The organism is Rhodanobacter umsongensis (assembly GCF_042654965.1).
Classification (GTDB): Bacteria; Pseudomonadota; Gammaproteobacteria; order Xanthomonadales; family Rhodanobacteraceae; genus Rhodanobacter; species Rhodanobacter umsongensis.
Genome location: NZ_JBHSMK010000005.1, coordinates 224,532 through 339,874, shown reverse-complemented (window position 1 = coordinate 339,874; position 115,343 = coordinate 224,532). Strand labels below are relative to the sequence as shown.

General features: G+C 64.7%; 93 protein-coding genes and 1 riboswitch (2 of these 94 cut by a window edge). Of the genes, 30 read left to right on the top strand and 63 right to left on the bottom strand.

Features of this window, described 5'->3' with window-relative positions; all coding sequences use genetic code 11:
* From iolB to rfbB, 13 genes are all read right to left on the bottom strand, one after another.
* Positions 1 to 428, bottom strand: the 5' portion of a protein-coding gene (gene iolB, locus ACFPME_RS10650; protein ID WP_377305003.1) for a 5-deoxy-glucuronate isomerase. It extends 370 nt beyond the left edge of the window; 428 of the gene's 798 nt are visible here — the first part of the coding sequence; its start codon is at positions 426 to 428; the stop codon falls past the left edge of the window.
* Complete coding sequence (gene iolE / locus ACFPME_RS10645; protein WP_377305001.1) at positions 425 to 1,339, bottom strand: myo-inosose-2 dehydratase; 915 nt, start codon at positions 1,337 to 1,339, stop codon at positions 425 to 427. The genes iolB and iolE overlap by 4 nt, the downstream gene beginning before the upstream one ends.
* Positions 1,332 to 3,242 carry a 3D-(3,5/4)-trihydroxycyclohexane-1,2-dione acylhydrolase (decyclizing) gene (gene iolD / locus ACFPME_RS10640; RefSeq protein WP_377304999.1) on the bottom strand — a complete coding sequence of 637 codons (1,911 nt, stop codon included), beginning with the start codon at positions 3,240 to 3,242 and terminating at the stop codon, positions 1,332 to 1,334. The genes iolE and iolD overlap by 8 nt, the downstream gene beginning before the upstream one ends.
* Positions 3,239 to 5,185 carry a bifunctional 5-dehydro-2-deoxygluconokinase/5-dehydro-2-deoxyphosphogluconate aldolase gene (locus tag ACFPME_RS10635; RefSeq protein WP_377304997.1) on the bottom strand — a complete coding sequence of 649 codons (1,947 nt, stop codon included), beginning with the start codon at positions 5,183 to 5,185 and terminating at the stop codon, positions 3,239 to 3,241. Before ACFPME_RS10635 ends, iolD begins: the two co-directional genes overlap by 4 nt.
* 41 nt (positions 5,186 to 5,226) lie before the next feature.
* Positions 5,227 to 6,030: an ATP-binding cassette domain-containing protein gene (locus ACFPME_RS10630; protein ID WP_377304995.1), complete on the bottom strand. Its 804-nt coding sequence runs from the start codon at positions 6,028 to 6,030 to the stop codon at positions 5,227 to 5,229.
* Between the two features lie 10 nt (positions 6,031 to 6,040).
* Entirely contained in the window at positions 6,041 to 7,201 is a 1,161-nt protein-coding gene (locus ACFPME_RS10625; protein ID WP_377304992.1) for an ABC transporter permease, read from the bottom strand.
* 58 nt (positions 7,202 to 7,259) lie between these two features.
* Positions 7,260 to 8,354, bottom strand: a complete 1,095-nt coding sequence (locus ACFPME_RS10620) for a sugar ABC transporter substrate-binding protein (protein WP_377304990.1) — start codon at positions 8,352 to 8,354, stop codon at positions 7,260 to 7,262.
* A gap of 283 nt (positions 8,355 to 8,637) precedes the next feature.
* Positions 8,638 to 11,646: a bifunctional diguanylate cyclase/phosphodiesterase gene (locus tag ACFPME_RS10615; protein ID WP_377304988.1), complete on the bottom strand. Its 3,009-nt coding sequence runs from the start codon at positions 11,644 to 11,646 to the stop codon at positions 8,638 to 8,640.
* Positions 11,647 to 12,011: 365 nt separating this feature from the next.
* Positions 12,012 to 13,424 (bottom strand): mannose-1-phosphate guanylyltransferase/mannose-6-phosphate isomerase, encoded by a 1,413-nt coding sequence (locus tag ACFPME_RS10610; RefSeq protein WP_377304986.1) that lies wholly within the window; start codon positions 13,422 to 13,424, stop codon positions 12,012 to 12,014.
* Positions 13,425 to 13,438: 14 nt separating this feature from the next.
* Positions 13,439 to 14,374: a dTDP-4-dehydrorhamnose reductase gene (gene rfbD / locus ACFPME_RS10605; RefSeq protein WP_377304984.1), complete on the bottom strand. Its 936-nt coding sequence runs from the start codon at positions 14,372 to 14,374 to the stop codon at positions 13,439 to 13,441.
* Positions 14,371 to 14,928: a dTDP-4-dehydrorhamnose 3,5-epimerase gene (gene rfbC, locus ACFPME_RS10600; RefSeq protein ID WP_377304982.1), complete on the bottom strand. Its 558-nt coding sequence runs from the start codon at positions 14,926 to 14,928 to the stop codon at positions 14,371 to 14,373. The genes rfbD and rfbC overlap by 4 nt, the downstream gene beginning before the upstream one ends.
* Positions 14,925 to 15,815 carry a glucose-1-phosphate thymidylyltransferase RfbA gene (gene rfbA / locus ACFPME_RS10595; protein ID WP_377304980.1) on the bottom strand — a complete coding sequence of 297 codons (891 nt, stop codon included), beginning with the start codon at positions 15,813 to 15,815 and terminating at the stop codon, positions 14,925 to 14,927. The genes rfbC and rfbA overlap by 4 nt, the downstream gene beginning before the upstream one ends.
* 26 nt (positions 15,816 to 15,841) lie before the next feature.
* Complete coding sequence (gene rfbB / locus ACFPME_RS10590; protein ID WP_377304978.1) at positions 15,842 to 16,912, bottom strand: dTDP-glucose 4,6-dehydratase; 1,071 nt, start codon at positions 16,910 to 16,912, stop codon at positions 15,842 to 15,844.
* Positions 16,913 to 17,177: 265 nt separating this feature from the next.
* On the opposite strand from rfbB, the gene ACFPME_RS10585 reads away from it, so the two are divergent.
* The 9 genes from ACFPME_RS10585 (at position 17,178) to ACFPME_RS10545 (ending at position 32,094) form a co-directional block, all read left to right on the top strand.
* Positions 17,178 to 18,341, top strand: a complete 1,164-nt coding sequence (locus ACFPME_RS10585; RefSeq protein WP_377304976.1) for a cystathionine gamma-synthase — start codon at positions 17,178 to 17,180, stop codon at positions 18,339 to 18,341.
* Positions 18,342 to 18,380: 39 nt separating this feature from the next.
* Positions 18,381 to 19,214, top strand: a complete 834-nt coding sequence (locus ACFPME_RS10580) for an ABC transporter permease (RefSeq protein ID WP_377304974.1) — start codon at positions 18,381 to 18,383, stop codon at positions 19,212 to 19,214.
* 22 nt (positions 19,215 to 19,236) lie between these two features.
* Positions 19,237 to 20,622, top strand: coding sequence for an ABC transporter ATP-binding protein (locus ACFPME_RS10575; RefSeq protein ID WP_377304972.1), 1,386 nt, complete (start codon positions 19,237 to 19,239; stop codon positions 20,620 to 20,622).
* Complete coding sequence (locus tag ACFPME_RS10570) at positions 20,619 to 23,921, top strand: glycosyltransferase (protein ID WP_377304970.1); 3,303 nt, start codon at positions 20,619 to 20,621, stop codon at positions 23,919 to 23,921. The genes ACFPME_RS10575 and ACFPME_RS10570 overlap by 4 nt, the downstream gene beginning before the upstream one ends.
* A 302-nt stretch (positions 23,922 to 24,223) precedes the next feature.
* On the top strand, positions 24,224 to 25,348 hold the full coding sequence (wecB, locus tag ACFPME_RS10565; protein ID WP_377304968.1) for a non-hydrolyzing UDP-N-acetylglucosamine 2-epimerase: 1,125 nt from the start codon (positions 24,224 to 24,226) through the stop codon (positions 25,346 to 25,348).
* Positions 25,349 to 25,603: 255 nt separating this feature from the next.
* Positions 25,604 to 27,337: an LTA synthase family protein gene (locus ACFPME_RS10560; RefSeq protein WP_377304966.1), complete on the top strand. Its 1,734-nt coding sequence runs from the start codon at positions 25,604 to 25,606 to the stop codon at positions 27,335 to 27,337.
* 75 nt (positions 27,338 to 27,412) lie between these two features.
* Positions 27,413 to 28,726 (top strand): glycosyltransferase, encoded by a 1,314-nt coding sequence (locus ACFPME_RS10555; protein WP_377304964.1) that lies wholly within the window; start codon positions 27,413 to 27,415, stop codon positions 28,724 to 28,726.
* Positions 28,727 to 28,999: 273 nt separating this feature from the next.
* A complete protein-coding gene (locus tag ACFPME_RS10550; RefSeq protein ID WP_377304962.1) occupies positions 29,000 to 30,481 on the top strand; it encodes a hypothetical protein in 1,482 nt (493 codons plus the stop codon).
* A complete protein-coding gene (locus ACFPME_RS10545; RefSeq protein WP_377304960.1) occupies positions 30,481 to 32,094 on the top strand; it encodes a hypothetical protein in 1,614 nt (537 codons plus the stop codon). Before ACFPME_RS10550 ends, ACFPME_RS10545 begins: the two co-directional genes overlap by 1 nt.
* Positions 32,095 to 32,147: 53 nt before the next feature.
* Here the strand turns inward: ACFPME_RS10545 and ACFPME_RS10540 are convergent, their stop codons facing one another.
* From ACFPME_RS10540 to ACFPME_RS10495, 10 genes are all read right to left on the bottom strand, one after another.
* Positions 32,148 to 33,008, bottom strand: coding sequence for a lysylphosphatidylglycerol synthase transmembrane domain-containing protein (locus ACFPME_RS10540; protein ID WP_377304958.1), 861 nt, complete (start codon positions 33,006 to 33,008; stop codon positions 32,148 to 32,150).
* Positions 33,009 to 33,043: 35 nt separating this feature from the next.
* Positions 33,044 to 34,174, bottom strand: coding sequence for a dTDP-4-amino-4,6-dideoxygalactose transaminase (rffA, locus tag ACFPME_RS10535; protein ID WP_377304956.1), 1,131 nt, complete (start codon positions 34,172 to 34,174; stop codon positions 33,044 to 33,046).
* On the bottom strand, positions 34,171 to 34,911 hold the full coding sequence (locus ACFPME_RS10530) for a WbqC family protein (protein WP_377304954.1): 741 nt from the start codon (positions 34,909 to 34,911) through the stop codon (positions 34,171 to 34,173). The genes rffA and ACFPME_RS10530 overlap by 4 nt, the downstream gene beginning before the upstream one ends.
* A gap of 37 nt (positions 34,912 to 34,948) precedes the next feature.
* Positions 34,949 to 35,521, bottom strand: coding sequence for a PglD-related sugar-binding protein (locus ACFPME_RS10525; protein ID WP_377304952.1), 573 nt, complete (start codon positions 35,519 to 35,521; stop codon positions 34,949 to 34,951).
* Positions 35,518 to 36,456: a glycosyltransferase family 2 protein gene (locus ACFPME_RS10520; protein ID WP_377304950.1), complete on the bottom strand. Its 939-nt coding sequence runs from the start codon at positions 36,454 to 36,456 to the stop codon at positions 35,518 to 35,520. The genes ACFPME_RS10525 and ACFPME_RS10520 overlap by 4 nt, the downstream gene beginning before the upstream one ends.
* A gap of 118 nt (positions 36,457 to 36,574) precedes the next feature.
* Positions 36,575 to 37,519 carry an electron transfer flavoprotein subunit alpha/FixB family protein gene (locus ACFPME_RS10515; RefSeq protein ID WP_377304948.1) on the bottom strand — a complete coding sequence of 315 codons (945 nt, stop codon included), beginning with the start codon at positions 37,517 to 37,519 and terminating at the stop codon, positions 36,575 to 36,577.
* Positions 37,520 to 37,631: 112 nt separating this feature from the next.
* Entirely contained in the window at positions 37,632 to 38,378 is a 747-nt protein-coding gene (locus ACFPME_RS10510) for an electron transfer flavoprotein subunit beta/FixA family protein (RefSeq protein WP_377304946.1), read from the bottom strand.
* 119 nt (positions 38,379 to 38,497) lie between these two features.
* Positions 38,498 to 40,594 (bottom strand): glycosyltransferase, encoded by a 2,097-nt coding sequence (locus tag ACFPME_RS10505; protein ID WP_377304944.1) that lies wholly within the window; start codon positions 40,592 to 40,594, stop codon positions 38,498 to 38,500.
* 96 nt (positions 40,595 to 40,690) lie between these two features.
* Positions 40,691 to 41,515, bottom strand: a complete 825-nt coding sequence (locus ACFPME_RS10500) for a class I SAM-dependent methyltransferase (protein ID WP_377304941.1) — start codon at positions 41,513 to 41,515, stop codon at positions 40,691 to 40,693.
* A gap of 35 nt (positions 41,516 to 41,550) precedes the next feature.
* The gene (locus ACFPME_RS10495) at positions 41,551 to 43,164 is read right to left on the bottom strand and encodes an electron transfer flavoprotein-ubiquinone oxidoreductase (RefSeq protein ID WP_377305423.1); all 1,614 of its coding nucleotides are present in this window, start codon (positions 43,162 to 43,164) and stop codon (positions 41,551 to 41,553) included.
* Positions 43,165 to 43,320: 156 nt separating this feature from the next.
* Between ACFPME_RS10495 and ACFPME_RS10490 the strand changes: the two genes are divergently transcribed.
* The 7 genes from ACFPME_RS10490 to ACFPME_RS10460 all read left to right on the top strand — a co-directional run bounded on the left by ACFPME_RS10490 (position 43,321) and on the right by ACFPME_RS10460 (position 51,976).
* Positions 43,321 to 44,718 (top strand): amidase, encoded by a 1,398-nt coding sequence (locus ACFPME_RS10490; RefSeq protein WP_377304939.1) that lies wholly within the window; start codon positions 43,321 to 43,323, stop codon positions 44,716 to 44,718.
* A gap of 80 nt (positions 44,719 to 44,798) precedes the next feature.
* Positions 44,799 to 45,716 carry a sulfate adenylyltransferase subunit CysD gene (gene cysD, locus ACFPME_RS10485; RefSeq protein WP_377304937.1) on the top strand — a complete coding sequence of 306 codons (918 nt, stop codon included), beginning with the start codon at positions 44,799 to 44,801 and terminating at the stop codon, positions 45,714 to 45,716.
* Complete coding sequence (gene cysN / locus ACFPME_RS10480; protein WP_377304934.1) at positions 45,716 to 47,605, top strand: sulfate adenylyltransferase subunit CysN; 1,890 nt, start codon at positions 45,716 to 45,718, stop codon at positions 47,603 to 47,605. The genes cysD and cysN overlap by 1 nt, the downstream gene beginning before the upstream one ends.
* 77 nt (positions 47,606 to 47,682) lie before the next feature.
* The gene (gene gcvT, locus ACFPME_RS10475; protein ID WP_377304932.1) at positions 47,683 to 48,783 is read left to right on the top strand and encodes a glycine cleavage system aminomethyltransferase GcvT; all 1,101 of its coding nucleotides are present in this window, start codon (positions 47,683 to 47,685) and stop codon (positions 48,781 to 48,783) included.
* An 86-nt stretch (positions 48,784 to 48,869) separates the two neighbouring features.
* The gene (gcvH, locus tag ACFPME_RS10470; RefSeq protein ID WP_140648421.1) at positions 48,870 to 49,265 is read left to right on the top strand and encodes a glycine cleavage system protein GcvH; all 396 of its coding nucleotides are present in this window, start codon (positions 48,870 to 48,872) and stop codon (positions 49,263 to 49,265) included.
* A 733-nt stretch (positions 49,266 to 49,998) separates the two neighbouring features.
* Entirely contained in the window at positions 49,999 to 50,529 is a 531-nt protein-coding gene (gene metJ / locus ACFPME_RS10465) for a met regulon transcriptional regulator MetJ (RefSeq protein WP_377304929.1), read from the top strand.
* 403 nt (positions 50,530 to 50,932) lie between these two features.
* Entirely contained in the window at positions 50,933 to 51,976 is a 1,044-nt protein-coding gene (locus ACFPME_RS10460) for an energy transducer TonB (RefSeq protein ID WP_377304927.1), read from the top strand.
* An 83-nt stretch (positions 51,977 to 52,059) separates the two neighbouring features.
* On the opposite strand, the gene ACFPME_RS10455 is transcribed toward ACFPME_RS10460, so the two are convergent.
* Positions 52,060 to 53,367, bottom strand: coding sequence for a serine hydrolase domain-containing protein (locus tag ACFPME_RS10455; protein ID WP_377304925.1), 1,308 nt, complete (start codon positions 53,365 to 53,367; stop codon positions 52,060 to 52,062).
* Between the two features lie 55 nt (positions 53,368 to 53,422).
* Here ACFPME_RS10455 and ACFPME_RS10450 point away from each other — a divergent pair, with 55 nt between their 5' ends.
* On the top strand, positions 53,423 to 54,010 hold the full coding sequence (locus ACFPME_RS10450; protein ID WP_377304923.1) for a LemA family protein: 588 nt from the start codon (positions 53,423 to 53,425) through the stop codon (positions 54,008 to 54,010).
* A gap of 55 nt (positions 54,011 to 54,065) precedes the next feature.
* Positions 54,066 to 55,955, top strand: a complete 1,890-nt coding sequence (locus ACFPME_RS10445; RefSeq protein WP_377304921.1) for a M48 family metallopeptidase — start codon at positions 54,066 to 54,068, stop codon at positions 55,953 to 55,955.
* Between the two features lie 50 nt (positions 55,956 to 56,005).
* On the opposite strand, the gene ACFPME_RS10440 is transcribed toward ACFPME_RS10445, so the two are convergent.
* Complete coding sequence (locus ACFPME_RS10440) at positions 56,006 to 57,595, bottom strand: GMC family oxidoreductase (protein ID WP_377304919.1); 1,590 nt, start codon at positions 57,593 to 57,595, stop codon at positions 56,006 to 56,008.
* 71 nt (positions 57,596 to 57,666) lie between these two features.
* On the opposite strand from ACFPME_RS10440, the gene ACFPME_RS10435 reads away from it, so the two are divergent.
* Positions 57,667 to 58,977 carry an NTP/NDP exchange transporter gene (locus ACFPME_RS10435; protein ID WP_377304917.1) on the top strand — a complete coding sequence of 437 codons (1,311 nt, stop codon included), beginning with the start codon at positions 57,667 to 57,669 and terminating at the stop codon, positions 58,975 to 58,977.
* Positions 58,978 to 59,016: 39 nt separating this feature from the next.
* Here ACFPME_RS10435 and ACFPME_RS10430 read toward each other — a convergent pair whose 3' ends face one another.
* Both ACFPME_RS10430 and mtgA read right to left on the bottom strand, forming a co-directional pair.
* Positions 59,017 to 59,445 carry a CBS domain-containing protein gene (locus ACFPME_RS10430; protein ID WP_377304915.1) on the bottom strand — a complete coding sequence of 143 codons (429 nt, stop codon included), beginning with the start codon at positions 59,443 to 59,445 and terminating at the stop codon, positions 59,017 to 59,019.
* A 122-nt stretch (positions 59,446 to 59,567) separates the two neighbouring features.
* Entirely contained in the window at positions 59,568 to 60,305 is a 738-nt protein-coding gene (mtgA, locus tag ACFPME_RS10425) for a monofunctional biosynthetic peptidoglycan transglycosylase (protein ID WP_377304913.1), read from the bottom strand.
* A 96-nt stretch (positions 60,306 to 60,401) separates the two neighbouring features.
* Here mtgA and hslO point away from each other — a divergent pair, with 96 nt between their 5' ends.
* Positions 60,402 to 61,301, top strand: coding sequence for an Hsp33 family molecular chaperone HslO (gene hslO / locus ACFPME_RS10420; RefSeq protein WP_377305421.1), 900 nt, complete (start codon positions 60,402 to 60,404; stop codon positions 61,299 to 61,301).
* Between the two features lie 76 nt (positions 61,302 to 61,377).
* Here the strand turns inward: hslO and ACFPME_RS10415 are convergent, their stop codons facing one another.
* Positions 61,378 to 64,278 (bottom strand): bifunctional diguanylate cyclase/phosphodiesterase, encoded by a 2,901-nt coding sequence (locus ACFPME_RS10415; RefSeq protein WP_377304911.1) that lies wholly within the window; start codon positions 64,276 to 64,278, stop codon positions 61,378 to 61,380.
* A 235-nt stretch (positions 64,279 to 64,513) separates the two neighbouring features.
* On the opposite strand from ACFPME_RS10415, the gene ACFPME_RS10410 reads away from it, so the two are divergent.
* Positions 64,514 to 65,425 carry a hypothetical protein gene (locus tag ACFPME_RS10410; RefSeq protein WP_377304909.1) on the top strand — a complete coding sequence of 304 codons (912 nt, stop codon included), beginning with the start codon at positions 64,514 to 64,516 and terminating at the stop codon, positions 65,423 to 65,425.
* A gap of 102 nt (positions 65,426 to 65,527) precedes the next feature.
* On the opposite strand, the gene ACFPME_RS10405 is transcribed toward ACFPME_RS10410, so the two are convergent.
* The 5 genes from ACFPME_RS10405 to ACFPME_RS10385 all read right to left on the bottom strand — a co-directional run bounded on the left by ACFPME_RS10405 (position 65,528) and on the right by ACFPME_RS10385 (position 70,078).
* The gene (locus tag ACFPME_RS10405) at positions 65,528 to 66,430 is read right to left on the bottom strand and encodes a DUF4097 family beta strand repeat-containing protein (protein WP_377304907.1); all 903 of its coding nucleotides are present in this window, start codon (positions 66,428 to 66,430) and stop codon (positions 65,528 to 65,530) included.
* 17 nt (positions 66,431 to 66,447) lie between these two features.
* Positions 66,448 to 66,906: a hypothetical protein gene (locus ACFPME_RS10400; RefSeq protein ID WP_377304905.1), complete on the bottom strand. Its 459-nt coding sequence runs from the start codon at positions 66,904 to 66,906 to the stop codon at positions 66,448 to 66,450.
* Positions 66,903 to 67,448 (bottom strand): RNA polymerase sigma factor, encoded by a 546-nt coding sequence (locus ACFPME_RS10395; protein WP_377304903.1) that lies wholly within the window; start codon positions 67,446 to 67,448, stop codon positions 66,903 to 66,905. The genes ACFPME_RS10400 and ACFPME_RS10395 overlap by 4 nt, the downstream gene beginning before the upstream one ends.
* 142 nt (positions 67,449 to 67,590) lie before the next feature.
* A complete protein-coding gene (locus ACFPME_RS10390; protein WP_377304901.1) occupies positions 67,591 to 69,375 on the bottom strand; it encodes a phosphoenolpyruvate carboxykinase (GTP) in 1,785 nt (594 codons plus the stop codon).
* A 124-nt stretch (positions 69,376 to 69,499) separates the two neighbouring features.
* On the bottom strand, positions 69,500 to 70,078 hold the full coding sequence (locus tag ACFPME_RS10385; protein WP_377304899.1) for a TetR/AcrR family transcriptional regulator: 579 nt from the start codon (positions 70,076 to 70,078) through the stop codon (positions 69,500 to 69,502).
* 133 nt (positions 70,079 to 70,211) lie between these two features.
* Between ACFPME_RS10385 and ACFPME_RS10380 the strand changes: the two genes are divergently transcribed.
* Together ACFPME_RS10380 and ACFPME_RS10375 are read left to right on the top strand one after the other, a co-directional pair.
* Positions 70,212 to 71,126, top strand: coding sequence for an alpha/beta fold hydrolase (locus ACFPME_RS10380; RefSeq protein ID WP_377304896.1), 915 nt, complete (start codon positions 70,212 to 70,214; stop codon positions 71,124 to 71,126).
* Between the two features lie 13 nt (positions 71,127 to 71,139).
* Entirely contained in the window at positions 71,140 to 73,587 is a 2,448-nt protein-coding gene (locus tag ACFPME_RS10375) for an acyl-CoA dehydrogenase (RefSeq protein WP_377304894.1), read from the top strand.
* A 138-nt stretch (positions 73,588 to 73,725) separates the two neighbouring features.
* On the opposite strand, the gene ACFPME_RS10370 is transcribed toward ACFPME_RS10375, so the two are convergent.
* From ACFPME_RS10370 to ACFPME_RS10355, 4 genes are all read right to left on the bottom strand, one after another.
* A complete protein-coding gene (locus tag ACFPME_RS10370; protein ID WP_377304892.1) occupies positions 73,726 to 74,721 on the bottom strand; it encodes a diguanylate cyclase domain-containing protein in 996 nt (331 codons plus the stop codon).
* Positions 74,722 to 74,848: 127 nt separating this feature from the next.
* Complete coding sequence (locus ACFPME_RS10365; protein WP_377304889.1) at positions 74,849 to 78,421, bottom strand: response regulator; 3,573 nt, start codon at positions 78,419 to 78,421, stop codon at positions 74,849 to 74,851.
* Between the two features lie 120 nt (positions 78,422 to 78,541).
* Complete coding sequence (locus ACFPME_RS10360; RefSeq protein WP_377304887.1) at positions 78,542 to 79,516, bottom strand: CPBP family intramembrane glutamic endopeptidase; 975 nt, start codon at positions 79,514 to 79,516, stop codon at positions 78,542 to 78,544.
* A gap of 105 nt (positions 79,517 to 79,621) precedes the next feature.
* The gene (locus tag ACFPME_RS10355) at positions 79,622 to 81,223 is read right to left on the bottom strand and encodes a peptide chain release factor 3 (protein WP_377304885.1); all 1,602 of its coding nucleotides are present in this window, start codon (positions 81,221 to 81,223) and stop codon (positions 79,622 to 79,624) included.
* 331 nt (positions 81,224 to 81,554) lie between these two features.
* On the opposite strand from ACFPME_RS10355, the gene ACFPME_RS10350 reads away from it, so the two are divergent.
* Positions 81,555 to 82,121, top strand: a complete 567-nt coding sequence (locus ACFPME_RS10350; RefSeq protein ID WP_377304883.1) for a manganese efflux pump MntP — start codon at positions 81,555 to 81,557, stop codon at positions 82,119 to 82,121.
* Between the two features lie 88 nt (positions 82,122 to 82,209).
* Here the strand turns inward: ACFPME_RS10350 and ACFPME_RS10345 are convergent, their stop codons facing one another.
* The 8 genes from ACFPME_RS10345 to ACFPME_RS10310 all read right to left on the bottom strand — a co-directional run bounded on the left by ACFPME_RS10345 (position 82,210) and on the right by ACFPME_RS10310 (position 93,444).
* Positions 82,210 to 83,607 (bottom strand): M20/M25/M40 family metallo-hydrolase, encoded by a 1,398-nt coding sequence (locus ACFPME_RS10345; protein WP_377304881.1) that lies wholly within the window; start codon positions 83,605 to 83,607, stop codon positions 82,210 to 82,212.
* A gap of 311 nt (positions 83,608 to 83,918) precedes the next feature.
* The gene (fusA, locus tag ACFPME_RS10340) at positions 83,919 to 86,048 is read right to left on the bottom strand and encodes an elongation factor G (RefSeq protein WP_377304879.1); all 2,130 of its coding nucleotides are present in this window, start codon (positions 86,046 to 86,048) and stop codon (positions 83,919 to 83,921) included.
* 232 nt (positions 86,049 to 86,280) lie between these two features.
* A complete protein-coding gene (locus ACFPME_RS10335; RefSeq protein WP_377304877.1) occupies positions 86,281 to 86,643 on the bottom strand; it encodes a response regulator in 363 nt (120 codons plus the stop codon).
* Positions 86,643 to 90,164, bottom strand: a complete 3,522-nt coding sequence (locus ACFPME_RS10330) for a chemotaxis protein CheB (RefSeq protein WP_377304875.1) — start codon at positions 90,162 to 90,164, stop codon at positions 86,643 to 86,645. Before ACFPME_RS10330 ends, ACFPME_RS10335 begins: the two co-directional genes overlap by 1 nt.
* A gap of 113 nt (positions 90,165 to 90,277) precedes the next feature.
* The gene (locus ACFPME_RS10325) at positions 90,278 to 90,964 is read right to left on the bottom strand and encodes a M24 family metallopeptidase (protein WP_377304873.1); all 687 of its coding nucleotides are present in this window, start codon (positions 90,962 to 90,964) and stop codon (positions 90,278 to 90,280) included.
* Between the two features lie 14 nt (positions 90,965 to 90,978).
* Positions 90,979 to 91,335 carry a DUF1304 domain-containing protein gene (locus tag ACFPME_RS10320; protein ID WP_377304871.1) on the bottom strand — a complete coding sequence of 119 codons (357 nt, stop codon included), beginning with the start codon at positions 91,333 to 91,335 and terminating at the stop codon, positions 90,979 to 90,981.
* Positions 91,336 to 91,466: 131 nt separating this feature from the next.
* On the bottom strand, positions 91,467 to 92,639 hold the full coding sequence (locus ACFPME_RS10315; protein WP_377304869.1) for a fatty acid desaturase family protein: 1,173 nt from the start codon (positions 92,637 to 92,639) through the stop codon (positions 91,467 to 91,469).
* Positions 92,640 to 92,706: 67 nt separating this feature from the next.
* Positions 92,707 to 93,444 carry a 2OG-Fe dioxygenase family protein gene (locus ACFPME_RS10310; RefSeq protein WP_377304867.1) on the bottom strand — a complete coding sequence of 246 codons (738 nt, stop codon included), beginning with the start codon at positions 93,442 to 93,444 and terminating at the stop codon, positions 92,707 to 92,709.
* Between the two features lie 301 nt (positions 93,445 to 93,745).
* Positions 93,746 to 93,862: riboswitch (SAM riboswitch) on the top strand.
* Positions 93,863 to 93,942: 80 nt separating this feature from the next.
* Here ACFPME_RS10310 and metX point away from each other — a divergent pair.
* Genes metX through ACFPME_RS10295 form a run of 3 tightly spaced genes read left to right on the top strand, consistent with a single transcriptional unit; the run spans position 93,943 to position 97,341 of the window.
* Positions 93,943 to 94,971 carry a homoserine O-succinyltransferase MetX gene (metX, locus tag ACFPME_RS10305; protein ID WP_377304865.1) on the top strand — a complete coding sequence of 343 codons (1,029 nt, stop codon included), beginning with the start codon at positions 93,943 to 93,945 and terminating at the stop codon, positions 94,969 to 94,971.
* Between the two features lie 43 nt (positions 94,972 to 95,014).
* Positions 95,015 to 96,202 carry a cystathionine gamma-synthase gene (gene metB, locus ACFPME_RS10300; RefSeq protein ID WP_377304863.1) on the top strand — a complete coding sequence of 396 codons (1,188 nt, stop codon included), beginning with the start codon at positions 95,015 to 95,017 and terminating at the stop codon, positions 96,200 to 96,202.
* Between the two features lie 5 nt (positions 96,203 to 96,207).
* Positions 96,208 to 97,341, top strand: a complete 1,134-nt coding sequence (locus ACFPME_RS10295) for a homoserine dehydrogenase family protein (protein WP_377305419.1) — start codon at positions 96,208 to 96,210, stop codon at positions 97,339 to 97,341.
* Between the two features lie 54 nt (positions 97,342 to 97,395).
* Here ACFPME_RS10295 and ACFPME_RS10290 read toward each other — a convergent pair whose 3' ends face one another.
* From ACFPME_RS10290 to ACFPME_RS10230, 13 genes are all read right to left on the bottom strand, one after another.
* Positions 97,396 to 97,992, bottom strand: coding sequence for a YceI family protein (locus ACFPME_RS10290; protein ID WP_377304861.1), 597 nt, complete (start codon positions 97,990 to 97,992; stop codon positions 97,396 to 97,398).
* A 31-nt stretch (positions 97,993 to 98,023) separates the two neighbouring features.
* Positions 98,024 to 98,548, bottom strand: a complete 525-nt coding sequence (locus ACFPME_RS10285; protein WP_377304859.1) for a YybH family protein — start codon at positions 98,546 to 98,548, stop codon at positions 98,024 to 98,026.
* Positions 98,549 to 98,705: 157 nt separating this feature from the next.
* Positions 98,706 to 100,370 carry an APC family permease gene (locus tag ACFPME_RS10280; protein WP_377304857.1) on the bottom strand — a complete coding sequence of 555 codons (1,665 nt, stop codon included), beginning with the start codon at positions 100,368 to 100,370 and terminating at the stop codon, positions 98,706 to 98,708.
* A gap of 459 nt (positions 100,371 to 100,829) precedes the next feature.
* Positions 100,830 to 101,609, bottom strand: coding sequence for a sulfite exporter TauE/SafE family protein (locus tag ACFPME_RS10275; protein WP_377304855.1), 780 nt, complete (start codon positions 101,607 to 101,609; stop codon positions 100,830 to 100,832).
* 131 nt (positions 101,610 to 101,740) lie between these two features.
* Positions 101,741 to 102,169 (bottom strand): protein tyrosine phosphatase family protein, encoded by a 429-nt coding sequence (locus ACFPME_RS10270; RefSeq protein WP_377304853.1) that lies wholly within the window; start codon positions 102,167 to 102,169, stop codon positions 101,741 to 101,743.
* Between the two features lie 175 nt (positions 102,170 to 102,344).
* Positions 102,345 to 103,103, bottom strand: coding sequence for a thiol:disulfide interchange protein DsbG (dsbG, locus tag ACFPME_RS10265; protein ID WP_377304851.1), 759 nt, complete (start codon positions 103,101 to 103,103; stop codon positions 102,345 to 102,347).
* Positions 103,100 to 103,951 (bottom strand): prolipoprotein diacylglyceryl transferase family protein, encoded by an 852-nt coding sequence (locus ACFPME_RS10260; RefSeq protein ID WP_377304849.1) that lies wholly within the window; start codon positions 103,949 to 103,951, stop codon positions 103,100 to 103,102. The genes dsbG and ACFPME_RS10260 overlap by 4 nt, the downstream gene beginning before the upstream one ends.
* A gap of 65 nt (positions 103,952 to 104,016) precedes the next feature.
* The gene (locus tag ACFPME_RS10255; protein WP_377304846.1) at positions 104,017 to 104,550 is read right to left on the bottom strand and encodes a molybdate ABC transporter substrate-binding protein; all 534 of its coding nucleotides are present in this window, start codon (positions 104,548 to 104,550) and stop codon (positions 104,017 to 104,019) included.
* A gap of 28 nt (positions 104,551 to 104,578) precedes the next feature.
* Positions 104,579 to 105,412 (bottom strand): metalloregulator ArsR/SmtB family transcription factor, encoded by an 834-nt coding sequence (locus ACFPME_RS10250; RefSeq protein ID WP_377304844.1) that lies wholly within the window; start codon positions 105,410 to 105,412, stop codon positions 104,579 to 104,581.
* Between the two features lie 365 nt (positions 105,413 to 105,777).
* Positions 105,778 to 106,272 carry an Ohr family peroxiredoxin gene (locus ACFPME_RS10245; RefSeq protein ID WP_377304842.1) on the bottom strand — a complete coding sequence of 165 codons (495 nt, stop codon included), beginning with the start codon at positions 106,270 to 106,272 and terminating at the stop codon, positions 105,778 to 105,780.
* A gap of 42 nt (positions 106,273 to 106,314) precedes the next feature.
* Positions 106,315 to 106,932 carry a glutathione S-transferase family protein gene (locus ACFPME_RS10240; RefSeq protein ID WP_377304840.1) on the bottom strand — a complete coding sequence of 206 codons (618 nt, stop codon included), beginning with the start codon at positions 106,930 to 106,932 and terminating at the stop codon, positions 106,315 to 106,317.
* Positions 106,929 to 107,705: an SDR family oxidoreductase gene (locus tag ACFPME_RS10235; protein WP_377304838.1), complete on the bottom strand. Its 777-nt coding sequence runs from the start codon at positions 107,703 to 107,705 to the stop codon at positions 106,929 to 106,931. The genes ACFPME_RS10240 and ACFPME_RS10235 overlap by 4 nt, the downstream gene beginning before the upstream one ends.
* Before the next feature lie 120 nt (positions 107,706 to 107,825).
* Positions 107,826 to 108,866: a LysR family transcriptional regulator gene (locus tag ACFPME_RS10230; RefSeq protein ID WP_377304836.1), complete on the bottom strand. Its 1,041-nt coding sequence runs from the start codon at positions 108,864 to 108,866 to the stop codon at positions 107,826 to 107,828.
* A gap of 268 nt (positions 108,867 to 109,134) precedes the next feature.
* Between ACFPME_RS10230 and ACFPME_RS10225 the strand changes: the two genes are divergently transcribed.
* On the top strand, positions 109,135 to 109,614 hold the full coding sequence (locus tag ACFPME_RS10225) for a carboxymuconolactone decarboxylase family protein (protein WP_377304834.1): 480 nt from the start codon (positions 109,135 to 109,137) through the stop codon (positions 109,612 to 109,614).
* A gap of 79 nt (positions 109,615 to 109,693) precedes the next feature.
* Complete coding sequence (locus ACFPME_RS10220) at positions 109,694 to 110,119, top strand: cupin domain-containing protein (protein ID WP_377304832.1); 426 nt, start codon at positions 109,694 to 109,696, stop codon at positions 110,117 to 110,119.
* A 351-nt stretch (positions 110,120 to 110,470) separates the two neighbouring features.
* On the opposite strand, the gene ACFPME_RS10215 is transcribed toward ACFPME_RS10220, so the two are convergent.
* Positions 110,471 to 111,853 (bottom strand): L-serine ammonia-lyase, encoded by a 1,383-nt coding sequence (locus ACFPME_RS10215; RefSeq protein ID WP_377304830.1) that lies wholly within the window; start codon positions 111,851 to 111,853, stop codon positions 110,471 to 110,473.
* 78 nt (positions 111,854 to 111,931) lie between these two features.
* Between ACFPME_RS10215 and ACFPME_RS10210 the strand changes: the two genes are divergently transcribed.
* A complete protein-coding gene (locus ACFPME_RS10210) occupies positions 111,932 to 112,168 on the top strand; it encodes a glutaredoxin family protein (protein ID WP_377304828.1) in 237 nt (78 codons plus the stop codon).
* An 84-nt stretch (positions 112,169 to 112,252) separates the two neighbouring features.
* On the opposite strand, the gene ACFPME_RS10205 is transcribed toward ACFPME_RS10210, so the two are convergent.
* The 4 genes in view from ACFPME_RS10205 to ACFPME_RS10190 are tightly spaced (at most 53 nt apart) and all read right to left on the bottom strand, a layout consistent with a single transcriptional unit that may run on beyond the window.
* Positions 112,253 to 113,569 carry a DUF697 domain-containing protein gene (locus ACFPME_RS10205; protein ID WP_377304826.1) on the bottom strand — a complete coding sequence of 439 codons (1,317 nt, stop codon included), beginning with the start codon at positions 113,567 to 113,569 and terminating at the stop codon, positions 112,253 to 112,255.
* 53 nt (positions 113,570 to 113,622) lie between these two features.
* Complete coding sequence (locus ACFPME_RS10200) at positions 113,623 to 114,168, bottom strand: YceI family protein (protein ID WP_377304824.1); 546 nt, start codon at positions 114,166 to 114,168, stop codon at positions 113,623 to 113,625.
* On the bottom strand, positions 114,168 to 114,746 hold the full coding sequence (locus ACFPME_RS10195) for a cytochrome b (protein ID WP_377304822.1): 579 nt from the start codon (positions 114,744 to 114,746) through the stop codon (positions 114,168 to 114,170). Before ACFPME_RS10195 ends, ACFPME_RS10200 begins: the two co-directional genes overlap by 1 nt.
* Positions 114,743 to 115,343 carry the 3' portion of a YceI family protein gene (locus tag ACFPME_RS10190; RefSeq protein WP_377304820.1) on the bottom strand. It continues 20 nt past the right edge of the window, so the window shows 601 of its 621 coding nt (coding positions 21–621); its start codon lies off the right edge, out of view; it ends in the stop codon at positions 114,743 to 114,745. Before ACFPME_RS10190 ends, ACFPME_RS10195 begins: the two co-directional genes overlap by 4 nt.

The window sequence follows — 115,343 nt, the reverse complement described above, 5'->3', positions numbered from 1 at the left end:
AGGATGTCGCAGACGTAGCGCGTATTGCTGCCCTGGCCGCGGGTCGAGCGTTGCATGCCGGCCGCGGGAATCAGGCGGACCGGCCAGCGGCCGCCGGCCGGCGCGGTGGCCAGCGCCAGCTCCACGGCGTCGTGCGCCGTGATCTCGAACTGCGTGCCGGGCGGTGCGTAGACGGCATCGGGCGAACATTCGTCAAACACGCTCCGGCGGCCCCCCAAATGCTCGAAGCGTTGCGCGTCGGCAAGAACGTCGGCGCTGCCGCTCAATACCACCAGACAGCCTTCGCGACCGGCGGGCAGGAGCAGCCGCAGGCTTTCGCCCGGCGCGAGACGGAACGCCTCGAAGCCCACGTGTTTCCAGCCCGCCGACGCCGGCGTGACCTTGACGATCTCGCGGCCCTGCGGCCGTCCCTTCGCCAGCAAGCTCATGCGGCCTCCCGCGACGGCGAACCGTCGAGCAGTGCGCGCAGGGTGCGATAGCCCTTGCCGGCATAGGCGTAGCTGGGCGCGACAGCCGGGTCCTGTTCCGCCTCGACCACCAGCCAGCCCTGGTAATCATGCGTGCGCAGAATATCGATGATCGCGGCGAAGTCGATGGCGCCATCGCCGGGGACGGTGAACACGCCGTTCAACACGGCGTCGAGGAAGCTCCATTGCCGATTGAACGCGTGGCGGATCATGGCCGGGCGCACATCCTTGCAATGTACATGGCAGACGCGACGGACGTGCTTGCCGAGGATGTCCAGCGGGTCGCCGCCGCCGAAGCAGGCGTGACCACTGTCGAACAACAGCCCGACTTCCTCGCCGGTGTACGCCATGACATGGTCGATGTCGTCGGGTGCTTCCACGTAGGCACCCATGTGGTGGTGATACGCCAGCCGTACGCCGTGCTTCAGCAGGTAACGACCGAATGCGGTGAGCCGCTCGCCGTAGCGCCGGAAGGCATCGTCGTCGCGGAAGCGCGGGCGCTTGTACAGCGCTACCGACGGCTCGCCCTGGATGGAATCGGCCACTTCGCCGTACACCATCACTCGGCAGCCGTTTTCGGCGAGCAGGCGCAGGTGCGGGCCGACTGCGGCGATTTCCTCCGCCACCGAATGCCGCGCGAGCCGGCCCGAGTACCAGCCGGACACTACCTCCAGGCCATAGCCGGCCATCAGCTCGCGCAGGGCTGCCGGTTCGCGCGGAAACTTGTTGCCCAGCTCGAAGCCCTGGTAGCCGATGGCACGGCCTTCGGTCAGCGCGGTCGACAGCGGTGTCTCGCCGCCGAGCGCAGGGAGGTCGTCGTTGCTCCAGCTGATCGGGTTGATGCCGATCTTTACGTCGAAATGCTTAGCCATGGGTCTTCTCTGCCGGTACGTCAGGCTGTCGTTGCTGCTTGGCTACCTCGTACTGGCGACGTGCCGCGCGCACGTCCGCTCGCTCGGACACTTCGGGCACGGCCACGTCCCACCAGCAGCCGCCCTCGGTGGTAGTGCGGCGATGGTCGGTGTCGATGGCAATCAGATAGGTGCGAGTAGCGGCGCGGGCACGGCGCAACGCCTGTTCCAGCTCGGCGATGTTGCGCACGTGCTCGGCTTCGGCGCCCATGGCGCGTGCGTGCGCCGCGAAGTCGATGCGCGGCGCGCCATCCGGTCCGTGCAGGCAATCGTCCAGCCGGCAGTCATCCAGCATGTTGTTGAACGGCGCGCCGCCGCACGCCTGTTGCAGGCGATCGATGCAGCCATAGCCGCGGTTGTCCAGCACCACCACGATCAGCTTGTGGCCAAGCATCACCGACGTGGCGATTTCGGCGTTGAGCATCAGGTAGCTGCCGTCGCCGAGCATCACGATCACCTCGCGATCCGGTTTGGCCATCTTTACGCCAAGGCCGCCGGCGATCTCGTAGCCCATGCAGGAGTAGCCGTACTCCATGTGGTAGCCGCCTGGCGTTTCGGTACGCCACAGTTTTTCCAGCTCGGCCGGCAGCGTGCCCGCGGCGCCGACCACGATGTCCGTGCGCGCGGAGTCGCCATGCGAACGCTGCACCGCACCGATGATCTCGCCGTCGTAGGGCAACGTGCCGGCCGGGAGTTCGCGCCGGCTGGTGATGCCGTCCACGATGGCGCGCCACGCGGCCGCGGCGCGCTCGGCGCGCTCGCGCCATGCGCCGTCGGCACACCACGGACCGAGCGCGGCGGACAGGGCGCCCACGCCCAGCCGCGCATCGGCAAGGATCTGCACGTCGCCGCCTTTCAGCGCGTCGTAGCCGTTGACGTTGAGGGTGACGATGCGCGCCGCGCGGTACAGCGCCCTGGAGCCGGTGGTGAAATCCTGCAGGCGCGTGCCGATCGCCAGCACGAGGTCGGCCTCGGCCAGCAGATCATTGGCCGCACTGGCGCCACAGACACCAGCCGGTCCCAGTTGCAGCGGGTGATGCCATGCCAGCAAGCCCTTGCCGGCCTGGGTCTCGGCGACCGGTACGCCGTGCGCTTCGGCAAATTCGCGCACCGCTGTGCCGGCACCGGCGTACAACGCGCCGCCGCCGGCGAGCAGCACCGGACGTCTGGCGTCGCGCAAGGCTTGTGCGGCCGCGGCCACGTCGTCGCCAGCCGGCGGCACGCTGCGGAATGCGTGCACACGTTCGGCGAAGAAGCTCGCGGGCCAGTCCCAGGCTTCGGCCTGCACGTCCTGCGGCAGCGCCAGCGTGACTGGGCCGCACAGCGCGGCATCGGTCAACACATGCATGGCGCGAGGCAGGGCGCTGAGCAGCTGTTCCGGGCGCACGATGCGATCGAAGTAGCGCGACACGGTGCGGAAGCAGTCGTTGACGCTCACGGTGCCGTCGCCGAAATCCTCCAGCTGCTGCAGCACCGGATCCGGCGCGCGCGAAACGAAGGTGTCGCCCGGCAGCAGCAGCACCGGCAAGCGGTTGACGTGCGCCAGGGCGGCGGCGGTGAGCAGGTTGGTGGCGCCGGGACCGATCGAGGTGGTCACCGCCATCATGCGTCGCCGCATGTGCGCCTTGGCGTAGGCGATGGCGGTATGGGCCATCGCCTGCTCGTTGTGCGCGCGATACGTCGGCAGCCGGTCGCGCTGCCGGTACAGCGCTTCTCCGAGCCCGGCCACGTTGCCATGGCCGAAGATCGCGAACACACCGGCAAACAAAGGCAGCAGGTCTCCGCTCTCTTCGTCGCGTACTTGCTGCGCGACGAGATAGCGCACCAGTGCCTGGGCCATGGTCAATCGTATGGTGGCGCTCATGCCGTGACTCCATCGCCTCGCGCGTGTGCCTCGCGCGCCTGTCGCCAGAGTCCCGCGAGTTCGGCGAACTGCTGCGCCGCCTGCGTCACCAGCGTGGCGTCGTCGACCTCGCCACGCAGCCACGCACGTGCCGGTTCCAGGAACAGGCTCCGGCCGACCGCGAAGCCGCGGCAACTCGCGCTGCGCGCGGCGGCATGGAAGCCTTCGGCCAGTTCGGCGAACGGCGCATTGAGGCCGAGCAGCACGACGCCACGGCAATACGGATCGCGCTCGGCGATGAGTGCATCGATCGCGGCCCAGTCCGGCGCGGGCAGGGGCGCCAGCTTCCACCATTCGGGACGGAGCCCCAGGTTGTAGATGCGCTTCATGGCGCGCAGCATGCGTCCACCCGGTGTGCCGTTAGCGTGCGGGTTGATTGGCGGAATCACTTCCAGCAGCAGCTCGTGGCCGCTCTGCAGCACGGCGTCGTACAACGCGCGCAGCTGGGTTTCCTGTTCCAGCCGCGTTTCCGGGGTGCCGTCGGGGTCGAACGGCACCAGGCATTTGACGACGTGCTCGGCCGGCCAGTGCTGCAGCTGGCTGCCAAGCGAGCGGCCGTATTCGAACTCGAGCGGGTTGGAGCCGGGCATTTCCACCGGACGGCCGATCCACCAGCCGCGGCCGGTGGCCGCGTTCAAGGCATCCTGGCCGTAGCGTTGGTCGATCAGCACGCCCACCCGCTGTTGCAGGCCGAGTTCCTGCTCCGTGCGGGCTACGGCGTCGACCAGCAACTGCTTGAACCGGGGCAGGCGCGACTCATCCGCCCCGCATTCGCGGGCCAGCTCATAAAGCTGGCTGCGATGATCGAAGGCGAAAATGTGCAGGTCGTTCCAGACCCGGCGCGGCACGCTCACGCGATGCAGGTGCGCCAGCTCCTTGTCATCGTCGGGCCGCTGCAGATGCTCGTCGTGGGCAAGAAAATAGTCCAGCTCCGCGCGGCTCGGCATGGCCGGCGCGCAACCGTGCCGCGATACCACCAGGGCGCCGCAGGCGTTGGCATATCGGCAACTGCGCTCGATGCCCTCGCCGCGCAGCCAGCCGTACAGGAAGCCGGCCATGAAGGCATCGCCGGCGCCCAGCACGTTGAGCACCTCCACGCGCGTGCCGCCGTAGGTCGGTGCCTGCCCGAGGTGGGCCGGCACGGCGTCCTCGATCACGCTGCAGCCGAACGCGCCGCGCTTCACGACCAGGGTGCCCGCGGTGACCGCGCGGACCGTGCGCAGGGCAGCCATAAGGTCGGGGCTGCCGCCGGCGATCTGGAATTCCTCCTCGGTGCCGACGATCAGGTCGAACCGGGGCAGGATCGTCTGCAGATGCGCGGTGACGCCGGCATCGGCGATGAAGCGCGTCTCGCCATCGCCGCGGCCGGTCAGGCCCCACAGCGCCGGACGGTAGTCGATATCCAACACGGTGCGCACGCCATGTCGGCGCGCGAAGCCCAGCGCCTTGACGCTGGCGGCATGTACGCCAGGCGTGGAAAAGTGCGTGCCGGTGATCGCGAGTGCGCGGCTGGAGGCGATGAATGCCTCGTCGACGTCATCCTCGTCGAGCGCCATGTCCGCGCAGTTTTCGCGATAGAAGATCAGTGGAAAGGTTTCCCGATCCTTGATGCCGAGCAACACCAGTGCCGTCAGGCGCTGGCTGTCGGTGCCCACCTGGCTGACATCGCAACCTTCGTGGAGCAGCGTTTCGCGCAGGAAGCGCCCCATGTGGTCGTCGCCGACCCGGCTCAGCATCGCCGTGCGCAGGCCGAGCCGCGCCGTGCCGAAGGCGACGTTCGCGGAGGATCCGCCCAGGTATTTCGCGAAGCTGGTGGCATCCTCCAGCCGCGCGCCCGGCTGCTGGGCGTAGAGGTCCACCGCGAGGCGGCCCAGGCAGATCAGGTCGTAGTTGCGTTCGTTCATCGCTGGCCACTTGTGCAGGGGAATGGGCGCGTGGGCGGGGTTCAGGCTGTGGCACGGCCTTCCAGTTCGTCGATCAGGCCCTGGATCTCCGCGCTGCCGGACATCATTTCGAGTACCTCTCCTTCGCTGATCCCGCTTTTGGAGAACGTGCCCATGGAGCGGCCGCGGTTCAGCACGGTGAAGCTGTCGCCGATCGGGTAGGCGTGATGCACGTTGTGGGTGATGAAGATCACCGAGATGCCGCGCTCGCGTGCGGTATGGATCAGCTTGAGCACGTTGCAGCTCTGCGTGACCCCGAGCGCCGCGGTCGGCTCGTCGAGGATCAGCACGCTGGCGCCGAAGTGGATCGCGCGCGCAATCGCCAGGCACTGCCGCTCGCCGCCGGACATGGTGCCGACCGGCTGGTTGGGCGAACGCACGTGGATGCCCATCTCGGCGAGCTTGCGGACCGAGACGTCCGCCGCATACGTCATGTCCATCACCGGGATCACGCCGAACAGCTTGCGCGTCGGCTCGCGCCCGGCAAAGAAGTTGCGCGCCACACTCATCAGCGGCACCAGTGCGAGGTCCTGATAGACGGTGGCGATGCCCCGGTCCAGCGCCTCGCGCGGCGACTTGAAGTTCACCTCCCGGCCCTCGATCAGATAGCGGCCGCGATCCGGGCGGTGCACGCCGGCCAGCGTCTTGATCAGGGTGGACTTCCCGGCGCCGTTATCGCCTAGCAGGCAGTGCACTTCACCCCGGCGCAGGCGCAAGGTGACATCCTTCAGCGAAATCACCGTGCCGAAGAATTTGCTGATGCTTTCGAGCTGCAGGACGTAATCGTGGTTGTCCGCGCTGGTCATGGCGACGTCCTCACTTGTCCGCGGCTGCATGCGAACGGCCTGCATGCGTACGGATGTAGTGGTTGAACAGCACCGCCAGCAGCAGCATGCCGCCGAGGAACACGCGGTACCAGTCCGAGTTGATGGCGGTATAGGAGATGCCGACCTGCACCACGCCGAAGATCAAGGCGCCGAAGCAGGCTCCCAGCACGGAACCGTAGCCACCGGTGAGCAAGGTACCGCCGATCACCGCCGCAATGATGGCTTCGAACTCCTTTTGCAGGCCGCGATCGGCCGCTGCGGAGCCGACTTCGGCTACCTGCAGCACGCCGAACAGGCAGGCGCAGAACGCCGTGAGCACGAACAGGCTGATCTTCACCCGGTTCACCGGGATGCCCGCATTCTTGGCCGTGTTGTTGTCGCCGCCGACGATGAACACCCAGTTGCCGAAGCGCGTGCGCGACAGCACGAAGCCCGCGCAGCCGGCCAAGGCCAGCCACCAGAGCAGTACCTTGGGCATCCCGCCGACCACCGGCTCCCCGGTCGGCAGCTTGTCGATCAGGCCGGCATGGGCGAGCCACCCGAACAGTGGTTGGAACGTGCTGCCCTGAAACAGCGTGCGCACGATGGGATCGGTGCCCAGCTTGTCGCCGATGCCGCTGACGATGGTGCTGTTGGAAAAATAGGTGGACAACACCAGGGTCAGGCCGCGCAGGATGAACATGAAGGCCAGGGTCACGATGAAGCTGGGCAGTCGGGTGCGCACCACCAGGTAGCCGTTCAGCCATCCCAATGCCATGCAGCCGGCGAATGCGAACAGTACCGACGCCCAGACGGGCCAGCCCAGGAACGTCGCCGGCACCGCCACCATCATGCCGGCGAAGCCGATCATCGAACCGATCGAAAGGTCGAATTCGCCCGCGATCATCAGCACGCAGGCGCCGACGGCAAGGATGCCGAGATAGGCGGCGACCTGGGCCCAGGTCATCACGCCGTCGAGGTTGAACATGCCCGAGTCGCCGGCAAAGATGCCGAACAGCACGAACACCAGCACCGCGCCGGCAATCGAGCCGAACTCGGGGCGGTTGAACAGGCCGCGCCACGGCGAGACACGCCGGACGCGTTCGTCGGCCCCGGCGCTACGCTGGTTCGGCGTGGGGGTGACGGCGGCTTGCGAAGTCGTCGTGCTCATGCAGTCTCCGATATCACTGCGCCGGGCTCGGTGTCCCGACGGCACCGTTTCCGATCGTTCAACGGTATTGGCCGGCGTATTTCGCGACCAGGTCCACGTTGTCCCTGGTGACGTAGGCCGGGCCGGTGCTGACTCCGTCCGCGCCATAGACGGGCTTCAACCTGTACGCTTTCAAACGCTCCTGGAATTTCGGGTTGGCCTTCAGCCTGGCAAGGATCGCGGCCGGGTCGCGCGTGTGGTCCTGGTGCACGATGGCGAGCGCGGCGATCGCCATGTAGCCCTGCAGATAGGGCTGCTGGTCGATTGCGAAGGCGATATCGCCGCTCCTGATGCCCGCGATGATGGTGGGCGACAGGTCGAAAGTGCAGAAGTAGATCTTGCCGGCAAGGCCCATCTTGCGCAGCGCCTGCAGCGCGGGCTCCGCCGAACTGGGGCCGAGCGCCAACATGGCCTGGGTGCCGGAATGGATGCGCAGGTAGGCGCTTGTCTTGCTCTGCACCACGATGGGATCCACGCCGGAATCAATCATCGATTGGCGCACGTCGACACCGAGGGCATCGGCGAAACCCTTGCAGCGCTGGAACGAAGCCGCATTGGTGGCGTAGTGGTTGACGCAGACGAACGACGTGATGCCGGCCGCCCGGGCGCGTTCGCCGGCCGCCTTGCCCGCCGCGTACTCCGGCTGCCCGATGTGCATTATTGCGCCCAGTTTCGCGCTCTCCTGCGGCGTGCCCGAGTTGATCGTGACGATCGGGATGCCCTTGGCAGTGATGCGGGCGGCCGGCTTGGACAGCACGTCGTAGTCGGCGATGTCGAAGGCCACGCCATCGTAGTTGCGCGCGGCCGCCAGTTCGAGAAGCCGCGCCATGCCGGCCAGATCGCCGTCGGGCGGGTTGCGGTAATCCACTTTGACACCATAGTCGTCGCCGGCCTGCCGGATCGCGTTCTTGACCGTATTCCACCAGACGTCCGAGTCGGCGGCATGACTGATCAGCACGACGTGCCCGTTCGTGGGTGGATCGTCTGCCGCAAACCCTGCCGTGATGCCGACAAGCGTCAGGACAAATGCCGATATCCATCGAGAACGCATGCGGCCTCCAGAGTGTCGGTTCCGGTCAGTCCGGCAGTTCACGAATGCGCGACGCCGGAACATTACGCGGACTGAGTGAGGATAGGAACATTTATGCAAAATGCAACTTGCATTGCACCAATGACATTTTTGGAAACTTACTTCCATTTGAGGGCGGGCTCGCCCTGGAAGAGCGCCCCGCGGCTGCCGGGTCGGGGCTGACATGCGACCGGCACCAGGCCCAGCGCGCTTCGCGGCATTGGTTTGCCAGCTACGCTCCCTGTCGCCCGGTGAACCGGACTGATTGCGGGGGTTGCGGTCGATGGCCACAACGACACGGTGCCTCCATTCATCCATGCCACATGGCTTATGGCATGTCGGAATCAGTGCTTGGGCCACAAGCTTTCGGCACATCTCCTGATGCCGTGTTGGAGCGCGAGTCCAGCCAGCAGTCGACGGGCTCCGGATAGCCCAGCAAATACCCCTGGCCCATCTCGCAGCCCATCGCCATCAGCGCGTCGCGTTGGGCCCGGGTCTCGATGCCCTCGGCGATCACCTGGATGTTCAAGGCGTGAGCGAGGGCGAGAATGGCGGCCACGACCGTCGTGCTGTTGGTATTGCCGGTCTTGTCGAGCTCCTGCACGAACGCCTTGTCGATCTTCAGCATGCGCAGCGGCAGCGAGTGCAGATAGCTGAGTGACGAATAGCCGGTGCCGAAATCGTCGAGCGCTGCACCGATGCCGACCTCGCGCAATCGCTCCAGCGTCGCACGCACGATTTCAGGATTGTCCAGCAGCGCACCCTCGGTGACTTCGGCGATCAACCGTGATGGCGCCAGGCCGATCGCTTCGACCATGCGGATCAGGCGAGCATCGAAATCCGGATGGCGCAGATGCAGTGCCGACACGTTGAACGTCATGAAGGCATCCTTCGCGCCGTACCGTGACAGCAGTCCGCAGCTGAGCTCGAACATGCGCCAGTCGATGGCTTCGATCAGGCCGCTGTCCTCGGCGACCTTGAGGAAGTCGCCCGGTTTGAGCAGGCCGAGTTGCGGATGGTTCCAGCGCATCAACGCCTCGTAACCCACGACCTTGGCATCGCAGAGGCGGCAGATCGGCTGAAAATACGGTTGGAACTGATCGTGATGCAGCGCCTGGCGCAACTCTCCCTCCATGGCGAGCACGTCGACCATGCCCTTGGCCAGCGTTTCGTCGAACACCACGAAGCGCTTGCGCCCCAGTTCCTTCGCCCGGTACAGCGCAATGTCTGCATCGCGCAGCAGTTCGTCGGCATCCACATAGTGGGCGTCGCCACCGGCGATGCCCACGCTGACGGATGGCTCCAGCTCCTTGCCGGCGATCTTCAGCGGCAGGCCGAGGGTGGCCAGCACGCGCTGGGCCACCGTGATGGCGGCATCCGGCACATCGATATCTTCCAGCAGGATGGCGAACTCGTCGCCAGCCAGCCGCGCCACCATGTCCGGTTCGCGCACGCAGCGCTGGAGGCGGTTGGCGATGGCTTTCAGGAAGGCGTCGCCGGCGAGGTGTCCGAGGCTGTCGTTGATCACCTTGAAGCGATCCACGTCCAGATACAGCAGCGCGCAACGTCGATGCGGATGGCGCTGGATCAGTGCGAGGACGCGTTCGATGCGGTCGCGCAGAAAGCCGCGGTTAGGCAGGCCGGTCAGCGAATCGTGCATGACCTGATGCTTGAGCTGGCGCTGGATCTGCTCACGTTGAGCGATCTGCTGGCGTAGCTCCAGCGTGCGTTCCTCCACGCGATGCTCAAGCTGCAGGTTGGCCTGGTGCAACGACGTGGCGGCCCGGCGCCGATGAATGCTGTTGGCGATCTGCAACGCGGCGAAGCTCAGCAGTTCCTCGTCGGCCACGCTGTAGACCACCGCTTCGGTGTAACTCTGCACCGCCACCAGTCCGATCACCTCGTCGCCCACCATCAGCGGCACGCCGAGCCAGCACAGCGCGGGGCTGCCCATGCCTTTCAGGGAAACCTGCCCCTGCCGCTCCAGTTCCACGATGTCGGCGAGGCCGGCCCGCAACGGCTGGCCTCGGCGCAACACGTACTCGGTCAGGCCCCGACCGAGCGTGCGCCGGTCCCTGTGGCGTTCGGTACCGTCGACAAAGTAGGGAAACTCCAGTGTTTCGTGGTCCGGCGCGAGCAGCGCGATGAAAAAGTTTTCCGCGTTCAGCAGCGCGCCGACCACCGCGTGCACGCGCTTGTAGAACTCGCTCTCGTCGATGTCGGCGGTGGCCAGCTGGGCCAGCTGGAACAATGCGCCCTGCAATCGCTCGGCGCGCTGCAGTTCGACGATATTGTGCTGCAGATCGCGATTGACCTGCGCCAGCTCCTGGGTGCGTTTGCGCACGCTTTCCTCCAGGCGCTCCTTGCTCTGCTTGCGTTCCAGCGCCGTCAGGATGTGGCTGCCGACGAACTCCAGCAGCGCCTGGTCGTCGTGCGAGTAGACGATGCCCTTGTCGTAGCTTTGCACCACCAGCGCGCCGTGCACCTGGCCTTCGCGCAATATCGGCACGCCGAGCCAGTCGTCGCTGTTCGGCCCCTCCCAGGTCAACGGCCCGCTCACCTGGGCCAGCAGCTGTTCGTTGTTGCCCATCAACGGCTTGCCGCCCGTGAGCAAATGCCAGGTCAGCGTGTCGCGCCGATCCTCCAGCGGAAAGTCCCGGGTGGTGTCGGGGACGTCGTCGTCCTTGATGTCGGAGTAGTACAGAAAACGCATCGTGCGACGGTCGGCGTCATGTTTCACGATAAAGAAGTTCTCGCCGTACATCAGCGTGCTGACGATCCGGTGGATGCTCTGCAGCATGTCCGGCATGTCCAGTTCGGAACTGGCCAGGTCGGAAATCGCGAACAATGCGCTCTGCAGGTTCTCGGAGTGCTCCAGCTGGTTGTGCGAGTCGTACAAGTCGGCCAGCTTCATGGCGTGATGCAGATGGCGCGCGGCCAGCCGCAAACCCGGCTCGACGGCCGCCAGCCAATCGTGGGCGCACACGCCCGCACCCAGCGTCACCAGCAGCACCACCCGTTCCGGACGCAACAGGCAGAAGGCCAGATGGTTTCCATCGGCAGGCGACTGCTGCTGACTCCCGGCGGCCGCGAGGGCAGCCAGCGCCTGCGCCTGCCGATCGGCGTCGGGCGCGGTCGGCGGGACGCTGTTCAGACAAGCGCCGTCAGAGGCCACCCACAGCACGGCCGCCTTGCGGCAGCCGGCCTGGGCCTCGGCCAGTTCCACGATGATCCCGCCGACCTCGTCGGGCGTGGTGGCGTCGATCAAGCCGCCGAGCCATGACAGGGCCGGGTTGTCCGCGCGGGGCTGAGCGCCATTGAAATGAGTCTGGATCACGGCAGCATGGCCCCTGCTCGGGCCAGAGGCGCCGGGACGGGGCCTCGATCAACTTCGCAGGCCGTGAGGCGGATACGAGGCGGATTCCTGCTACGCATGAACAGCATATCGGCAGGTTGCCGCTTATCCGTAGGCCCCGCAAGCCTGGGTTTTACAGGTCACGTTGGCGGGCGCGCGTGAAACCCATCGATGACCATCAAGCGAAACGTGATGGCTCAGGGCCGCGCTTCAACGGCGCATGCTCCGCCCGCCATGGCCGGCGGGAAAGGCCGCTGCGGCGACATGCACGCAGGGCCAAGTGATGCGGGCGACGGGCGCGGTGGCCAACGCCCGCTTCCACGTCGGCGCCCGGCGAACTGCCGACTTCAGGCGCGGCCGTAGACGTCGTCGAAGCGCACGATGTCGTCCTCGCCCAGGTAACTGCCGGACTGCACCTCGATCAACTCCAGCGCCACCTTGCCGGGATTGCGCAGGCGATGCTTGCTGCCCAGCGGGATATAGGTGCTCTGGTTTTCGCCGAGCAGGAACACCTTGTCGTCGCAGGTGACCTCGGCGGTGCCCGAGACCACGATCCAGTGTTCGGCGCGGTGGTGGTGCTTCTGCAGGCTCAGGCTGGCGCCGGGCTTGACCACGATGCGCTTGACCTGGAACCGTTCGCCTTCCTCCAGCGAGTCGTAACTGCCCCACGGCCGGTACACCACGCGGTGCAGCGAATGCTCGCTGCGGCCGGCGGCCTTCAGCTGCTCGACGATCTTCTTCACGTCCTGCGCGGCATCGCGGTGCGCCACCAGGGTGGCGTCCGGCGTGGTCACCACGATCAGGTCGTCGACACCGACGGTGGCAAGCAGATGGCGCTCGTGCGAGCGCAGCAGCGAGTTGCGCGTGTCCACCGGCATGGTGTCGCCTTCGCGCAGGTTGCCGTCGGCGTCCTTGTCGCCGGTCAGCCACAGCGCCGACCACGAGCCGATGTCGCTCCATGCGCAGCTGACCGGGATCACCGCGGCGCGCTGGGTCTTCTCCATCACCGCGTAGTCGATCGACTTGTCCGGCACCAGTGCGAACGCGTCATGGTCGATGCGCACGAAGTCGAGATCGGTCGAGGCTTTCGCGTGCGCCTCGCGCACGGCGGCGAGCATCGCCGGCGCGTGCGCGGCCAGTTCCTCCAGGTAGCGCGAAGCCTTGAACAGGAACATGCCGGAGTTCCAGTCGTAGCCGCCGTCGGCGAGGTACGACCCGGCGGTGGCCAGGTCCGGTTTCTCGACGAACTGCTCCACGCGAAAGCCGTGATCGTCGATCGCCTCGGCGCGGCGGATGTAGCCGAAGCCGGTCTCCGGGCGATCCGGGCGGATGCCGAACGTCACCAGCCAACCTTGCGCGGCCAGCGGCAGCGCCTGCCGCACCGCCTCGACGAAGGCAGCGGTGTCGCCGATCAGGTGATCGGCCGGCAGTACCAGCAGCACGGCGTCGGCATCGCACTGCAACGCCTGCAACGCACCCAGCGCGATCGCCGGCGCGGTGTTGCGCGCCAGCGGCTCCAGCACGATGGTGGCGTCTTCGATGCCCGCTTCCAGCAACTGGTCGGCGGCGAGGAAACGGTGGTCCTCGCTGGCCACCACGATCGGCGCGGCGACGTGCGGCAGCTGCCGGGTGCGCGCGATGGTCTGCTGGAACAGCGTGCCCTTGCCGGCCAGCGCGAGGAACTGTTTGGGCAGGTTCTTGCGCGAAACCGGCCACAGCCGGGTACCGCTGCCGCCGCTGAGGATGAGGGGGATCAACATGACTGAGTCCTTGTTCAATGCCCGGACGCGGCAAGCCGGCGCATCACGTTGCGCAGGCCGTGCTGCCAGTCGGGCAGCGGGAAATCGAAAAGCTGCCGGAAACCGCCATTGTCCAGCAACGACCAGGCAGGGCGCACCGCCGGTGTGGGGAATTCGGCACTGCTGATCGGAATCACCCGCGGCGCCCGGGCAAGCATACCCAGCGCCGCGGCCTGTTCGAAGATCGCGCTGGCGAAGCCGTGCCAGCTGGTGGCGCCGCTGGCGACCAGGTGATGCGTGCCGGCCAGTGCGCGACGCTGCGAACTGTCGGACTGCAGCCAGCGGTCGAGGGCGGCGAGGGTGCCCTCCACGATCAGCCCGGTGTCGGTGGGCGCGCCGTGCTGGTCGGCCACCACGCGCAGCTCGTCGCGCTCGGCGCCCAGGCGCAGCATGGTGCGCAGGAAGTTGTGGCCGTGCGCGGCGTAAACCCACGCGGTGCGCAACGTCAGGTGATCGGCGCCGCTGCCCTGCAGCGCCTGCTCGCCGGCCAGCTTGCTGCGGCCGTAGGCGCCGAGCGGGGCGGTGGGCGCGTCGACCGCATACGGCTGCGACTGACTGCCGTCGAACACGTAGTCGGTGGAGTAGTGGATCAGCAGTGCGCCATGCGCCGCCGCCCAGCGGGCAAGCACGCCGACCGCCTCGCCGTTGACGCGGGTGGCCAGCGCTTCTTCCTGCTCGGCGCGGTCGACCGCGGTGTATGCGGCGGCATTGACGATCACGTCCGGCCGCACGCGGTCGAGCAGGGCGGGCAGCGACTCGGGGATCGACAGGTCGGCGATCTCGCCATGGCCACCGTGCGTCAGTGCACCGTCCCGGCTGGCGACGGTCAGCTCGCCGCGGGCGGCCAGGCCACCATGGTCAAGAAACGTGCGGCCGAGCTGGCCGTTGGCGCCGAGCAACAGGGTCTTCATGGTTCGTAGACCGGCAGCCGCTCGGGCGGAACGTCCTCGAGCAGCGGCGTCCTGCCGTCCTTGTCCGACAACAGCGGTTCGCTCAGCGGCCAGTCGATGCCGAGCGTGGCGTCGTTCCAGCGGATGCCGGCGTCCGCCTTCGGGTCGTACAGCGCGGTGCACTGGTAGGTGAAGGTGGCGAACTCCGACAGCACGCAGAAGCCGTGCGCGAAACCTTCCGGCACCCAGAAGTGGCGATGGTTGTCGGCGGTCAGCATAACGCCGACCGACTGCCCGAACGTGGGTGAGCCGCGGCGGATGTCCACCGCCACGTCGTAGACCTCGCCTTCGAGCACGCTGACCAGCTTGCCCTGCGGATTCGGCCACTGGTAATGCAGGCCGCGCAACACGCCGCGCGCCGAGCGCGAGACGTTGGATTGGATGAAGCGATGGTCGACGCCAGCCTCGCGGTACTTCGCCTCGTTGTAGCTTTCGTAGAAGAAGCCGCGGGCATCGCCGAACACCTGTGGCTCCAGGATCAGGGCGCCAGGCAGGGCGGTTTCGACCACTTTCATCGCACGGGGCCTTGCCGGGTCAGCTGCTGCAGGTACTGGCCGTAGCCGGTCTTGGCCAGCGGTGCGGCCAGCGCCAGCAATTGTTCGGTGTCGATCCAGCCATTGACGTAGGCGATCTCCTCCGGGCAGCACACCTTGAGGCCCTGCCGGTTCTCGATCGTCTCGATGTAGTTGCCTGCTTCCATCAGCGATTCGTGGGTGCCGGTATCGAGCCAGGCGAAGCCGCGGCCGAGCTGCTCCAGGTGCAGCGAGCTGTCGTCGAGGTAGCAGCGGTTGAGGTCGGTGATCTCCAGTTCGCCGCGCGGCGAGGGCTTCAGCGAGGCGGCGTAGTCGCACACCTGGGCGTCGTAGAAGTACAGGCCGGTGACGGCGTAGTGCGACTTCGGTTGGGCCGGCTTTTCCTCCAGCCCGATCACCTTGCCGGCGGCGTCGAACTCGGCAACGCCGTACCGCTCCGGGTCCTTGACCCAGTAGCCGAACACCGTGGCGCCACGCTCACGCGCGGCGGCGCGCTTGAGGCGCTCGGTGAAGCCGTGGCCGTAGAAGATGTTGTCGCCCAGCACCAGGCAGCTGGGCTTCCCGTCGATGAAGTCGCGGCCGATGGTGAATGCCTGCGCCAGCCCGTCCGGCGAGGGCTGCACCGCGTAGCGGATATCGATGCCCCATTGCGAGCCGTCGCCGAGCAGGCGCTGGAACATTTCCTGTTCGTGCGGCGTGTTGATCACCAGCACCTCACGGATGCCGGCCAGCATCAGCGTGGCCAGCGGGTAGTAGATCATCGGCTTGTCGTACACCGGCAGCAACTGCTTGCTGATCGCGCGGGTGATCGGGTGCAGCCGGGTGCCGGAACCGCCGGCGAGGATGATGCCTTTCTGTGTGTTGCTCATGAACCCGTCCTTTCTGTTCTCGGCTTTCATGAGCCGAGGCGCTCCATGCGGTAGCTGCCGTCGAGCACACGCTGCACCCACGGTTGCTGCGCCAGATACCAGTCCACTGTCTGCGCGATGCCGGTTTCGAAGGTCTGCGACGGCTGCCAGCCCAGCTCGGTCTGCAGCTTGCTGGAGTCGATTGCATAGCGGCGGTCGTGGCCGGGGCGATCCTTGACGTAGGTGATCAACGACTCGCGCGTGCGGCCGTCGGCCAGCGGCCGGCGCGCGTCCAGCAGGGCGCAAATGGTCTTCACCACGGCGATGTTCTCGCGCTCGGCATTGCCGCCGACGTTGTAGGTTTCGCCCACCCGACCGGCCTCCAGCACGCGGCGGATCGCGCTGCAGTGATCGCCCACGAAGAGCCAGTCGCGGATGTTCAGCCCATCTCCGTAGACCGGCAGCGCTTCGCCGGCCAGCGCCTTCTGGATCACCAGCGGGATGAGCTTCTCCGGGAACTGGTACGGCCCGTAATTGTTCGAGCAGTTGGTGGTCAGTGTCGGCATGCCGTAGGTGTGGTGGAACGCGCGCACCAGGTGATCGGATGCCGCCTTCGACGCGGAGTACGGCGAGTTCGGTGCATACGGCGTGGTTTCGGTGAACTTGCCTTCTGCACCGAGCGAACCGTAGACCTCGTCGGTCGACACGTGCAGAAAGCGGAAGCCGTCGCGGGCATCGCCTGCGAGCCCGCGCCAGTAGTCGCGCGAACTCTCCAGCAGGCCCAGCGTGCCAACCACGTTGGTCTGCACGAACTCGGCCGGACCGTCGATGGAGCGGTCCACATGCGATTCGGCGGCGAAGTTGACCACGGCATCGGGGCGATGCTCGGCCAGCAACCGGGCCACCAGCGTGCGGTCGCCGATGTCGCCGTGCACGAACACATGGCGTTCATGGCCGGCCAGCGAGGCCAGCGTGTCGGGGTTGCCGGCGTAGGTCAGTTTGTCCAGGTTCACCACACGCAGCCCGTCGGCCACCGCCTGCAGGACGAAATTGGCGCCGATGAAGCCGGCGCCACCGGTGACCAGAAGGGTTTTGACGCCTGCGGGGGAGTGATTCATCAAATACGTCCATGAGGGGCGGGGGCGGTCGGGCAAGCGCTGGCCCGGCAGCCGGCAAATGATGCCCGTTCCGGGCACCGCGGCCAAGCGCAGGGCCATGCCGGCGACGGCGCAAGGGCAAAAACCGCGGCGTTTAACGGCGCATTTTGCGCAGGACTATCTGAACGCCAAGTTCCTGCACGGTCGGCAAGTGCCTGCGTAAAGGCTAAGATGAGCGACTTTACAACGTAGACGCACCCCGCCACTGCGGGCTGTGAGGAAGCCGATGAAAGCTGCCGCAAAGCAAGTCCATGGCATGGGCACCCGGGCGATCCACGCCGGACAGCACCCCGACCCCAGCACCGGCGCCATCATGACGCCCATCTATGCCACCTCGACCTACGTGCAGGAGAGCCCGGGCAAGCACAAGGGCTACGAATACTCGCGCACCCAGAACCCGACGCGGATGGCCTACGAGCGCTGCGTGGCGGACCTGGAAGGCGGTGTGGCCGGCTTTGCCTTCGCTTCCGGCCTGGCCGCTGCGGCGACCGTGCTGGACCTGCTCGATTCGGGCAGCCACGTCATTGCCATGGACGACCTCTATGGCGGCACCTACCGCCTGTTTGAGAAAGTGCGCCGGCGTTCAGCCGGGCTGGACTTCAGCTTCGTCGACCTCAACGACGTCAAGGCGCTCAAGGCGGCGCTGAAACCCAATACGCGGATGATCTGGGCCGAAACCCCGACCAATCCGATGCTCAAACTGGTCGACCTGGCCAAGGTCGCCGCGTTCGCCAGGAAGCATGGTTTGATCCTGGTCGTCGACAATACCTTCTGCTCGCCGATGATCCAGCGCCCGCTGGAATACGGCGCGGACCTGGTGCTGCATTCGGCCACCAAGTACCTCAATGGGCATTCCGACATGGTTGGCGGCATCGTGGTTGCCGGCAGCAAGGAACTCGCCGAGCAGATGGGTTTCCTGCAGAACTCGGTCGGCGCCGTCGCCGGCCCGTTCGATTCCTTCCTCGCCATGCGCGGCCTGAAGACCCTGCACCTGCGCATGAAGGCCCATTGTGAGAGCGCGCTGGAACTGGCGAAGTGGCTGGAAAAGCATCCGGCGGTCGAGCGCGTGATCTACCCCGGCCTCAAGAGCCATCCGCAGCATGCCCTGGCCAAGCGCCAGATGGACGGCTTCGGCGGCATCATCACGATCGAAGTGAAGGGCGGCCTGAAAAGAGCCCGTCGCATGCTCGAACGCTGCGAACTGTTCGCACTGGCCGAATCGCTCGGCGGTGTCGAAAGCCTGATCGAACACCCCGCCATCATGACCCACGCTTCAGTGCCCGCAGCCAACCGCAAGCGGCTGGGCATCAGCGACGGGCTGGTGCGGCTGTCGGTGGGGGTGGAGGATGTGGAAGATCTCCGCGCGGAGCTGGCTGCAGCGCTCGAATGATTGCGATCTTCTACTGGACGAATGGATGGGGTTATTGACTTGGATCTTCCGGCTATTTCAACCAAGCAGCGTTCGACACCGGGACCGTTCAGTGCGCTGCTGACGCATCGATCGTTGACCTTTGAGTTGGCTAAGCGCGATGTCCTGGGACGTTATCGAGGCGCCAGCTTCGGTTTGCTTTGGTCTCTGATCAGTCCGTTCCTGATGTTGATGGTTTATTCGTTCGCCTTCGGTTTCGTAATGAAGGCGAAATGGCCACAGACGGATAACGCGCACGCCCACTACTCGATCATTCTGTTCGTCGGCTTGATCGTGCACGGTTTTTTTGCTGAATGCCTCAGTCGGTCGCCACATCTGATTACCGGCAACGCAAATTTCGTCAAACGGGTGATCTTTCCTCTGGAGATCCTGCCGTGGCCGATGGTGATGTCCGCGCTGTTCCACACGTTCATGAACTTTTTGGTGTTTGTGGCATTGCATTTGGCGCTTGATCATACGATGGCGTGGACGATCCTCTTTTTACCGTTGGTGATGTTGCCGTTGGTGCTGTTGACAATGGGTGTGTCATGGCTGCTTGCGGCGCTCGGGGTCTATTTGCGAGACATCAGCCAGATCACTGGGGTGTTGGCCACCGCGATGTTGTTCCTGTCCACGGCGATGTTTCCGGTAACGGCCTTGCCGCCCGAATACCGTTGGTTGCTGATCATGAATCCATTGAGCTTCATCATTGACCAGGCGCGCGAAGTGGCTCTGTGGGGAAACTATCCCAATTGGAGCGGGCTGGGCATCTACACGTTGTGCGCGCTGGCGGTGCTGTACCTGGGATATGCGGCGTTTCGACTGACGCGGCGGGGATTTGCCGATGTCATCTGATGCCGTAATCCACGTTGAAAGGATGAGCAAGGCATTTCCTGTCTATGACAAGCCAATGCATCGTCTTTATCAGATGCTTTCGGTGCGTTCGGCCAAGCGTCGCTGGTATCGCGAGTTTCAGGCATTGCGAGATATCAACCTCACTGTTCGTCAAGGCGAGACGCTGGGCATTGTGGGACGCAATGGTTCGGGCAAATCGACGTTGTTGCAGATAATCTGCGGCACGCTCGAACCATCCGCAGGAAGCGTGCAGGTGCGCGGACGCATTGCAGCGCTGCTGGAGCTGGGTGCGGGGTTCAATCCGGAATTCACTGGTCGCGAGAACGTGCTGTTGTATGGGACGGTGCTCGGACTCACGCGGACACAAGTCGAACAGCGATTTGACGAGATTGCCGCGTTTGCAGATATCGGCGACTTCATGGATCAACCGGTCAAGTGCTATTCGAGTGGCATGTATGTGCGTCTAGCCTTTGCCGTGGCCATCAACGTGACGCCCGATATCCTGGTCGTCGATGAAGCCCTGTCGGTGGGCGACGAGGCTTTTCAGCGAAAATGTTTCGCTCGCATCAACCGCATTCGCGACGATGGCGCTACCGTGCTCTTTGTCTCGCACTCGGCCGGCATCGTCACGCAGCTATGCGACCGTGCCGTGCTGCTGGATCGCGGCGAGTTGCTTTCGAGCGGCTCGCCAAAATTCGTGGTTTCGCGATATCACAAGATGCTGTATGTCCCGCCGGATCGTGCAGATGCGGTGCGCGATGCGATCCGCGTTGAACAAGAGGACATCGAACAAGTGGCCGAGATGCCAGAAATGTCCGAAGCCGATCGTCAGGACATGCAGCTGGTCGCTTCGACAACGCCGGAGCGCAACGACAGGTCGCCTGATCCGGGCCCGGACGCGCAAGGCTGGTTCGATGAGGGGTTGCTGCCGAAAAGCACGGTGCGCTACGACACCAGGGGCGCGCGAATTACCACGCCCCATATCGAGACACCCGATGGTCGCAAGGTCAATGTGCTGCGTTCCGGCGGTCAATACGTCTACGTCTATCGCGTCGAATTCGAGCAAGCTGCAACTTCGGTGCGCTTCGGTATGCTGATCAAGACTCTGACCGGGTTGGAATTGGGTGGCGGGACGAGCAGCCTGCCGCAGCATTCGATACCGTTGGTCGAGGCGGCCCAGACAGTCGAGGTGCGTTTCAGCTTTCGTTGCCTGCTGGATGGTGGCACCTATTTCTTCAATGCTGGCGTGCTGGCTCGCATCGCCGAAGAGGAGACCTACATCGATCGTCTGATCGATGCCGCGATGTTTCGCGTCATGCCTCAGCCGGAGCGGCTGGCCACCGGCATCGTTGATTTCTGCGTGGCATCGAGCACCAGCGTGATGGACAGCCGCAAGGTGCAGGCATGACTCTGCAACGATCTGCGCGACGCCAGGCTCTGTTGGTAATCGGAATGCATCGTAGCGGGACCTCCGCACTGACTCGTTTGCTCAACCTGCATGGCGTGACGCTGGGTTCCGACTTGTTACAGGCAGCGGCCGACAATGAAACGGGCTTCTGGGAAAATCGGCATATCGTGCGCTTTCATGAGCGTCTGCTGGCTGAACTCGGTTCCAGCTGGGACGATCCCCGCGAGTTGCGCGAAGGCTGGCTTGAGCAATTACAGGCAGCTGGCTTTCTCGACGAGCTGATGGCGCTGATCGCCGGCGAATTCGGCGATGCACCGATCTGGGCGGTCAAGGATCCACGCCTGTGTCGGCTGCTGCCATTGTGGCTGATGGCGCTGGAGAAATTGGGAATCGAGGCGAAGCTGATTTTCGCGATTCGTCACCCAGGCGAAGTGGTGGGTTCGCTGGTGCAGCGCAATGGGTTGCCAGCAGCGATCGCCTCTCTGATCTGGTTGCGACATCTCCAAGAGCCGGTAAAAGCATCGCGCTACGGGCGTCGCTGCATCGTCGATTACGACGTTTTGCTGGGTGATTGGCGCAGTACCGTGGAGCTCATCGCGACAAGCCTAGAAGTGCAGTGGCCAGTACCGTCATCCAGCTGCAGCAGCCAGGTCGATGCTCACTTGCGACATGATCTGAGGCATCAGCATGCCGCATCGGCGCAGAACTTGCTTCCAACGGCATGGCGTGAGGCCATGCTTGGCATCCACGCTTGCAGCACGGCGTTGATGCTGGGGCATGCTGGGTGGACGGAGCTTGAAACGCTGCTGGATGCGCTCATTGGGCACTTCGAGTTCGCGCGACCCTTGGTGGCCGAGCTATCGCCAAAATCGAGTCAGGACCAATTGTTGGTGCAGTTTGCCCTGCTTGAAAAGGGGCAAGAGGCCTACCGGGACGAAGCGACGCGCCTGTTCAAGGAAAGCAGCGACGCGCATCGTGAGGCTGCGAGGTCCATGCAGGAAGCTGCGGATCTTAGATGCCAGGTGATTAACCTTGTGCGGGAAATGGCCGTCGCCAAGGCGGAAGCAGAGCATGTCCGGCTGGAGCTTGAGCGAACGCGAGACATGCTGCAGGCCGAAGTGATCGAGGCACGCGGCGAAATCGCCAAGCGCAACGCGCGCATACGCGGGCTGGAACAGGTGCGCGCCGAGCGCGACATGATCATCGCCAGCCGCTCATGGCGATGGACGCGGCCATTTCGCTTGACCTTGCGCGTGCTGCGCGGTGGCGGTCGGCTCGGCAAATCCGATCGCGAGCAATTGAGACGTTGGCTCGGACGAAGCGTCGCACCGCCGCACGCGATCGCTATCCCTCCCTTCGACGCGGCTATGCCAGATACAGCCATGACTGCGCCGATGACTGGGCCGGCGGCGTGGTTAATGCCGCAAACTGACGGCAAGCGTGATGTGTTCGTGTGGGCGGTGATCGATTGGCATTTTCGTATCCAGCGCCCGCAGCATCTGGCGCGCGAATTGGCTGAAGCAGGTCATCGCGTGTTCTATGTGTCGAACAACTTTATTGACCGGCAGGATCCTGGCTTCGTAATTGAGCCGCTGGGAAAAGATGATGGTCGCCTGTTCCGAGTTCAGCTGCATCTCAAGGGCAGCCCGGCGATCTACCATGCGATTCCTACCCCGGATGCGCAACAGCAGTTGCGCGCCAGCGTCGGCCTGTTGCTGGCGTGGACGCGCAGCCGTTCGTGTCTCTCCCTGGTGCAGCATCCATACTGGCTGGAAACGGCGCATGTGCTACCCAACAGGCGGCTGATCTACGATTGCATGGATCACCATGGGGGGTTCGCCGATAACAGTGCGGAGGTGCTCGCGCGTGAACTCGATCTGATGCGCACATCCGATCTGTTGGTAGTGACGTCGGAATGGTTGTACGAAGAAGCGCGCAAGTACAACTCGCGACGATTGATGGTACGCAATGCATGCCAGTACGAACATTTTTCCGAGCGGCCTGAGCAGATATTCAAGGACAAGGCAGGGCGCAAGGTAATTGGTTACTACGGTGCCATTGCGGAATGGTTCGATCTCGATCTCGTGGAGCAAGTGGCACAGCGTTTTTCCGAATGTCTGGTTTTGATGGTGGGTGCCGACACCACTGATGCGCAGGGACGTCTGCAGCACATTGCCAACGTCGAGTTTGTCGGCGAGGTACCGTATACGGATCTGCCGTTCTATCTGCATGGCTTCGACGTGTGCATGCTGCCGTTTCTCGTGATTCCGCTAACCCTCGCCACCAACCCAGTCAAGGTCTACGAATACCTGAGCGCGGGCAAGGAAGTGGTGTCGATCGCGCTTCCTGAAATTCGCCAATTTGGTGATCTGGTGCGCACGGGGGATGATCACGCCTCATTTATTGCTGCAGTTGACCAAGCACTCCGGGTCGTGCCCGATCCGGTCGCAATTGCACAGCGTCAGCGCTTCGCCGCCGAGCAAACCTGGGCGCACCGCGTGCACGATCTGATGCAGGGCGTCGACGCGTTGCCCGAGCCGAGGGTCAGCGTGATCGTGGTCACCTACAACAACCTCGACCTGACAAAAATCTGCCTGCGTAGCCTCGAGCTATACAGCGACTACACCAATCTCGAAGTGATCGTGGTCGACAATGCCTCGATCGATGGCACACCGACCTTCCTGGCGGAGTGGGCCACTGCGGGTAAGGATCGCCACATCATTCTCAATCCGGACAACCGCGGTTTCGCAGCAGCCAACAATCAAGGCCTCGCCGCGGCTGATGGCGAATACCTCGTACTGCTCAACAACGACACCCACGTGACGCCCGGTTGGATCGCAACGCTGCTCGCGCACCTGCGTCAATCGAAAACGCTGGGCATGATCGGCCCCGTGACCAACAACATCGGCAACGAGGCACGCATCGACATCAGCTATGACGACATGGATGGCATGCTTCACGCGGCGGCCGATTACACTGCTCGCCACGCGGGGCAGTTGACGGCGTTGCGCACGGCCGCCTTCTTCTGCGTGATGATGCCGCGAGACGTATATGAGAAAGTGGGGCCGTTGGATGAGGCGTTCGGCATCGGCTTCTTTGAGGACGACGACTATTGCCGTCGCGTGGATCAGGCGGGCTGGACCATCGCTTGCGCCGACGATGTGTTCGTGCACCATAACCTCTCAGCCTCGTTCAACAAACTCAAGCAGGAAACGCGGCAGACGCTGTTCGAACAGAACAAAGTGATCTATGAGGCGAAGTGGGGTGCGTGGTCGCCGCACAGATATCGGGGACAATAAGATGCAAACCCCGAAGCCGAAAGGCGTACGGTCTGCAGCCAGGCCGGCCGATCCCAGAGCTTGTAAGGCTCTCGGCGACGTGAAAGCACAGCGAGGCGATTCTGCGTTGCTCGTCGCGGACAGTCTGAGCAGTGGAAGACGTTACGCCGCGACAACCTGTCATGGTGAACCTCACTTTGGTCACGGAGCTACGGCATCTGATGCAGGCCATGGCAGCATCTTCTTCTGAAGGGGATGGCACCGTTGCCTCGCGACATTGGTACGCATCGAAAGATACTAGTCAACCAGGAATTTGAATCTTCGTGGACAATTCAAAACGCATCCTTTGCATCGTCGGTACACGCCCCGAAGGCATAAAAATGGCGCCGCTGATCAAGGCGCTCAAGCGTGAGCCATGGGCTCGGGTGACCGTGCTTGCAACAGCGCAACATCGTGGCTTGCTGGATCAGGTGCTTTCCCTGTTCGATATTCAACCCGATGTGGATCTGGACATCATGCGTCCCAACCAGGCGCTGCCGGAGCTCACCGCGCGCTTGATTACGGCGCTGGACGAGAAATTTGTCGAACTTGCACCTGACGTAGTACTGGCCCAGGGTGACACCACCACGGTAATGACAACGGCTCTGGTGGCATTCTACCGACGCATCCCGTTCGGCCACGTTGAGGCGGGGTTGCGTACCCATGATCTGGACAATCCGTTTCCCGAGGAGATGAACCGTTTGGTCGCTGGGCATCTGGCGCGCTGGCACTTCGTGCCGACCGAACATTCTCGTCAGAACTTGTTGCGAGAGGGCATTGCCGATACGGCGATCCACGTCACCGGCAATACAGTGATTGATGCATTGCTTGAAGTGGCTGCTGCCGAGTGGCCCTTGGGCATTCCGCTCGATCCGAGCAAACGACTGATCCTGGTCACGGCGCATCGTCGGGAAAATTTCGGCGAGCCTTTCCGTGCGATCTGTCGCGCGATCCGTCAGCTGGTGGATCGGTATGAGGATACCGAGGTGCTTTATCCGGTGCACCCAAATCCGAATGTGCAAGCCACGGCGCACGAGCTGTTGGGCGGCCACCCGCGCATCCGTCTATGCGAACCGCTGGACTATGCGCCATTTGTGGAGGCGCAAAAGCGCGCCTATCTGATTCTCACTGACTCCGGTGGTGTTCAGGAAGAAGCGCCTGCGCTCGGCAAACCGGTGCTTGTGCTGCGTACTGAGACCGAGCGCCCGGAGGCGGTGGATGAGGGTGTGGTGCGGCTGGTTGGCACCGACCAGGCAAGCATCGTGGCTGAGGCCTCGCGATTGCTGGATAGCGACAGTGCTTATAGCGACATGGCGCGTGGCGTGTCGCCCTATGGCGATGGTCTCGCAGCGCAACGGATTGTCGCCGTACTGCGGAATGCGCTTGATACAAAGAAGGCGGAGACCTGATCCGGGGGCGCCACTAACCCAAGGGGCATCCGCAAATATGCCCGAGCGCTTCGGGTGTTCTCGCGATGCGCATCGTCTCACGAAACTCTTTGTGACACTTTCGTGTAGGCTTGACGACAACTTCTCTGTGTAGTGGAGAGTTGGATGCCCTCTCGACCGCTCCGCATAACCGTTTTGGGTACCGTAAGGGGTGCGGGCATTGTCGGGGCAGTTTTCTTCCTGACAGCGTTGACCAGCGTAGCCCTGGTGTGGTGGTTGGATCCCGCACTGCATGGGGTGTTTGATCCCGGATTGTTGTGGCGTAATGCGTTGCCGGTGTTCCTGGTCTTCCTATTGATCTACGGCCTTAGTGGTCGCGCGCTGCTGACTTTGGTCCTGGCTGGCGCCCTCTTGGTGCTCGTGTTCGATGTAAACGCAATCAAGGAACTCAATCTGAATTCGCCCATATTGCCGGGTGATTTTGCGCTCTGGCACCAGGTGCTGCATAACATAGGCTTCTTCGCGAACTACGCTGGGCAACATTTCTTCCTGTTGCTGGCGCTGCTGGCGCTGCTGGCGTTTGGTGCAGTGCTGGGGGTGGCCTGGCGTTTGGATCGCCGCTGGTGGCGGGCACATTGGCTGATTCGTACGGCATGGGCGGTGTTGTCGCTGACAGTCATCGTCACCTTGTATCGAGGCAATAGTGTCTGGCGGGATGTCTACGCGGACGAGTCACTGCCTGGCTTCCAGCTGTCGGATCCGATTGCGAGCGTGAAGCAGGTTGGTGTTATGGCGGAACTGGTGCGGATGTCTCAAGAAGCGCAAACCTCGGTACCGAAGGCCGACCAGTCGCTCATCTCTGAATTCGCCGCGCGTCACTCCGAGGACATGAATTCGCGCGTGGCGCGCCAGCCGCCGACCGAACTGCCGGATATCGTGATGGTGCAGAGCGAGGCCTTCTTCGACCCCGGCGTGATGAAAGGAGTCGACTTCAGCAAGTTCGTGCCGAATTTCGAACGCCTGGCCGCCACCGGGATCGGCGGCAGCTTGATCACTCCAACCTACGGCGGCGGCACCATCCGTACGGAGTTCGAGACGCTCACCGGCTATCCGATGCAGGCATTTCCCTCCATTCTCTATCCATATTATGGGCTGGCCAGCGCGTGGATGCCGAGCGTGCCACGTCGGCTGGAAGCCCTTGGCTATTCGACGACGCTGTTCCATCCGTTTCGCGGCAGCTTCTGGAACCGCCGCCAAGTGATGCCCCAACTCGGATTCCAGCAAAGCTACTACCTGAAGTCTTTTGCCGGTGTCGAGCACGCCGGTGTCTACGTCTCCGATCGTGCGCTGTTCGACTTCGTTCTGGCCCGCCTCGACGATGCTCAACGCGGCCCGCAATACGCGATGGTGATCACGATGGAGAACCACGGACCGTGGGATGCCGATTCGGGCATGCTGGTCAATGTACTCGACGGTCACCCCTTGCCCAGCGGGCTGTCGGCGGCGGGTAGCAGGGAAATGACCTATTACCTCTCCCACCTGGTCAATGGCGATCAGGCGCTGGGCGACTTCGCGAAACGCCTGCTTGCCCGACCGCGTTGGACAATGCTGCTTTTCTATGGAGATCACCTGCCTTCGCTTCCGCATGCGTTTGCAGATTTGGGTTTTGACGATGGTAACCAGGGCATTAAGCAACACACCCGCTATATGCTGGTATCCAATCGGCCGCTGGTCCAGCGCAAACTAGATCTCAGTTCTTACGAACTGCCGGCACTGTTGTTCGACACGGTGGGATTGCCCGAGGACGGTTATCTGGCGCTGGATTCCGTGGTTCGGCAAGCCTGGGAACAGGGTCACTACCAGCATGGTGCCGATTATGGCCAGGTGCAGTTCAACGCGGCGCAGCTGGAGGTGGGCTGCGGGCACAAACTGGATGCGGCAGGACGCTGCGGTGAGAGCCGCGCGCAATCTCCCAATCGAGCGTCTTCGGCACCTGTGGCGGGAGAATGAATGCTTGTTACATCCATGTAATCCATGGCGTCATGCGATGATTCTGCCCCGCAAACCCATTAGCGTCCGCAATCGATGACCCTGCCGAATATGCGCATTCTTCTTGTCGCTTACGACTATCCTCCGCTGAATTCCCCGCAGGCAATTCGTTGGTATTATCTCAGCCGCGAACTGGTGCATCTTGGTGTGGAGCTGCATGTGCTCGCACCGGATCTCTCGGCACGTGACGGAAACAGCCTCGGTGTACCAACTGGCGTCACGATGCATCGCTGTAATGCTGGTGGCATGGCGGGATGGCTTTGGCGTCGGCAGCAAGCGCGTCTGTCGGCAACAGTCTCCGAATCACCGCTGTCCACAGCTGCAAGAGCGAGCCGTGTCGGTCCGGCCACGTTGAACTGGAAGGGACGCCTGCACCACCGATTGGAGCGATATGTGGGTCATTGGATTTACCCCGATAGTCGTGGACAGTGGCGTGCTTCTGCCGGTGCAGCTCTTGAGGAACTGATCGATACCATCAGGCCAGATGTTTTGATTTGCTCACACGAACCCGCTGTTACATTGCAGCTCGGTCTGCAGGTAGCGGGGCGCGTGCGGGCTTGGCTTGCTGATCTTGGAGACCCGGTGTTAGCCGGGTACACCCCAAAGCGTTGGCGACGTCGAGCTGGTGAATTGGAGGCCCAGGTATGTCGCGCCGCTACCCTGATCAGTGTAACTACCGCCAGTACCCGCGAGTTGCTGCTCGCGCGGCACGCCGTGGATCCGTCGAAAATTTTCGTGATCAGTCAGGGGTTCGACGATACCTTTTCACCCGCTATCGATTTCGCGCGCAAATCCCATTCAGGGGAACTGCATTTGCTTTATACGGGGCGGTTCTATTCCTTCCGGGATCCAACTGCATTGCTCGAAGCCGTGCTTGAGTTGAAGCAGATCAGACTGACCATTGCTTCGCCGGAAGTTAAGCCGGGATATCTGGCGTACGCCGCGCGAAGCGATGGTCGAATAGCTTTCTTGGGTGAACAACCGCATGCCGAGGTACTCAAGTTGCAGCAGGAATGCGATGTTCTAGTGAATATCGGCAACGCGCTCAGCGCACAGACTCCAGGCAAACTTTACGAGTACCTGGGTAGTGGCAAGCCAATCCTGCATTGCTATTCGGTAGACGATGATCCAGCCATAGGACTGCTTGATGAATGGCACCGCGGCTGGTCGTGTGCAAACGATCTGGCCAGTCTGCGAACTTTGCTGACTGCGCTCATCGAGACCCCAGAGCGGTTGTACGCAAGCCTCGTGAAGGAGGAAACCAGCGCCGTATCGGCTTACGGTTGGTCGAATCTTGCCCGCCGTCTGCTTGCCCGCTGTCAGCAGGCAGTTCAGGCGGAAGAAAGCTAGAACACCAGTCCTTTCAGTTCGGACGCTACCCGCCGCAGCCAATGCTAGCGTCTGTCAATGGTTTAAACACACGTACATCTCTCGGAAACCTCGCTAAACTTCGCAGCTTGAGGCGGTATTTCCATTGATGGACCTCGCGCGTTGGGATCGGGTGTCATCGTCGGCCGGAAATAGTTGGGGAATTTCGTGATAATGATTAGGGAAGAATACCTCTTGTCAAAGACATCGTCGGCACGCTCTATGTGGGTGCGCGTGATTGCATGGGGCGTCGCCGTGGCCGCGTTCCTGAACACGCTTTATTACGTTTTGCGTACATCAAATCCAGTTATCCGATCAGACGCATGGTATTTCCTGGATACTTTTCTGAGCAAGGCTGCAGGCGGCAATCTTGAATTCGCCGATTTCTTTGTGAAACGTACTGGTGACGATCACGCACAACCTCTTCTTAAGCTATTGCTGCTGATCGAATCGCGTTACTTCAGCCTGGATTTCGTAATGGAGGCTGCAATGGGGGTGCTTGCTGCAGCCGTGTGCACGCTCATCCTTTATCGATTTGTGATGACGGGCAGACGTCATGATGCAACAGACAACAAGCGCTACTTGGCTTGGTCCGCAATGTGCGCATTGCTGCTCTCGCTGAACGCAGTTGGCATTTGGACTTGGTCTCTTGTTGCCGTTGGTTACGTCACCTTGATTCCAATCTTGTTATTCATGGGAGCGGCGTGGCATGCCCAATACAGCCGGCGCTATGTTGCCTTGATCGCCGCGACTTTGTTGCTAGGTATCATTGCAGATGACAGTGCGATAATTGCAGTGATGGCGGCCATCCTGGCATTGCTGCTGGTGTCATTTCGAGACGGTTCGCCACGTACCGGCATTTGGCGAACGATCATTGTGATCGTTGTATGCCTCGCAGTAGTGAGAATTGGCTACAGCTTTGCCCCGGTGACAGGAGGAGCTTCAGGCCCCTCGATTTCAGATCAGGTGTCGAAACTGGTCGGACGCCTGTCAGTGGGCGACTGGTGGAAATGGTTCGTGCTTCCGCTGTCATTGCCCGTGGTATATGAATTCCCTGGTCGAATGATCTCCTCATGGGCACTGTGGCCGTTTGTGAGGACGACAGTGGTTACGTTCCTGCTGGTGGCACACGTTGCATTCTGGTGGCGCGCATGGCGCGGAAGATACAACCTACCGATGTTTGTTGCAGTGTGTTTGATGCTGCTCTCATATGTCTGGCTGGCAGGCATCTTGCTGGTGCGGGTTTCCTATTTCGGTAGCGATTATCTATATCAGGATCGATATATACAGTTATTGCAGTTCAATTTGGTCGCGCTATTGCTCATGTGGGCGGCGGCCAGCAAGTCGGAGCCGAAAAAGAGCTCGTGGCGCTACGCCCTTTTCACAGTGCTTCCGACCGTCGGCTGCCTCGCGTTGCTGCTCGTCCAGATTCCACTGTCCTATGACGGGTGGAAGCGCCGGCGATATTTGCCCCATTACTACCAGCAGATGGCCATTCAGATCGGCCAGTTAGCCGAAGACCCCGCAGACACGGAGGGATGCCTACCAGAACTGGTTGTCTGTGGTTGGCCACTGGAAAAGCGTCGTCAATTGGTGCAGTTTCTACGGACGAATCAACTTAATGTGTTTTCGCCTACGCTACAGGCACGCTACGGTTACTTGCCCCGATTACCTACAGTTGGTATCGCTCCGCCAGCGCGCCCACTGACACCGCCGCCAAGCAACGACCACCAATGATGACCGACGCTGTCAAGCCATCGCGTTTCCCCAAGCCTTGGTTGAATCTTGTTACACACAGGAATTTGGCGATCGTTGTAGTGTTGTTGAGCGTCTTCGCCCGTGCCGCGGCTTTTTGTCTCGAAGCCCACATCGACTTCAATCTTTGGGACGAGGGATACCTCTGGTACGGCGTACAACGCACACTGCTCGGGGAGGTTCCGATCAGGGACTTCATGTCTTACGACCCTGGTCGGTATTACTGGGCAGCAGCTCTGTTGTGGCCGCTGCACACCGACGGCATCGTGGCAGTCCGCGCTGCCACTGCTGCATTTTCCATGCTAGGCGTAGTGGCTGGCACCCTGTTGGTGCTGCGCGAGTCGGTAGGCGGCAAAGCGGTGCGCATCGGGTGGTGTGTATTTGCAATAGTCATGTTTCTGCTGTGGCTAGTGCCATGGTGGAAAGGCTATGACGCCGCAATTTCCATTCTCCTTGTCGCGAGTCTGGCCAGATTTCTGGCGCGCCCCAGTGCCGCACGCTTCTTCGTTCACGGAGTAGTAATTGGTTTGGCGGCAGTGCTGGGGCGTAACCATGGACTCTACGGTGCCATCGCCTGTCTGCTTGTGGTTCCAGTACTTCTGTTTAATCGCCCCAAGCTGCTATGGCATCGCTGTATTCCGGCGTGGTTTGGAGGTTTGTTGGCAGGTTACAGCCCGATGTTGATCGGGCTCGTGGTGGATCACCGCTTTGCAGCCAGGGTCTGGGAGGGCATCCGTTTCATCCTTTTCGAGTACAAGGGAACCAATCTGCCCCTCCCCATCCCATGGCCCTGGGTACATCACGGTAGCGGTGGGTCCGCTTTCGTGGTCGCAAGGGAATTGTTGATCGGCAGCTTGTTCGTGGCGCTTCCGGCAATGTGCATTGGTGGTGTGTTGTTCGTCCTTCGGCAGGCGCGTCGTGAGCGAAGCGTTGGAAATCCGGTCTTCGTCGCTTGTGTCGCGACAGGCATCCCCTATCTCAATGTGGCGTTCTCCCGGGCAGATGTTGCGCATCTAGCGCAGGCGATATTCCCGTTCATCATTGGATTGATTCTTTGTCCGGTGCAAGGCCGGGCTAGAACCGTTTTTCACTGGGTGGCTCTTCCACTTCTGGGGATAGCGACGTTAGCGGCAACGCTACCTCTGCATCCTCGGTTTCAAATGCAGGACCACGGGTCGAACGCGTGGCAGAATATTGATGTCAGGGGTGACAGATTGCTCGTGGCGCCGTCGACGGCCGCTACGATTGAGGATGTTCAGGGCTTGGCAAGGCTTTACGTACCTACCGGGCGGAATATATTCACCGCACCCGTATGGCCTGGGGCTTTCGCTCTGCTTGGGGCCAGGTCAGCTGTATGGGAGACCTATCCGCTTTTGCCGCGCAGTGCCGTGTTCCAGCAGCAGGAAATAGAACGCCTCCGGCGGGCGGATCCAGCAATGCTGTTAGTCTACGATATTGCCGTGGACGGACGAGATGAACTCCGCTACGAGCGGACCCATACACTGATGTGGCAATTCATCGATGCGAATTATCGAAAAGTCCCGTCACCAGCGAGTCTCGCTTATTTGCACGCATATATTCCAAAGACCAAATAGTAGTAGAGGTAAGAGAGAGCTCGCGACCAGCAATGCGGACTCAGTAGATGAGCTTATTTCTTGCGGCGCAGCTGGCCGAGCAAGGGGACAAGACAAGCTAGGCCGATGACGGCCATCATGGGGGTAAGCAGTCGGATTGCAATCGCTCCGATTTCGGCATCGGCTGCCGATACACCCAGCCAAAGGAGCACGCTTCGACTACCCAGTTCGGAGACACCCAACCCGCCCGGAGTCATGCTGGCGACAACAACGAGCATGACCCCACCAAGAAGGATGGCCGCCTGGGTAAGGTCCAGTGGGACATTCATGGCGTGCGTCGCGACCCACCATAAAACCACGTACAGCAGCCACAGCGGAATGGTGAGCACTGCCGCCATCACAACGCGCGGTGCATGGCGCAGCACTTCGGTATAGGGCAATAATTTCTCTGGCAGGCGGATGGATCGGCAGAGCAGGCTCAACACGAGGCAGCCGCCCAGTGGCAGCAACAAGGTCAGAGGTGCCAGCCAGGCGTAGCCTAGATGTATCGCCAGCCCACCCAGCCCAATGCTGCAAAGCGTGCCCAGGTCGAGTAGCCGCTCGAGAAAAAAAGCCGATACGCCCAGCCTCCAGCCCTTGCCGTGGTGATCCGGAATCATGCGTATCTTGATCACTTCCCCGATCTGGAACGGTGTAAGCGAAGCTAGTCCGGCGGCGGCACCGTTGGCGCAGAAAGACTGCCACAAGTTGGTGCGCCCAGTACGGATGCCCAGCACCACTAACCAGCGCCAGCCGCGCATCGCCGAGGTCGCGAGCAGCAACGGTATGCCCCCTCCCAGCAGGAGTCCGACATGAAGCTTGGTCAGGGCGAGGCCGATCGTGCGCCAGTCAAACAAATGCACAGTGGCCGCTACGCATACCAGCACTATGATCATGACCAACGCATTGCGCAGAAGCCGCCTCATCGGGATCACGTCGACAAGATGGTCGTGGCGGCCGCCGTGACTTGATCAAGCTCATCTTCGAGACCCACCCAGAACGGCAGGCGGACGAGCCGGGAGCTAGCCATGTTGGTATGTGGCATCGGCCCAGGGGTACGCGCGAACTGTTCGCCGGCAGGGGAACTGTGCAGCGGAATGTAATGGAATACCGTTCCGATCCCTGCTGCCTTCATTCGCTCGATAAAGGAGGTGCGCTCCTCCAGACCCGCCAGCAACAGGTAGTACATGTGGGCATTGTGGATGCAGTCGGTGGGGATCATGGGGCGCCGCACTATGCCCGAAGCCTCAAGCGGCGCAGCCCAGGCGTGATAACGGTCCCAGATCGCCAGGCGCCTTGCGGTGATCTCGCCGGCGTGCTCCAGCTGCGCAGCCAGGAAGGCTGCAATCAGTTCGCTGGGCAAATAGGACGAGCCGATGTCCACCCATGTGTATTTGTCCACCTGTCCGCGGAAAAACCTGCTGCGATTGGTACCCTTCTCGCGAATGATCTCTGCGCGTTCCACTAGAGCAGGGTCATTGATCAGCAGCGCACCACCTTCACCAGCGATCACGTTTTTCGTTTCGTGGAAGCTCAACGCGGCCAGGTCACCGATGCTGCCTAGCGGCCGACCCTTGTAGGTGGAAAAGATACCTTGCGCAGCATCTTCTACTACCTTGAGGCCGTGGCGCCTGGCAATCGCCATGATCGGATCCATCTCGCAGGCGACGCCGGCGTAATGCACCACGCAGATGGCTTTTGTACGAGCGGTAATGGCGGCCTCGATGAGGTTTTCGTCGATGTTGAGCGTATCCGGGCGAATGTCGACGAACACAGGCACCGCTCCCCGCAATACGAAGGCATTGGCAGTGGAAACGAAGGTGAAGGAGGGCATGATGACCTCATCGCCCGCTTGCAGATCCAGCAGCATGGCCGCCATTTCAAGCGCTGCCGTGCAAGAATGTGTAAGCAGCACCTTGGCACAGCCGATGTTCGCTTCTAACCATGCGTTGCAACGCTTGGTGAAAAGACCGTCACCAGATAGGTGGCCGTTTGCGTGTGCTTGCTTTATGTTTTCAATTTCCGAGCCCACCAGGAACGGACGGTTAAATGGAATGTTCATGCTTCTTCCTGCCCCTGAGCGATTTGGCTGCTGACTGGAGCGTCACGGTAGCCCCATATATAGTTTCCTGCGTTTGGACCAGTATTGAATATCAGATCAAGGACGCTGACATTGTGTTCGAATGGTCCGTGCAGTTGTGAATAGATTGGATAGCTTGAATAATCTTGATACAACAATTTAATCGAATGCTGTGCGAAAATGTCGGGATCGATATAGTTGCTTGCTGACGGCCCCGAAAGATATTCAGTGGCATTGATCGCAGTTAGTAGGTTCAATAAACGCTCTTGCTTTGTTCCTGGTGCAACGAAGTTCCGTGAGTCTCGGAATTCGGTCGCAATTCCCAAAATTTCCGTTGAGATTGATTTGATCATGTGTTGATTGAATTCCGACAGCGAAATCCATTTCTGGCCAAGATATATATTCTCGAAAAATTCTCGATATGTCTTGAACCATGGCGTCTTGGCGTAACTTTGGCTGATGCTGGCCCAATGCTTCTTCTGCCAATCGCTCGAAGCCAACTCGACTTCACAGATAAGGCGGTCGATCCGCGTGCCGGCGGGAATGCTTAGCCACACGAGACCGTTAGCCGTCTTTATACGATTTCGTGTACGCCAGTCTTGCCGCGTGAATTGCACGTCATCATAAAAAATGAAGGTGTCGACATTACGAATGATGTCGAAATAGCCCTTCCATGGGATGTAGCTCGATTGAATGATGGCGACACGATGACCGGTCATTGATTTCCCAGATTTAAGGTGTGATACGCGAGGCGAGTCAAGCTTCCGGCCTGCGTCGGGTCCACCGCGAAAGCATGGGGACGAATGAGCTTTCCGGAACCACGCCGTAATCGACGACCGCAGTACCGGCTCCAATGAAGCTCGATCCACCGATGTCCGCGTGGCCGCATATTGTGGTGTTGGGCGACAAGAAAGTATTCCGCCCGATCGTGGCGTCGTGGTTTACACACGCGCCCGGCCATAGCACCGCAATGTCATGGATCCTTGCCCGCACGTCGACAATGGCTCCTGCCATCACCATGACACCTTCACCCATGCACACATCCCGAGCGATGTAGGCGCGAGGGTGAATCAAGGGGGGCGCGAGATAACCCTCCTCGCGCAACGCAAGCCAAGCGGCAATGCGGGCAGGAAGATTTTTGTATCCGATGGCCATGGCAATGGAATGGCTTTGCGGCGGATGACTCTGACGGATACTCTGCGACGAACCAACGACGTTCGGGCCATGATTGAAGTCGTCGACGAACCCGGCAACTTCATGGCCGCAGTCGCTCGCGAGGGCCGCCACCGTGCGGGCGAAATCTTGTGAGCCATAGATCAGCAGCTTCATGGGTTTAACGTGTCGTGCGCAATCAGGAAAAGCGGTTTGTGCGACGATTTGAAATTGATTCGTCCGATATATTGGCCAATGACGCCCAGTACCAAGAGCTGGAGACCTCCAAAAAAAACAATGCCTGCCATGAGCGAGGTGTAGCCCGAAGTTGTGATGTTGCCGATTAGCCGGGCCACAACGATGGAAACGAGCCAACCAAAACCCAATAATGAGCTGAAAATCCCAAGCCAGGACGCGAGGCGAAGCGGCAGATCGGAGAACGTGATCAGAATATTGATGGTGTGGACAATCAGCTTGCGCACTGTGTAGGTGCTGCTGCCGTGCGCCCGGTCATGATGCGGAACATCGATCTTTGCGTAGCGGCTGGTAAGCCAAGACAGATAGCCATCGACAAACGGGAAGGGCGAATCAAAACTTATCAATGCGCGCGCGATCGACCCACGTATCAGGCGAAAGCTAGTGTATTCGTAGTTGAGCGAAGGAATAGCTGCTCGGAAGATACGTCGTGCGATTTCCGAGGTGGCATTACGCCACCAGCGGTGGCTGCGCTGCGGGAACACGCCATAGACAATGTCGTGTCCCTCCTTGCCTTTGGCCAACAATGCGGGAATAGATTCAGGTGGCTGCTCAAGATCATCGTCGATCGTCAACACCCACTCACCGCACGCTCGTGCAATGCCGCACAAAGTAGCTGCATGCTGCCCAAAATTCCGGCTCAGTCGAATGCCTCGCACCGCGCTGTGCGCAGCAGCGAGCTGTTCGATCAGAGCCCACGAATCATCGCCGCCACAGTCCTCCACCAACAGGATTTCGAACGAAATACCGTACTCGAGACAGGTGGCGATCAGGCGTGAGCAGAGCTCATCTAGCGATTCTCTGCCCCGGTAAACGGGAACGACGATACTGAGGACGGGAACTTCGATAGTTTCCATGGCAATTTCCAAATGCGATGCGAAGTTCGCAACGCGGCCAAAAGTTATGGTTTGTCGAAGTCTCATTAGCAGTTCGAGGTGGAGATCGCCAAGTACCGGCTTGCCACTGTTTACCGGGTCAACCCAACGCGGCTTCCAACTCTGGAATGATCTTGAACAGATCCCCCACGAGACCAAAGTCGGCAATCTCGAAGATCGGCGCCTCGCCATCCTTGTTGATCGCCACGATGGTGCCGGCATCCTTGATGCCGGTGAGGTGCTGGATCGCCCCGGAGATGCCGATGGCCATGTACAGCTCGGGGGCGATGATCTTGCCGGTCTGGCCGACCTGCAGGTCGCTCGGCACGTAGCCGGCGTCGACGGCGGCGCGAGACGCGCCCACGGCGGCGCCGACCCTGTCCGCGAACTTGAAGATGATGTCGAAGTTTTCCTTCGAGCCGACGCCACGGCCGCCGGAGACGACCTTGCTGGCGCTCTGCAGGTCGGGCCGATCGCTGCTGCCCTGCTTCAACTCGATGAAGCGGGTATGTGTGGGCAGGGTCGCGTCGACAGCCAGCGCTTCGACCGGTGCGTTGCCGGCGCCGGTGGCGGCGGCCGGCCATGAGGCCGAGCGGATCGTGGCGACCACGGTATGGTTCGCATCGGCCTCGACCGTGATGATCGCGTTGCCCGCGTAGATCGGGCGCTTGAAGGTGTGTGCGGCTTCCACGCTCATCACGTCGCTGACCTGGGCCACGCCGAGCAGGGCGGCGACGCGCGGGGCAACGTCCTTGCCGAACGTGGTGGACGGCACGAACACGTGGCTGTAGCCGGCAGCGGCCTTGGCGATCTGCGGCGCCAGCACAGCGGCCAGCGGGTGAGCGTTCTCGGCTCGGGCGATAGTGAGCACGCGGCTTACGCCATCGATCTTCGCGACCTCGGTGGCGATCGCGTCGACGCTGTCAGCGAGTACCAGCACGTCGATCGCTTCGCCCTTCACCGCGATGGCGGCGCTTACGGCGCGCGCGGTGGAGGAGTTGAGTTTGCCGCCGAGGTGTTCGGCGAGGACCAGGATCTTGCTCATGTGTGTCTCCGAAGCTTTTTTTGTAGGAGCCCGCCTGCGGGCGATGCTTCCGCTCTGGATCTCGAAAGAAGGAGCATCGCCCGCAAGCGGGCTCCTACATACGGGAATGGGGTTACAGCAGGCCTTTCTGCTTCAGCGCCGCGACCAGCTCGGCCGCGTCCTTCACCATCACGCCCTTGCTGCGTTTGGCAGGCGCAGCGTAGTGCGCGGTCTTCAGATGATCGTGCGCCTCGACGCCGAGCGAGCCGAACTCGATCGTGTCGATCGGCTTGGACTTCGCCTTCATGATGTCCGGCAGCTTGATGAAGCGCGGCTCGTTGAGGCGCAGGTCAGTGGTGATCACCGCCGGCAGTTCCGCCTCGATCACTTCCAGGCCAGCGTCGACCTCGCGGGTTACCGTGGCCTTGCCGTCAGCGATGTCGACCTTGCTGGCGAACGTGGCCTGCGGGCGATCCCACAGCGCGGCGAGCATCTGGCCGGTCTGGTTGGCGTCGTCGTCGATCGCCTGCTTGCCCAGGATCACCAGCCCCGGCTGTTCCTTCTCGATCAGCTTGAGGAACACGCGAGCGGCGGTCAGTGGCTGCACGGCGTCGCCGGTGACCACGTGGATGGCGCGGTTGGCGCCCATGGCCAGGCCATTGCGCAGGTGCGCGGTGAGATCGGCCGGGCCGATGCCGACCACGATCACTTCCTCGGCCACACCTTTCTCGCGCAGGCGCAGTGCCTCCTCCAGTGCGATGTCGTCGAACGGGTTGGCGGACAACTTGACGCCGTCGGTGACCACGCCGCTGCCGTCGGACTTCACCTGGATGCGCACGTTGTAATCCACGACGCGTTTGTAGCCGACCAGAATTTTCATTCGCGATTCCTTTATTGACGTCCGCAGGACTCCGCGGACCTACATCTGTTCAGACCGCTATTCTAACCGAGGCGACCCAGACTATCGTGAGCCGTATAGAACCGGGTCGTGCATGGCATTCAGGCCAACAAACGCTGCAAAGTACGGCGTGCCGTTTCGAACGAGAAGTGCTGACGCACGTTTTCGATGCCGGCATCGGATATCCGTAGCCATAAGGCCTGGTCCTCATGCAGTCGAAGCGCTGCCAGGGCGAACGCCTCGGCCTGGGCAGCCAACAGCACGTTCTCTCCGTCGACGAGGTACATGCCTTCGGCGGCCATGGGCGTGGCCACTACAGGCAGGCCATGGCTCATGGCCATGTTGACCTTGCCCTTGACCCCGGCTCCATAGCGTAATGGAGCCAACGCCACGCGACAGCCTTCCATCCATGGGGTCAGATCGTCGACGCGTCCGTGGATTTGCACACCGGGGCGAGCGAGCGATTCGCGCGCCGCCAAGGGCATGTCGCCGATCAGGTGCAGCACGATATCGGCCCGCCTCTGGCGGATGCGCGGAAAGATTTCCTCGATCAGCCAGTGCACTGCGTCCACGTTAGGTGGGTGGCCGAAGCCGCCAACGAAAACCAGGCCATGGCGGCCGGCGAAATCGCCCCGACGCTCGTGGACTTCATGCACGTTCGATAGCAGTTCCACCTGCGCCTGCGGCAGCTCGTCGCGAAGAAGAAGGTATTCCACCGGGCTGACCACCAAGCTCGCATCGCTGGCACGCATCAACGCCAGCTCTTGCTGGCGCGAGCGCTTTGCCTGTCTCGCCAGCGACACGTTGCCGGTGTGGGCGGCGGCTCGTTGTTCGCGAAGAAAATGCAGGTCAACCGTGTCAAAGATCACTTTCGCCCTGGGTGCGCGCCGACGCACGAGCGGAAGGTAAGCCTCGGCCACGTAATGCCTGCAAAGCATTACCGCATCCAGCCCGGCACCGTGGCGCGACAGCCAGGAGGACAGAGGAGGAGATGATGGCTTGCATAAGACTTGGACACCCAGGCGACCCAGCAACGCGATCTCCGTGCCTGAGGCCCTGCGGTTGTTGGCCATGAAGGTTATCCGCCAGTCCAGTTCATGCAGCAGCCGCATGATATTGATCAGGCGTAGCGATCCGGAATCGCGCGAAGGATCAGGTGCGAGCGCATCCACGATGAGTATGTGCCGCGCGCCGGGGCGCTGGATGGCCTGTTCCGCCGGCAAAGTCGGGCGAGGCTGCCGCGTCAGCGCATCTTTCCACTTTTCGACGAATTTGACGCGGTTGATCGACTGGTAGCGCTTGGCACCCGCGAAGGGATCCAGCCCGGAGCTGATGCCTTCGCAGTGCACTATCAGGCTGGCCGGTTGGTAGATCACGCGGCGTCCGGCAGCGCGCGCGGCAAAAGCCAAGTCCATGTCCTCGCAGTAGGCCGGTGCATAGCGCCTATCGAAGCCACCGATGGCATTGAACAGGTCGGCCGCGATCATCAGCGACGCGCCGGAGACGTAATCGACATCGCGGCGGTAAAGAAAGCGCGGATCGTCGCGCTTTTCGAAGCGCCCGTATGTCCACGCTTCGCCATTGCCATACACAATGCCGCCGGCCTCTTGGAGGCGTCCGTCGGGATAGGCGAGTCGGCTGCCAGCAATGCCGCAATTTTCCTCTTCGACAAAACAGGCGAGAAGTTCGTCGAGCCAGCCTTCCGTGACCTGGGTGTCGTTGTTGAGAAACAGCATGAATGCGCCGCGGGCGATTTCGGCACCGGCATTGCAACTGCCGACGAAGCCCAGATTGGCCGCATTGCGCAGCAACCGCACGCCTTCGATCCGGGAGAGCACATCGGCGCTGTCATCGGGTGAGGCGTCGTCGACCACGATCACCTCGAATGGCGCCGCGGCACCGTGGCGCTCTATCGATCGGAGGCAGGCCAGGGTATGGGAAAGTTTCCCGTGGATCGGGATGATTACCGATACTCGTGGACTATCGCTGCGTGGTACGCCGCTTGGCGCCACGAGGTCCAGCGGTTCGAGCTTCCAGACCAGATCGGCAGTCGGATGTTGACGCAATTCCTGCGCTATGCGCCATAGCGTACCCTTGAATCCCCGCTGGGTCATGCTGCCAAAAACACGTTTGAGCAGATAGCGCAGCCGCTGCCACCGCCATCGCATGTTACCGCCCAGGGCAATCAATCCTTTCATGGCAGAAGGCATTGCCAGTGGCCACTGAACTGATGGATGTACCGAATTTCATGCTCGTGAAAGTGTCCTGTATGCGTGTTCAATGCAGTCTGCGCTTCAGATTCGGTGTGCGGCAAGAAGGCAGCTCGCGCCAAACCTGAGCTGTTCACCCCTGCGAATTTTGCTGGCTTCGCGCGCCAGTAGTTTGTTCAGCAAGCCTACGACCGGGCCGCTCTTCGCACCGTGTTCCGCTTCGGTGGACAGCACCGCCTTGCGCCCCAGTCCCAGCCTAAACGGAATTGCGCGGAACAGAACTTGCGGCAGCACCAATGGGCCAAAGAAATAACTCAGGTAGTCGATTTCAAAAAGGCCCTCCAACAAAACTTGCAGACTCCGTTCTGTATGCCGACGAAAATGGCCGGCGTCTATATCGGCCCGTGACCAGAGCCAGCCGTGACAAGGGACGGTCAGATAAAGGCGGCCGCCCGTCTTGAGTAGTGGTGCCATTTTCTCCAGAAATGCGCGGTCACCTTCGATATGTTCTACGACATCGAACATACCCATGGCGTCGATGCTTTGCGGAGCGAAATTCGCATCCTCCACCGTGCTGGAAATGACCTGGGGTAGTCCACGCTGCTTGTGCGCATTCAGCGCGCCGGCATAGCCCGGTTCCACCAAGGCGACATCAAATCCTCGCTCGGCAAGCATTTGCGAAACGTAACCGTTGCCGCCGCCAATATCGAACAGCGCGCCGTCGAAGGGGTGTCGCGAAATCATCGCCCCAATGCATTCGTTGCGATGCTTGAACCAGAATGATCGATCCTCGACCTGGAAGCAGTCCATGTGACCTTCAGTGGGATAAGAGACGTTGCGTGATTCAGACGCCACATAGATGCCGTCGGCGTTGCGGATAAGCGTGTTGCTGAAATCTTCGATTCGCATATTTTCTTCCGCTGGAAAAGCGTGTCGCGGCAAACCTACAGATTCTGATAATTCGGCCCCGAGCCGCCTTCCGGCGTGACCCAGGTGATGATCTCGTACGGATCCTTGATGTCGCAGGTCTTGCAGTGCACGCAGTTGGCCGCGTTGATCTGCAGGCGCTTGCCGGCCGCGTCGTCGACGATCTCGTAGACGTTGGCGGGGCAGAAGCGGGTGCAGGGGTTGTCGTATTCGGTGGTGCACTGATCGATGCAGATATTCGTGTCGGCCACGTGCAGGTGGATCGGCTGGTCTTCGTCGTGCTCGGTGGCGGCGAAGTAGACGCCGGCCAGGCGGTCGCGCGGGGCCAGCGTGCGTTGCACGTAGTCGCGCTTTGGTTCCTCCTGCGCGCCGAGCTTGTGCAGTGAAGACCAGTCGGCCTTGTTCTTCAGCGTCCACGGCGACAGGCCGAAAGTGACGGTTTCCCACGCCGCGTTCAACAGGCCGTACCACAGCCCTTTCTTGAACCCGGGCTTGATGTTGCGCACCTTCTTCAGTTCGGCCATCGCGCTGGAACCACGCAGCTTCGCGTCGAAGCCGGCAGCGTCCAGGCCGTTCGCGGCGAGATGTTCGGCGGCCAGCATGCCGCTGCGGATCGCCTGGTGCGTGCCCTTGATCTTGGGCACGTTGAGCAGGCCGGCGGTGTCGCCGATCAGCAGCGCGCCGGGCATCTCGCATGTCGGCAGCGACTGGTAGCCGCCGGTGACGATGGCGCGCGCACCGGCGGAGAGGATGGTGCCTTCCTCCAGCAACGGTTTCACCATCGGATGGTTCTTCCACTGCTGGAAGGCTTCCCACGGCTTGTATTCCGGGTCGCTGTAGTCGAGTCCGCTGATGTAGCCGAGCGCGATGCGGTCCTTGTCCAGGTGATACAGGAAGCTGCCGCCGTAAGTGTGGTTGTCGGCGGGCCAGCCGATGCTGTGCACGATCTTGCCCGGCGAGACGCGTCCGGCGGGCACCTGCCACAGTTCCTTGATGCCGATCGAGTAGCCCTGCGGATCGCTGTGCTGATCCAGCTGGAAGCGCTTGATCAGCTGCTTGGTCAGGCTGCCGCGGGCGCCTTCGGCCAGCACGGTGACTTTCGCCTTGATGTCGATGCCTTCGGTGTAACCCGGCTTGTGCGTGCCGTCGCGGGCTATGCCCATGTCGCCGATGCGCACCCCGGCGACCGAGCCGTCTTCGTTGTAGATGGTGTCGGCGGCGGCAAAGCCGGGGAATACGTCGACGCCCAGCGCCTCGGCCTGCGGCGCAAGCCACGCGCACAGCGCGCCCAGCGAGACGATGAAGTTGCCATGGTTGCGCATGCCTGGCGGCACCGGCAGCTTGGTGCCGCCGCTCTTGCTGAGCAGCCAGAACTCGTCCTTGCCGGCGGGCACGCAGATCGGCGGCGGGTTGTCGCGCCAGCCCGGCAGCAGGGCATCCAGCGGCTGCGGTTCGATCACTGCACCGGACAGGATCTGCGCGCCGATGGCCGAGGCTTTCTCGATCACGCACACATTCACTTCAGGCTTCAGCTGCTTGAGGCGGATCGCGAACGACAGTCCGGCCGGCCCGGCGCCGACCACGACAACGTCGTATTCCATGGTTTCGCGTTCGCTCATGGCGGACTCCATCATGTGTGAGTTGCTGCACGCGGTGCCATGCGTGGAGGTATGGATCAGGCCATCATTGTCCGGTTTCGCGTGCTGCGCGGCAACGCGTGCTGCGCCACCGCTTGCAATCGTTTCACCGGACGCGGCGATAATCGGGACAAATCCGAAGGAGTGTTCATGAATTCGATGCCGCCGATCGCCGATCTCGACCTGCGCCGCGCTTCGCTGTGCCAGTTGCTGCACTGGCTGGCGGTGGGACGCGTGCAACCGCAGGCGCTGGCCGATGCCTACCAGACGGCGATCGAACGACTCAATCCCGTGCTCAATGCCTATGTCGACGTGCGCTATGGCTTGCTGCAGGAGCAGGCGCACATGGCCGATCGTCGTCGCCGCGACGGCGTGATCGGTCGGCTGGACGGCATCCCGCTGGCGTTGAAGGACAACTTCGACATGGCCGGCTGGCCGACCCGGGTCGGTCTGCCCGGACGCGAGAAGGCCGTGGAAGGCGATGCGCATGTGGTGGCTCGCCTGCGCGCATCCGGGGCGGTGCTGGTCGGCAAGACCAACATGGACGAAGGTGCGCTGGGTGCGGTTACCGACAACCCGCACTTCGGCGCCACCCACAATCCGCACCGGCACGGCTACACCGCCGGCGGTTCCTCCGGTGGCGCAGCGGCCGCGGTGGCGGCGGGTCTCGCGGTGGCTGCGGTGGGTTCGGACAGCCTCGGCTCGATCCGCATCCCGGCCAGCTATTGCGGCGTGTATGCGCTGAAGCCCACGCATGGGGAGATCTCCGCGCGCGGCCTGGTGCCGGCGGCGCGCCGCCTCGATGCGGTGGGTCTGCTGGCGCGCAGCGCGGACGACCTCACCGTGTTGCTGCAGGTGCTGGCTGGCTACGACGCCGACGATGCGCGTTCGCGTCGGCGCCGGGTGGCATTCGCGTTGCCGGACTGGGAGCCGGGCAACCTGCGCGCGGGCCTGTTGCCGGATCTGGCGGCGGTCGGCGTGCAGCCGGAGGTGATCGAGGTGTTCGAGGCGGCCATGGCGAAATTGCCGCACGCGCTGGGCGATCGTCGCACGGTCGACTTCGCCGACTGGGATTTCGCGCGCACCCGCCGCGCCGGCCTGCTCTTGATGGAAGCGGAGATGCTCGGCACCTTCGCCGCGGACCTGGCCAATACCGAGCATCCGGTATCGGAGCGTTTCCGCCGCATGCTCGGCTACGCCGCCGGCAAGGGTGCGGCCGATTACGCGGTGGCCGATCGCGTACTCGACGCGGCCACCCTGAAGATGCGCCGGCTGTTCTCCCAGGTCGACGTGCTGGTGCTGCCGACCACGCCGCAGGGCGCGTTCCCGCTGGATGGCCCGGTGCCCGATTCGCAGGCCGACCTCACCAGCTTTGCGAGCCTGGCCGGCTGCCCGGCGGTCAGCCTGCCGATGGGCAGGTTGCCCAATGGCATGCCGGTCGGCTTGCAGCTGGTCGGGGCGCGCGGCTCGGATCTGCGCCTGCTGGAACTGGCGGCGGTGTGTGCGGCGACGCTGGATGTCGAGCCGACCTATCCGGTAATGGCCTGATGATCGCGTAAGATGTCAGGCCGATACCACGAGTCGACGATCCGCCGCGGCGGCATAGAGTTTCCTGAATCCTTTCTGGCATGACGACAGCATCCCCGGCATTACCCTCCCACCTCGACGATCTCGAGGCCGAAAGCATCCATATCTTTCGCGAAGTAGTGGCCGGCTTCCAGCGTCCGGTGATGCTGTACTCCATCGGCAAGGATTCGTCGGTGCTGCTGCACCTGCTGCGCAAGGCGTTCTTCCCGGCGCGGCCGCCGCTGCCGCTGTTGCATGTCGATACCACCTGGAAGTTCCGCGAGATGATTGCGTTCCGCGATGAGGTGGCGGCGGCCGGCGACGTGGACGTGCTGGTGCATGTCAACGAGGACGGCGTGCGTGACGGCATCTCGCCCTTCACGCACGGGGCCACCGTGCACACCGACATCATGAAGACCATGGCGCTCAAGCAGGCGCTGGACAAGTACCGGTTCGATGCGGCCATCGGCGGCGCGCGGCGTGACGAGGAGAAGTCGCGCGCGAAGGAGCGCATCTTCTCGTTCCGCAACGCGCAGCATCGCTGGGACCCCCGTAACCAGCGGCCGGAGTTCTGGCACACGTACAACACGCACATCCGCAAGGGCGAGAGCGTGCGGGTGTTTCCGCTGTCCAACTGGACCGAGATGGATGTGTGGCTGTACATCCAGCGCGAACACATTCCGGTGGTGCCGCTGTATTTTTCCAGGTCCCGTCCGGTGGTCGAGCGCGACGGTGCGCTGATCATGGTCGACGATGATCGCTTCGTGTTGCGCGAGGGCGAAGCGGTGCAGATGCGTGAGGTGCGTTTCCGCACATTGGGCTGCTACCCGCTGACCGGCGCGGTGGAGTCCTCGGCCGACACGCTGGCGAAAATCATCGACGAAATGGCCAGCTCGCGCAGTTCCGAACGGCAGGGTCGGGTGATCGACCAGGATCCCACCGCGTCGATGGAGCGCAAGAAGCAGGAAGGCTATTTCTGATGGTGGCGTCAAACCAGGCAGTCGATGTTGTACCCGCAAAGGGCTTGCTGCGCTTCATCACCTGCGGCAGCGTGGATGACGGCAAGAGCAGCCTGCTTGGGCGGCTGCTGTATGACGCCGGCATGCTGCCGGACGATCAGCTGGCGGCACTGGTGCGCGACAGCCGTCGCCAGCACGCCGGCGCCGGCGATCTGCTCGATTTCTCGCTGCTCACCGATGGCCTGGATGCGGAGCGCCAGCAGGGCATTACCATCGACGTGGCGTACCGCTACTTTCATACCGCACGGCGCAGCTTCATCGTGGCCGACTGCCCGGGCCACGAGCAGTACACGCGCAACATGGCTACCGGCGCCTCCAACGCCGAGCTGGCGGTGGTGCTGGTCGACGCGCGCAAGGGCGTGCTGACGCAAACGCGACGACACACTTATATATGCAGCCTGCTGGGCATCCGCCAGGTGGTGCTGGCCGTCAACAAGATGGATCTGATCGACTACGACCAGTCCGCCTATGCCGCGATCGCCGCGGAGTATCGCGAGCTGGCGCAAAGCCTCGGCATCGTGGACGTGCATTGCCTGCCGGTGGCGGCATTGACCGGCGACAACGTGGGCACGCGTTCGGCGCGGATGCCGTGGTACGCGGGCGACAGCCTGCTCGAGTTGCTGGAGTCGATCGACGCCGTGCCGTTTCGTGCCGCCGATTTCCGCATGCCCGTGCAGTGGGTGAATCGTCCGGATCATTCGTTCCGCGGCTATGCCGGCACGATCTGCGGCGGTCGCGTGGCTTGCGGCGATGAGGTGGTGGTGCAGCCAGGCGGGCAATGTGCGCACGTGGAGCGCATCGTCACCGCCGACGGCGATCTGCCAAGCGCGGTGGACGGACAGGCGGTGACGCTGTGCCTGGATCGCGAGATCGACGTGACTCGCGGTGACGTGATCGCCGATGCCCTGCGCCCCACGGCCGTCGCCGACCAGTTCACCTGTCACCTGCTGTGGATGGGCGATGCGGCGCTGCTGCCCAACCGCACCTACTTGCTGAAGATCGGTACGCGCACGGTCAATGCGCGGGTGATGTCGATCAAGCACAAGGTGGACGTCAACAGCCAGGCCCGGCTCGCTGCGCGCCACCTCGCGCTCAACGAAGTGGGCTACTGCACGCTGGGGCTGGACGACGCCATCGCGTTCGAGGCCTACGCCAGCAACCGCACGCTGGGCGGCTTCATCCTGATCGATCGCCAGAGCAACGCCACGGTCGCGTGCGGGATGCTGGATTTCGCGCTGGGCCGATCGACCAACGTGCACTGGCAACATGTCGACATCGACAAGGCCGTGCGCGCCGCCAGCAAGGGGCAGCATCCACTGTGCCTGTGGTTCACCGGCCTTTCCGGCGCCGGCAAGTCCACCGTGGCCAACCTGGTCGAGCGCCGGCTGCACGCGGCCGGCTACCACACCTATCTGCTCGATGGCGACAACGTGCGCCATGGCATCAACAAGGATCTGGGCTTTACGCCGGAAGATCGCGTCGAGAACATCCGCCGCATCGCCGAGGTGGCCCATCTGATGGTGGATGCGGGGCTGATCGTGCTGGTCAGCGCGATTTCGCCGTATCGCAGTGAGCGGCGTTCAGCGCGCGAGCTGTTCACCCAGGCGGAGTTCATGGAGGTCTTCGTGGACACGCCGCTGGAGGAGTGCGAAAGGCGCGATCCCAAAGGCCTCTACCGCAGGGCACGCGCGGGCACGATCCGCAACTTCACCGGCATCGACGCGCCGTACGAAAGGCCGGAAGCGCCGGACATCCATCTGCTGGCCAGCGGACAACGGGCCGAACAACTGGCCGAGCAGGTCACCGCACGGGTGCTAGCGAGCCTCGGCGGCGCCGACGCGGACAGCTGACGCGGATTCTCGCATCGCTTGGATTGCCCCGCCGCGGCGGCGATAATGCAGACCTTTCCCCGCAAGGCGCCGCCGCGATGACAGACAAGACCGTACTCAACGCCACCCATCGCGCACTGGGCGCGCGCATGGTCGATTTCGGCGGCTGGGACATGCCGATCAACTACGGTTCGCAGATCGAGGAGCATCACGCGGTGCGACGCGACGCCGGCATGTTCGACGTCTCCCACATGACGGTGATCGACCTGCACGGTGCGCGCAGCCGGGAGTTCCTGCGCCACCTGCTGGCCAACAGCATCGACAAGCTGAAGGTGGTTGGCAGGGCGCTCTACTCGTGCATGTTGAACGAGCGTGGCGGCGTGATCGACGATCTGATCGTGTATTACCTCGGCGAGGAATTCTTCCGGCTGGTGGTCAATGCCGGTACGCGCGCAAAGGACCTGGCCTGGATCGAAAGCCAGGCGAAGGCGTTCGACGTGCAGGTGAAGGAGCGCCCCGAGTTTGCGATGATCGCGGTGCAGGGCCCGAATGCCCGCACGAAGGTGCTCGGCCTGCTGCACGAGGTGGATCGTCCACGCATCGAGAAGCTGGGCAAATTTTCCGCCGCCGCCGCGCAGGGCCCGCATGGCATGCCTCTGTTCGTGGCGCGTACCGGCTACACCGGCGAAGACGGCTTCGAGATCGTCGTACCGGAACAACACGCCGTTGCGCTGTGGGACGCATTGGCCGCTGCGGGCGTGAGGCCGGCAGGGCTTGGCGCACGCGACACCTTGCGGCTCGAGGCGGGCATGAACCTCTACGGTCAGGACATGGATGAAAGCGTCCTGCCCTGGGAAGCCAACCTCGGCTGGACCATCGCCCTGGACGAAGGTCGTGCCTTCATCGGCCGCGCCGCCCTGGAGCGGCAGAAGGCTGCCGGCGTGCCGCGCGTGATGGTCGGCCTGGTGCTGGACGACAAAGGCGTGCTGCGCCATGGCCAGAAAGTGTTGACCGCGAACGGCGAGGGCGAGGTCCTCTCGGGAAGCTTTGCGCCCACGCTGAACAAGGCAGTGGCGTTTGCACGCATTCCGGCCGGCGATCCGGGCAACGTACGCGTCGACATTCGCGGTCGCGAAGTGCCGGTGCGGCTGGTGAAGTACCCCTTCGTGCGCGACGGCAAGGCATGCGAGGGGATCTGATCCTCCGGCCCATTTTTCCCCTGCGGTGGATGTGGCTAGAATCACCGTCTGTACCCTGACTCACACCCAATGACTGGACCCCGATCATGAGCGAGATTCCTGGCGATCTGAAATTCCTCAAGTCCCACGAGTGGGCCCGCGTCGAAGACGACGGCCTGGTCCGTGTCGGCATCTCCGACCACGCGCAGGGCCAGCTCGGCGATCTGGTCTACGTGGAACTGCCGGAAGTCGGCTCCGCGGTGAAGGCGGGCACCGGCGCGGCCGTGGTGGAGTCGGTGAAGGCCGCCTCGGACATCTATGCTCCGGTATCCGGCGAAGTCGTCGAAGTGAACGAGCTTCTCAACGACAAACCCGAGATCATCAACGAAGACGCTTTCGGCGACGGCTGGATATTCCTGGTTCGCCCGAGCGATCGAGCCGAGCTCGACGAATTGCTCGACGCGAACGACTATGAGGCGCTGGTCGAGAACGAAGACCACTGAGTCTTCCGTCAAGACGCAAGACAATGCCGGCCGCCCAGTGCGGCCGGTTTTTTTTGAGGAGCTTCGCGAGCGGGTGTGTCCCTGCCGTCCGGCATGATGCCTCGCTCGTGGCAGCGATCCGCCGGCATCGCGCATGCCGAGCATGTGCGCAGCGAAAGATATCGATTCGCACGGCCGCATCGGTCCCGGCCACGCTGTGTTTTTTTCTTTCGGCTTGCATCGCCATCGGCGTCGCGCACGCTACGCGATCTCGGCCCGGTCGATGAGGAAAGCAGGTCGGAGCGATCGGTCTTCGACGACGCCCGTCGGACGCGTCGACGACCCGCTCGCCGAGCGTCGGGCAGCCGGCGGCGGGAAATCTCGTGCGCATCGGGTGGCCGGCGAAAATGATTTCAGTGGCGTTTTGTTCATCTATCGGACGCGCTCCGATCGCCCCGATGTGGTCCGCTGCAACAAGGTGTTTTTCTCGGGACATTTTCGCGCAGCGATGGAGTCATCGTGGCGAAAGCGTTGCCCTGCAATGGTTTCAAGGCCAATAGACGATTTTCGCGGAATGGCGTTTGGAAGTATGGACGTCCAATCGATAATGTCGACTTTCCCTCGCAAGCCTCGTCATAGCGGGGTTCCGGCCCGTTCGGTCGGCAGTGAAGCCGTTTGATTTCATGACTAAAATCAATTGACAGCCGAAATCTTCAGGGATAGCTTTCGCAACAGATCACGGGGAATGCGTTTTATGGCAACAGCAAAATTCATCAAGCCTTATGTCGAGCACGGTGAAAAGGCCAATGCAGTACGCAAGATCACTGTCTCGATTCCGCTGCACGTCTTGCGGCGGCTTTCTGATTTGCGCACCCACCGTCAAGTGAACAATCTTCGGCACGCTACCAACAGCGACTTGCTGGTTGAAGCGTTCCTGCATGCTTTTACTGGGCAACCACTGCCAACTGATGAGGAGCTGAGACGAACCATGGCCACTGCCAAGAAATCCGCCGCAAAGAAACCGGCCGCCAAGAAATCGGCCGCCAAGAAATCCACCGTGAAGAAGGTTGCCGCCAAGAAGCCGGCCGCCAAGAAAGCTGCCGTGAAGAAGGTTGCCGCCAAGAAGCCGGCCGCCAAGAAAGCTGCCGCCAAGAAACCGGCGGCCGCCAAGAAAGCCGCTGTAAAGAAGGTCGCGAAGAAGGCTGCGCCGAAGAAGGCCGCCGTCAAGAAAGCTGCACCGGCCAAGGTGGTCAAGGCCACCAAGACCGCCAAAGCCAAGAAGTAAGCTGCAGGCAACAAGCGACACCATCCAATAAGACAAGTTATCGATATTTCTCTCCCCGCGGTGCCCAGCGCGGGGAGAGCACTTCGAGAAGCCTTCGTCCCGGCCTGGCCGGGACGCTTCGTTTGTGGGCCGGCAAAGTTCGTCGATGCTGCCTCACCAGCCCAGTGCCGGGTCATCGTTCCAGGCTTTTGCAGGCGTCCGCTCGGCCAGCGTGATCCTGATCACCCGCTGCCGGCCCTGGAGCATATTCTTCCTGCGTGTTGTGAAATCACTCACCATTTGCCGTGTCCCGGCATTGGAGTTACCTTTCCCACATCCGCGCCGCGGTGAATCCGGGGATTCGCCGCTCCTGGATCGACAGGGGGAAAAAGCGCGGGTATCTGTCGACACTCAGTGAGAGACCATGGATACCCGATACATACCATTAGCACGCAGGCATGCGCGTGGGGCCGGCCGGCCCGTAGTCATCGCCGTCATCGCCGTCATCGCCCTGCTGGCGGTGGCTGCGTGGTTCCTTATCATCAAACCGCACCAGGATCTGGTGATGGCCGACGCGGGCGGTCATCCATCCACGCCGGTATCCACCGTAACGCGATCGGCGCCACCGCCAGCGAACGTGGCAGCGATGGACGTCAACCAGTTGCTGGCCGAAGCGCGCACGGCCATGAACGAGCAACGCTACCTGGCGCCGACCGGGAACAACGCGTTCGAGTTCTATCTGCGCGTGCTGGAGAAGGATCCCGGCAACAAGGTGGCGTCCGACGCACTGCGGGAAACCTTCCCGTTCGCCGCCACCTCGGCGGAGCAGTCGATCAACTCGCGTGACTTCAACGAAGCACAGCGCCAGATCGACTTGCTGGCCAAGGCCGACCCGACCAACTTCACCCTGACCATCCTGCGTTCCAAGCTGGACGCGCAGCGCAAGACGCTGGACAAGCAGCAGCAGCTGGCGGCTGACCAGGAGAAGGCCCAGCAGCTGGCGGTGCAGAAGGCTGCGGCCGACAAGGCCGCGGCGGACAAGCTTGCCGCCGACCAGCAGAAGGCCGAGCTGACGGCTGCCCAGGAGAAGGCGCAGCAGACGCGTGCAGCACCGTCGGCGGGCCAGCAGGCTTCGACCATTCAGGGTGCAGGCAATACGACCGCGGCTGCCAGCGCGGCCGGCAGCAATGCCGGTGGGCAGACCACGAGTGCAGTATTGCTCAAGGCGGTCGGCGCGCGATATCCCACTGCGGCCATGCGGGCGCGCCAGCAGGGCTGGGTGGTGGTGGAGTTCACGGTCGACCCCGATGGTGGAACCAGCGACGTCAAGGTGGTCGACGCGCAACCGCGCCGCGTTTTCGATCGGGCCGCGATGGATGCGGTGGAGCGCTACAAGTTCACGCCGGCGATGAAGGATGGCGTGGCCGTTTCCAGCACCAAGCAGCAGCGGATCGAGTTCAAGCTCTGAGCGCCGAACCTCTGCAGTGACTCCCAGGACCGGACGGCGCATGTGTCCCATGCGCCGTCTTTCGTTGTGGAGTTGAAGCCAGCTCAGTGGCGATGCGTCGTACGGCGCCTGCGCGGCCTCACCTGTCTTGGCGTCGTCGGTGTTGCCCGCGTCGCCCTGGTCTTGGCGTTGCCCTCGATGTCGGCCCAATCCACATGGGGCAGGTTCAGCAGGTCGTCGAACACCATCGGCATCAGCCCGCTGGGCGTGGGGCCGGTGGAGTTCCACAGCGTGACCACACCGGTTTGGTACTTCGGAAAGAATCCGATCATGGTGCGATATCCGGCCACGGCACCCGCGTGATAGATCAGTGTTTCGCCGCCGTACTCGTACACCCGCCAGCCCATCGCGTAGTGCGCGGCGGTCAGCCGCGCGCGGCGCCATGGCGTGGCATGGAGTTCGCTGGGCGTGGAGACCCCTGGCGCGTGCAGAACATCGAGCAGGGAGGTCGGCAACACATCCGGACGATCGCCCATCTGTGCGATCAGCCATTTCTCCATGTCGCGCAGGCTGGCGTTGACGCCCGCCGCCGGTGCCACGCGGTAATAGGTTTCATTGGGGTCGAACGGTACCCAGCCGCGGCTGGAGGCCCGGTGTGGGCGCGCCCAGCTCTTGCTTGATTCCAGCGCGGCACGGCCGTAGCTCGCCGTGCTCATGCCCAGCGGATAGAAGATGCGCTTGTCCACCTGGCGGTAGAAAAAATCCCCGGTGCGCGCCAGCACCACGTCGCCGATCATGCCGAAGGCGACGTTCTGGTAGCCGTAGCATTGGCCGACGCCGCACACGAGGCTGACCTCGTCCAGTTTGCGCACCAGTTCCTCATAAGGAATGTCGCCTTCGAGCATGTTGTCGTAGGTGTTGCGCGGCAGCCCCAGCCGCTGGCCCAGGATGTCGCTCACCGTGGCCTGCGATGCTGCCTGCATGTCCTTGAGCTTGAAGTAGGGCAACACATCGACCAGTTTGGTGTCCCAGCTCAGCTTGCCATCGTCCACCAGCAAGCCGGTGATGGCGGTGGCGAAGGCCTTCGACAGCGAGGCGAGCCGAAACACGGTTTCGGGCGTGACAGGTTCCCGGGTCGCGGCGTCGGCGTAACCGACCGTGCCTTCGAAAGCCACCTTGCCGTCGACCACCACCGCCGTGACCAGGCCCGCGACGGCGTGGCGCTCACCCAGGCGGTTGAGCCAGCGCCGGTAGTCGGCGATGGTCTGCTTGATGCGTGCCGGGGGGAGATCCTGCGACGCGCTGCGAACCGCGGACGCGGGTGCGGAGACGGCCAGTGCGGCGGTGCTGGTCAGCGTGCAGGCCAGCCCGAGAGCGCCCGCTAGCGACAGAAAAATCTTTTGAAACTGCATGATATTCTGGTGTGATTCCGGCGTGGGGATGCGCCTCAGGGTGGAGAGCTTGGCGATGGGTCTGATCATTTTTCTGGTAGTTGTCGTTCTGATTGTCTTGTACTTCGTGGCGATCTACAACGGACTGGTCACTTCACGCAACAGCTACAAGAACGCCTTTGCGCAGATCGACGTGCAGCTGACCCGCCGGCACGACCTGATTCCGAATCTGGTCGAAACCGCCAAGGGCTATCTCGCGCACGAGCGCGGTACGCTGGAAGCCGTGGTGCAGGCACGCAACGCGGCGGTCAGCGGGCTGGCCGGCGCCAAGGCCAACCCGGGCGATCCGGCTGCGATGCAGCAGTTGGCCAGCAGCGAGAACGCGCTGACCCAGACACTGGGTCACCTGTTTGCGCTGCAGGAGGCCTATCCGGACCTGAAAGCCAACCAGACGATGATGCAGCTCTCCGAAGAGCTGACTTCGACCGAGAACCGGGTGGCATTTGCCCGACAGGCCTATAACGACTCGGTACTGACCTACAACAACAAGCGCGAGGTTTTCCCCGCCTCGGTGGTGGCGAACAGCTTTGGCTTCGCCGCGGCCGAGCCGTTGAAGATCGAGGATCCGGCCGTGCGTGACGTGCCGAAGGTTTCCTTCAGCTGATTGCCGCTGCATCGCGGCAAGCCCGCGATGCACCCCTTCGGTTGCCGGAGCACTCATGGATTTCTTCGCCCAACAGGCGCGCGTGCGCGGAAGCAGCCGGCGGCTGGTCGTGCTGTTCGCGCTGGCGGTGATCGCCATCGTGGCGGCGATCGACGCGGTGGTATGGATCAGCCTGGGTCATCATGCCGCCGATGGCGAACCGGCCGGGTCGAACCTGTCGTTGCTGGTCATCAGCAGCGTCGTGGTGCTGGGCGGCATCGGACTCAGTTCGCTGTTCCGCATCATGAGCCTCGCCGGCGGCGGCAAGACCGTGGCTGAAAGCGTCGGCGCCGTGCCGGTGCCGCCGGATACCCGCGAGCCGCAGCTGCGCCAGTTGCGCAATGTCATCGAGGAGGTGGCGATCGCGGCGGGCGTGCCGGTGCCAGACATCTACCTGATGGCCGGGGAACCCGGCATCAACGCCTTCGCGGCCGGTTATTCCGCCTCGGATGCGGCGGTATGCGTGACCCAGGGCTGCCTCGACAACCTGAGCCGCGACGAGTTGCAAGGCGTGATCGCGCACGAGTTCAGCCACGTGCTCAACGGCGACATGCGGCTCAACATCCGTCTGATGGGGCTGTTGTTCGGCATCCTGGTGCTGGCCATCGTGGGCCGCAAGGTGATCGTGTTCGGCGGCGGACGCCGCAGCGGGCGCGATGGCGGCGGTGGCCAGGTGTGGATGATCGGGCTGGCGCTGATCGTGGTGGGCTACATCGGCTATTTCTTTGCGCGGTTGATCCAGGCGGCGGTGGCGCGCTCGCGCGAGTCGCTGGCCGATGCCTCGGCGGTGCAGTTCACCCGTCAAACCGACGGCATCAGCGGCGCGCTGAAGAAGATCGCGATCCTCAGTGAGGGTTCCCAGCTGCAGGTGGCCAACAAGCAGGAAGTCGCGCACATGCTGTTCGGCGAGGCCGGAAAGTTCAGTGCGCTGTTCGCCACCCATCCACCGTTGCTGCAACGCATCCACGCGCTGGAGCCCGGCTTTCGCGAGGAAGATCTGGTACGGCTGGCGGCATCGTTGCAGCGCGCTGCGCAGAGCCCTCCCGCCTTCGCGACTGCCGGCCAGCCGGGCAAACCGCAAGGCGCACCGGGCATGGTGCAGCCTCCGGTGCTGCCCGTGCTGGCCGGCGCCATCGCGGCAGCCCCACGCTTCCAGCGTGCCGCCGCGGTGCACCAGGCGATGCCGGCCACGTTGACGGCGGCCGTGCAGCAGCCCGAATCGGCGCTTGCCGTGGTGCTGGCGTTGGCCACATCGATGGAAGCGGAACTGCAACCGGGGCAGCGGCGCATCGTTGCCGACGCCTTCGGCGACGACGTGCTGCGGGCCGTGCAGACGATGGCTGGCGAAGTGACGACACTGCCGCCGATCGCCCGCCTGCCGCTCGCCGCACTCGCGTTTCCCGCCTTGAAGCAGCTGCCGGAAGGACGTCAACAGACTCTGCTGGCTGCGCTCGATGCCCTGGTTCGGGCCGATGGCAAGGTCGACCTCAACGAGTATTGTCTGGTCCGGCTGCTGCGCATGCAGTTGCAGGAAGCACGGCAGCCTCGCCGCACGCCGGTCGACGGCTCGAAGAAGCTTCCAGGCTGCCGTGACAGCGTGAGCCTGGTTTGCGCCATCGTGGCGGCAGGCGGCTGTTCCGACGAGGCGAGCGCCCGTCGCGCGTGGCTGTTGGCCATGCAGCACGCGTTTCCTGGCGAGGCGATCGAGTGGTCGCCGCCGCCCGCGGCGTGGCAGGGGCCGCTGGAGCGCGCGCTTGACGATCTGGATGGATTGTTGCCGGTAGCCAAGGAACTGGTGATCCAGAGCCTGCTCAGCGCCATCCGCGCGGACGGCCAGGTCAGCGTGGAGGAGGCCGAACTGCTGCGGGTCATCTGCGCCAGCCTGCACTGTCCGGTGCCGGTGTAGCAACGCGCCGCAAGAAGTCGCTCGCCGCAGGATCGCGCCCCGCCCGAAGCTCAGCCCTCGCCGAGAATCATTGCGCTGGCGCGCTCGGCGATCATGATGGTCGGTGCGTTGGTGTTGCCGGTGGGCAGGGTCGGCATTACCGAGGCGTCGACCACGCGCAGGCCCTGCACCCCACGCACGCGCAGTTCGCTGTCGACCACCGCGCGGTCGTCCCTGCCCATGCGGCAACTGCCGACCGGGTGGTAGACCGTTTCCGCCTTGCGCCGGATGAAATCGGTGTACTCGGCATCGGTGCGCAGCGCGTGTTCGGGGAACACCGGTTCGCCGCGGTAGGCGTCGAATGCTGCCTGGTCGAGGATTTCCCGTGACAGCCGTGCCGCTTCGATCATCCGCTGCAAGTCGTGTTCCGCCGGATCGCTCAGGTAACCGGCATGGATCGCGATCGGCTGGACCGGATCGGCCGAACGCAGCCGCAGCCTGCCCCGGCTGCGCGGATGCAGGTGGCAGGCGTGCATGGTGTAGCCGTAGCCGGGCAGGCGATGGCGGCCGTGGTCGTCGAGCAGCGCGGGTATGAAATGGAATTGAAGGTCGCAGCGTTCGTCGTCGGCCAGGCGGCTGCGCACGAAGCCACCGGCCTCGGCGATATTCGAGCTGCCGGGGCCGTCACGGTGGCGCAGCCAGCGAAGACCCGTGACCAGTTCGTTGAGGTGGTCGTAAGTGATCTTCCGGGTACTGCCGACCAGCGTGCAGATGTCGAGATGATCCTGCAGGTTGGCGCCGACGTCGGGCAGGTCGGCGCACACCGCGATGCCGTGTTCGCGCAGATGATCGGCCGGCCCGAGGCCGGACAGCATAAGCAGCTGCGGCGAATTGATCGCACCGCCGGCCAGGATCACTTCGCCCGCTTCGATGCGTTCCGGTGCGTGCCGGGCGTGGCGCAACTGCACGCCTACGGCACGGCCATGGTCGAGCAGCACGCGTTCAACCAGTGCGTGCGTTCGCACCTGCAGATTCGCGCGCTCGCGCACCGGCTTGAGGAACGCCGTGGCGGCGGAGCAGCGCGCGCCGTGGCGCTGGGTAACCTGGTACAGCCCGAAGCCGGCTTGCTGCTCGCCGTTGAAATCGTCGTTGCGCGCGTAGCCGGCGCCCGCGGCGGCGTCGATCATGGTCGACGACAGCACATTGTGGTGGCGCAGGTCGGAGACGCCCAGCGGACCGCCGACGCCGTGCAGCGCGTTGGCGCCGCGGCTGTTGTCCTCGCTGCGCAGAAACCACGGCAACACCTGCGGCCAGGACCAGCGCGGATCAGCGCACTCCTGCGCCCAGCTGTCGTAGTCGGCAGCCACGCCGCGGATGTAGCACATCGCATTGATCGAACTGGAGCCGCCCAGCGTCTTGCCGCGTGGCCACCACAGCCGGCGCTGGTTGAGTGCGGGCTCGGGTTCCGTGTAGTAACTCCAGTTGAGCCGGCGGTTGTGGCTCAGTCGGGCAATGCCGGCCGGCATGTGCAACAGCGGGTTCCAGTCGGTGGCCCCGGCTTCCAGCAAGAGCACGCGGTTGGCCGGGTTGGCGCTGAGCCGGTTGGCCAGCACGCATCCGGCCGAGCCCGCACCGACGATGACGTAGTCGTAGTTGTCCAAGGGCTCTCTCCGTTGCGCAGAAGGGTTGTGGCTGCATGCTAGGCTTGCCGCGCCCCACGCTGGATGTGCCTGTGAGTTTGCCCCGCCAAGCCGTTGTGGAACAAGCCGCCGCGCCGACCCTGTCCGCGCTGGCGTTTTTTTTCGTGATGACCTCGTACTACATCATCCGGCCCGTCAGGGACCAGCTGAGCGGCGCGGTCGGCTCGCCGTCGCTGCCGCTGTTCTACGGGGCCGTGTTCGTGGTGATGCTGCTGCTGACCCCGGTGTTCGGTGTGCTGGTGGCGCGTTTTCGACGCCGGCAGTTGCTGGGCTGGAGCTACAGTTTCTTCATCCTGTGCCTGCTCGCGTTCGTGCCCGCGTTCATGGCGCAGGAGCACATCGGCGCGCGCGAGCTGGGCGTCGTGTTCTTTGTCTGGGTCAGCGTGTTCAACCTGTTCGTGGTGTCGCTGTTCTGGAGCTTCATGGCCGACATCTTCTCCAGCGGCGCAGCGCGGCGGGTGTTCTCGCTGATTGCGCTGGGCGGCATGGCCGGCGCGATCTTCGGCCCGCTGGTGACCAAGTTGCTGGTGCAGCTGATCGGTGTGGCACCGCTGCTGTTGGTCTCGGCGTTTGCACTGAGTCTATCGCTGGTGTTGTTGCTGCGGCTTTCGGCGCAACACGATCGGCAACCGGGCAATGCTGGCGAGGAGGCGATCGGCGGCTCGCTGTGGGCCGGGGTCAAGGAGCTGTGGTCACGCCCGTTCCTGCGCTACATGGCCTTGCTGATGTTGTTCGGCGACGGCATCGGCACCCTGGCCTATGCGCTGGTGGCCGACTACGCCAAGGCGCACTTCACCAGTACGGTCGCACGCACGTCGTTCTACAACGATCTCGACCTGGCCACCAACCTGCTCGGCGCTGCACTGCAGCTGAGCCTGACGCCGTGGCTGCTCGTGCGCCGCGGTGCTGGCTGGGGACTGGTCGTGCCATCGCTGGTCAATCTGGTCCTGCTGGCCACGGTGGCATTGATCGGTAGCGGCAGCGTGCAATTCTTCGGCTACAGCGTGCCATCGCTGCTGGCGGTGATGCTGGTCATCACGCGCGGCTTCGCTTATGGCATGACCAAGCCGGCGGTGGATGCGCTGTATACGCGCGTGCCGCGCGAGACGCGCTACAAGGGCAAGAATTTCGTCGAGACCGCGGTGTGGCGCTTTGGCGATGTGGTGGTGACCAGCGCGGTCAGCGGCCTGCGCATGCTGGGCTGGGGCGTCGGCGGACTGGCCCTGCTGGGCGCCGGCGTTGCCGCGCTGGCGGCGCTGGTGTCAAGGCGTGCCGGCTGGTCGCCCGATCTGGCGCCGGAAGAGCCTGTGCGGCTCGACAGGGGCGAACCGCCGCCGGTTTGAATCGCGCAGGTTGCGTTGCTCCGATTCGCGACTGCCGGGCTAACTGGTGATGTAGCGCTGCAGATGCTCGATCTCTTCAGCCTGCGCGTCGATCACCGCCTTGACCAGGTCGCCGATCGAGATCACCCCGACGACGCCCTGGCCGTCCACCACGGGCAGATGCCGGACCCGGCTGTCGGTGCACAGGCGCATGCAGTCGAACACGTCGGTATCAGGCGCCACAGTGAGCGGCGAATCGCTCATGATGTCGGATACGGCGGTTTGCGAGGAGGAGCGCCCCTGCAGGATCACCTTGCGTGCGTAGTCGCGCTCGGACACTACGCCGATCAGCTGCTCGCCGCGCATTACCAGCAAGGCGCCGACGCGATGCTCGGCCATTTGCTTGATCGCTTCGAGCACCGGCGCATCGGGCGCAATGCTGAAGACCTTCCTGCCCTTGCTTTCCAGCAGATGCTTGACCTGGCTCATGCTTGGGTCTCCCATCGGCCCGGTCGGGCCGTCTGAAACCAGTCTAGCGCGGCCGTCGCGCACGGTTGTAGCGAAGTTGTGAAGCGGGCTTCAGCAAGGCCATTGGCGGCACCCGCGCGACTTCAGCGGGGTGCTCGCGGAGGCGCGCGGCCTTCGATATAGGCCGGGCCGCCTAGCTGATTCATCTGTTGCTGAATCCAGTTTGCGCGGCGTTGCACATACGCGCTCGGCTGACCTGCGTGCAGGCGGCGCGGACTGGGCAGCACGGCGGCCAGGCGCGCAGCCTGTGCCGGACCCAGCTGCGCCGGCGTGGTGTGGAAGTACGCTTCGCTGGCCGCACCGACCCCGTAGATGCCATCACCGAGCTCGGCGATATTCATGTACACCTCGAGGATGCGCTGCTTCGGCCAGGTGACCTCGATCAGCACGGTGAACCACGCTTCCAGTCCCTTGCGCACGAAGCTGCGTCCGTTCCACAGGAACAGGTTCTTGGCGACCTGCTGACTGATCGTGCTGGCGCCACGCAGGCGCTTGCCGTCATCGGCAGCGTCCATCGCGTTCTGGATGGAATCGAAATCGAAGCCGTGATGGTAAGGAAACTTCTGATCCTCGCCGGCCACCATCGCCAGCGGCACCCAGCGCGACACTTGCGTCCAGGGCACCCAATGCTGGCGCAGGTGGAAGTCGCCCTCGCCATGAACCCAGGCGCCGAGCTGGCGTTCCACCATCACGGCCGACGTCCACGGCGGCACGAACCGCAGCAGCACCACGACCAGCCAGCTCAACGCGAGCCAGGCCAGCACGAGGATGGCCAGCGAGCGCAACAGGTGAAGCCATACGGGGCGAGAAAGAGACAGCATGATGGCGTGTGCGGGAGGATGCTGCAGTATAAGGGGCGTTGTGCTGCCATCGCGGTGCCCCCATCTGGGACGATTGACCGATTGCGAGTGTCCGTTTTGGAAAAGCTGCCTACCGACGATGTGCTGCATGGTTTTTTGCTGGAGAGCGCCGGCGTGCGCGGCACGCTGGTCCGGCTGGGCGCGTCGTGGCGCGACGTGGCCGGCCGGGCGGACTATCCATCGGCGCTGCATGCGTTGCTGGGTGAGGCGCTGGCCGCCAGCGCGCTGCTGACCGCCAACATCAAGCTCGACGGGGCGTTGTCGATCGAGTTGAAGAGCTCCGGCGCGCTGCGGTTGCTGTTTGCCGAATGCAACGACCAGGGACGCGTGCGTGGACTGGCCCGCTGGAACGATCCCCTGCCCGCACCGCTGGCGCTGGACGCGCTACCCGATGCGGTCATGGCGATCACCATAGGCAACGTAGAGCGTGGCCAGCGCTATCAGGGACTGGTCGATCCGCAGCACGTCGGGCTGGCCGCTTCGCTGGAAAACTACTTCGTGCAGTCCGAACAATTGCCCGCACGCATCCTGCTGGCCGTGGACGGCAGGCACGCCGTGGGTCTGATGCTGCAGAAGATGCCGGACGAGGGTGGCCATGCCGCCGCGCTGGATGACGATGCGTGGAACCGGATCGTGCATCTGACCGCGACGCTGGGCCACGACGAGCTGCTGGGCACGGCGCCGGAGCAGTTGCTGTTCCGGCTATACCACGAGGAATCGGTGCGCCTGTTCGAGCCACGCCCGCTGGCGTTTGGTTGCAGTTGCAGCCGCGATCGCGTCATGGCGATGCTGCGCTCGCTGGGGCGTGCCGAGGTGGAGGCGGCGCTGGCGGCGCGCGAGGGCGAGATCGAGGTGATTTGCGAATTCTGTGCGCAGCACTATCACTTCGATCGCATCGATGCCGAACATCTGCTCAGCGACAGCGCGACCGTGGATGCGCCCGACACGGAGCAGTGAATCGGCCGCGCTCGGGGCATGTCCGACCGCAACAATGGAAGCGCGCGGAGTCGACGCTCACAAGGAGCGGATCAGGTCAGGCCAGCAGCAGCGGTTTATCCACCTTCAGCCAGGTCGCCGCCGGTTGCGGCATCGCGAACAGAAAGCCCTGGCCGTAGCGGCAACCCACCCGCAACAGCGCCTGCCGCTGCGACTCATCCTCGATGCCTTCGGCGATCACCTTCATCTGCAGCGAGTCGGCCAGCACCTGGATCGCGCGCACCAGCGCCAGGCCTTGCGTCTCGGTGTCGTCGAGCGGCAGTTCGGTGATGAACGAGCGGTCGATCTTCAGTGTCTCGAACGGGTACTGGTGCAGGTAACTGAGCGAGGAATAGCCCGTGCCGAAGTCGTCCAGCGCGATGCCGACGCCGTGGCTGCGCAGGTTCTGCAGCATCTGCTTGACCTGGGTCGGATTCTCCAGCAGTGCGTGCTCGGTCACTTCGATGCGGATGCAGCGCGTCGGCACGGCGTACTGGTCGAACAGCGCCAGCAGCCTCAGGTCGAGGTCGGCCGAGCGGAAGTGCCGGCCGGACACGTTGATGCTGATGAAGCCCTCGTCGCCGATCAGGCGCACTGCCTGGGTGCAGACCTGTTCGAAGATCTGCCAGTCGATCGCTTCGGCGCAGCCGCACTCTTCGGCGATCAGCAGAAAATCATGCGGTGGCAGCAGGCCCCGCTCGGGATGATGCCAGCGCAGCAACGCCTCGTAGCCGGTGATACGGCCGTCGGCGAGTTCGACGATCGGCTGGTAGAACGGTTCGAACTCGTTGCGGCTGAGCGCGTGGCGCAGATCGCTCTCCATGTCCAGCAGCGACAGCGCCTCGCGGCGCAGGCGATCATCGAACATCGCGGCGCGATGGCGGCCGCCGTCCTTCGCGTTGTACATCGCCGCATCGGCGTCGCGCAGCAATTCTTCCGGTTGGCGGTAATGCGGGTTGGACAGTGCGATGCCGATCGACGCGGAGGTGAATATCTCCTTGGTGCCGAGCCGGAACGGCGTCTGCAGTTCGCTGATGATGCGTTCGGCGATCAAGGTGGCCTTGCCGGTGTCGACGATGCCTTCGAGCAACACCGCGAATTCATCGCCACCCAGGCGCGCGACCACGTCGCGCGTCTTCAGGCAGGCGCGGATGCGGCCGCCGACCTGGAACAGCAAATCATCGCCGACCAGGTGGCCGACCGAGTCGTTGATCACCTTGAAGCGGTCCAGGTCGATGAACAGCACGGCGAACTGCTCGGACGGATTCACGACGTAGCGCTGCATCGCCTGCTCCAGTCGCTGCAGCAGCAAAGTGCGGTTGGGCAACCCGGTCAGCGAGTCGTGCAGGGTCTCGTACTTCAGCCGCCGCTCGACCCGCTCGCGCTCGGCGATCTGCTCGCGCAGGTCGCGATTGGCCAGCGCCAGCGCGCGGGTGCGTTCGGTGACGCGGCGTTCCAGCCCCGCATAGGCCTGCTTCAGCGATGAGGCAGCCTGTTTGCGCTGCAGCGCATTGGCGATGTGATAGCTGACGAACGTCAGCAGTTCCTGGTCGCGCTCGTTGTAAGTGTGTTCGGGCGAATAGCTTTGCAGCGCGAGCACGCCCAATGCCTTGCCGCTCCAGATCAGCGGGACGCCCAGCCAGCAAACCGAACGCGAACCGAAATGGCTGATCTCGCCGCTTTCGACGAGATGGTCGACGACCTGCGCGTCGGCCAGCAGCGGTTTGGCATGACGCAGCACGTACTCGGTGACCCCACGCCCATGCGCACGTGGAGGCCGCACGTTGTCGACATCGTCGACCGAATAAGGGAAGGTAAGGTGACCGCTTTCCTCGTCGAGCAGCGCTATATAGAAGTTGCGGGCGTACAACAGGCCGCTGATCACCTGGTGCATGGCTGCGTAGAACTTCTCAGGGCTTTCCGAGGTATTGGCCAGTTCGGCGATGCGGAACAACGCCGCCTGCAGGCGTTCGCCGCGCTGACGTTGCAACACCTGCTGGCGCAGCACGCGATTGGCCTCGCGCAGTGCCGCGGTGCGATCGGTCACCCGCCGGCCCAGCTCGATATGGGCCTCGCGGCGTTCCAGCGCGGTCTGCACATGCTGGGCCACATAGCTCAGCAACTCCTGGTCCTGGCGCGAGTAATGCGTATCGGCCCGGTAGCTTTGCATCACGATGCCGCCGACCACGCGATCGCCGCGCAACAGCGGTACACCCAGCCAGTGTTCGCAATTCGGGCCAAGGGGAACGAAGTGGTCGCCGAACTGCTGCTTCAATTCCTCGATCGAGCCCATCAGCGGGCGGCCTTCCTGCAGCAAGGTCCAGGTCAGGCTGTGCAATATGTCGTGCAGCGGCACGCCCTGGTCGGGCGAAGGCGGATCGCTATCGGCGATGTCGACGTAATACGGAAAGCGGACGGTGTCGGTGGCCGCGTCGTACAGCACGATGTAGAAATTCTCGGCGTACATCAGGCTGCTGACGATGGCGTGCAGCGAGCGCATCATTTCCGGCATGTCGTGCTCGGCGCCCGCCTGTTCGGCGATCGCATACAACGCGCGCTGCAGGCGTTCGGCCAAGGCCAGGCGGGAGATCGCCTCGTACAGCCGGCTGGTTTCGGCCAGCTGGCGCAAACGGGTGTCGGCCAGCCGACCGAGCCAATGCAACTGGTCGCGCGCCGCCTCGGAGGGGGGCAGGTCAACCCACTCGAGAATCAGCGTGCGGGGGCCCTGCGGATCTTCGGCCAGGCTGAGCTGCCTGGCGGGATGCCCGGGCTGCTCGTCCACGCGGCGCCAAAAAAGCCGGCCCTGGACGGCCAGGTGGGCCATCACCAGTTCGCAACTTTCCACCACGCTGTCGCTGTCGGGGGCCTCGAACAACCGTTCGACCGCCTCGCTGAAGGCCGCAAGATCCCGCACCGCCACAGGAGGCTGGGAGGAACGGATCGTCGGAGTAGCGCTCATGGGGCCAGGTGGGTTCCGGATCGTCGGATCGGCGTCGAATCCCTTTATATCGCGTAACTTGGCTGCCTCGCCAGCGGCGCAACGGCGGGAACTGCGGGTATCCAGGCCGGTCCAAGCTTGACACAAGGCTGTCCAGATCTGTGATTGATTAGCGGTTCTCGGGGTGTTAGTAAAACGTAAAGCGGGATATACTTGCTTCCAAGCGTCCTCATTGCAGAATCATCGACCTCAAGCCATGCGCCGCCTCCTCGCCCTCCTGCTGGTCCTGTTGCCGTTTGCCGCGGCCGGTCAGTCCGTGAGCGGCGACAATGCCGTGGCCGAGCGGCTGCTGGCGCAGCCGCCGGATCAGATGACCGAAGTGGAGCCCGGCGTCATGGTGCCGCTGTGGCGGGGCGCCGATGGCCGTCTGCTGGCGCTCAAGGCCGATCGCAGTTCTGGCGCCGATGCTTTGCTCAAGAATGCGCCGTTGTCGCTGCGCGTGGTCGACGCTGCCAGTGTGATGAGCACCGGGCTGCAATACGAGCTGGGGCCCCGTCTGCAGGCGCACGCAGAAATCAGCGAACATTCGTGGACCAACTATCAGGGTGCGCGTGTACTGGGCAGTGAAGTGGGTGCCACCTATGTAACCGGCCGTTACAGTCTCGGCCTGAGCGTGGGCAGCACCAGCACCCCAGAGAACAACAATGTGTTGCCGCGCGTGCTGCCGGGCGCCGCACCGGGCATCGACGGTTTGTCCGGTTTCGACAGCAGCTCGCAGCTCAGCGCGCGTGGCCGGCTGGCACTGGGCAACAAGAGCGGCATCGACCTGGGCGCCAGCGTGGGCCGCATCCACCTGCTGCCGGGCAACCTGCTTGGCATCAATACGCTGGATCAGAAGGCGTTGAGTTTTGGGGTCGATCATGGCCCGCTCAGTGGGGTGCTGATCGGTCGCACCATGCAGCCGCAGCCCGGCATCCCGGGCAACTTCAGTGCCGACAAGCGCTGGAACAGCATCGATCTGGGCGTGACCTGGCGCCTGCCGTGGCGTGGTTCGCTGAGCGTGGGTGCGCAGAACCTGTGGTCGTCCGGTACACCTGCCAACACCCCGGCCGGCCCGGAACCGGATCAGTCGCGTACGCCGTACGTGCAATACCACCAGGATCTCTGATCTGCCTTCAGGCAGATCCGCCGACAGTACGTTCCGTTCAAACCGTGAGGTGCCATCGCAACCGCGACGGCGTTTTCGCATGAGCGCTGGCAGGGTTTGAGGTCAGTCCTGCTTGCGGACGCGCAGATCGCCGCTGAAGGTCTCGATATTGATCTTGCCGCTGCCGTCGCCCAGGCGAACGTCGAGGGAGCTGCCAGGGCCGTGTTCGGGTTCCTTCGGCGCGCCGAAATCGCTGCGCAGGTCGCCGCTGAAACTGCTGGCGTGCAGGTTGCCGGAAGTGTCGGCAGGCAATTGCCACTGCACATCACCACTCATGCTGTCGATGTTGAGCACGCCGTGGCGAGCCACGCCGCCGGTGAGCTGTACATCACCGGATACCGTGCTGAGCTCAAGCTTCTGCCATGGTCCGCCGTTCGCCTGGATGCGGCCGGAGATGGTTTGCAGCTTTGCATCGCTGCCCAGCGAGGGGGCGAGGATTTCGCCACTCACGGACTGCAGATCGGCGTGTTCCGCATGGCCGGCCAATTCGATGCCCCCGCTGACGCTGTGGACTTTCAGCGAGGGCGTGCGCGCATTGATGCGCGCCTTGCCGCTGACCGTATTGACCTCGATGCTGCCGCCATCCATGCCGTCGATGACCAGCGGCGCGCTGATCACGTCGACGTCGAGGGAGGAGGCCTTGGGCACGTGCAGTTCCAGCGTGGTCGGCGCCATCCTGCTGTCGCCGCCCCAGTTCAACCAGCCGGAACCGCCCTGCGGTTCGACCTTGATCTCCAGGTCGCCATTGCTGCCGGTGATTGCCAGCGGCTTGGCGCCGTCGCCGAGTCGGCCGCTGACCTGCACTTCATTGCGGTCCCACGCGGTCACGCTCACCGTGCCGGCGATATTGCTGATGCTGACATGGGCAGTCGGGGTGGCATCGTGGCGCAGCTGGATCGGCGTGTCGGCCAGGGCCTGGCCGATGCACAAACACAGCAGCAGGGGAAGGTAGCGGGCGGTTCTCATGGTCGTTCCTGTAGATATCAGCCGGCGTGGCTGGTCAGTTGGCGCAATTGCGTCTGTTGCTGTTCGGTGCGGTCGAGCAGGCGTTGCAGTGACGGTGAATCCGGTGCCTGCTGGATCGCCAGCTGCAGCTCCATCCGTGCGGCGTCCAGTTCGATCGCGGCGCCGGCAAGTCGTGGGTCGGACGGCTTCCAGTTGCCGGAAGCCTTCGTGTTGCCGGCCACCGGCGCCGGCGCGGGCGCCTGCAACACGCGCCAGCCGATGCCGCCAGCCAGCAGCAGCGATGCGGCGAGGCTGGCGGCGACCAGCCAGTGCCGGTGGCGATGCGCGGGCCGAGGCTCGCACACGGCCAGCTTCGCGCATGCCGGCGCGCGTTCGACGTCTTCCAGTGCGGCGTCGATCGACGCCCACAGGTCCCGCTGCGGCGTGAGCGGCTGGCGCAGATCGCGCAGCTGTCGGCGCCATTCGAATTCGTTCATGAGCTTTCTCCCAATGCCTTGCGCAGCAGCCCGCGGGCACGGTGCAGTTGCGCTTTCGACGTGCCGACCGCCATGCCCAGTTCGTCGCCGATGTCCTCGTGGCGCCAGCCCTCGATGTCGTGCAGTACCAACACGGCGCGGGCGCGTGGCGGGAGCTGGCCGATAGCGCGTTCCAGTTCCTCGCGCTCGGCGGCGCAGAACGGCGTTTCGCCGGTGTCCGGCAGATGCTCGTCGTCGACCATGCTGACCGGGTCGGCGCCGCGGGCGCGAAGGTCCATCAGTGCCACGTTCACCGCGAGGCGGTACAGCCAAGTGCCGAATGCGCTTTCGTGGCGGAAGCCGGGCAGCTTTTGCCAGGCGCGGATGAACGCGTCCTGGGTGAGGTCGTCGGCGCGGGCGTGGTCATAGCCGGCGAGCCGGTAGACCGCGCCATGCACGCGACCCACGTGCAACTGGTACAGCCGCTGGAACGCATGCCGGTCGCCGGCGGCCGCGGCACGCACGTCATCGCTGTCGTTGGCTCGCGTCGAGGCGGGCGACATGGGGCTTCCAAGGGCAGGACAGGCGGCGATCATCTTGCCAGCTTGGATGCGGCATTGCGCCAAAGGGTTTGAATGGCTGGCGTGAAGCGCGCGAAACGTCAGCATCGCTGGCAGGTCCCGGCGACCTGCCAGCGATCTGGATTCAGGAGGCGACAGCTTCGCGGTGTGCCAGGCCGGCGTCGTCTTCCAGCGCCCGCGCCACGCGTTGCTGTTCCTGGCGCATGCGCTCGGGCAGGTGCTGGCCAAAGCTATCGAGGTACTCGCCGATGGCCGACAGCTCGGCTTGCCAGCCGGCGTTGTCCACGTCGAGCAATTCATCGAGCCCGGCGCGGTCGAGCCTGAGCCCGTCGAGCTTGAGTTCGCCCTCGCCGGGCAGGATGCCGATCGGGGTTTCGATGCCGCTCACGCGATCTTCGACCCGGTTGATCATCCACTCGAGCACGCGCAGGTTGTCGCCGAAACCCGGCCACAAGAACTTGCCGTCCTTGCCCTTGCGGAACCAGTTGACATGGAAGATCTTCGGCAGCTTCGCGCCAGATTTGTCGAACGACAGCCAGTGGCCGAAATAGTCGCCGTAGTGGTAGCTGCAGAACGGCTTCATCGCCATCGAGTCGCGACGCAGCACACCGACCGCGCCGGTGGCGGCGGCGGTGGTTTCCGAGCCCATCGCCGCGCCCATCAGCACGCCGTGGGTCCAGTCGCGCGCCTCCATCACCAGTGGCAGCAGCGACGGACGGCGGCCGCCGAACACGATCGCGCTGATCGGCACGCCCTGCGCGGCTTCGGCCATCTCCGACCAGGTCGGGCACTGCTTCGCGCTGACCGTGAAGCGCGAGTTCGGATGCGCCGCCGGTCCGTTCGCCGGATCATACGGCCGACCCTGCCAGTCGGTGACCGGCGTACCGGGCAGGCCGTCCCACCAGGGCTGGTTGTCGGCGGTGACGGCGACGTTGGTGAAGATGGTGTCGTGCGAAATGCTGGTCAGCGCATTGTGGTTGGTGCTCGCGCTGGTACCCGGGGCCACGCCGAAGAAGCCGGCCTCCGGGTTGATCGCGTATAGGCGTCCATCTTCGCCTGGACGCATCCAGCAGATGTCGTCGCCGACCGTCCACACCTTCCAGCCATCGCGCAAGTAGTCTTCCGGCGGAATCAGCATCGACAGGTTGGTCTTGCCGCAGGCGGATGGGAACGCGGCGGCGACGTAGTGCGTCTCGCCCTGCGGGTTCTCGATGCCGACGATCAGCATGTGTTCGGCCAGCCAGCCTTCGCTGCGCGCCTGGTGGCTGGCGATGCGCAGCGCGTGGCACTTCTTGCCCAGCAGCGCGTTGCCGCCGTAGCCGGAGCCGTAGGACTTGATCGACAGCTCCGCCGGGAAGTGCATGATCCAGCGGCGTGCGGGGTCGAGCTCGCCGACCGAGTGCAGGCCCTTCACGAACGAACCCTCGCGCTCGATCCGCGCCTGCGCGGCAGCGCCCATGCGGGTCATGATCTTCATGTTGGCGACCACATACGGGCTGTCCGTGATTTCCACGCCGCAGCGCGCCAGCGGCGAGTCGATCGGGCCCATGCAGTAGGGAACCACGTACATGGTGCGGCCTTCCATGCAACCGTCGAACAGCGCATCGATCTTCGCGTGGGCCTCGGCCGGGGCCATCCAATGGTTGTTCGGGCCGGCGTCCTCCTCGTTCGGGTGGCATACCAGGGTCAGTTGCTCGACGCGCGCGACATCGGAGGGGTGGGAGCGGTGCAGGTAGCAGCCTGGATGGGTCTGCTGGTTCAGCTCGATCAGGGTACCGTCGGCCAGCATCCGCTGCACCAGGGTCCGGTATTCGGCCTCCGAGCCGTCGCACCAGTGGATCCGGGCCGGGCGTGTCAGCGCCGCCACTTCGTTTACCCAATGCTCGAGCGCTTCCACCTTGCTGGCCATCGTGTCCCTCTAAGGTCTTCACAAAAAACGAATCGAAACGGTAGTTTGCGTGCACTGGTATTGCAAGGTTCCACGCAACAAAAAATGGCGCCAGGTGGCGCCGCAGGGCATCCGTATTTGCGTATCAGGCCGGAATCAACGTCGCGATCATGTGTTCGACGTAAGCGTCGAACTCCTCATGATTGAGTCGCGGCAGGCCGAGCGTGAAGTTCAATTGCAGAAATCCCACATAGGCCGCGTAGGTCAGGCGCGCCCGGTTCAATGCCTGCGGCGGCGGCAGGCCGGCCTCGCGGTAGGCGGTGGTGAGGAATTCCATGCGGCGCTGCGACACGCGGGCCATCACCGGCACTACCTGGGGATGATCCAGCGCCTTGAGCAGCGAGGCATACACGCGGTGCGGCTGCAGCTCATGCGCGACCCGGCGGAACAGCTCGGGCAAGCGCTTGCGCGGATCGGCGATCTGCTCGATCTGGCTGATGACCTCGCGCTCGCCGTATTGCTCCCAACGCTCCAGCGCCGCATTCAACAAGGCCTCGCGGGTACGAAAATGCCAGTAGAAGCTGCCTTTGGTCACGCCCAGCTGGCGGGCGAGGGCTTCGACGGCCAGCGCGCCAACGCCTTGCTCGGCGATCAGGTGCAGCGCGGCAAGTTCCCAATCCTCGGCTGACAGGCGGGTGCGTTCAGGCTTGCTACTGACATTCATGTGCGTATGGTAGCCACACCCTGCGTATTTGTAATGTGGTGCGTCGCCTGGCTGCGCACACCGCGTGAGGAAGCGCATGCGCCACATTGGTGGCGGTTGACGGCACTCGCCGAGGCAATCCATACTCACCCGTATGGTCTACGATGTCGCCCCCTTCCATACCGTCAGCCGCTTCTCCGTGGCCGACCTGGGCCTGGCCCGCGAAACATGGAACCCGGCAGGTCAACCCACGCTGCTGTTCGCGCACGGTTTCGGCCAGACCCGCGGGGCCTGGAGCAGTGCAGCCATGGCGCTGGCCGATGCCGGGTGCCGCTGCGTGACATTCGACGCGCGCGGTCACGGCGAAAGCGATCGCGCAGCTGGCGCCGCGGGCTCGGGACGGGGCTATCACATGAATCAGTTCGCCGACGACCTGCTGCGGCTGGCTGCCGCGCAGCCGCAGCCGCCGATCCTGGTCGGCGCGTCGATGGGCGGCCTGCTCGGCATCGTGCTTGCCGGCGAAGTGCGGCCCGCGCCGTTCCGCGCACTGGTGCTGGTCGACATCACGCCGCGCTGGGAAACCGCCGGGGTGGAACGCATCCTCGCCTTCATGCAGGCACATCCGGATGGTTTTGCGAACTACGCCGAGGCTGCCGAACAGATCGCCGCCTACCTGCCGCAGCGGCGCGAGCGCAAAAGTACCGAACAATTGCGCCCGCTGTTGCGCGAAGGCATCGATGGCCGGCTGCGCTGGCACTGGGATCCGGCCCTGCTGTCGGGCGACCTGGTGCAGGAAAGCGAGCGCTATCAGCCGCGCCTGCAGGCTGCCGCAGCGAAGATCGACGTGCCCGTACTGCTGCTGTCCGGTGCGCGCAGCGATGTCGTATCGCGCGCTACCGTCGATGAGTTCCTGCAACTGGTGCCACATGCGCAGCATGTGGAGCTGCCGCACGCCAGCCACATGGTGGCGGGCGACGCGAATGATGCATTTACGCGCGAAGTCGCCCGTTTCGTGCGAGGCCTGAAGCCATCTGTCGACCGGCCGCAAGCCGGCGCTGCCCAACCGTGATGAGGTGTTCAAGATGTCCGTGATACTGACCTTGCTGGCGGCGCTGGTTGCCACCGGCGCCTGCGCTTACCACCGCAGCAGCCTGCGCACCTGGGCGATCGCCACGATCGCCGCTACCGTGGCCATCGGCCTGATCGTGCACGCGCCGTGGACCACGGCCATCCTGCTGATCGTCGAACTGTTGATTGCCGTGCCGCTGCTGCTGGTGGATTTCCGCCGCCGGCAGATCAGCGCGCCGCTGCTGAAGCTGTTCGCCCAGGTCACCCCGAAGCTGTCCGAGACCGAGCAGACCGCGCTGGAAGCGGGCACCGTCGGCTTTGAAGGCGAACTGTTCTCCGGCAAGCCGGACTGGCATGAGTTGCTCAAGCAACCCAAGCCCGAGCTGAGCGTGGAGGAGCAGGCGTTCCTCGATGGCCCGGTGGAAGAACTCTGCGGCATGATCGACGACTGGCAGATCACCCACGAGCTGGCCGACCTGCCGCCGAACGTGTGGGAGTTCATCAAGAAGAACCGCTTCTTCGGCATGATCATCCCGAAGCAGTACGGCGGCCTGCAATTCTCCGCGCTGGCGCATTCGGCGGTACTGCAGAAGCTGGCCACGATGTCGGCCACGGTGGCCTCGACGGTGTCGGTGCCGAACTCGCTGGGGCCGGCCGAACTGCTGCTGCATTACGGCAGCGAGGAGCAGAAGAACCACTACCTGCCGCGATTGGCGGTGGGCGAGGAGATTCCCTGCTTCGCCCTCACCGGTCCATACGCCGGCTCCGACGCCACCTCGATCCCCGACTTCGGCATCGTCTGCCGACAGACCGTCGATGGCGTGGATACGCTCGGCATCAGGCTCACTTTCGACAAGCGCTACATCACGTTGGCACCTATCGCCACGGTGATCGGGTTGGCCTTCCGCATGTACGATCCGGAGCACCTGCTCGGCGACAGGGAGGACCTGGGCATCACGTTGGCCTTGCTGCCGCGTTCCACGCCGGGCCTGGAAATTGGGCGCAGGCATTTCCCGCTGAACGTGCCGTTCCAGAATGGCCCGGTGCACGGCAAGGGTATTTTTGCGCCGCTGTCGGTGCTGATCGGTGGGCCGAAGATGGCTGGGCATGGCTGGCGGATGCTGGTCGAGGTGTTGTCGGTCGGCCGTGCGATTTCACTGCCGTCCAACGCAACTGGCGCCTTGCGCGGCGCGGTTGCTTCGGTGGGTGCCTATGCGCGCATGCGCAAGCAGTTCGGTCTGGCGATCGCGCGGTTCGAGGGTGTCGAGGAGGCGCTCGCACAGATTGGAGGGCTGACCTACGCGACGGCGGCACTGTCGCGTTCTACCGCGGCTGCGGTGGATCGTGGTGAAAAGCCGGCGGTAACGTCGGCCATCGCGAAGTACCATGCCACCGAATGGGGCCGGCAGGTCGCCGGCCATGCGATGGACGTCCTCGGTGGCAAGGGCGTGCAGCTTGGCCCTAACAACTATGCCGGGCGCGCCTGGCAGGGCGTGCCCATCGCGATCACCGTGGAAGGCGCCAACATCATGACGCGCAGCCTGATGATCTTCGGCCAAGGGGCGATCCGCTGTCATCCCTACGTGCTGAAGGAAATGCAGGCGCTGTCGATCACCGACCGCGACGAACAGTTGAAGACCTTCGACCGCCTGCTGTTCGGCCACCTCGGCTTCGGCGTGTCCAACGCAGTGCGCAGCTTCGCGATGGGTCTCACCGGCTCGCGTCTCGGCGAGACCGCCGGCGATGCCTATACACGCCGCTACTACCGCAAGCTCGATCGCTATTCCGCCGCGCTGGCGCTATGCGCCGATGTGTTCATGGGCGTGCTCGGCGGCAAGCTGAAGTTCAAGGAGAAGCTGTCGGCGCGCCTGGGCGACGTGTTGAGCTATCTGTACATCGCCAGCAGCATGCTCAAGCGCTACGAGGACACCGGCCGACCGGAGGCGGATCGCCCGCTGCTGGCGTGGGCGTTCCATCAATGCGTGTGGAACATGCAGATGGCGCTTGACGGCGCGATCCGCAATTTCCCGGTGCGCCCGGTGTCGTGGCTGCTGCGCGTGCTGGTGTTTCCGTTCGGCCGCAGCGAGGTGCCGCCATCGGATCGTCTGGGTCGCCGCGTCGCCGCGCTGATCACCGCCCCCAGCGAAGCGCGCGATCGCCTGATGGAATGGGTCTACCTGACTCCAACCGCGAACAACACGGTCGGCCGCATGAATGCCCTTCTGCCGGACGTGATCGCGGCAGAGCCGGTCGATCGCAAGTTCGGCAAGGCGCAGAAGAGCGGCCAGTTCAAGACGCACGATTACATGGACCAGCTGGCCGAAGCCGAGCAGGCCGGCGTGCTGAATGCCAGCGAGGCAGCACTGCTCAGGCGCGTGCGCGAAGGTGTGTTCGAATTCATCTCGGTGGACGACTTCGCACCGGATGAATTGCGTGCGTTCAAGACGCGTGCGGACAGCTGAGGTATCCCGAAAACGCTGTCTATAGGCGCCAGGCCGGCGAGGGCCGGGACCGCTTTGCCTTCGCTGCGGCAGGCGCGGGTCCCGACCTTCGCCGGGCAGGCGTCAGGAAAGAGGCCCCATTCCACGCGCCAGGCATGTTCAGCCCGTTGCCAGCATGCAACGGTTCTTGCCGCTGCGCTTGGCTGCATACATGCCTCGGTCGGCGGCCTGGATCAGCCGCTCGTCGGCATCGGGGCGATCATCGGGAAGGTAGGGCGCAATGCCGATGCTGGCACTGACGCGCACTTCCACCGGGGCGCCATCGCCACGCAGCGTGTAAGGCTCGCCCAGTGCCGTGCACAGTTTCTGGCTCAGCTGCAGCGCCTGCTGCGGATCGTCGATGTCTTCCAGGACCAGGGCAAATTCGTCGCCACCCAGTCGTGCCACGGTATCGTTGCCGCGCAGGTGCGCCGACAGCCTTGCCGAAATCTCCTGCAGCAGGGCGTCGCCCACCGGGTGGCCATGCTCGTCGTTGACGCCCTTGAAACCGTCGATATCGATGAAGGCCAGCGCGAAGCGACCATGGTGGCGATGCGCGCGCTGGATCGCCACCTGCAGGCGATCGCGAAACAGCATGCGATTGGGCAGACCGGTCAGGATGTCGTGGCTGGCCTGGTGGCGCACCGTCGCTTCGGCCAGCTCGCGCTCGGCCACTTCCCGGGTGAGCTGCTGGTTGCGTTCGGCCAGTTCGGTCAAGGTCTGCAGCAGTTTGGCGCGAACCGCGTACAGCTCCAGGAACACACGCACTTTCGATTGCAGGATCACATCGTTGATCGGCTTGGCGATGTAATCGACGGCGCCGGAGCGATAGCCCTTGAGCCGGTTCAGATCGTCGGCATAGGCGGCGGTGACGAAGATGATCGGCGTCTCGCGCAACTGTTCGGCCTCGCCCAGCAGGGCGGCCACCTCGAAGCCATCCATGTCGGGCATGTTGACGTCGAGCAGGATCAACGCGAACTGATGATCAAGGCACAGCGCCAGCGCCTCGTTGCCGCTGCGTGCCTCGATAATCTCCGCGCCGCTGTGCGTGAGCAACCGGCGCATGGCGACAAGATTGGCCACCGTATCGTCGACGACAAGAATTTTCGGCAACATCGCATTCGTGTCGATGGCAGAGCGAACTGCTCCCGACCCACCTTAGCCGCTATCGGCCAACGCCGGCATGAACGGCGGCCTCATTTTCGCCAGGCGCGCCGGCCCCGGCAGCCGGGCCGGATCGCGTTCAACGCTGCAGCGTGGCCCGTATCAATGCGGCCAGCCGGTCGATGTCGATCGGTTTGGACAGGTAGTCGCTGGCGCCCATTTCCAGGCACCGTTCACGATCGCCGCGCATCGCCTTGGCGGTCAGCGCAATGATCGGCAAGGTGGCGTAGCGCGGTTGCGCGCGGATCGCGCGGATGGTCTCGTAACCGTCCATGCCCGGCATCATGATGTCCATCAATACCAGTTCCGGCGGCTCATCGTCGGACAGCATCCTCAGCGCCTTGGGTCCGTCCTGCGCCATGCTCACCTGCAAGCCCCAGCTGCGCATGACCTTGGACAGCGCGAAAAGATTGCGCATGTCGTCGTCCACCAGCAGGACGCGGTGGCCGGTCAGCTCGCTGACCGTAGCCGGCCCGGCGGCAACGCGCGGCGCCGGTTGGACGCTGTGCAGGAACACGCTGATCTCGTCGAGCAGCCGCTCGGCCGAGCGAGCGCCTTTGAGTACGATGGCCTCGGCATACCGGCGCAGTTCGAGGGTTTCCGCATGGCTCAGGTCGCGGCCGGAGTACACCACCACCGGCGGCACGCCCTTGATCGTGTCCGCCAGCTTCTCCAGCAATTCGAGCCCGGACATGCCGGGCAGGCCCAGGTCGAGCACGACGCAGTCGTAGTCGGTTTGGGCGATTTTCTCCAGCGCTTCCTCCGCCGATCCCGCTTCGTCGACCTGCACGTTGTCCCGGCGCAACGTGGCGCGCACGGCGGCACGCGAGTCGGCATCGTCGTCGACGATCAGCAGCTGCCGGCGTTGATCGGCCGCAAAACGCAGCAGCCTTTCCAGTGCGGCGCCGATGGACTCGCGACTGACCGGCTTGGTGAGGAAGCCCACGGCGCCGCGATCCGACCCGCGCGAGCTGCTATCGGTGGCCGAGATGAAGTGCACCGGGATCGTCCGCGTCGCCTCGTCGGCCCTGAGTTTGTCCAGCACCGTCCAGCCATCCATCGCCGGCAGCGAAACATCCAGCAGGATGCCAGTGGGGCGCAGGTCGCGCGCCAGCTGCAGGCCCGCCTCGCCGTCTCCTGCGGCGAGCGCGCGATAGCCCTTGCGATGGATCATGTCGATCAGGATCCGCGCGAAGGCGGGGTCGTCCTCGATCACCAGGATCGAGATCACACCGGGCCGCAGTGAGGTACGGTCGTCCTCGATCACCTCCGGCAGCAGATACGGCGACTTCGCCCGGCCAAGTCGGGTGGCGGGAGCGGGCGGGGCGTCGGGCGCGACCTCGCATGACGCCGGAGGCGTCTGCGGCAGCAGCACGGTGAAATGGCTGCCGCTACCGGCTTCACTGCGCAGGACGACGTCGCCGCCGAGCAGCTGCGCGATCCGCCGCGAGATCGCCAGGCCCAGCCCGGTGCCTCCGAATTGGCGGCTGGTGCCGGCATCGACCTGCTCGAAAGCGTTGAACACGCGCTGAAACTTGTCCGGTGGTATGCCGATGCCGGTATCGCTCACCGTCAGCGCGATCAGCGGCCGGCCGAGCAGCGCTTCGGGAACGGCGGTTTCGGCGTCGGGGCGTCCGACGTGCAAACTCACCGTGCCGCGGGCGGTGAACTTGAAGGCGTTGCTGAGCAGGTTGTTGATGATCTGCTCGAGCTTGCTGCCGTCGGTGCGCAGGCTGGATGGCAGGCTGGCATCGATGTCCAGCGTGAAGCCCAGCCCCTTGTCATCGGCGACATGCGCGAACGTGCGCCGCAGCCGCTGGATGAGGTCGGTCAGCACCAGCTCTTCGATCACCAGCTCCATCTTGCCCGCTTCGACCTTGGACAGGTCGAGAATGTCATTGATCAGATGCAGCAGGCTGTTGCCGGCGTCGTGGATGATCCGTGCCGATTCGATCTGTTCCTCGTCGAGGTTGCCGGTGTCGTTGTCGGCCAGGCTGCGCGAAAGGATCAGCAGGCTGTTCAGCGGCGTGCGCAACTCGTGCGACATGTTGGCCAGAAACTCGCTCTTGTACTGGCTGGCCCGCGCCAGCTCGGCCGCCTTGTCTGCGGTTTCCTGCTGAAGATCCTCCAGCACGTATCTCTGCCGGTTCAGGCTGTCGGTCTTCTCGCGCAATTCCTCGTTGGACGCCTGCAGCTCTTCAGCCTGCACGCGCAGCTCTTCCTCCGAGGCAATCAGCCGCTTGGACTGTGCTTCCAGCTCGGACGTCTTCGCCTGGAGTGCCTCGTTGTTGTCGCGCAGCACTTCCTTCTGCTGGCGCATCACCAGTTCGGACACGCGCAGGTCGTCGGCTTGTTCCCGCGTCTGCAGCAGCAGGTCATGCGTGCTGATGGCGCGGTTGAGATTCTCCAGCGTCAACGCCACGATCGGCAGCAACTCGTCCAGCAATTGCCGCTGCAATGGGGTGAGCGGCACGAAGCCGGCCAGCTCCACCACGCCGATCAGCGTATCGCGATACAGCACCGGCAGGATCGCGACATGGCGCGGCAAGGCCTCGCCGCTGCCGGAATCGATGTGCAGATAATTCTCTGGCACGTCGTCCAGCATGATCGGCTTGCGCTCGATCGCACACTGGCCCACCAGGCCCTCGCCCGGCAGGTAATGCTCGGCGGAACGGTTGCTCAGGCGCAGGCCATAACTGCCCAAGAGGTCAAGCCGGTGGCGCGCATCGTCGAATGAATAAAACAGGCCGACGCCGGCCTTGCACAGCGGCACCAGCTCGCTGGCCAGCCACTGCGCGAACTCCTTGTGCGTGGTCGCCTGCAACAGCACGTGCGAAATGGCGGAGACCTGCGAGCGGATCCACGCCTGCGACTGGGTGTCCAGCGACATCTGCTTGAACACCTGCAGCGCCCGGGCGATCTCGCCGACCTCGTCGCGACGGTCGAGCCGGCGGATGTCGAAATCGTGGTCATGTTGGGACAGCCGCGTCATCAGGTCGGTGAGCCGGCGCAGCGGTCGGGTGACCAGTTGCGCGGTCAACCGGATCACGAGAACGCCGAGCAGGATGCCGAGCAGGATCGCGGCCACGTTGATCACCCTGGCGGTCGCCAGGGTGCGATCAAGCTGCTCGTTGCGGGCCGTCAGCAGGCGGGTTTCCCCCCCGATCATCTGCTCGATGGCGGCGTACATCTCCTCGCTGCCCACCGTGAGCCGTTCCAGGTAGCCCGACTGGATGCGCTGCAGTTCCACCGCCATGGTCGCAGCGTCGGCGGCCTTCAGCCGGGTGACCGGATCGATCGCATGGGCCTTCAGCTCGCGCTGCCATCGTGAAACCATCTTTTCCAGCAAGTCGATGCGCGACTGCTGCAAGGGGTTGTCCGTGGTCATTTCGCGCAGGCCAGCCATGCGCTCATGCAGGCTGTCGAGGGCATGGTTGTACATGGCCAGCTGATCGGCACGCTGGGTCAGCATGTAGCCGCGGGCACCGATCTGACTGGCCTGCAGCGCACCGCTCACGTGATTGAGCTGCAGCAACACCTGGTAGGTGTGCGTCGCCCAATGGCGATTGTTCTCCTGCTGGCGTAGCGAATTCAGGGTGACCGCGCTGGTTACCAGGAACAGGCCCAGCAGCAAGCCGATCGCCAGCGTCATCTTTCGCTGCATCGGCTGATTGGCCAGCCAGGAAATTTTCTTCGCTTGGTCAGGTTGCTGCATACGGGCCACGGTGTACCGGCAGGACGGCTGTGACAAGCTCGATGGTTGTCGCGCCTGTCACAAGGTAGCCCGCGGCGGGGAGGAGCCCGGGCTGGCCTCGAGCAATTCGACCGCGCCGAACCGCTGCCGCAGGCGTTGCCATGGCCGGCACGGCACGATCGAGCCACGCCGCAAGGCCACGGCCAGCAGCGCCAGCGTGCACAGCGAACACAAGCCGAGCGCGATCACCGACGCTTCGGCGCCGAATACGCCGCCGCTGAGCCAGTCCGGGCCGCTGCGCGTGGACACCAGCCAGCCGTCGGCCTTGAGGCCGGAGACGGGGATGCCGTAGATCGTGCCCTGGGCGAAATTCCATGCGGCATGCAGGCCGATACACAGCGCCAGCGAGCGGGTCACGTGATACAGCATGCCGAACAGCAGGCCCGCTTCGATCGCGATGGCGGCCGAGCTCCACAATGTGGCGCCGGGGTTGGCGATGTGCGCGGCGCCGAAGAACAGCGCCGAGACGATCAGCGCGACCCAGGTGCCCAGGCCTTCTTCGACGATGCGGAACAACGCGCCCCGGCAGAGGATCTCCTCGCCGATGCCCGCGCCCAACCCGACCATCAGCAAGGCAGGCAGCCATTTCGCATCCGGGTTGTTGCCGGTGATGTGGTAACTGCCAAGCAGATACAGCATGCCGACCACCGCGCTGAACAGCAGCAGGCCGGCCAGCGCACCCTTGGCCCCCTCCGGAAGCAGCCGCCGCGGCGCCAGTTCGTCGATTTTGCGTCGCTCCACCAGCTTGACGAGCAGCAGGTAGGCGAGCAGCGCCGGCATGGCACGCATCAGGAACTGCACCAGGGCATGTTCCAGGTCCGGCGACTGCTTGCCGCCCCAGCCAAGCGCATGCATCAAGCCTCCCGTCAGGAAGCTGAAGGCAATGAACAGCGCGGTGAAAATCACGATGCGTGCCAGCGGCGAGAACAACAGCCAGCGTTTCCAGCGCGGCGCGCCGGCAGGTGTGGCGTAAGCAACGGACGCATCGATCATGGCGCTGAATTCCCCTGGGTGAAGGAGATGCACGCTAGCAGCCGCTGCCCCCGCCGCCTAGTGGCATGCGGGACATGTGCGGGCTGCGGGATGGAGGACGCGGCCTCAGACCTCGACGGCGGTGGCGTGCTCGCGCGTGTTCGCAAAACGCACCTGCGGCCAGCGCTCCTGCGCCAGCTGCAGGTTCACCCGCGTGGGCGCGATGTAGACCAGCTCGCCGGCGCCGTCGATGGCCAGGTTCATCGCGTTCTTCTCGCGGAATTCGGCCATCTTCTTCTCGTCGTCGCAATGCACCCAGCGTGCGGTGGTCACCGTCACCGGCTCGAAGCTGGCGTCGACGTTGTATTCGTCTTTCAGCCGGTACGCCACCACGTCGAACTGCAGCACGCCGACCGCGCCCAGGATCAGGTCGTTCGACATCAGCGGACGGAAGAACTGGGTGGCGCCTTCCTCGCTCAACTGCGCCAGGCCTTTCTGCAACGCCTTCATCTTCAGCGGATCGCGCAGCCGTGCGCGGCGGAACAGTTCCGGCGCGAAGTTGGGGATGCCGGTGAAGTTGATCGCCTCGCCCTCGGTGAAGGTGTCGCCGATGGTGATGGTGCCGTGGTTGTGCAGGCCGATCACGTCGCCCGGATACGCTGTCTCGACGATCTCGCGGTCACTGGCCATGAAGGTCAGCGCGTTGGCGATGCGGATGTCCTTGCCGGTGCGGGTCTGGATCATCTTCATGCCGGCGGTATAGGTGCCCGAGCACACGCGCATGAACGCCACGCGGTCACGGTGCGCCGGGTCCATGTTGGCCTGGATCTTGAACACGAAGCCTGAGAGCTTCTCCTCCTCCGGCTGCACCTCGCGCGTCAGCGTGGCGCGCGGGCGCGGGCTTGGTGCGTGCTCGACGAAGAAATCCAGCAGCAGCTGCACGCCGAAGTTGTTCACCGCCGAACCGAAGAACACCGGCGTCTGCCGGCCGGCGAGGTACTCGCCCATCTCGAACGACGGCGCGGCGCCCTGCACCAGCTCCAGCTCCTCGCGCAGCTCGCGCATCGCCTCGTCGCCGATCCTTTCCAGCAGGCCCGGCGCATCGAGCCCTTTGAAGATGGTGGAGTCCTGCCGCGTGAAATTCCTGCCGGGCTCGAAGATGTGCACCTCGTCCAGCAGCAGGTGGTACACGCCCTTCAGCCGCTTGCCCATGCCGATCGGCCAGGTCACCGGCGCGCAGGCGATGCCCAGCACCGATTCCACCTCGTCCAGCAGTTCGATCGGCGAGCGGCCCTCGCGGTCGAGCTTGTTGATGAAGGTCATGATCGGCGTGTCGCGCAGCCGGCACACCTCCATCAGCTTGATCGTGCGTTCTTCGACGCCCTTGGCGCAGTCGATCACCATCAGCGCCGAATCCACCGCGGTGAGCACGCGGTAGGTGTCTTCGGAGAAGTCCGCATGTCCCGGCGTGTCGAGCAGGTTGACGATCTTGCCTTCGTACGGGAACTGCATCACCGACGAAGTCACCGAGATGCCGCGCTCCTTCTCCAACGCCATCCAGTCCGACGTCGCATGCCGCGCCGCCTTGCGCCCCTTCACCGACCCGGCCATCTGGATCGCGCCGCCGAACAGCAGCAGCTTTTCGGTCAGCGTGGTCTTGCCCGCGTCAGGATGGCTGACGATGGCGAACGTGCGGCGGCGGCGGGTTTCTTGGAGATGCGAGGACATGGAGGCGGGTCGGCTGGAGCGCGAACCGGTAATTGTAGCGTGGATCACCCGACGGCCCGCTGCGCGCTCCCCGGGCCTGAAAGCTTGGAGCGCGCGACCCCGCCCGGCGGCGTGCTAACCTTGCCGCCGGTTGCGCCGGTCCGATCGACGCAGCCAAACCCCTTGGGGAGTAGCCTGCCTCGCTTCGGCGGGGCGTCTTCGTCAACATGCTCGGCTTTTCCTGCCGTGGCGGAGACACCGATCCTGGTTGGCGAGACCAACGGCTGACGGCGCCACGGCGGTGGGGCGCGCCGTCGTGCCGTTGTGCCTTGCCCGACCGATCTGGACATCCATGAATCCCGTTTCCATCCTGCTGCTCGGCTTTGCCATGTCCACCGACGCCTTTGCGGCAGCGATCGGCAAGGGCGCCGCGATGACCCGGCCGCGGCTCGGCCAGGCGCTGCGCGCTGGCCTGATCTTCGGCGTGATCGAGGCGATCACGCCGGTGCTCGGCTGGCTATTGGGCAAGAGCGCCTCGCGCTACATCGAAGCGTGGGACCACTGGGTGGCTTTCGGCCTGCTGCTTGCGCTGGGCCTGCACATGATCTGGAACGCGCTCAAGCCGGATGCGGAGGAGGCTGCCGACGAGGCGAAGAAGCACGGGTTCATCCCGCTCGCCATCACCGGCTTTTCCACCAGCATCGACGCGCTGGCCGTGGGCGTGGGACTGGCGTTTGTCGACATTCCGATCGCGGTCGTGGCGGTGGTGATCGGCCTGTGCACCTTCAGCATGGTCACGCTGGGCATCATGCTTGGCCGCGTGCTCGGTGCCATGGTGGGCCGGCGCGCCGAGGTGATCGGCGGCATCATCCTGATTGGCGTGGGTGTGGCGATCGTGTACGAACACCTCTCGGCATAGCGATCGAGTCCCATCGGGCGAGCGCCACGGCCAGGGTCTGGCCGGGGCGCCCATCGTCGATGGAGCCGTAACGGCGGGTCCGGGCCGCCTACTTCGCCAGCTGGGTCAGCACCTGATGCCAGAACTCCAGGCCGGCCTCTACCTCCGAAGCCGGCAGCTTCTCGTTGAGCCCATGCGCAAACGTGTCATCGGGTTTGGTGAAGGCGGCATCGATGCCGTAGCTGGGCACGCCGGCGTTGCGGAAATGCATGCTGTCGGAGGCGCCGGCAGACATGCCCGGAGCGATCTCCACGCCAGGGAATCGCCGATGCACGGCGTCGGTCACCGCGGCGATCACGTCCTTGCGCAGCGGCGAGGCGGGGCTGGCCACCGGCGTGGGCGGCAGCACCGCCACGGTGGCGGACTTGTCGTCGATCACCTTGACCAGGGTGTCGCGCACGTTGTCGACCGAGGTGCCCGGGAAGATGCGGCAGTTGACGTTGAGGCTGGCGCTCTGCGGCAGCGCGTTCAGTGCGTGGCCGCCGTTGAGCATGGTCGCCACGCAGGTGGTGCGGATCTGGCCGACGTAGGCGGGATCGGCCGAGATGGTGGCCGCGGCGGCAGCGTCATCAGGGTGGGCGGCGAACTGGGTCATCGCCGCGCCCAGCGGGCCGGGCGTGTGGGCGCCGAGTGCGTGCAGCGAGGCGAGCGTGATCTCGTTGCTGAGCGGCGGAAACTGATACCCGGCGACGCGATCGATGATGCGCGCCAGCCGATAGATCGCATTGTCCGAATTCGGCTCGCTGGAGTGCCCGCCGGCCGAGGTCAGGCTGATCTGGAAGTCCGCATAGGTCTTTTCGGCGGCCTGGATCTGGTACAGCGCGGGCTTGCCGGTATCGGGGTTCAGGGTGCCGCCGCCGGAATCGGCGTTGAGCAGGAACTCGGCGTCGTGATAGCGCTTCGCCAACTCGCGGGTCGAGGCCATGCTGGTCTCTTCGTCGCCGGACAGCAGCAGGATCAGGTCGCGGCGCGGCTTGAAGCCCTCGCGCTTGAGGCGGATCAGCGTTTCCACCAGCACCACCACCGCGGTCTTCATGTCGGCTGTGCCGCGCCCATACAGATAGCCGTTCTCCTGCACCAGGGCGAACGGATCGCGCGTCCAGTCCTTGCGCTTGGCCGCCACCACGTCCATGTGCCCGGACAGCAGGATCGGCTTGCCCTCGCCGGTGCCGCGATAGCGCGCCACCAGCGCGGCGGTCTCGCCGACCGGAATGATCTGGACATCGCCGGCGGCAAAGCCGGCGGCCTTGAGCTTGTCGGCCAGGTACGCGGCCAGCACCGGCACCTGGTGCTCGCCCTGAACCGTGTGGATGCCGATGACGTGCTTCAGCATGCCCATGGTCTCGGGCAACGCCTCGGCCGTGGTGCCGGCGCGGGCCAGCCCGACGCCGGCGCAGAAGACCAGTGCGGCCGCGGCGGCGGGCCCAAGTGCGCGTGCTGCTTTCATGCGGAAACCCCTTGCATCGCTGATGGATGATCGAGTATGCCCGGCAGCTCGCGCGCTTGTATACGCCGCGGCGCGTCCGCCGGTGCCGCACGCTCCATGTTCCCTGGTCGCCGCGGGGCGCCCGGCCCCGAGCGGCGAACGGCATGGTTCGCGCCGCGCAGGCCGGCGGGTTGCCAGTCGAGCACATCTACGATTACTAGCGCCGGCGCGATGCTGGAGCGGCCATGCGCGCACGAAAAAGCCCGCGGATCGCTCCGCGGGCTTTTCGTTTCGCATCGGCGGTGAGGCCGGCGCGGCGTCGAGGCGAAGCCTTACTTCGCCTCTTTCTCCATCAGCTTGTCGACCATGTTCGGCGGCACGATTTCGTAGTGGTCGAACTCCATCGAGAACGTGCCGCGGCCGCGGGTGGCGGAGCGCAGGAAGTTGATGTAGCCGAACATCTCCGCCAGCGGCACGAAACCCTGCACGAACGCGGCAGAACCCTTCTGGCCCTGGTCGCTGACCGAGCCACGGCGACGGTTCATGTCGCCGATCACGTCGCCGAGGTACTCCGCCTCGGTGACCACTTCCAGGCGCATGATCGGCTCCAGCAGCTTCGGCTTGCTGAGCTTCTGTGCTTCGCGGAAGCACTGGCGTGCGGCGATTTCGAAGGCCAGCGCCGAGGAGTCGACGTCGTGGTACTTGCCGTCGACCAGGCGTGCCTTGAAGTCCAGCACTTCGTAGCCGGCGATCTGGCCCTGGCGCGCCTCCACGATGATCGCGTGCTGCACGGCCGGGATGTATTCGCGCGGAATGCGGCCGCCGACGACCTCGTCGGCGAAGATCACGCCGCTGCCGGTCTCGCCCGGCTCGAAGATGATCTTCACTTCGGCAAACTGGCCCGAACCGCCGGACTGCTTCTTGTGCGTGTAGGTGTGCTCGACGGTCTGGCCGAACGCCTCGCGGAAGCTGACCTTGGGCTTGCCCATGTTCGCTTCCACGCCCAGCTCGGTGCGCATGCGGTCGATGGTCACCTCCAGGTGCAGCTCGCCCATGCCCTTCAGCACGGTCTGCCCGGTCTCCCTGTCTACTTCCATCTGCAGCGACGGATCGGCCTTGACCATCTTGTAGAGCGCGGTGGACATCTTGTCGACGTCGTTGCGGCTCTTCGGCTCGACCGACACGCTGATGACCGGATCCGGGAAGCGCATGCGCTCAAGCAGTGCCGGGTGCGCCGGATCGGACAGCGAATCGCCGGTCTCGGTGTCCTTCATCGAGACGAACGCGCAGATGTCGCCGGCGCGCACCTCGTCGATCTCCTTGGCCGAATCGGCCTGGATCTCCACGATGCGTCCGATGCGCTCCTTCTTGCCGCGGGTGACGTTCTGCAACGTGTCGCCCTTCTTGATCACGCCCGAATAGACACGGCAGAAAGTCAGCGTGCCGAACTGGTCGTTGATGACCTTGAACGCCAGCGCGCGCGCCGGTGCGTTGTCGGACACCTCCTGCTCGCCGATGACGTTGCCGTCCTCGTCGACCATCGCGATGCCGCCGTTCTCGCCGGGATAGGGCAGGTAGTCGACCACCACGTCCAGCAGCTGCTGCACGCCCTTGTTCTTGTACGAAGAGCCGCACAGCACCGGTACCAGCTTGCCGGTCACGGTGCCCTTGCGGATGCACTTCTTCAGCACGTCCAGGTCGTGTTCGCCGGTCTCGATCAGGCGCTCGAACGCGGCATCGTCCATCGCCAGCGCGGTTTCCAGCATCTCCTCTCGCAGCTTGGGCAGCTGGTCGATCCATTCGTTGTCGACGGTGGAACCGAACTTCAGACGCGCGCGGAGCTGGTCCAGCGGCACGGTCTCCCATTTGCTGTCCTTGTCGTCGGAGGCCCAGATGTAGCCCACGTTGGCGACGAGGTCGGCCATGCCGACGAATTCGTCGGAGCTGCCCAGCGGAATCTGGCACAACAGCGCCGGCGCGTTCAGGCGCTCGCGGATGCCCTTCACGCAATGCGCAAAGCTGGCGCCGATGCGGTCCATCTTGTTGACGTAGCAAACGCGCGGCACGTTGTACTGGTCGGCGAGGCGCCAGTTGGTCTCGGTCTGCGGCTCCACGCCGGCGACGCCGTCGAACACCACCACGGCGCCGTCGAGCACGCGCAGCGAACGGTTCACCTCGATGGTGAAGTCGACGTGTCCCGGGGTGTCGATCACATTGATCTGGTGACCCTTCCATTCGGCGGATACGGCCGCGGACTGGATCGTGATGCCGCGCTTGCGCTCCTGCTCCATGTAATCGGTGGTGGTCGAACCCTTGCCATCTTTCGTGTCGTGCACGTCGATGATCTGGTGCTTCTTGCCGGTGTAGTACAGCACGCGTTCGGTGGTGGTGGTCTTGCCCGCATCGATATGCGCAATGATGCCGATGTTGCGGTAAAGCGAGAGGGGTTTCTGTCGGGCCACGGTCTGGATTCCGGAAAGGGTTGCGTCAGGGCAAGCGTGAGGAGGGCAGTCAGATGCTGCCCATCAGGGGCGTTTTCAAGATGGTTGCGGGTTTGGGACCGGATGGCGCTGGCTGCGCCAGGCGGGTTGTGAGTGCATCAGACCGCCCATCATAACCGGCCTGCGGCAAGCCTGCCCGGATCGGTTCAGCCTGCGGGTGGCAACCGGGCCACGGTTCCGTCCGCGGCGGCCCTCATGCGATGCGCAGGGCAGCCAGTGCGTCCATCAGCTGCCTGGAGTCGTAGGGCTTCTGCAGGATCCTTTCGTTGCGCCATGCCTCGGGCAGATCCTGATCGCCGTAGCCGGAGGAGAACACAAACGGGATGCCGCGGCGCCGCAGCACCGTGGCGACGGGAAAGCTCTGCTCTCCGGCCAGGTTGATGTCGAGGATCGCCAGATCGATCGACGCCGACTCGGCCAGCTCCAGGCAGCGGTTCAGCCGTGCGGCCTTGATCACGCGGTAGCCCGATGCGTCCAGGCGATCCTCCAGCATCATTGCCAGCATCATCTCGTCTTCGGCAAGCAGGATGCACGGCAGGATGCAAGCGGTGGTCATCAGGAAGCAACCTCGTCCAGTGGCACATCGATGACGCAGGTGACGCCTTCGCGGGAAAACTTGAGCGTCACTTCACCATCCAGTTCATACGGCAGGCCTTCGCCGATCAGGCGCGAACCGAAACCACGGCGGGTGGGTGGCGCCACCTTGGGGCCACCGGTTTCCGTCCACTGCAGCAACAGCCGCGGACGTTGTTCCTTCAGGTGTGTCGTCCAGGTGACGGCGACCTGGCCCTCGGGCACTGACAGCGAGCCGTATTTGCCTGCATTGGTGGCCAGTTCGTGCAAGGCCATGCTCAGTGCCAGTGCCTGCTTCGGCGGCAAGATGATCTCGTCGCCCTGCACGCACACCCGTGCATCGTTCACCGGTTCGGTGCCGTCATGGCGATACGGTGCAAGTTCACCGTTGACGATGTCGGCCAGCGACGCACCGACCCAGGCATCCTGCGCAAGCAGGTTATGCGTTTGCGACAGCGCCAGCAGCCGGGACATGAAACTATCGGCGAAGGCAGGCAGGTCCGGCGCGCTGGCGAGGGTCTGCTGGGCGATCGCCTGCACCGTGGCCAAGGTGTTCTTCACCCGATGATTGAGCTCTGCCAGTATCATTTCCGTGTGTCGTGTCGCGCGCACGCGTTCGGTAATGTCCCGCGCGATCAGCGTGCCGGCGAACAGCTCGCCGTCCTTGTCGCGCACCGGTGAGTAGCTCATCGCCAGTGGCACCGACTCGCCATTGGGCCGAACCCAGGTCATTTCGAACTCGTCCAGTCGCGCCGGCCGTTCCTCGTTGGCGAAGAATTTCCTGGCCTCATCGGAGGGTTCCGACGGCAACAGCATGCGCAGCGGCTGGCCCACCGTCTGGCTGGCGGACAAGCCGAAAATGCGTTCGGCGCTGGCGTTCCAGCTGGTGATTCGCTGGTCCAGGGAAAAACCGAAAATGGCGTCGCGCGAAGAGTTGACGATGGCGGCGAGCCTTGCGTGCTCGCTGTTCAGCTGCTGGCTTTCGGTGATGTCGACGAAGGTCAGCACCACGCCGTCGACGAGGTTGTCGACCGTCAGGTAGGGTCGCATGCGCAGCAGGAAGGTCGCTGCGTCACCGATGCCGCGCAACGTGCGCTCGGTGACCGCCATGTCGTGCAGCACGTGCGCCACGTCGCTCTTCAGCTCCGGATAGTTGATGCGCGGGGAGATCTCGGTGATCGGACGGCCCTTGTCGCCGTCGCGCAAATGAAACAACGCGGTCATCATCGGCGTGTAGCTGCGGATGGTCAGGTCCTTGTCCAGGAACAGCGTGGCGATGTGGGTGCTGTCGAGCAGGTTGCGGATGTCGCTGTTGAGCCGGTTCAGCGCCTCGTTCTTGCTGTTGAGCTCCGCGTTGACGATCTGCAGCTCCTCGTTGATCGACTGCATTTCCTCGGTGGAGGTTTCCAGCTCCTCGTTGGCCGATTGCAGCTCCTCGTTGACCGACTGGTATTCCTCGTTGGCCGACTTCAGCTCCTCGCTGGCGGTTTCGTGCAGGTCGACCGCGGTATGCAGCTGCGCGCGGGTTTCGCGCAACTCGTCCTCCAGCGTGTGGACGCGGCTGGGTTTGCCTTCGTTTGCCGGTTCGGGCGAGTGCTGCGCGGGCTCCAGTTCATTGAAGGCGACCACGCACATCTCGACCTTGCCTTCGCCATCGGTCAGCGGCTCCACGATCAGCCGCAGCGGGCACTCTTGCCCTTCGCGCAGCAGGGTCAGCCCTTCACGGACCACCGGCGCACCGCTGGCGAAGGCCTGCAGCACAGCGGCGCGCACGGCACCCCGCAGCGGCTTGTCCAGCAGCTGGAACAGGTTGAGGCTGGCCGCCCCGGACGATGGCGCGAGGTAGCGTCCGGTATCGCCACCGAAGCGGAGCACGTCGTGGCTGGCGTTGATCACCGCGTAAGCCGGCGACCAGTGTTCCAGCGCCTGGCGTGCCTGCCGCCCGATCAGGTCCTCGGCTTGCGGACGCGCGGCCTGCGTGCCGAGTTCCACGGGGTGGCGCCGCATGTTGGGTAGATCCCGCGGTCGCGTGTGGGCCTCGTCGCGGCGGACGTACAGGCGTTGTTTCTTGTCCAGTTCGGTGAACAGTCGCGCGTTGCGGCCCAGTCGCTCCGAGGCGCCCAGCAGCAGGAAACCGCCAGGCCGCAGCGCGTAGTGGAACGACCGCACCAGCCGCTCCTGCAGATCGTTGCCGAGATAGATCAGGAGATTGCGGCAGGAGACCAGATCCATCCGCGAGAACGGCGGATCCTTGAGCACGCTGTGCGGCGAGAAGATGCACATCTCGCGGATCTGTTTGACGACGCAGTAGTCGTCGCGATCCTTGCGGAACCAGCGCTCCAGGCGCTCGGGCGAAATCCCGGTCAACGGTGCCCGGTAACGTCCGGCGCGGGCCCGTCCGATCGCCCGGTCGTCGATGTCGGTGGCGAAGATCTTCACCTTCAGCGGGTGTTGCGGATCCATCGCCTCGCACAGCAGGATCGCGATGGAGTAGGCCTCCTCGCCGGTGGCGCACCCCGGCACCCAGATGCGCAGCACGCCGTCGCCGGCCCGGTCGGCCAGCAGCGCGGGTATCGCGATGGTACGCAGCGCCTCGAATGCGAGCGGGTCGCGGAAGAACTCGGTCACGCCAATCAGGAACTCGCGGAACAGCAGCTCGTGCTCTTCCCGATGCTGCTCCAGGTACTTGATGTAATCGGTGAGGGTTTCGGCCTGCACCACCAGCATGCGCCGCTGGATGCGCCGCATCAGGGTCTTTTCCTTGTACTGGCTGAAGTCGTGTCCGGCCACGGCGCACAGCATTCCGCAGATGGTCTTCAGGTGTGCCGCCACATCGGCGCGCGCCCCATCGGAATATTTTTCCCGATGCGTGGCGTGCATCTGCTTTTCATAGGCGAGCAGCCACCCCGGCATGTCGGACACCGGCAGCACGGCGTCGACCAGCCCGGTGGCCACCGCGCTGGCCGGCATGCCGGTCATGGCCTCATGGTCGAAGCCGGATTGCGCCAGCGCCAGCCCGCCGTGATCCTTCACCGCGCGCAGCCCTTGCGCACCATCGCTGCCCGTGCCGGCCAGTACTACGCATACCGCGTTTTCGCCCTGGTCTTCGGCCAGTGACGTGAAGAAGCTGTTGATCGGCCAGCGATACTCGCGAGGCGGCGCCGGCTTGCTCACCTGCAGTACGCCCTGGGCGATGGTGAGGGTGGCATTGGGTGGAATCACGTAGACGTGCCGCGGCTTGACCCGCATGCCTTGCGCCGCCTCGACCACCGGCATGGAGGTGTTGCGGCCGACCAGATCGGCCAGCAAGCTGGTGTGATCGGGTGCCAGGTGCTGCACCAGCACGAAGGCCAACTGGCCGCTATCCGCCGGCATGTGCGCGAAGAAAGCCTTGAACGCCTCCAGCCCGCCGGCGGACGCGCCGATGCCGACGATCATCGGCGGAGTCGATGGCGGCTTGCCGGCTTTCGCGGGTGCGCGTCTCCTGCCGGCGGCAGTGGACATGGGCTTTGTCTTGGACGGCATGCGGTGCAGCCTGAAAACCCAGGTGGACCTGGATGAGGTTGCAGCATAACGCGCATTGCCGTTCAGGCCGGGTGACTGGCAGCCGGCGTCGACTACCGCGTTGCCATGTGTGCCGGAGCGCCCGTCAGCAGGTCTTCGTGGAACGCACCGAACGGCTCCGTCGGATGCGCAATCTGGATCTCCAGTATCCACAGTCCGCTCGAAGGCGTGGCCTCCAGATCGCCGAGGTCGCCGCCCTTGTGGACCGAGTGCGGGTAGTCGCTGACCCGATGGCCCTTGATCGCATGATTGAACCGCCAGCCCATGGCTTCGGCGCGCTCGCCGGCAAACGCATACAGCGACTGGCCGCCCAGCCCCCGCGTGCGCCATGCTTCGGCCACTTCACCGAACAGGGTACGCGCGGCATCCGCACAGGCTTGTCGCTCCGGTGCGTGGCCGACCACAAAGGTGTCGCCCGCATCGCCTTCATGGCCGTCGAACACCAGCCCGAGGTCGATGAAGTAGCTGTCGTTCTCGCCCAGGCGCACGCGCGGATCGGAGCGCTGCCGATACGTCCTGGTCGTGTTCGCGCCGATGCGTATCAACACCGGATGCCACAGCCGCTCGATGCCCAGCTCGCGGCATACCCTGGCTGCTTCGAGCTTTGCTTCGTCCTCGCTGATGCCCGGGCGCATGCGCTCGCGGATGCCGCGCAGCACGGCCCAGGTTCTTTCGCGGGCGTGTTGCATCAGGGCGGGATCGAAGCGTTGTCCGACAGCTTCGCGAGGGGAGGGCGCCATGCGCATGCGCCAGATCAGGCCAGGTGGACGAGGATCAGCCCGATCGCTGCCGGCAGCGCCTGTATCCACAGGACCTTCCGGCTCGCGGTCAACCCGCCGAAGATGCCGGCGACCAGCACACAGGTGAGGAAGAACACCTTCACGTAGAAGCCGGCGGCGCCGAGACAGAGCCCCCAGGCCAGTCCGGCGGCGAGGAAGCCGTTGTAGAGACCCTGGTTGGCCGCGAGCGCTTTCGACTGCTCGGCGAACGCCGCCGTGGTGCCGAATGCGCGGCGACCCGAGGGTTTGGTCCACAGGAACATTTCCAGGATCAGGAACCACAGATGCAGCAGCGCGATGACGGCGATCACGATATTCGCGGCAGTGAACACGATGGCTTCCCCTCGAATGGCGGCTGGCGGCGCTTCGTCCGTGGAGTGTCGCAGCCGTCCGGGTCGATCGCAAACGCAGGGCGACCGCCGCCGCCGAGCCTGCCGCCGGCTTGCCGTCTGCGCAAGCGGGATCAGCCGGGCAACGCGGGCGCCTCCGCCAGCGCGGCGACGGCGCGCGTTTCGGGCCTGCCCAGCGCCCGCAGCCACCGATAGTGCGAGGCGATGCCCGCACCAAACGTGCGGTGTTCGCGATAAGTCACGCCGAACTCGCGGCAGGTCTCCTCCACCACGCGGGCGACCAGCGGGTAATGCACGTGCGAGATGCGCGGAAACAAGTGATGCTCGACCTGGAAATTCAGGCCGCCGATCAGCCAGCCCAGCACGCGGTTGCCGCGGGCGAAATCCACCGTGGTCTCCAGCTGGTGGATCGCCCACGGCGTGGCCATCTGCAGGCCGGTGGCGTCGGGCACCGGAAACGCCGCCTCTTCCACCACGTGCGCCATCTGGAACACCAGTGCCAGCAGCACGCCGGCCACCGCCGAGACCAGCATGTAGACCATCAGCACGCTGCCGATCGAATGGAAGGCCAGCGGCAGGCCGAAGGCGAGCGTGAAAAACACCAGCTTGCCGATGATGAAGCCGGCCAGGTCGCGGCCGCGCGGGCGGGTGAACGGGCGTTCGCCGACCGTGCCGGTGAGCATGTCGCGGAAATCGCCGTACAGATGCCAGCGGATCGCAGTGACGCCATACAGCGGCCACAGGTAAATGTGCTGCCAGCGATGCCACGGCCGCCGCGGCTGCAGCGGCGACAACCGGCCCAGCGCGCCCAGATCGATGTCGCTGTCATGGCCGGCCACGTTGACCCAGGTGTGATGGAAGCGCGCGTGCTTCCACCGCCAGATGTACGAGCTGCCGCCGACCATGTCCAGCGCCAGCGCCATCAGCCGGTTGACCCCGCGATGCTCCGAATACGCCTGATGGCCACCGTCGTGCATGATGTTGAAGCCGATCGCCGCGGTGGCCACGCCCAGCACGATCGCCAGCGGCACGCTCTGCCACCAGGCGGCCGCAAAGAACACCAGCGCCGCATAGGCCAGCACAAAGGTGGCCAGGATGATCGCCGTCTTCAGATACATCTGCGCACTGTCGCGCTCGCGGGTGCCGCTGCGCTTGAACTCCGCCTCGACCCGGCGGCGCAGCTCGCGATGAAACGAGTTGTCGCCGTTGAACTTCAGCCGTCCGTCGGGGGCGTTGCGCGGGGCGACGGCAAGCGTGTCGTCACGGTGCGATGGATCGGGTGACATGGCACAGCCTGGCGAAGGATCAATCGCGCATGTTACGCGAGTGCAGCAGGTGCCGCTGTCCCGCGCGTCACAGTACGCGTTCGCTCGCAGCCTTGAACGTCACCACCAGCACATCGCGATGCGCGGGCCGGGCCGGATCGAGCGGCGTCACCGCCGTCACGCCATGAAACACCCGCACATCGTCGACAAGGGCGGCATCCAGTGCGTGCGTGAGCGTGAAACTTCCCAGCAGACCGCCGTCGCGGGCATGGATGGTGGTGGTTCCGCTCTCGATGTTCTCGCGATCGATCAGCAGCACCAGCACATAGTCGACGCCATCGCGGTGCACCCCTTCGGGCGTGGGCTCGCCGGCTTCGTCGGCACGCGCCTCGATGCGGAACTGGTGCACTTCGATATGCCAGCTCCGGGTGGCCGGCGCCAGCGCGCCGAAACAGTCGCGGCAGAAGTCGAGGATGCGGCGCAGGCTGGCGCCGTCGGCAATCACCGGCAGCACGGGTTCGAACCAGCGCTGGATATCGCCCTGCAGACGGTTGTACTCCAGGCTCTGGTAATGCGGCTGGTGCGGCCGGCGCTGCACCTCGCCACCTGCGTCGGCGGCGAACGTGGCATGGCGCCGGCGCCGATGGCGACCGCTGGCGGCGAGATAGCTGTCGGGCGCCAGATCGTTCCAGCTGGCGGCGAACGCAGGCCAGTCGGCCAGCATCGGCGCCTGCAACAGGCTGCGCATGATGTCGGCGGTGACGAAGGCGAAGCCGTCGCGCTGCAGGCGGGTGTACAACGCGGTCGCGTCAGGGTAGGCGGTCATGCGAATACGTTAGCAGGCAGCGCATGAAGCGGCGATGGCCGGTGCCCAATGGGCAAAGAGCGGATGCCGCGCCAGCCGGTCCGGCAACGGAAGGCACTTTGCCATGAGCCCGCGCCGGCCTGGGCAGCCTGGCCTGGTGGCGCCTGCCGGGGCTGCCGCAGGCTCATGGCGGTACCGGGCGGTGCGGCAACGCGGCAGGTGCGTCCACGTCATGCCATGGATGCCATGTCATGAACGCATATACGTTTAGATGTTTAGACGTCTATTGACAGACGTATCGAACAACCTGCACTATCCATTCCACTCATCGAGACCGGCGGAGGGATAGGCCCTTTGATGCCGGGGCAACCAGCGGGAAGCGTTCCCGTCACGGTGCCAAATCCTGCGGAGGCGCCACGACGCCACCGAGAGATGGGCGTCATTCCTGCCGCGCCTCCCTTGGCGTGCATGCGTGACCCCGGCTCCGGCGCCCCGCAGGCGATGCGACCGGAGATCCGCATGACCTTTCAGCCAGTGCCACTTGCCGATCCCGATGCCGGCCATTCGCCGGTACGCTCCCTTGGGGAATCGCGCCGCGAGGACCTGACCGCCCAGCGCAGCACGCGGCGGCTGGCCATCAGCCCCAAGTACGGCAGTGGTCCGCGCGAGGTCGAGGTTCGCTACCTGTGGTGCGGCGCGCCGGATGCGCCCACGCTGATCGTGCAGGGCGGCATCTCGGCCGACCGCGACGTCACCGCGCTGGATGGCCATGCCGCCCCGGGCTGGTGGCAGGCGCTGGTCGGCAGCGGCGGGGCGATCGACCTGCAGCGCTGGCGCGTGCTGGCGATCGACTGGCTGACTCCGGGCGAGCTGGGTGCCGGTTCGGTCTCCAGCGAGGATCAGGCCGACGCGCTGGCAGCCCTGCTGCGGGCGCTGGATATCCCGCAGGCGCACGCCTTCATCGGTTCCTCGTATGGCGCGATGGTGGCGCTGGCATTTGCCGCGCGCCATCCGCGCTGCGTGGATCGGCTGGTGCTGTTGGCTGGCGCGCATCGGCCGCACCCGCTCAGTACGGCGCAGCGCAGCGTGCAGCGCGGCATCGTGCGGCTGGGCCAGGCCAGCGGCCGGGTCGACGAGGCGCTGGCGCTGGCGCGTCAGCTGGCGATCACCACCTATCGCGGCAGCGCCGAGTTCGGCCGACGCTTTGCCGGCGGCCCGGAGTGGCGCGACGAGCAGTTCCATTTCCCGGTCGAGGACTATCTGGAGCATCAGGGCCGCCGCTTCGTCGAGCGCTTCGACGCCGACCGCTTCCTCGCCCTGTCCGAATCGATCGACCTGCACGACGTCAGGCCCGAGCAGATCCCGACGCCCGCCACGCTGATCGGGTTCCCGTCCGACCGGCTGGTGCCGCTGGCCGACTTGTGCGAGCTGCAGCGTCGCCTGCATGGCCCGGCCACGCTGGAAGTGATCGAGTCGCCGTACGGCCATGACGCCTTCCTGAAAGAACCCGAGCAGCTCGCGCCGCTGTTGCGCGAAGCGCTGGCCTGATTGCCCATCCCCAGAACATGACGAGAAACCGGAGACCCTTCCCATGAGCGAGTCCGCCCCCTGTACCCGCGCCGTGCGCGCCGGCATCGAATCGGACACCCAGCACGGCGCGGTGGTGCCGCCGCTGCACCTGTCGACCAATTACGCGTTCGAGGGACTTGGCGGCAAGCGCCCGTATGACTACTCGCGCAGCGGCAATCCCACCCGTGACCTGCTCGGCAACGCGCTGGCGGAACTGGAGCAGGGCACCGGCGCGATGGTGACTTCCAGCGGCATGTCGGCGGTGGCGCTGGCGCTGGAACTGGTGCCGGCCGGGGCCACCGTGCTGGCCGCACACGACTGCTACGGCGGCACCTGGCGGCTGCTGGACGCATGGGCGAAGAAGGGCCGCTTCAGCGTGGCGTTCGCCGATCTCACCGACAGCGTGGCGCTGGCCGCCGGTCTGGCGCAGAAGCCCGCGCTGGTGTGGGTGGAGACGCCATCGAATCCGCTGCTGCGGATCACCGACATCCGCCACGTGGCGCAGGCCGCACACGCAGTCGGCGCGTTGCTGGTGGTCGACAACACCTTCCTGTCGCCGGCGCTGCAGCAACCGCTGCTGCTCGGTGCAGACGTGGTGGTGCATTCCACCACCAAGTACATCAACGGCCATAGCGACGTGGTCGGCGGCGCCGTGGTGGCGCGCGACGCGGCGGTGTTCGAACAGCTGAAGTGGTGGGCCAACTGCAACGGACTCACCGGTGCGCCGTTCGACAGCTATCTCACCCTGCGCGGCCTGCGCACCTTGAGCGTGCGCCTGCGCCAGCACCAGGAGAACGCAGCGCGCATCGCCGAGCAGCTGGATGCGCATGCGGCCGTGCGCAAGGTTTACTACCCCGGCCTGGCCAGCCACGCCGGCCACGCGCTGGCCGCGCGCCAGCAGCAGGGCTTCGGCGCCATGCTCAGCTTCGAGCTGGAAGGCGACGTGAGCCGGATCGAGGCGTTCGTCGATGGCCTGCAGTACTTCTCGCTGGCCGAGTCGCTGGGCGGCGTGGAGAGCCTGATCGCGCATCCGGCCTCGATGACGCATGCGTCGATGGCGCCGGAGGCGCGCCGCACCGCCGGTATCGCCGACAGCCTGCTGCGCCTGTCGGTGGGCATCGAGGACGGCGACGACCTGCTGCGCGATCTCGATGCGGCGCTGAGCCGTGCCGCGGCGGTAGAGACGTCCAAACGCCGGGTGATCGCATGAGCGCGATGCTCGATGCCAAGGCTACTGTGGGAGCGGCTTCGGCCGCGACAGCCCCGCGGGCCGCGATCGCGACTGAAGTCGCTCCCACCAAATCTGCAGCCCGGACGCCGGCCATTGCCATCGTGCTGCTCGGCACCGGGGTGGTCGGCGGCGCGCTGCTGAAGCTGCTCAACACACCGGCGGCCGTATCGTTGCGCCTGGTCGGTGCCGCGAATTCGCGCCGACAGCAGACCGACCTGCCCAGCCTTGCCAGTCGCAGCCTGCGTGAGCAGCTCAATCATCAAGGCGACGCGCGCGATAACGCCGGCCTGCTCGCCGCACTCGATGCGGGCGGCGCGGCGATCCGGGTGATCGTCGACGCCACCGCCAGCTCGACGCTGGCGTCGCGGCATGCCGAATGGCTGGCACGCGGCTACCACGTGGTGACGGCCAACAAGGCACTCGCCGGCGGCGATCTGTCGGGCTGGCGCGCACTGCAGGCGGCGCTCGCGCACGGCGGCCGCTATGGCGATTCGGCTACCGTCGGTGCCGGCCTGCCGGTGCTGTCCACGCTGCGTCGCCTGCGCAGCTGCGGCGACAGTCTGCTCACGCTCGAAGGCGTGTTCTCCGGCTCGCTGTCGTGGCTGTTCAACCAGTACGACGGCAGCCGGCCGTTCTCCGCGTTGCTGCGCGAGGCCCGCCAGCTTGGCTACACGGAGCCCGATCCGCGTTCGGACCTGTCCGGCGAGGACGTGGCGCGCAAGCTGCTGATCATCGCCCGCAACGCCGGCTTCTCGCTCGGCACCGACGAGGTGGACGTACAGGGCCTGGTGCCCGAGCCGCTGCGCGCGCTGGATCCGGAGTCGTTCCTCGCGCGGCTGGAGGAGCTGGACGCGCCGCTGGCGAAATTGCATGCCGATGCGAAGTCGCGTGGCTGCGTGCTGCGCTTCCTCGCCCGGCTCAACCAGCGCGGCCGTGCCCGCGTCGGCCTGGTCGAAGTGCCGCCGACCCATCCGGCCGCTCGCCTCTACGGCACCGACAACCAGTTCGCGCTCACCACCACCCGCTACAACACCCAGCCCCTGGTGATCCAGGGGCCGGGTGCGGGGCCGGAAGTGACGGCGCAGGCGCTGCTGGGGGATGTGCTGGCGCTGGCTTGAGGATGCCGCTTCAGGACGTGGCCCGGCGGTGTGTCCGGCCGTTGCCGGTATCGCTCATTGGGCCGCGATGGCCTCTACCTGGATGCGCAGTGTCACGTCCATCTTGAACCCGTAGTCCTTGCCGGCTGCCATGCCGTAGTCGTCGCGCTTGAACGTGGCCAGTGCGTCGGCGCCGCAGACTTCGCGTTTCAGCATGGGATGCGGCATGCACTTGAAGCTGTCGATCTTGAGCGTCAACGGCCGGGTTGCGCCATGCAGGGTGAGCTGACCGATCACCTCGGTCGGCGCACCATGGACGAAGCCGGCGAGCTTGCCGATGTAGTGCGCGGTCGGGTACTTGTCCGACTCGAACAGGTCCTTGCCCTGCGCAATCTTGTTGAGCTGGTCTTGGCCGAAGTCGGCACTCTTCATGTCGATGCTGACGTCGACCGCGCCGGTGCCGGCGGCCTTGTCCATGGTTATCGTGCCGGTGCTGTGGTTGAACTTGCCGCGCCATACCGACAGGCCGCCCATATGATCTGCCTCGAAGCTGGGATAGGCGTGGTCGGGGTCGATGTTGTAGGTCACCGCAGTGGCTGACGCGGCGCCAGTGAGTGACAGCAGCGCGACAAGAGCGAGACTGCGGGACAGGGAAAGGGTCGTGGCCGGCATGGGGTTCTCCGTGGTTATTGACAGGTGGGTTCTAGAGCTTCGACTGCGCTGGCGCGGCGTCGTGGTCGAGGGGATCGGAAAGATGTTCGTGCGCGACCAGCCAGCGACCGTCGATCCGGTGCAGCCCCATCGTCACGCGCACCCACAGCTCGACGGCCATGCCACGCATGTTGATGCCGCTGAAGCGCTGCAGGAAGCGGGCGCACGCGGTGTCGCCGATGGTCGAGATGTCGGGCTCGTGCACCTCGCAGTCGAGCGGGCCGGCGAACGCCGCGAACCAGTATTCCAGCCGCTCCCTGATCGCGGCCGCATCGGGCCGGCGCAACGGCGCGACGATGCCGAACGAGCGTATGCCGGGTGCGTTGCACGCCATCACGGCGTCGGCGTCCTTGCGGCGGATGGCATCGGCCTGCGCTTGGATGACGTGGCGGACTGCGCGCCGGGCTTCGCTTCCACTGGACGACGCGTGCCGGTACGCACGTTCGTCGGGCCGATCCGTATCGCCTCCGCGGCGGCCCTCCGGCAGGCACCTGCGCGCGATGGTCGGTACCTGCATGCCTGTTCTCCTTTGCGATGGCTGGCCCGCGAAGGCGGGCTCTTGCAACAACGACGAACGGCACCGCGGATTTTCGACATGCGAGTCGACATGTCCCGAAACAAAAAAACGCGCGGTCCGTCGCCGCGCGTTTTCGTCCTCGCACGATGACCGCGACTCAGCGCCCGGTGATGCGCTCCGCGTTTTCCTCATCCGGCGGCACCAGCGGCGCGTCGGGATCGATACGCGCCTCCAGCTGCGCGGCCTCCACCGACGGCGTGCGCCAGCCGGACTTCACGCCCCACACGTAGAACACCAGGCCGATCACCGCGACCACGGCCAGATCCCAACCGTAGGGCAGGTAGCCCAGGCCGCCGAACTTGGTGCTGCCCACGCGCGAGACGAGCGCCAGCGTGATCAGGTAGAACACCAGCCACCAGGCGCCCTTCATCTGCTTGCCGAACTCATGCCAGCCGCTCTTGTACTGGTAGTACAGGTACACCGGCAGCGCCACCACCATCAGCAGGATGATCTCGCCGGTCAGCGGCCACTTGGCCCAGTACAGCAGTTCGGCGGACATGATGAAGGCAATGCCGGCGATGATCGGCAGCCCGACCAGGCGAAACGGGCGATGCAGTTCCGGCGCGGTGCGGCGCAGCGTCATCACGCTGACCGGGCCGGTGAGGTAGGAGATGATCGTCGCCACCGAGATCACCGCGGCCAGCGAATCCCAGCCGCGGAAAAAGAACAGGAACAGGAACGAAACCACCAGGTTCAGCCACATCGCCGGGCGCGGCACGCCCCACTTCGGGTGCACCATGCCGAAGATCTTCGGCAGCGTGCCGTTGCGCTCCATGCCGTAGATCATGCGGGCGGTGGAGGCGGTATACGTCATGCCGGTGCCGCTGGGGCTGACGAACGCATCGGCGTACAGCAGGATCGCCAGCCAGTTGAGGTTGACGATGATCGCCAGCTCGGCGAACGGCGAGCTGAAGTCGATGCCGTGCCAGCCGGCCTTGGTCAGCATGTCCGGCGGCACCGCGCCGAGAAAGGCGATCTGCAGCAGCACGTAGATCACCGTGGCGATCACGATCGCGCCGATGATCGCGAACGGAATGCTGCGACCGGGATTGCGCGCTTCGCCGGCCAGGTTCACCGGGCTCTGGAAGCCGTTGAAGCTGAACACGATGCCGGCGGTAGCCACCGCCGTGAGGATCGCCGCGAAATCGTTCGCGTGGTGGCCGCCATTGGCGCCGACCGAGAAATTCTCGGAGTGGAAGCCGCTGGCGATCAGCGCCACGCCGGTCGCCGCCGGGATCACCATCTTGATGATCGTGATCACGCTGTTGGAGCGCGCGAACAGCTTCACGCTCCAGAAGTTGAGCAGGAAATAGACCACCACCAGCACCGCCGCGAAGCCGAGCCCCAGATGGCTCAGCTCACCGTGCTGGCCGGGCGCCTTGTGGTAAAGGTCCTGCGCCCACTGCCACTGCCAGCCGGACATGTACTGCACCGAAGCCTCGGCCTCGATCGGGATCACCGAGACGATCGCGATCCAGTTGGCCCAGCCGGCGATGAAGCCGACCAGCGATCCGTGCGAGTAATGGCCGTAGCGCACCATGCCGCCGGACTCGGGAAACATCGCGCCCAGCTCGGCATAGGTCAGCGCGATCGTCATGATGATCGCCGCGCCCAGTACCCACGCCCAGACCGCGCCAGGGCCAGCCAGCTTGGCGGCGTTCCATGCGCCGAACAGCCAGCCGGAGCCAATGATCGAGCCGAGGCCGGTGTACATGAGGGCCATCGGGCCGACATCGCGGTGAATCGCGCGTTCCTGGGACATGGAGACTCCTGCATGGGCGCGCGATGCGCCCCAAAGTGGGTGATGGTTGCAGAGTTGGGCCTGGGATGTCACCCACGGAGGCCATTTGGCGGTCGCTATCAGGCGCCACGAATGAGTTGCCGCCTGGCGAATGCAGGGAGGGCCACACAACAGCGAAGCTGGTCGTCGGCAACGGCGCTCCCTGGATACTGCAGTGAAGCTCATGGCCGGAGGTCTCGCGACCTCGCCGGCGCCCAAGTCACTTTTTCTCTTGCGTGGTAAGGAACTCCTGACTTCTTGGCTACCGCGCGCTGTCCGAAGCGCACTGGTCGCAGGCGACCCGCTCGTGCTCGAAGACAGCCGGTGCGTTGCATCGTTCGTGTCGGTTCCCGTGGCAGGGACGAGCGACTACCTCGGCACGAGGCGCCGCCGCCCCCCCGGCGAGGCGTGCAGCAGCGCCGCATGGGAGGCTCCTCGCGCTCAGATGCGAAGTGACTTGTAGAGCATGAAAATCGCGACCAGGATGATGACCACGGCAAAGATCAGATTGAGCGCGCCGCGCGTTCTCGCCAGCCGCTTGGCACCCAGGGTGCCAAGCCAGCCGCCTGCGATGCCACCTCCGATGAATTCGACCGCGACGCGCCAGTCGATCAGGCCCGAGACGGCGTAGTTGATGGTGGTGGTTAGCCCGAATGCGCCCACCGAGAAAAGCGATGTGCCGATGGCATTGATGATCTCCATGCCACTGGCGAACATCAGCCCCGGCACGATCAGGAAACCGCCGCCAATGCCGAAGAACCCGGACAGGCCGCCCGCACCCAGCCCCACCGCGCCAAGCCGGTAATTCATATGCGGCAGCGGGTAGTGATTCGCGCGGCCACCGCGCCGCCCGCGCAGCATCAGGCCGGCGACAACCAGCATCAGCAGCGCGAACAGCACCAGCAGGTGCTGCCCGTTGACCGCCTTGCCCAGAGTCGATCCCACGTAGGCGCCTAGGATGCCGGTCGCCGCGAACACAAACGCGACCTTCCAGCGCACGTGCCCGGCGCGCGCGTGCGGCACCAGGTTGGCAAACGCATTGACCGCCACCGCCAGGGCGCTGGTGCCGATCGCCACGTGCGGGTCGTGCACGCCGACCACGTACAGCACCAGGGGCGTAGCCAGGATCGAGCCACCACCGCCGATCAGCGCCAGCGAGAAGCCCACCAGCGAGCCGCACAGGATGGCCAGCAAGGCTTGGGTCAGAAGGACGGATGCCATGGACGCTCCAAGGTGCGGTCATTTCCGCCGCACGCGAAAAATTCCAGATCGGGCGGCCATCATCGTACGGGCGAGCTCGTCGTTGATCGACGGCATGCGGCTGGGCGCGCGAGCGCATGGCCCGCGGTACTTCATCGGGACGATGCATCGCGCAGGCGCGGGCGCAGCGCTCCCAGGTCGTAGCCTGCCCGGGCGGTGCAGGCAAGGATCTCCTCGACCGGTCGCCCGTCGCGCGCTGCGGCCAGTGCCCACAGAGTGGCCGAGCGGTTGCCGGTCCGACAGAAAGCCAGCAGCGGGCCGGGCATGTCTGCCAGTGCCTGGGCAAAGGCAACCACCTGACCCTCGTCGATCGCTCCCGCGACGACCGGCAGGTGCCGGTAGGCAAGGCCAGCGCGCGCAGCCGCCGCAGCCAGCGAGGCGCTCGTCGGCTGGCCGGCGACTTCACCGTCGGGACGATTGTTGATGAGGCCGCGAATACCTGCGGCGACCAGCGCCGGGATATCCGCCTCGCCGATCTGCGGCGCGGCTCGGAAATTCGCGGTGAGTGGCGTGCCTTGCATGACGTGCTCCCCATCAAGATGAATTAGCTGTCGATGGACGCCCGCCAGTTTGCCCGTTGCCACATGACGCCAACGTGGGCCGCCAAAAGGCGCGTAGCCAGCCACCAGTCCGGCGTCATGCGGGCCACGGGCAGCAGCCACAACGACGGCGCCTCATGACCGAGGCTGCATGTCCTCACTTGCCGAAAATCGCGTTGATCTGGTCGGGCGGCAACATGCCGACCGCCATCCGGATCTTGCCGTGCGCATCCTTGTAGACCGTTGCTGGCGTGCCACTGATGCCAAGGCTGTCCATCAGCGCATTGTTGTCCTCGATGCGCTTGCCGGTGTCTGCCGGCAGGTCCTTCAACGGGACGATCGGGCTGTGGCCGAAGGCGCTTTCATGCTGGTGCATGGCCGCCCTGGGGTCGGGCGCATCCAGCACCGCCGCGGCGCGAGCAGCGCTCTGTGGCGCGATCACTGCCACCATGATGTGGCGTACCTGCACGTCACCACCTGCCAGCAACGGCTGGGTCGCCTGCCACAGCTTGTGGCAGTAGGGGCATTCGGTGTCGGTGAACACATAGACGATGCGTTTGGGGTGGGTGGCGCCTTCGGCGATCCAGCCAGCCTTGCCCAGCCGCGTCCAGGTCGCCTCATTCAGCGCTGGCGTGCTGGCAGACTCCAGCGGTCCCTGGGTGAGGTCCTTGCCGGAGGCATCGAACAGCGTGCCGACCATGACGTGCTTGCGATCCGGCAGCAGATACACCGGCACGGCCTGACCACCGAAGTCGCCCAGATAGCCGGTGTAGCCCGCCGGTGCCGGCAACGGGCCCTTGATGACCAGGCCCTGGCCGACCAGCGCCTGGATCGGTGCCGGATAGTGGGCCGTGTCCTGCGCTTGGGCGCAGGCGCTCAGGCCCAGTGCGAACAAAAATGTAAACCAGTATTTCATCGGGAGACTCCGGATAGATGGGACGCCGTCGTGGCGGTGTCGGGGATGATGTGTCGCAATTGCGCAGCGAGGGTGGCCGGGGACAACTCGCCGATATGTAGGCTGCGCAACGTGCCTTGCGCGTCGAAAAACAGCGTGGCGGGGTATCCCCGTACGCCGAAATGTTGCGACAGCCGGGACGACGGATCGATCAGGACGCCGTCCAGGCTCAAGCGATTCTCGACCAGGAAGGCGCGGATCTCCGCTGGCGACTCGCCTTGGTCGGCAAATACTAAGCGCACCTGCGTGCGCACCCCCTGGGCCTGCGCCACCAGCGGCAATTCCCGGCGGCATGGGCCGCACCAGCTGGCCCACAAGTTGACGACTAGCGGCTTGCCACGCAGCAGCTGCAGCGGCCTGGGTTGCCCATCGAGATCGTGCAATACCAGTGTGGGAAGCGGTGTGTGCAAGGCCGAGTCCAGCCGCGACGCCACCAAGCCGCCGAAGCTCCAGACCAGCACGCCGCCCAGTACCGCCCAGGCGAGGGGTTCACGCAGTGGCCAGCGCCGCCAGAAGACCCACAGCGCCCCCAGCAGCACGCCAGCCACGCCGGCCCACGGCGAAAGCCCGCCATCGCGAAGGTCGAGCACGGCTAACGGATGGCTCGCGTATTCGGGCCACCGGCGCAACACGAAGGCCAAGCGGGCGAGCACCACGCCCACCAGCAGCAACAGCCACAGCACCGCTTCCGTGGACGGCCGGCCGCGACGATGCAACCAGCCATCGATCGCCATGGCCGTGCCCAGGCCGGCCAGCACGAGCAGTCCGGCCACCGGCAGCGCGAGGGGTCCCACGGGAATGACCTGCATCAGCGGGTCCCCGCGGTCAGTAGGCAATCTGAGCCCATACGCCTACTTCGTTGGATGTGGTGAGTTCACGCGCACGGTTGGCCGAGGTCGGCCAGGCCGCGGATATGCCTGGGATTGCCCTTGGCCACCAGGATCGCCAGCGGATTGCGCGCGTAGTCGTGGGTTTCGGCGAACCAGCTGTGCTTGTGCTGGTGCTCGGCGATCGAATTCTTTCCGGCCGTATAGACGTCCGGACGCAGGGCAATGCGCAGATTGCCCATCACCAGCGAGCCGCTCTCGATCTGCTTGGCGAGGATGCCCGGCGGCAACGTCTCGACGAAGATGCGCTGATACTGCGGATGGGCGGTGCGGAACGCGGCCATCAGGTCATGTACCGCCATGAACTGGTTGCCGGCGAAGGATACCGTCAGCTGGGGATCGACGATGTCGCCGTGCAGGTCGGCGATCGCATCGACCGGTGGTGCGCTGAACTGCACACCGCCGGCCGGTGGCGGATTCCACGGCGGCAGGTAGTCGGACTTCTCAGCCGCGTTGGCGATGGCGACGGCCATCAGGGCAAAGGTTGTCAGCGCGAAGGCGTGGCGGCGAAGGTGGCGCATGGCGGGTTCCTCGGGGCGGCGCATCCGGTCAGAGCGGCACCAGGGCATAGCCCTTCTGCTGCAGCTCGGTGATGGTGGTCAGTGCCGCCAGCGCGAGCGTCACGCGCGGATCGATTGCCTCGGACGGATAGCCATGTTCGGCCACGGCTTGGCCGCACACCGCCACATCCACGCCGGCCTTGCGCAACTCCGCGATCACCGGCAGGTTGGGATTGGCCGTGCCGAACTGCTTGCGATAGTTCGCATCATCCAACGCGATCGTGGTGGCCGCTCCGGAGGCGATCGCCACGAAATGCAGGTGCTTCAGGGGCACGCCGGCGTTTGCGTACAGGTTGACGGTGCGCGCGACGCGTTCGAGGCCTGGATTGATCTTGTCCGGCTTGGCCGCCGCCACGGTGAGGCCGAAAACCACCTTGTACGAGGCCTTGGCATCGGGCTGGTAGGCGGCCTGCGGCAGTTCACGCATGCGCCCGGCCGTGTGGATGGCCGGATTTTGCCAGAGGCCGTCGCCTGCGATCGCGCCGGTGCTCGCGAAAGCGAGGCCAAGCACTACGCCAAGGGTGGAAGCGGGATGGACCATGGTGTCTTCTCCTTCGTTCGTTGCTGCAGCGCTCTCGCCGCATATTCCGGACAACACAGCCGGCAGCTGTGCGGAGGCCGTCTCGCCAAGGCGATAAAACAACTGACGAGCCTCCCGCCGCTGGCTGACCAGTCCTTCTTCGCGCATGCGCGAAAGATGCTGGGACAGAGCCGACGGCCCCAGCGCCAGTTCCTTGGCGAGAGCGCCTGCCGATGCTTCGCCCCCCCGGAGCAGCCGGCACAGGATGAGCAGCCGGGAGGCATTTCCCAATGCGCGAAGCAACTTGGCTGTCTCGGCCGCCCGTCGATGCAGTGGATCGCTTGTGCGCTTCACGAATTTACATTTTAGTGAAATATGAACTTCACTCTAAACGCGCGAGTTTGGTTTGTCCACATAGCTCTTGCGCATAGAGCGGGGTCGACCGCAGTCCAGGAGCGCGCAGCACCAGGGAACATCCGGGGTGGCTGATCCCCTTGGCCTTGCGTTCGACGCAGCGGATCAGTGCGAGGATGCCAATCGAGTCGCAGGTGTGGCCGGTTGGTGTTTCATGCCGGTCTCGGCGACGTTCCCCGATCCGAGCCCTCCGGCTTTCGGCAGTGGTGGCGGACGGGGCGTGGGTGCCAGTGGCCATTTCGACCGCCGCACGATCACGGGGCGAGCGAAACCACGCACTCGATCCCTGTCCTGGCCATCTTCGCGTAGGGGCAGATGCGCTCGGTATTGCGCACCAGCTCTTCGGCGATCGCCCGGTCGACACCGGGCAGGCGGATGCGGATATCCGCGGTGAGCGTGAACAGGCCATCGACCGGGTCGCGGCCGAAGGTGACCGAGGCGACGACCTCGGCGTCGGGGATGGTCACGTTTGCGCGCGTCGCGAGCAGGCTCAATGCGCCGTGGAAGCAGGCGGCGTAGCCGGCGGCGAACAGCTGCTCCGGGTTGGTGCCGCCACCCGGACCGCCCAGTTGCTCGGGCATCCGCAACTGCAGGTCGAGGACTCCATCGGCGGAGCGGGCCACGCCGGAAGCGCGGCCGTGCCGGGATTCGCCGCCACTGACGCGCACGGTCGCCGTGTAGAGCGGGAGGAAATCCGCCCCATGATGCTTGTCGAGCAGGGAGACGGGCGGTGGCTTCAGTTCGGTCATGGTCGGGTTCGGCGCGCTTCGATCGTGGATGACCGGTCGACCTCAGGCGAGGACGCCCTCTTCGGCAAGGATGGCCGCCTGCACGCCCGGATCGTCCTCCATGCGGCGGGCGAAGCGCATCAGGTGGCTCAGGCCGTGCAGGCCGATGTCGTGGTTGACGGTCCAGCGCAGGATCACCAGCAGATAAGGGTCGGCGACCGAGCGCGTCCCGGTCAGCCAGTCGCGGCCGGCAAGCTGTGCGTCGAGCCGTTCGAGCAGCGTGCGTATGTGCAAACTGGCGTTGCGGGCGAGCTCGCCGGCCATGGCTTCCTCTCGAAGAAAAAGCGAGGCATTGAAGATCGGCAGGAACGCCTTGTGCACGTCGGAGTTGAGAAACCCCAGCCAGCGCATCACTTCGGCGCGGCCGCGCGGTGTGCCGTCGCCGAGCAGCCCCGCTTCGGGATGCAGATCGGCCAGGTAGCCGAGGATCGCGACGTTCTCGGCAAGCGTGAAGTCACCGTGTTCCAGCAGCGGCACGGTGCCCCCGGCATTGCGGGCTCGATACTCCGGTGAGTGGACGCTGTCGTGACTCATCCTCACCGTTTCGTACGGCGCACCGATCCATTCGAGCACGATGTGCCCGGCGAGTGGACAGGCACCGGGCAGGTAGTAGAGCTTCACGCTGCCGTTCCGCGGCTGGCGAACATCGAGCGGGCGAACCATGTCTGGAAGTCCTGTGCGCCCAGCCGTGCGCCATCGCCCGGCAGCAGCGTGTCCGGCTCCAGCACGGCGCCGAAGTAGGGCGCTTTCGGATCCGCGACGACCTTGCGCGAATCGCCGATGGCGGCGAGGAAGCGCTGCACCCATGCCGCCAACGGCGCTTTTTCGGGGCCGCCGATTTCCACCATGCCGTTGACCGGGGCGCCGAGTGCGTAGTCGGTGACCGCATCGGCGACGTCGTCCGAGGCGATCGGCTGCATCAGCCCGCTCGAAAGGTGGATCTCCTGCCCCTTGGAGCCGTCGCCGGCAATGCCGTTGAGGAACTCGAAGAACTGGGTGGAATGGACGATGGTGTACGGGATGCCGGCGGCGCGGATCAGGTCTTCCTGGGCCATCTTGGCGCGGATGTACCCGCTGGTCGCAAACGCGGGACGACCGGTGCCCACCACCGACAGCGCCACATGATGCTTCACGCCGGCTTTCTTCTCCGCGGCGGCGAGGTTGCGTCCCGATGTCTGGAAGAAATCCATGACGGCCTTGTCCTCGAACGAAGGGGAGTTGGCCAGGTCCACCACCACGTCGGTCCCCGTCATGGCCGCGTCCAGGCCTTCGCCGGTGAGAGTGTTGACGCCCGAGGACGGTGCGGCGGGCACCGCTTCGTGGCCGCGCTTGCGCAGGCGCTCGACGACTTTGCTGCCGATGAGTCCGGTACCGCCGATCACAAGAATTTTCATGGGAAACCTCCGCGTTGCGTTGGCGCCTGTGGCGCGCAGTGGGGGTCATGCTAGGCGCCGCCAACGGCAGCCGGTAGGACCGCCGGCGGACTCGCGGTGTTGCCTGCGACACACCAATCCTCAGGCAGTACCCACCGCCAATGCGTCCCGCGCCCCGCGCGGGACGGCCGACGGCATCGGGCTCAACCCGATCGAGCACCCCAGGTCCAGGGCGCGCACGGCGGTGGTCATGTAGTCGATGAACACCCGGATCCGCCCCGGCAGTTGCTGACGGCTCGGGTAGCAGAGGTAGTGCCCGCGATCGTCGGGCGCGTATTGCGCCAGGCACGCCACCAGCCGGCCGGCACGCAGGTGCTCGCTGACCTGGTAGCCCGCCATCTGTGCGATGCCCTGGCCGTCGAGCACGGCCTGCAGCACCAGTTCGTCATCGTTGAACGTGCAGCTGGACGAGGGCAGGAATTTCTGCGCCCGGCCACCGACCTTGAACTCCCATTCGAAGATCCTGCCTGACGCCGTGCGGAGATTGATGCAACTGTGTCCGGCCAGCTCCTCCACCTGTCGCGGCAGTCCATGGTCGCGCCGGTAGGCGGGCGACGCGCAGACCAACATCGGCATCGGGATCAGCTGCTTGGCGATCACCTGACTGTCGTCCAGGCGCCCGTCGCGAAACGCCACGTCGATCCGATCCGCGCTGAAGTCGGTGATGCGGTCGTCGAGCAGCAGATCGACGGCGATCTCCGGATGGCGGACGCGGAAGCCGTTGAGCAGCGGCGCCACGACGCGGCGCCCGAATCCCGACGTGGCGCTGATTCGCAGCTGGCCACGGGGCGGTCCTTCGCGCAGATCGCGCATGTCTTCCAGTGCCTGCACGATCCGCTCCACGCCCGGACGGCAGTTGCGGTAGAACAATTCGCCCTCGCGGGTCAGCGTGGTGCGCCGGGTGGTGCGCAGGAACAGCCGCGTGCCCAACTGGGCCTCGAGCTTCTGCACGCTGCGGCTGACCGCCGAGCGGCCGATGCCGAGGCGGTCGCCCGCGCGGGCGAAATTGCCTTCGGTCGCCACGGCGATGAACGCGAGCACGCCGGCGCAGCTCGCCGAGAAACTCGATGCGAGGGCGTCGCTGTTGGTGCAGTGGGGGTGATCTTGCGAATCAAAAGTCATCGTTCGGGTCCGGCAGGTTCAGGGCTTCGCGGCGGCTACTGCGAAGCGCATCCAGCACCGGCATCGCCGGCTCATACCTGACAGACGTTTTGGCGGCTGCGAGTGTGACACCGTCACGGATTGGTTCCTGGGGAGCAACACCGCGAGCCCGCCGACGGGCCTACCGCAAGCATCGCCGGGAACCTAGGCTGGGCACCGCTGCGCCATCGAGCGCGAGCGGACACCTCAGCCGATCTGAGGAAGGGCCACATGACCAGCGAGGATCCCCATGACCCAGCGAATCGACTACCAGCAGCAAGCCCCCGAGCTCTTCAAGAAACTCGTTGCCATCAGCATGCAGGCGGCGCAGGGCGGCGTCGAGGCGACCATCGGCCACCTCGTCGAGATCCGTGCCTCGCAGATGAACGGCTGCGCCTTCTGCGTGGACATGCATATCAAGCAGGCGATGATTCACGGCGAGCGTCCGCTGCGCATCCACCACCTGCCGGTCTGGCGCGAGTCCCCGCTGTTTTCCGAGCGCGAGCGTGCGGCGCTGGCGTGGACCGAGGTGCTGACCCAGCTTCCGCCGCACGGCGTCCCCGATGACATCTACGCGCTCGTCCGCGAGCAGTTCTCCGAGAAGGATCTCACCGATCTCACCTACGCGGTGATGGCGATCAACGCCTGGAACCGCATCAATGTCGCCTTCACCAGCGTCCCCGGCAGCGCCGACAAGGCGTACGGGCTCGACAAGGCCGGCCTGGCCTGAATCCCGGTCCGGCGTCGCCGCGCCGGCCGCATCCCCAGCACCCGGCCTGAGGGTGCGGGACATTCACGAGGAGACACCCATGCACACCTTCAAGACCTTCGGGCTGCTGCTCCTGCTCGTTTCCGGCGTGGCCGCGGCCCAGCCGGCGGAGCAGGCCTCCCCCACATCGACCGCGCCGATGGCCAAGGTCTCGGACCTGATGACCAAGGCCCTCAAGGACTATCCCGGCAAGGAAGGCAAGATGATCCTGGTCACCTACCCGCCCGGCTCGGTCGATCCGGTCCATCGCCACCACGCCCATGCCTTCGTCTATGTGCTTGAAGGCTCGATCGTGATGGGCCTGAATGGCGACAAGCCGGTGACCCTGGGGCCGGGGCAGACCTTCTACGAAGGGCCGGACGACGTGCACACGATTGGCCGCAATGCCAGCAAGACCAAGCCGGCCAGATTCCTGGTGCTGCTGCTGAAGGACCAGAACAAGCCGGTGCTGATCCCGGAGCATTGAGGCCTTCCGCCTCGGGTCACGGGCCGGCGATGGCGGCCCGTGGTCATGCCACAGCTTCCCTGGGCCGATGGTCGGTGGGCGCCCGGCTCCTGTTCGCCGCCACTCGGCGCTACAAGCATGCGTTGCGCATGATCCGGCGATGATCGACGGCCACCGCGCCGTGCCGCGCAACATCGATGGCGGGCCGCAGTCCGTCCTGGTCTTGCGAAAGCGGCGGCGAACGCATCACCCCCGTCCAGTGCAGCGCATTCCCGAAGAACTGGCCCGGCCGGCGGGTGGCCGGGCTCGCGCCGCAGCCCGCCCTGCCCACGGCTGGCAGGGACCGGCGAAGGAGGGCCGGCGCGATGTCGGTCAGCACTCGATGACGTTGACCGCCAATCCGCCCCGCGATGTTTCCTTGTACTTGTCCTTCATGTCGCGGCCGGTGTCGCGCATGGTCTTGATCACCTTGTCGAGGCTGACGCGGTGCTTGCCGTCGCTCTTCAGGGCCATGCGGCTGGCGTTGATCGCCTTGACCGAGCCCATCGCGTTGCGTTCGATGCAGGGGATCTGCACCAGCCCGCCGATCGGATCGCAGGTGAGGCCGAGGTTGTGTTCCATGCCGATCTCGGCGGCGTTCTCCACCTGCATCACGTTGCCGCCGAGGGCGGCGGTGAGGCCGCCGGCGGCCATCGAGCAGGCCACGCCGACTTCGCCCTGGCAGCCGACTTCGGCGCCGGAGATCGAAGCGTTTTCCTTGTACAGGATGCCGATCGCCGCGGCCGTCAGCAGGTAGTTGAGGATGCCTTCCTCGGTGGCCTGCGGGCAGAAGCGCAAGTAGTAGTGGCCGACCGCAGGTACGATGCCGGCCGCGCCGTTGGTCGGCGCGGTGACCACGCGGCCGCCGGCGGCGTTCTCCTCGTTCACCGCCAGCGCGTACAGGTTGACCCAGTCGAGGATGGTCAGCGGATCTTTCAGCGCCGCTTCCGGCTGGGTGCGCAGTTCCTCCAGCATGGCGGGTGCGCGGCGGTGCACTTTCAGGCCGCCGGGTAGCACGCCGGGCGAACGCAGGCCACGCGCGACGCAATCCTGCATCGCCTGCCAGATGGTGAGCAGGCCGGCGCGGGTTTCCGCTTCGGGGCGCCATACGCTCTCGTTGGCCATCATCAATTGCGCGATGGTCAGGCCGTGCTGCTTGCACAGCGCCAGCATGTCGTCGCCGGTGTTGAACGGGTACGGCTGCTCGGTGGTGTCGGCGACGATGCGGTCTTCGGCCGCTTCGTCCTGGTTTACCACGAAGCCGCCGCCGACCGAGTAGTAGTCGCGCGTGGCCAGTTCGTTGCCATCGGCGTCATACGCGCTGAAACGCATGCCATTGGTGTGGAACGGCAGCTTCTGGCGCTTGTTGAAGATGAGGTCGCTTTTTTCGTCGAAGGCGATCTCGTGCCTGCCCAGCACGCGCAGGCGCTGCGTGCCGCGGATGCGTTCGAGCGTGGCCGGGATGCGGTCCGGATCGACCGTGTCCGGATGCTGGCCTTCCAGCCCCAGCAGCACCGCCTTGTCGGTGCCGTGGCCGCGGCCGGTCATCGCCAGCGAGCCATGCAGTTCCGCGCGTACGCGCACCACGCGATCGAGCACGCCTTTCTCATCCAGCCAGCGCTCGGCAAAGCGCGCGGCCGCGCGCATCGGTCCGACCGTATGCGAAGAAGACGGACCGATGCCGATCTTGAACAGGTCGAATACGCTGACGGCCATGGCTGCACTGCTGAGGGAAGGGAGCGAACCGGCTATTCTACGCGGCGTCCCCGGCTTTGGCAGTCCATTCGCAAGCGCATGTCCGACTTGATCCTGTACCAGCGCGATTACTGCCACCTGTGCGACCTGGCGCTGGCCGTGCTGGCCGAGGCGCGTGCGCCGGATTTCGACAGCGTGTGGGTCGATGACGCGGATGAGCTGGAACAGCGCTACGGCACGCGCGTGCCGGTGCTGCGCGACGTCCGCGACGGGCGTGAACTGGATTGGCCGTTCGATGCCGCGGCGGTGCAGACATTTCTCACGCGCCTCACGTAGGAGCCCGCTGGCGAGCGATGCTCTTCCGATTCCCGATTCCCGATTCCCGATTCCCGTACGAAAGCATCGCCCGCGAGCGGGCTCTTACGGGGCGCGGCGAGTTTTCAGCCGCTTGAGGATTTCCTCGCGCGCCTCGCGCAGGATCGAGTCGCGGTCGAGGCCGGCCACGATGTCGGCGACCGCGCGCTTGGCGCCGGCCTCGCCCCAGGATTTGCCGGCGACCAGGTAGCGTTCGGCGGCGCGGCCGATCAGCACGGTGGCGTACCAGCCCAGTGCGCCCTGTGCCGCGGCAGTGACCAGCACCGACAGGCCGGCGGTGACGCCCTTAAGTGCGGAGGCGACCAGCTGCATGCCCCAGATCGCGCCCATCAGGGCGGCCAGCTGCGCCGAGATCACCGCCACCAGCCGCCCGGATTCGGCACGGGTCAGCGGCAGGCCGTAGACCCGCGACAGCTGCACCACCATCGCCGCGTCCAGCCCGGCGGCGGCGAGCAGGTCGGCGACGGGAATGGGATTCAGCGCCACCGCGACGCCTTTGGCGATGCAGTAGTTGTGGATCAGTTTCGCCGCGACCGCCTGCCGCGTCTTTGCGATGCGCGCGCTGACCTGGTCGGTGAGCCGGCCCGCATAGAGGCCGGCGTTGATAGCCGAGAGCGTCTTGCCTTCGCGCGCCGCGATCGCCAGCAGTCGCTCGCGCAGTGCGGCCACGTCGGGTGGGTGCGATTGCTCACGCGATTGCTCGCGGCCGCGCGCATCGACGTCGACCACGCGCTGTGCGGCCGGGCGCGCAGCCACCGCGATCACATCCTCGGGGTGCACCAGTCCGGCCACGCGCAGGCGCAGATGGGCCAGCAGGTCCGCGAGTTCCCCGGCGCCATAGCGGTCGGCCTTGTTCAACGCCAGCAGCAAAGGACGCTGGGTGGCGGCGAGCGTCTTCAGCGCGTCGAGCTCTTCGCGGGTGAGGTCGGCATCGCCGACGAAGACCACCAGGTCGCTGACTTCGGCTACCTCGAACGCAAGCCGCTCGCGTGCCTCGCCGTCCAGTTCGTTGATGCCCGGCGTGTCGATCAACACCAGGCCGTCGTGCTGCGCCTCGTCCAGCATCGCGTGCTCGGCATCGGTGGTGGTGCCGTGCAGGACACCGACCGTGAACGCCTCGCGGCCGAGCAGCGCATTGCCCAGCGCCGACTTGCCGGCGGAGACCCGACCGAACACGGCGACGTGCAGCTCGCCGCGTTCAAGCTTGGCCAGCATCGTCTCGATGCGCCCGAAATCGGTGGCCAGTTCACTGCGTACCGAGGCCGGGATGGTCGGGTCGTCGAGCAGGTTGCGCAGGCTGTCGGCGACGCGGGACGGACCGGCCACGGCCGCTCGCGAGGCAGGCGTCGACGGTGCGCGCATGGCCGGTTTGATCCAGCCCCGCAGGCGCTGCCACGGACTGCCGCCGGTCACGTTTACTTCGGCGCCAGCTGCAGGTGTGCGGTGATCTTCACGTCCGCCCCGATCACCGACGTGTCGGCGTAGTCGCCGCCGCCCACGCCGAAATCGAGCCGCTTGACGGTACCGGCGACGTCCAGCGTGGCGCCGTTGCCTTGCGGCTTGAACATCACCTGCAGGCTGATCGGCCGGGTCACGCCACGCAGGGTGAGGTTGCCGTCGGCAACCACCTGGCCGCCGCTGCGACGGAACCCGGTGGTGACGAAGTGTGCCCTCGGGAATTTCGCCACGTCGAAGAAATCCGAACCGGGCAGCGCACCGTCGCGGTCGTTGTCGCCGGTTTTTGCGCTGGCCAGGACCACGTCGACGTCAAACTTCGAACTGGCGAGGTTGACCGCGTCGTAGCTGATCGCCGCGGTCCACTGGCCGAAGTGGCCCTGGAAGGTTTCGCCCTGGAAGGTATCGCTGAAACCCAGCGTGCTGGCGCCGGGCTGCACCGTGTAGTCAGCGGCGGTGGCGGTGAAGGGAAGGGCAAGCGCGAGCAGCATGGCAAGGCGATGCATCAGGAGTCTCCTCTTTGCACGGAGTCATTGCGCAGGCGGCCGAATGGCAGCATCCGGCGCAACACATTGTCGTTGTCGAACACATGATGTTTCAGCGCGGCGCCCACGTGCGCCACCAGCACCAGCAGCAGAAACCAGAACAGGTACTCGTGCACGCCGTGCGCGAAGTCGCGCAATGCGTCGTTCTTCGCCGCCAGCGCCGGCAGGTTGAACTGCTTGAACCACTGCAGCGGTTTGCCGGAGATCGAGTTGAACCACCAGCCGCTGAGCGGCAGCGCCACGATCAGCACATACAGCACGCCGTGTGCGGCGCGTGCGGCCCGCTGCTGCCAGCGCGGCGCCGCCGCTTCCCGTGGGCGACCGTCGCGCCAGCGCCACAACACACGCAGCAGCACCAGCGTCAGCACGGTCAGGCCGATCGACTTGTGCAGTGCGAGCCAGTTGATCTTCTGCATCGGCGAATGCGCCAGATCCATCAGCAGGCCGAAGGTGCCGTTGCCCAGGATGGCCAGCGCGATGACCCAATGGAAGAACTTGGCGACCGAACCCCACTGACGATCGTTGCTGCGCAGACTCATGGTTGCTCCTTCGGGGTAGCGGCGGCGTGTTCGTCGCGGATCGCTTCAAGTTCCAGCCAGATACTTACTAGCTGGCCGATCGAGTTGGCGTTGGAAGTAAGCCCGAACGCCTCGCGGTCCAGCGAGGTGTTGGCCGAAAAGCCGGCAACCGTATGCAGCCCGTAGATGGTCCTGCCGACGCGGTTGAAGGTGAAGGGAAGGCTCAGCGGCAAGGTGACGCCGCGCAGGGTGAGCTGGCCATGCAGCACGCCATGGCGATCGTCCACGGACTCGACGCGGCTGCTGGTGAAATGCGCGTAGCGGTAGCGTGCGCAATCGAGCAGGGCCGGCTTGCACACGGCCTTGTTCCAATCCGCATCACCCATGTCCACCCCCGCCACATCGATATCCAGTTCGGTAGCGGCGGTGCTCCAGTCGTCAGGGTCGAACCGCAGCCAGCCCCTGGCGATGTGCAACCGGCCAAACGGACGGGAATAGCCGTCGTGACTGATGCTGAAAACAATCTGGCTGTGTACCGTGTCATAGCGGTAGCTGGCGCTGGCGGCGCGCGCCGGGGCCAGCGGCAGCAGCATCGCCGCGAGGCACCACAGGCAGCGG

Coding starts and splice junctions, on each gene's coding strand:
- ACFPME_RS10525 (WP_377304952.1), bottom strand. CDS start 35,521: ATGAAGCTGCTGATCTATGGCTCACAAGATTTCGCCCGCACGGTGGCG.
- iolE (WP_377305001.1), bottom strand. CDS start 1,339: ATGGCTAAGCATTTCGACGTAAAGATCGGCATCAACCCGATCAGCTGG.
- ACFPME_RS10315 (WP_377304869.1), bottom strand. CDS start 92,639: ATGTCACCCGATCCATCGCACCGTGACGACACGCTTGCCGTCGCCCCG.
- ACFPME_RS10205 (WP_377304826.1), bottom strand. CDS start 113,569: ATGCGCGCACCGTCGACGCCTGCCTCGCGAGCGGCCGTGGCCGGTCCG.
- ACFPME_RS10445 (WP_377304921.1), top strand. CDS start 54,066: ATGGATTTCTTCGCCCAACAGGCGCGCGTGCGCGGAAGCAGCCGGCGG.
- ACFPME_RS10290 (WP_377304861.1), bottom strand. CDS start 97,992: ATGCCGGCCACGACCCTTTCCCTGTCCCGCAGTCTCGCTCTTGTCGCG.
- iolD (WP_377304999.1), bottom strand. CDS start 3,242: ATGAGCGCCACCATACGATTGACCATGGCCCAGGCACTGGTGCGCTAT.
- ACFPME_RS10540 (WP_377304958.1), bottom strand. CDS start 33,008: ATGATCATAGTGCTGGTATGCGTAGCGGCCACTGTGCATTTGTTTGAC.
- ACFPME_RS10620 (WP_377304990.1), bottom strand. CDS start 8,354: ATGTTCCGGCGTCGCGCATTCGTGAACTGCCGGACTGACCGGAACCGA.
- ACFPME_RS10195 (WP_377304822.1), bottom strand. CDS start 114,746: ATGAGTCTGCGCAGCAACGATCGTCAGTGGGGTTCGGTCGCCAAGTTC.
- ACFPME_RS10625 (WP_377304992.1), bottom strand. CDS start 7,201: ATGAGCACGACGACTTCGCAAGCCGCCGTCACCCCCACGCCGAACCAG.
- ACFPME_RS10275 (WP_377304855.1), bottom strand. CDS start 101,609: ATGGCATCCGTCCTTCTGACCCAAGCCTTGCTGGCCATCCTGTGCGGC.
- ACFPME_RS10355 (WP_377304885.1), bottom strand. CDS start 81,223: ATGTCCTCGCATCTCCAAGAAACCCGCCGCCGCCGCACGTTCGCCATC.
- ACFPME_RS10295 (WP_377305419.1), top strand. CDS start 96,208: ATGCTCGATGCCAAGGCTACTGTGGGAGCGGCTTCGGCCGCGACAGCC.
- ACFPME_RS10235 (WP_377304838.1), bottom strand. CDS start 107,705: ATGAAAATTCTTGTGATCGGCGGTACCGGACTCATCGGCAGCAAAGTC.
- ACFPME_RS10210 (WP_377304828.1), top strand. CDS start 111,932: ATGTCCGACTTGATCCTGTACCAGCGCGATTACTGCCACCTGTGCGAC.
- ACFPME_RS10455 (WP_377304925.1), bottom strand. CDS start 53,367: ATGCAGTTTCAAAAGATTTTTCTGTCGCTAGCGGGCGCTCTCGGGCTG.
- rfbC (WP_377304982.1), bottom strand. CDS start 14,928: ATGAAAGTGGTCGAAACCGCCCTGCCTGGCGCCCTGATCCTGGAGCCA.
- ACFPME_RS10360 (WP_377304887.1), bottom strand. CDS start 79,516: ATGATCGATGCGTCCGTTGCTTACGCCACACCTGCCGGCGCGCCGCGC.
- ACFPME_RS10505 (WP_377304944.1), bottom strand. CDS start 40,594: ATGAAAGGATTGATTGCCCTGGGCGGTAACATGCGATGGCGGTGGCAG.
- ACFPME_RS10215 (WP_377304830.1), bottom strand. CDS start 111,853: ATGGCCGTCAGCGTATTCGACCTGTTCAAGATCGGCATCGGTCCGTCT.
- ACFPME_RS10345 (WP_377304881.1), bottom strand. CDS start 83,607: ATGAAAGCAGCACGCGCACTTGGGCCCGCCGCCGCGGCCGCACTGGTC.
- ACFPME_RS10245 (WP_377304842.1), bottom strand. CDS start 106,272: ATGACCGAACTGAAGCCACCGCCCGTCTCCCTGCTCGACAAGCATCAT.
- ACFPME_RS10575 (WP_377304972.1), top strand. CDS start 19,237: ATGAGCAAGGCATTTCCTGTCTATGACAAGCCAATGCATCGTCTTTAT.
- ACFPME_RS10520 (WP_377304950.1), bottom strand. CDS start 36,456: ATGGAAACTATCGAAGTTCCCGTCCTCAGTATCGTCGTTCCCGTTTAC.
- rfbA (WP_377304980.1), bottom strand. CDS start 15,815: ATGAGCAACACACAGAAAGGCATCATCCTCGCCGGCGGTTCCGGCACC.
- ACFPME_RS10405 (WP_377304907.1), bottom strand. CDS start 66,430: ATGAGAACCGCCCGCTACCTTCCCCTGCTGCTGTGTTTGTGCATCGGC.
- ACFPME_RS10370 (WP_377304892.1), bottom strand. CDS start 74,721: ATGTTGCCGAAAATTCTTGTCGTCGACGATACGGTGGCCAATCTTGTC.
- ACFPME_RS10515 (WP_377304948.1), bottom strand. CDS start 37,519: ATGAGCAAGATCCTGGTCCTCGCCGAACACCTCGGCGGCAAACTCAAC.
- ACFPME_RS10365 (WP_377304889.1), bottom strand. CDS start 78,421: ATGACGCTGGCGATCGGCTTGCTGCTGGGCCTGTTCCTGGTAACCAGC.
- rfbD (WP_377304984.1), bottom strand. CDS start 14,374: ATGAAGACCCTGTTGCTCGGCGCCAACGGCCAGCTCGGCCGCACGTTT.
- ACFPME_RS10410 (WP_377304909.1), top strand. CDS start 64,514: ATGCGCCGCCTCCTCGCCCTCCTGCTGGTCCTGTTGCCGTTTGCCGCG.
- ACFPME_RS10510 (WP_377304946.1), bottom strand. CDS start 38,378: ATGAAAATTCTGGTCGGCTACAAACGCGTCGTGGATTACAACGTGCGC.
- ACFPME_RS10395 (WP_377304903.1), bottom strand. CDS start 67,448: ATGTCGCCCGCCTCGACGCGAGCCAACGACAGCGATGACGTGCGTGCC.
- cysN (WP_377304934.1), top strand. CDS start 45,716: ATGGTGGCGTCAAACCAGGCAGTCGATGTTGTACCCGCAAAGGGCTTG.
- ACFPME_RS10610 (WP_377304986.1), bottom strand. CDS start 13,424: ATGTTGATCCCCCTCATCCTCAGCGGCGGCAGCGGTACCCGGCTGTGG.
- ACFPME_RS10255 (WP_377304846.1), bottom strand. CDS start 104,550: ATGCGCCACCTTCGCCGCCACGCCTTCGCGCTGACAACCTTTGCCCTG.
- ACFPME_RS10415 (WP_377304911.1), bottom strand. CDS start 64,278: ATGAGCGCTACTCCGACGATCCGTTCCTCCCAGCCTCCTGTGGCGGTG.
- ACFPME_RS10385 (WP_377304899.1), bottom strand. CDS start 70,078: ATGAATGTCAGTAGCAAGCCTGAACGCACCCGCCTGTCAGCCGAGGAT.
- ACFPME_RS10280 (WP_377304857.1), bottom strand. CDS start 100,370: ATGTCCCAGGAACGCGCGATTCACCGCGATGTCGGCCCGATGGCCCTC.
- gcvT (WP_377304932.1), top strand. CDS start 47,683: ATGACAGACAAGACCGTACTCAACGCCACCCATCGCGCACTGGGCGCG.
- ACFPME_RS10570 (WP_377304970.1), top strand. CDS start 20,619: ATGACTCTGCAACGATCTGCGCGACGCCAGGCTCTGTTGGTAATCGGA.
- ACFPME_RS10330 (WP_377304875.1), bottom strand. CDS start 90,164: ATGTCCACTGCCGCCGGCAGGAGACGCGCACCCGCGAAAGCCGGCAAG.
- ACFPME_RS10630 (WP_377304995.1), bottom strand. CDS start 6,030: ATGACCAGCGCGGACAACCACGATTACGTCCTGCAGCTCGAAAGCATC.
- metB (WP_377304863.1), top strand. CDS start 95,015: ATGAGCGAGTCCGCCCCCTGTACCCGCGCCGTGCGCGCCGGCATCGAA.
- gcvH (WP_140648421.1), top strand. CDS start 48,870: ATGAGCGAGATTCCTGGCGATCTGAAATTCCTCAAGTCCCACGAGTGG.
- ACFPME_RS10390 (WP_377304901.1), bottom strand. CDS start 69,375: ATGGCCAGCAAGGTGGAAGCGCTCGAGCATTGGGTAAACGAAGTGGCG.
- dsbG (WP_377304851.1), bottom strand. CDS start 103,103: ATGAAATACTGGTTTACATTTTTGTTCGCACTGGGCCTGAGCGCCTGC.
- ACFPME_RS10555 (WP_377304964.1), top strand. CDS start 27,413: ATGACCCTGCCGAATATGCGCATTCTTCTTGTCGCTTACGACTATCCT.
- ACFPME_RS10270 (WP_377304853.1), bottom strand. CDS start 102,169: ATGCAAGGCACGCCACTCACCGCGAATTTCCGAGCCGCGCCGCAGATC.
- ACFPME_RS10380 (WP_377304896.1), top strand. CDS start 70,212: ATGGTCTACGATGTCGCCCCCTTCCATACCGTCAGCCGCTTCTCCGTG.
- ACFPME_RS10225 (WP_377304834.1), top strand. CDS start 109,135: ATGACCCAGCGAATCGACTACCAGCAGCAAGCCCCCGAGCTCTTCAAG.
- ACFPME_RS10450 (WP_377304923.1), top strand. CDS start 53,423: ATGGGTCTGATCATTTTTCTGGTAGTTGTCGTTCTGATTGTCTTGTAC.
- ACFPME_RS10400 (WP_377304905.1), bottom strand. CDS start 66,906: ATGAACGAATTCGAATGGCGCCGACAGCTGCGCGATCTGCGCCAGCCG.
- ACFPME_RS10335 (WP_377304877.1), bottom strand. CDS start 86,643: ATGACCACCGCTTGCATCCTGCCGTGCATCCTGCTTGCCGAAGACGAG.
- mtgA (WP_377304913.1), bottom strand. CDS start 60,305: ATGCTGTCTCTTTCTCGCCCCGTATGGCTTCACCTGTTGCGCTCGCTG.
- ACFPME_RS10200 (WP_377304824.1), bottom strand. CDS start 114,168: ATGCATCGCCTTGCCATGCTGCTCGCGCTTGCCCTTCCCTTCACCGCC.
- metJ (WP_377304929.1), top strand. CDS start 49,999: ATGGCAACAGCAAAATTCATCAAGCCTTATGTCGAGCACGGTGAAAAG.
- ACFPME_RS10585 (WP_377304976.1), top strand. CDS start 17,178: ATGAAAGCTGCCGCAAAGCAAGTCCATGGCATGGGCACCCGGGCGATC.
- ACFPME_RS10430 (WP_377304915.1), bottom strand. CDS start 59,445: ATGAGCCAGGTCAAGCATCTGCTGGAAAGCAAGGGCAGGAAGGTCTTC.
- ACFPME_RS10310 (WP_377304867.1), bottom strand. CDS start 93,444: ATGACCGCCTACCCTGACGCGACCGCGTTGTACACCCGCCTGCAGCGC.
- ACFPME_RS10260 (WP_377304849.1), bottom strand. CDS start 103,951: ATGCAGGTCATTCCCGTGGGACCCCTCGCGCTGCCGGTGGCCGGACTG.
- ACFPME_RS10350 (WP_377304883.1), top strand. CDS start 81,555: ATGAATCCCGTTTCCATCCTGCTGCTCGGCTTTGCCATGTCCACCGAC.
- ACFPME_RS10230 (WP_377304836.1), bottom strand. CDS start 108,866: ATGACTTTTGATTCGCAAGATCACCCCCACTGCACCAACAGCGACGCC.
- ACFPME_RS10530 (WP_377304954.1), bottom strand. CDS start 34,911: ATGACCGGTCATCGTGTCGCCATCATTCAATCGAGCTACATCCCATGG.
- cysD (WP_377304937.1), top strand. CDS start 44,799: ATGACGACAGCATCCCCGGCATTACCCTCCCACCTCGACGATCTCGAG.
- ACFPME_RS10545 (WP_377304960.1), top strand. CDS start 30,481: ATGACCGACGCTGTCAAGCCATCGCGTTTCCCCAAGCCTTGGTTGAAT.
- ACFPME_RS10495 (WP_377305423.1), bottom strand. CDS start 43,164: ATGGAGTCCGCCATGAGCGAACGCGAAACCATGGAATACGACGTTGTC.
- ACFPME_RS10375 (WP_377304894.1), top strand. CDS start 71,140: ATGTCCGTGATACTGACCTTGCTGGCGGCGCTGGTTGCCACCGGCGCC.
- ACFPME_RS10635 (WP_377304997.1), bottom strand. CDS start 5,185: ATGAACGAACGCAACTACGACCTGATCTGCCTGGGCCGCCTCGCGGTG.
- ACFPME_RS10325 (WP_377304873.1), bottom strand. CDS start 90,964: ATGGCGCCCTCCCCTCGCGAAGCTGTCGGACAACGCTTCGATCCCGCC.
- ACFPME_RS10490 (WP_377304939.1), top strand. CDS start 43,321: ATGAATTCGATGCCGCCGATCGCCGATCTCGACCTGCGCCGCGCTTCG.
- ACFPME_RS10460 (WP_377304927.1), top strand. CDS start 50,933: ATGGATACCCGATACATACCATTAGCACGCAGGCATGCGCGTGGGGCC.
- rffA (WP_377304956.1), bottom strand. CDS start 34,174: ATGAACATTCCATTTAACCGTCCGTTCCTGGTGGGCTCGGAAATTGAA.
- ACFPME_RS10285 (WP_377304859.1), bottom strand. CDS start 98,548: ATGCAGGTACCGACCATCGCGCGCAGGTGCCTGCCGGAGGGCCGCCGC.
- ACFPME_RS10220 (WP_377304832.1), top strand. CDS start 109,694: ATGCACACCTTCAAGACCTTCGGGCTGCTGCTCCTGCTCGTTTCCGGC.
- rfbB (WP_377304978.1), bottom strand. CDS start 16,912: ATGAATCACTCCCCCGCAGGCGTCAAAACCCTTCTGGTCACCGGTGGC.
- metX (WP_377304865.1), top strand. CDS start 93,943: ATGACCTTTCAGCCAGTGCCACTTGCCGATCCCGATGCCGGCCATTCG.
- ACFPME_RS10500 (WP_377304941.1), bottom strand. CDS start 41,515: ATGCGAATCGAAGATTTCAGCAACACGCTTATCCGCAACGCCGACGGC.